Origin of the sequence: Roseburia sp. OM02-15 (assembly GCF_003481835.1) — a bacterium.
GTDB classification, from domain to species: domain Bacteria; phylum Bacillota; class Clostridia; order Lachnospirales; family Lachnospiraceae; genus Eubacterium_I; species Eubacterium_I ramulus_A.
The window spans coordinates 1-115,343 of sequence record NZ_QULX01000008.1; the positions used below are offsets into that span (position 1 = coordinate 1).

Here is a 115,343-nt window from a genome sequence, read left to right on the forward strand (position 1 = left end):
TGAGGGCTTGACCAAAAGGTTGAAATGAATCGGATTTCTGTGTGAAGTTTTGAAGGTATGTAATATAAATAAATCAAAGGGGATGTTCCTTTTCGGGAGCGTCCCCTTTGATTTTTTATCGTAATGTGAATTTGAAACAAGTAGAAAGTACGTGATTGATATCAGATATGAAGATGCAAAAAGAAATTTTATAGGATAAACAGAAAAACAGCAGCCTTTCGACTGCTGTCCTTCACATAGGGAGATTGAGTTATGAAAATGTTTATCAAAAATAAAGTAGATTTCCTTTTGACAAGTATTATAATATACAATAAATGTGAGCAAAATATGTCAAAATTATAAAAGAAGAAGAATTAATTATAAAAGAATCATGTTAAAATTATAAATAAAAAATAAAGAGGAATAAAAAATGGAATTATCAGAAGGAAGACCTTTGGATACAGAAGGTCGCCTGGAAAAAGAAGTACGAGTTTATGATTTACTGGATCAACTAGGGATTACCTATTGGAGAACAGATCATGAAGCAGCGGGAACAATGGAAGATTGTAATGAAATTGACCGGATTTTAGATGTACTGATTTGCAAAAATCTGTTTTTGTGCAATCGCCAGAAGACAAAGTTTTATATGTTGATGATGCCAGGGGACAAACCATTCAAAACAAAAGAATTATCGGCACAGATCCACAGCGCCAGACTTTCTTTTGCACCGGAAGAATATATGGAGGAGTATCTGGATATCACTCCGGGTTCCGTAAGTATTATGGGATTGATGAACGATACAGACAATCAGGTACAGCTGTTAGTGGATGAAGATGTGTTACAGGGAGAGTTTCTTGGCTGCCATCCATGCATCAATACTTCCAGTTTAAAACTTCGCACAAAGGATGTGTTTGAAAAATTCTTACCGGCGGTACATCATGAATATATGGTAGTTCGTCTGGGACAGGAAGAGGAGAAGTAAGAATGAATCAGTATATGAAAGGTGTCTTATGCACGATCATTGGTGGTGCGTGCTGGGGCATTTCTGGAACCTGCGGCGAATATTTGTGTACCTATCGTGGGATGGACACCAGAGTTCTGACAGATATGCGACTGCTTGGTGCCGGAATCATTCTGTGTATTTTTCTTGCATGTAGAGAGCGGAAAAAATTGCAGGAGTTTTTGCATACACCAAAGGCGTTGATCCATTGTATTATATTTGGCGTATGTGGACTTATGTTTACACAGTTTGCATATCTGACTGCCATTTCCAAGACAAATGCCGGCACGGCTACCGTATTGCAGTATCTGTCTGCAATTATCGTGCTGCTGGTTGTATGTGTGAAAAATCGAAAATTACCGGTATTGCGGGAAAATATAGCAATTATATCCTGCCTGCTTGGAACGTTTCTGGTGGCAACTCATGGAAGTTTTACGTCCCTATATATATCGAAGGAAGGATTGCTTTGGGGCATGCTGGCAGCGTTGGCGGCGGCTCTCTACATATTAATACCGCAAAAATTACTGTCAGAGTGGGGCAGCATTCTTCCAGTTGGAATCGGAATGTTATCCGGCGGAATCGCATTTTTCTTTCTGATGCGTGTGTGGAAGATTTCTGTACAGTTTGACCTGATCACCGCATTGATCACGGTGGTGATCGTTCTGGTGGGAACTGTTCTGGCATTTACCATGTTCCTGAAAGGAACTAATATGGTAGGACCTGCACGGGGAAATATGCTTGGCTGTGTGGAACCTTTGGTTGCAACTATTTGCTCCGCGGTTTTTCTGAAAACAGTATTCAAAGCAATGGATCTCATTGGATTTGCTTTTATTATAGCGACAGTGTTTATTCTGGCAAAAGCAGAGAAAACGAAAGCCTGAGAGAATATTATATAATTCCGTTGCCTTGTATGCACTCAATGTATTGTGATTTGAACTATGATTCTAAAACCAGGTAAAAATAAGTAGAAATAGATACAAAAGAAGGATTTCCTATCAAACATGTATAAAATACAGGCAAAAAAGAAAATAGTTACAAAAAAGTAATGTGCGGATTGTACAAAAACATTTGAAATAAAAATATAAGTTTGTGCACACTTACACCGATGAGTTTGCTATTATAATAACTGTAAAAACCCCCAATACATTATAAGTTTTTTGCTACCCCCATAGTAAAAAATACCTTCTCTTGAAAGAACAGCAGATCGACAGGCTGTTCTTTTTTTTGCATTTTATCTGGAAGTATGCAGAAAAATGAAGTGTTTATCTTGCTTTTTATGGGGATATATAGTATAACTGTTTGAGCATGGCAAAAATAATGAGTATAGGTTTGCTAAGATGTACAAAATAGATATAGATTTTTTGAATGAGGTGCATCTTACAGCAGGAATACAGAGGATATTCTTGAATACAAAGTGATACAGAGGGAGCATTATGTTTCAAAAGGGTAAAAAGAGCAGTCCGCTGACTGGTGGACTGAGCATTATGATTGTTGGGTGTGGAAAAGTTGGTAAGACACTGGTAGAGCGTCTGAGCAAAGAAGGACATGACATTTCAGTTGTGGACAAGAGTGCGGCGCGTCTGCAGAGTGTTACAAATATGTATGATGTATTTGGTGTCGTTGGAAATGGCGCAAGTTTTACCGTATTAAAAGAAGCGGGAATTGAGCACACGGACATCCTGATCGCGGTGACAGATTCCGATGAGCTGAATCTGCTTTGCTGTCTGGTAGCAAAGCGATCCGGAAACTGTGATGTTATCGCCAGAGTGCGTACGCCGGATTACAGTGAAGAAAAAACGTACCTGAAGGAAAAATTAGGACTGGCAATGATGATCAATCCGGAGCAGGAGGCAGCAAATGCGATCTCACGTATTTTATATATGCCGACAGCGTTGGATGTGGCGCCTTTTGCCAGAGGACATGTGGAAATGGTTCGTATCAAACTTCCGGAAGGAAACGTGCTGACCGGAAAACGGATCGCGGATCTTGGTTCAGAACTTTCCGGAGCGGTACTGATCTGTGCGGTAGAGCGAAGCGGAGAAGTCTATATCCCGGGTGGTAATTTTGAACTGGCAGCCGGTGATGTCATCAGTTTTATTGCGCCAGTGCGGGATGGAAGAAAATTCCTGAAAAGAAACGGTTTCCATACTCATCAGGTAAAAAGCTGTATCATCGTTGGCGGTGGACGTGCGGCATATTATCTGGGAAAACGTCTGATCGAACTTGGTATTTCGGTGCAGATCGTTGAAAATAAAAAGGAACGCTGTGAGGAACTGAGTGTCTTGCTTCCACAGGCAATCGTGGTAAATGGTGACGGCACCAGTGAAGAACTGTTAAATGAGATTGGAATCACGACGACAGAGTCTTTGGTTCCGCTGACCGGAATCGATGAAGAAAATATTATGCTGACCTTGTATGCAAAAGAAGTTTCCGATGCAAAGGTTGTTACAAAAATCAATCGTATCACCTATACAGGTGTCATTGACCAGCTGGATCTGGGCAGTGTGGTATACCCGAAGTATATTACTTCAGAAGCGATCATTGCTTTTGTACGATCAAAGACCGCAACAATGAATAATAATATAGAAACAATGATTCATCTGTTTGATGAACGTGTAGAAGCAATTGAGTTTGTTGTCGGGGATCAGTCTCCGGTGGTAAATGTTCCACTGGCAGATCTGAAACTGAAATCAAACCTTCTGGTGGCATGTATCAATCACCGTGGAAAAGTCCTGATCCCGGATGGTAATGACGTGATCCAGGGCGGAGATACGGTGATTATTGTTACGACAAATACCGGTTTTCATGATATTGAGGATATTTTACGGTAGATGGAGGGTGCATAGATGAATAAATCAATGATTGCCTATATTTTAGGCTGGATTTTGAAGCTGGAAGGGCTGTTTATGCTTATCCCGATTCTGGTAGCCATCATTTACCGGGAACATAATGGAATCTGGTTCGTAGTAGTTGCTGCCTGCAGTCTTGCGTTGGGAACGTTGATCACACACAGAAAACCGGAAAGCAATGTATTTTATATGCGGGAAGGCTGTATTGCAACAGCGCTGAGCTGGATGATCATGAGCGTAGTGGGATGTCTGCCGTTTTTCTTAAGCGGGGAGATCCCTTCCTTTACGGATGCTTTATTTGAGACGGTATCCGGTTTTACCACCACAGGATCTACGATTTTAAGTGATGTGGAAGCATTGTCTTATTGCATGCTGTTCTGGCGTAGTTTTACGCATTGGATTGGCGGTATGGGCGTACTTGTATTTTTGCTGGCAGTCATCCAGATGACCAGTGGTTCCAATATGAATCTGCTTCGTGCGGAGAGTCCGGGACCGTCTGTGGGAAAACTGGTGCCGCGTATGATGCACACGGCCCGTATTTTGTATGTCATTTATATGGGATTGACGGTTATTTTGTTTATTTTACTGCTTTGTGGAAATATGTCTGTGTTTGAATCGCTGACAACGGCATTTTCTACGGCGGGAACCGGAGGCTTCGGCATTCGGAATGACAGTCTGGCAAGCTGCTCACCGTATATTCAGTGGGTGGTTACGGTATTTATGATTTTATTTGGCGTGAATTTTAATGCCTTTTATCTGATCCTTTTGCGCAACTGGAAACAGCTTCGCCATATGGATGAGGTATGGTGGTACTTTGGCATTATCGGAGCTGCCATTCTGATCATTATGACAAATACCTATGGATGGGCTGGCAATATTCTGGAAAACCTGCGAAATACGTCATTCCAGGTGGGCTCTATTATAACGACTACCGGATTTATGACGGTGGATTTTGACCAGTGGCCATCCCTGTCGCGCTATGTATTGCTGTTTTTGATGATGATCGGAGCCTGCGCGGGAAGTACTGGTGGCGGAATGAAGGTCAGTCGTTTTCTTCTGTCCGTCAAATCAGCACTGAGAGAATTGAATTCCTATCTGTTCCCGAAGAGTGTAAAAAAGATCAAGATGGATGGAAAAACAGTAGATGAGGAAGCCATTCGCGGTATTAATGTGTATTTTACCGCATATATTCTGTTGGTTGTTCTGTCTGTATTTTTGATCTGTATCAACGGCATGGACATTGAGAGTGCGTTTTCGTCTGTTCTGGGTACCTTTAACAACATCGGACCGGGACTTGGAAAATTTGGACCGACCTGTAATTTTGGCTGGGTATCTACATTCAGCAAATATGTTTATATTTTTGATATGCTGGCCGGAAGACTGGAATTGTTCCCGGTATTGATCCTTTTGTATCCACCAAGCTGGCGTGGTCTGTTAAAACGCAGCATGAAGCGCAAAAAGAACAAAAGAGCGACGACCATCTGATGAATTTTGAACTATGATATGAGTTTTTTCGTGGATATTCTTGCTGATTTTTGAATAAATTTTAAGAATTTCTGAAACCTATTTACATAGGAAGAAAAACTTGGTACAACTATTATAAAAGTAGTACAAGGTTCGATCAGGAGGAGGAGCAGATGGTTTTCTCGAAGTTAATTTATACATTTTTGGTGGCAATGATACCGGCGGTGGAAGTAAAAGGGGCAATTCCTTTTGGGATGGCGTTACAGCTTGCTCCGTGGCAGGCATATCTGATGGCATTATCTGGCAGTTTTTTTGTCGTATGTTTTCTGGCATTTTTTACACATTGGTTTTATGTGGAATGCAAAAAGCATGGATTTCTGAAACAATTTATCGGCTGGATCGATAAAATGGTTTTGAAAAATAAGGATAAGATCCACAAGTATGGTCCGCTGGCAATTTTTGCATACGTGGCAGTACCAATTCCGGGAACCGGAACATGGACCGGAAGCATTATTGCCGGTGTATTGAATATGAAGCCACAGGTTACAATCCTGTGTGTAATGTGTGGAAATGCAGTTGCAGGTATGATCATGACGCTGGCAAGTGCCGGTGTGATCAGCATGATTTCAAAGTTATAAGGTACAGTTCGTTTATTATAGGTATTCAGATATCAATCATGCTTGCATAGGGAGATATGTGGATGCACAAGGCTAAATGAACGGTAATCAATATAAAACTGGTATGTATGCAACAGTAAAAACTGGCTCTTGAAAAAGGTCAGTTTTTTTGTTACTTTATAAAAAATTATTTTGCAGAATAATATGGAGATAAATCAGGATTTATGACAGAATCACATAACAATCAGAAAAAAATTGCTGTGGTAAATGATTTTTCCGGATTTGGGCGCTGTTCTATTGCAGTTGCGCTTCCGATCATCTCGGCAATGAAAATACAATGCTGTCCGGTACCGACTTCGATTTTTTCTAATCACACGGGATTCGACAGTTATTTTTTTGAGGATTATACTGACCGTATGAAGCCTTATATTGCAGAATGGCGTAAGTTAGGGCTGCATTTTGACGGGATCTGCACCGGATTCTTGGGATCGGTGGAACAGATCAGTATCGTCAGCGAATTTTTGCGGGAGTTTGGAAAAAATGAGGATGGTGGGAAAAAGACAATCGTACTTATTGATCCGGTAATGGGAGATTACGGCAAACTTTATTCGACTTACACGATGGAGATGTGTCTGGAGATGAAGAAACTGGTCCAGTATGCGGATATTCTGACGCCGAATCTGACAGAAGCCTGTATTCTGACCGATACGCCGTACAGGGAACACTGGCGTGTGGCAGAGATTGAGAAAATGGCGGAAACGTTAAGTCAGATGGGACCGGAAAAGGTCGTAGTTACCGGTATTCTACAGCACAGCTTTGTGGCAAATCTCTGTTACGAAAAAGGACAGGAGTGCAAGGTGATGCGTACCCATAAGATTGGCACTTCGAGATCTGGCACCGGTGATATTTTTGCGTCAATTTTGGCAGCAGATGCCGTGAACGGGGTTGCTTTTGAAGAATCTGTAAAGAAAGCTTCCAACTTTATCAAAAAATGCATTTTAAGTTCCATCGAGAGGAATATCCCACTGACAGATGGTGTCTGTTTTGAGGATCATCTGGGAACGCTGGCGCGATAAAGCACAGAACAATCTGTGTAATAAAGATTTGGGTGTTTTGACACCCAAATCTTGATAGGATATCCGATAAGCGAAGTCATCGAAAGTAAGTGAAGCAAAACGTATCATTATACTGATATAAAAAAGAGTGGATTATAAGTGGATTATAAATAGAAAGAAGGAATGAAAAATGGAAATTTTATACAAAGTACATCATGGATTATACGTGAACCTGACCAATAAATGTCCGTGTGCCTGTACGTTCTGCCTGCGTCAGACCATGGATCATGTAGGCGAATCTCACAGTCTCTGGCTGGAGCGTGAGCCTTCTGCAGAGGAAGTCATCGCAGAATTTGCAAAGTTTGATATGAATGAATTTGAGGAAGTTGTATTTTGTGGATTCGGTGAGCCGACAGAGGCATTGCCTGTATTGCTGAAAGTGGCAGCTTATGTCAAAGAGACATTCTCAAAACCAGTGCGTATCAATACGAATGGAATGGGAAATCTGATCTGGAACCGTGATATCACACCGGAATTTGAAGGCCTGATCGATACGGTATCCATCAGTCTCAATACACCGAATGCAGAGCGTTATCACGAACTTGTGCGCAGCAAATTCGGAGATCAGTCCTTTGATGCAATGATAGATTTTACAAAGAAGTGTACCAGACATGTACCTAAAGTTGTCATGACAACGGTAGAGACTACGATCACAAAAGAAGAAGAAGCGCAGTGCAGAAAAATCTGTGAGGAAATTGGTGCTGTTTACCGTATCCGTCCATGGGAAGATTAAAACATTAAAAAGCAAATATTTTTGAACAATAAATAATGAATAAGTAATGATACCGCCGGTCGGCCGACCGGCGGTGCTTTTTTTCTTGCAATTTAGCAGGAACTTTATTATAATTTAGATTGCCTGTTAATGGCAGTAATATTGATACATACACAGATTTATCTCAGTCGAGAAGACTCCCACTTTTGTAAGTGGTGAGTAATAACAAGTCTTTCTCAGTGGGAGTACAATCTCCGACTGAGATAAACGCTCCGCGAGGATGTGCAGTGATTCTGAGAAGAATATGTCAGCTTTCGCTGACCAGAATCACGCACCAAGTCTCACATGAGTTCGACTTGAATTGTGAAGTTCTATAGCAGGAGAATGAAGATGTGGCAGCTGATTTTGGGAACTGCAGGATTTGTCCTGTATTTTGTATATGATATCAACAGTATTCTGAGTAAGAATGTATGTTTGCAGAAATTTTTTGCCTGGGGGAGTATTCTTGTCGTGGCGTCTGTCGTAGCAGAGTTTTGTTCTGCGTGGGGACAAGGTCATCGGAGCCTGGGAGCAGTGATCGGATTTGGAATCGGAGCATTGTTTTTTCTTGGTATGCTTATCTATACCTTGTTTTTTGCCCTTCCCTTTGAAGAAACCTATTGTGAAGAAAATAAACTTCGTGCTGCATATACAGAGGGAGTGTATGGTTTGTGCCGTCATCCGGGCGTGTTATGGTTTGCGGGTGCCTTTTTATGCATGTGGGGAATGCTGGGGGGATTAAGACAGGGAATCTATTTTGGACTTATGATTTTCTGGAATTATCTGTATATCATTTTTCAGGATCTGTGGACATTTCCACGGACATTTTTTAATTATAGGGAATATCAACAAAGTACGCCATTTTTAATTCCGAATGGAAAAAGTATCCGGGCGTGCATGAAAAGTATAAGAAAACGCAGCAATCAATCTGGAGTGGACAACCTATGAGCCTAAAAGAAAAATTGAAAAAACATCAATATAATGAAATATGGCAGCAGTACTGCGGATTCCTTGATCTGTCCATGGAAGGGTATATGAAGATCCAGCGACGGTTGATGGAAGAGCAGATCCAGCTTTGGAGCAACTGCGGACTGGGGCAGTCCATTCTAAAAGGAAAGCATCCGAAAAATCTGGAGGAATTCCGGAAAATGGTGCCGTTGACAGGGTATGAAGATTATGCAGATATTCTGTTGAGCAAGCAGCCGGATATGCTTCCGGGAAATCCGGTGATCTGGATACAGACGACCTGGGAGGGAGGAAAGCACCCAATCAAGGTAGCACCGTATACCAGAAGTATGCTGGATACATATCGAAATAACGTCATGGCATGCCTGATCTTGTCTACAAGCCGTGAAAAGGGATCTTTTGATGTGGCTTCCACGGATAAGTTTCTGTATGCGCTGGCACCGTTGCCCTATGCTACAGGACTGTTCCCGTTGGCATTGGGAGAAGAAATCGATATTGAGTTTTTACCGGCGATCAAAGACGCTGTAAATATGAGTTTCAGTGAGCGTAACAAACTGGGATTTAAGATGGCTATGCAAAAGGATCTGGGATTTTTCTTCGGTCTGGGAAGTGTTGCCTATGCAGTCAGCCAGAGCCTGTCATCTCTGACAAGTTCAGGCGGTGGAGTAAAGTTGTCCAGTCTGTTAAACTGTAAACCGCAGATGCTTATCCGGCTTTTGAAAGCAAAATACCGGTGCAGGAAAGAGCAGCGGCAGCTGCTTCCAAAGGACCTCTTCCATCTGAAAGGCTTTATGGTAGCAGGCACAGACAATCTGTGCTATAAGGATGATCTGGAAGAACTCTGGGGTATCCGGCCGATGGAATTGTTTGCAGGTACGGAACCTTCCATGATGGGAACTGAGACATGGACGCGTAAAGGCATGTATTTCTTCCCGGATAACGCATTTTACGAGTTTATCACAGAGGAAGACATGCTGAAAAATTATGAGGATCCATCCTATATTCCACCGACATATCTCATGGATGAGGTACGGCCGGGGGAAAAATATGAGCTGGTATTTACTATTTTGAAAGGCGGAGCGTTTGCAAGGTATCGCTGTGGCGATATATATCGTTGCGTCGGTCTGGAAAACCGGGAAGATGAGACGCGGATCCCGCGGTTTGAGTATATAGACCGTGTGCCCTGGATCATCGATATTGCCGGGTTTACACGAATTTCAGAAAATGGGATCAAAAATGTAATTGGACTTTCAAAGCTTCCAATTATAAACTGGGTGGCAACGAAGGAATATAATGAGCAGAACCGACCGTATTTGCACATGTATGTGGAACTGGAGCGAGATGCACTGCTGAATAATGCCATGAGTGCAACGATTCTGAAAGATCTGCTCAGTACCTATTTTAAATATATTGATCAGGATTACCGTGATCTGAAAAAAATTTTAGGAATGGATCCTTTGCAGGTGACGATTCTTACTTGCGGAACATTTGAGACTTATGAGAAACGGACAGGGAAAAAACTGTACCATATGAGCCCTTCACATTATGATTTAAAGGGGTTACTTGAGGTGCAGGCGAGTATGAATAGAGTGAGATAAGAGGGATATATGGGAACCTACGGATATATTTCAATTATAGCCATGGTGTGCTATGGATTTATGTTGCTGATGTTTCTGGCAGCAAAGAGAAATAAAATTGTAAACAGCTTTCTGGTGGTGCTGGCAGGACTGCTTTTGTGGACCGGGGGTTCTGCCTTTATGCGTGCGCAGCTCTGGCCGCATTACGCATTCTGGTATCAGGTTTCATTATTTGGAATCTTACTTCTTCCATACGCATACTACCGTTTTATTCTGGCTTTTGGCGGTGCCAGGGAAGGCATGACAGGTAGAATCTATCTGGCAGCTATGCTTACCTGTCTTGTGGCAAATATTTGGAATGGCGTCTTTCTGGCGTGTCCTGAACTTATAGAAAAAAATGGAAGATCAACCTTTGTATACGATATTAAACCGACGATTCTGGTATTATTCTTTCTTGTTGGAGCATTTCTGTTGCACTTGTTTGTAATCCTGGTGCGTATCTGCAAAGCAAATCCGAATATGAAAGTACAATATGATCCGATAATGTTTGGCGTTGTGGTACTATTTGCCGGAAACGTTCTGATCAGTCTGCCGCAGCTTTCAGGTTTCCCAATCGATGTACTCAGCGGTGTCATTAATGTATTTCTGATATTTTATGCACTTACCCGCAGACACCTGTTTCGCTTGCAAATGCTGGCCTCTTCCGGATTATGCTATGGTGTTGGATTTCTGTTTTCAGTAATCGTGTTTTTTAATGTGGTTCCATATCTTCAGAAAGTGCTTCATTTAGAGATGGATAAAAATATGACGGTGTTTGCACTTGTATTTGCAGTGATCTTTCTTGTCATTTATGCGCTGTTTACGTTTTTATGGAAGTTATTGGTGAGAAATGTGTTTGTAAAGGAAGAAGTTCATCAGGCGGAAAAAATCAAAGAATTCAGTTCGGCAATTTCCAAGACATTGGATCTGCAGGAAATTCTGAATCAAACGATCCATGTGTTGAAAGAACTGATGGATGTTGGAAATATCTATATCTGTATGCAGGACGCATCCGGTCAGCCATATCGGGGATTTACCAGTGATCAGCCGCTCAACGACCTGGCTTTTTCACTGGAGGAGGAAAATCCGATGATCCAGTGGCTGGCAGTTCATGATGAGCCTCTGATCTACCGGGAATTTCGCTATACGGTGGAATTCAAATCCATGTGGGAAAGTGAAAAGCATCAGTTGGATAAAAAGCATATCCGCTATTGTGCAGGACTGAAGGACGGGGACTGTCTGGCAGGTGTGATCCTGATCACAGCACCTTCTTCGAAAAAGGGACTTGTATATGACGAGGTGCAGCTGATTTCCTCCGTTACATCGGTAGCGTCCATTGCCATCAAGAATGCGCGGTTGTATGAGAAAGCCTGCATTGAGGCGCGGACAGATGAGATGACCGGACTGTTGAACCGAAAGTATTTTTATGAAGTATTAAATGAAGAGTTTGAGAAAAATAAGGAAGCATCCCTGGCACTTGCCATTATCAATGTGGATGATTTTAAACTATATAATCAGCTGTACGGTGTCAAGGAAGGGGACATCTGCCTGCAGCAGATTGCCGCGATCATTCGCAGCAGCGTAGGAGACAGTGGATATGCAGCCCGTTACGGCGGAAAAGAATTTGCAGTCCTGCTTCCGAAATATGATCTGTTTTCAGCTAGAAATCTGGTAGAATCAATTGCAAAGCAGATTTTTGTAATGAATAACCGACGGACGGATATGAAGCTGAAGGCGGTGACTGTCAGTGCAGGAATCAGTGCGGCACCGTATGCAGCCAGAAATGTCAAGGAACTGATGGAGAATGTGGATCTGGCTGTCTATCATGTAAAGCACAGCGGAAAAAATGGAATTCAGGTGTTTGATACGATGTTTCGTAATAATAACGCGCAGGGGCTTACCAGAGACCGTGCTCATATTTACCGCGAATATGAAACAACGATCTATGCACTGACCGCGGCTATCGATGCGAAGGATCATTATACGTTCAGCCATTCTAATAACGTGGCCTATTATGCTACGATGCTGGCCACAGCACTCGGCATGAATGAGGATATGATTGAGATCATCCGTCAGGCTGCTTTACTGCATGATGTGGGAAAAATCGGAATTCCGGAGTATGTACTGAATAAACCGGGGCGTCTGACTGATGAGGAATATGAGATCATCAAAGGACATGTGGAAGCATCGATTGACATTATCCGTCATCTTCCATCTCTGGATTATGTTATCCCGGCCGTCATCGGTCATCATGAAAGATATGATGGAAAAGGATATCCGAGACGAATTGCCGGCGAGGATATTCCACTGACAGCGCGAATATTATGTATAGCAGATTCCTTTGATGCCATGACATCCAGACGCTGCTATAAAAAAGCATTTTCATTGGAGGTGGCGCGAGAAAAACTCCTTTTGGATGCTGGAAAGCAGTTTGATCCGGAGCTGGCTTATAAGTTTGTAGATTGTCTGGACAATGGTACGATCACTTTGGTAGAATCCGAAGAATTACAGTAAAAATTAAAAATAGAACTTCACATGAAAATATTGTGATCAGGAAGGAATATAGAAAAATTCTTTCTATGATCGCAATATTTTTTTTCTTTTCAAACCTTTTTGATAATTTTTTCCGAAAAGGGGTTGACAATAAACGTTAGCGGTGGTAAACTTCGTATGCTGATGTTAGGAAAATCTAACAAAATGTAGCTAAAATTAGTTGAAATTGTGAAAAACTAATACAATATAGTGTAATACATCAAATATTATGATGTATTAATAAAATGTAGTTTGCTATATTATATGATGATGACTTCTAACAATATATAGCTATATGTATTTGCTGTTACTTTTTACTAATACAAAAGAAAAGAAAATCTACTGACACGGGAGGGATATTTTTATGATGCCTTTAGCAATGGCGAAAAGTGGAGAAACAGTAGTGATCAAAAAAATTACCGGAAAAGATTCCGTGCGTCAGCATCTTGCGGAACTGGGACTGGTAGTAGATGAATCCGTAACAGTTGTCAGTGAACTGGGAGGAAATATTATCCTTCAGGTAAAGGACAGCCGTATTGCGCTGGATCGAAGCATGGCAACCAGAATCATGGTTTAAGCATAGAAGAGAAGAAAGGATGAGTTTTATGAAAACATTAAAAGACGCAAAAGTTGATGATGTAGTAGTTGTAAAACGTCTGCATGGTGAAGGCCCGATCAAACGTCGTATCATGGACATGGGAATCACAAAAGGAGTTCAGATCAAAGTTCGTAAGGTAGCACCGCTTGGCGATCCGATCGAATTAAACGTTCGCGGTTATGAGCTGAGTGTTCGTAAAGCTGACGCTGAGATGATTGAGGTTGAGTAATCATATTTTTTTACATAAGGATTAGAAAGTTCTAATAACAGTTATGAAAAACTATGAAAATAAAAGTAGAGAGGAGATATAAATGAGTATCAAAATCGCACTTGCGGGTAACCCAAACTGTGGTAAAACAACTCTGTTTAACCAGTTGACCGGTAGTTCTCAGTATGTAGGTAACTGGCCGGGTGTAACCGTTGAGAAAAAAGAAGGAAAGTTAAAGGGACACAAAAAAGACGTAGTCATTCAGGATTTACCTGGTATTTACTCCCTTTCCCCATATACACTGGAGGAAGTAGTTGCCAGAGGTTATCTGGTAAATGAGCGTCCGGATGCAATCTTAAACATTGTAGACGGTACAAACATTGAGCGTAACCTGTACCTGACAACACAGCTCCTTGAGCTTGGTATTCCGGTTGTAATCGCTATCAACATGATGGATATTGTTCGTAAAAACGGCGACAAGATCAATGTTAAGAAACTGTCTGAGACACTTGGATGTGAAATCGTTGAGATCAGTGCGCTGAAAGGTGAAGGCGGATTCGAAGCAGCTCAGAAAGCCGTTGATGCAGCAGAGAAAAAACAGGATGCAACTCCACTTCATGTATTTACAGGAAGCGTTGAGCATGCAATCGCACATATTGAGGAGTCTATCGAGACAATTGTAGATCACAGATATCTTCGTTGGTTTGCAATGAAACTCTTCGAGCGTGATGAGGAAGCTGTCAAAGATTTAAACATTCCTGCAGATGTAAAATCTCATATTGAGCAGCATATCGTTGACTGTGAGAACGAGATGGATGACGATGCAGAAAGTATTATCACAAACCAGAGATATGCTTACATCAGTAAAGTGTGTGATCAGTCTGTAAGCAAAAAAGCAGAAGTACACAACCTGACAATCTCTGACAAGATTGACCGTATCGTAACAAACCGTATTCTTGCATTACCAATCTTTGCAGGTATCATGTTCCTGATTTACTGGATTTCTGTAACAACCATCGGTGGAATCGTTACTGACTTTACAAACGATACACTCTTTGGTGAGTGGATCTGTGGAAACTTAGGACCGGCTCTTGAGAGCATTGGATGTGCTGACTGGTTAGTAGGTCTGATCAATGATGGTATTGTCGGTGGTGTCGGTGCTGTGCTTGGTTTCGTACCGCAGATGTTAGTACTGTTCTTCATGCTTTCCATTCTGGAGCAGGTTGGATACATGGCCCGTGTTGCATTTATCCTTGACCGTATCTTCCGCAGATTTGGTCTTTCCGGAAAAAGCTTTATTCCGATGCTGATCGGTTCCGGTTGTGGTGTTCCAGGTGTTATGGCAAGCCGTACCATTGAGAATGAGAGAGATCGTCATATGACAATTATGACCACCTGCTTTGTTCCTTGTGGAGCAAAAATGCCGATCATCGGTCTCTTCGCAGGCGCATTATTCGGTGGTTCCGGACTGGTTGCAGTTTCCGCTTACTTCATTGGTGTAGCAGCAATCGTTATCTCCGGTATCATGCTGAAAAAGACAAAACCATTTGCCGGTGAAGTAGCACCATTCGTTATGGAACTTCCGGCTTACCATATTCCAACAGCAGGTTCTATCTTACGTGCAACATGGGAGCGTGGATGGTCCTTCATCAAACGTGCAGGTACTGTTATCGTAGCTTCTTCCGTAATCCTCTGGTTCTTACAGGGATTTGGATTCGTTGATGGTGCATTTGGCATGGTGGAAGATAATAACTCCAGTTTACTGGCAGCGATCGGTGGAGCAATCTGCTGGATCTTCGCACCGCTTGGTTTCGGTGACTGGCAGTCAACAGTTGCAACAATCACTGGTCTGATCGCAAAAGAGAACGTTGTATCTACATTTGGTGTCCTCTTCGGTGGTTTCTCCGAAGTGGCAGAAAACGGCGATGAAGTATGGGGTCAGGTAGCACTTCATTATACACAGTTAACCGCTTACAGCTTCATGGTATTTAACCTTCTGTGTGCTCCGTGTTTCGCAGCTATGGGTGCGATCAAACGAGAGATGAACAACCAGAAATGGTTCTGGGCAGCAATTGGATACATGTGTGGTCTTGCATACATCGTATCTATGATGATCTACCAGTTTGGTTCCCTGTTCACAGGAAACGTTCATCCGGTAGGACTGATCGTTGCTATTATCGAGTTAGTATTTATCATCTATATGCTTGTTCGTAAAAATCCGTATGTTGATGAAGCAACAGGTATGGCAAAAAAAGTAGCATAATCTGAAAAGTGTGCTAATATAGTATTAAAGTAGTTAATATCATTTTTATTAAAATCTAAAAGGAGGAGTTTTAATGGCAACTGTAATTGTAGCAATCATTGTATTCGGCCTGGTTGGTCTGATTACCGGAAAAGGTATTTATGATAAAAAGCACCATAAGGGCGGTTGCGGTTGCGATTGCTCATCCTGCGGTGGCGGATGCCATTCACAGAAATAACATCTTGTTTTGAGATGGCTTAAAAAATTACTTCGTTAAGCTTTAATAGGAACTCCTGCAATTTTGCCTCAGTCGCTAACAATCGCTCCTTGAGGAAAAATTGCAGGAGTTCTTGCTATACACAGTGAAATTAGTAAATTTTTGCGCCATCTCGGCACTGGGTGCCACGTGCACATTTAAGTTATAATAAAAATCAACACTATGTTGTGCACGCAATAATGTATAGTAAATGCCACAGGCAGCATAATGATTACTATTTTAGTGATTGCATGTACGATATTGCATAAGAATAAGCAGTATGGGTTTGATCTCAGTCTGAGATGAGACTCCCACTTCTGCAAGTGGTGAGTAGTAACAAGTATTTCTCAGTGGGAGTTCAATCTCCGACTGAGATAAATGCTCCGCGAGGGCGCACATTGTCTGGGAGACAATGGTTTTGCGCCGACCGGAACTGAGAGTATTACATTATTTTCTGATTGTGGCGAAGGAACAGAGTTTTACGAAAGCGGCGGAACAATTACATATTACACAGCCGACGTTGTCGAGACAGCTTGCCGCGTTGGAGGATGAACTTGGAACCAGACTTTTTTGCCGTGGTGGACGAAATATCACACTGACGGATGACGGTCTTTTACTGAAACGCAGAGCACTGGAAATGATCGATCTGGAAGACAAGATCGTGGATGAGATTAAGGGCAATGAAGAAGTATTTACCCAAGTAAGAAGTTGCTTGATGTAAAAGAATAAGAGAGTCTGATCAAGGTAAATATTTGAGAAGATAATTTGTTTTGTAAGAAACTTACAGTATTATGGAGAGAAAGAGATAAGTAAGAAATGGAGGAAAAGACGATGAGCAAAACATTAGTAGCATATTTCAGTGCAAGTGGCGTGACAGAAAAAGTAGCTGAGATGATTGCAGAGGTATCCGGTTCTGATCTGTATGAGATCGCACTGAAGGTTCCATATACAACTGCAGATTTAAACTGGATGGATAAAAAATCAAGAAGCAGTGTTGAGATGGCGGATAAATCCATCCGTCCGGAAATGGCAGAAGGCGATGCAGCAATTGAAAACTATGACACTGTCGTTATCGGTTTCCCGATCTGGTGGTATGTAGCACCGACAATTATCAATACATTCCTGGAAAAATACGATTTTTCCGGTAAAAAGATCATTCTGTTTGCAACATCCGGCGGAAGCGGATTCGGCAATACCATCAAAGAGTTACAGCCGTCTGCACCACAGGCACAGTTTGTAGAAGGAAAGCTTCTCAATCATGTAAATAAGAAAAGTATTGAAGAATGGGTAAAGACCTGGTAAGAAGATCAGAGGCAGAGGATTTTCTGTGAAGAATAGCAGCATTAGTTTTGTGCTAAAAAGATATTGCAGAGCTATGGCAGAGAATACTATATAGTAAAAAGCGGAGCAGTTACATGTGGTGTGTAATTGCTCCGCTTTTTCATTTGATAACACACTTTCTTGTATATTCAAACAAGATAAATTCTGTTATAATGTGAATACACAGAAAAGCGGATTTATGTAACGGGAATAAATTTTCAGGAGGAAGAAAAATGATCACAACTGATAAATGAACATGTTCGATATAAACTGTATCAGATCTTTCGGTGTGATTTGATCCTGCTGCCGGTTTCAACAGAACGAATACTGATTTTACCAACGGAATATTTTTCGTGGCAGAACGACGTTCCTTATATGCGGGATCTGCTGCAGTATTTTAATCAGATCAGCAAGGAGAATGACTGCTTTTTCTCAGATTCCATCTTTTATTTGAGATATATGGACGAAAAAAGATCCATACTGTCTGCCGTACCGAATGAAAGGTCAATTAAGATAATCATGGGAAGAAGCATGGATTATATTCGCATTTCAGAGCTGAAATTGCGTATGCAGAGCGAGAAATAAATATTTTCTGAATGAGCCGTATCATTCGCTGGTTGATCCTGTGGATGACACAATATGTGATGCAGTAAAGAACTTGAAAAAGCAGCTTCAGCCAAGTTTGATGATGCAGGAAATATTTGAGCGAAGTGCTGCATCGGGAGAGTGGCAGTGGTAGCAGACAACATTCTGAGCGAGCAGCGAGAGTGAATTGCAAAGATCTGTTTTGTAGTAGGAAAATGAGGGGGAATCATGATGAAATATACAGAAAATGGAATTCAGTATCACATTGGTTTAAAACAGGGCGATGTTGGAAAATATGTTATTTTGCCGGGAGATCCGAAACGGTGTGCAAAGATTGCAGAACTCTTTGAGGATGCACATTTAGTAGCCGATCACAGGGAATTTACGACTTACACCGGCTATCTGGACGGGGAAAAAGTCAGTGTGACCTCAACGGGCATCGGTGGACCTTCCGCGGCGATCGCCATGGAAGAACTGGTGCGCTGCGGGGCAGAAGTTTTTATCCGTGTGGGAACCTGTGGAGGCATCCGCACAGATGTCAAAAGCGGCGATCTGGTGATCGCTACCGGAGCAGTCCGCATGGAAGGAACCAGCCGGGAATATGCACCGATCGAATTTCCGGCAGTGGCAGATTATCATATTGTACAGAAACTGGAAGCAGCGGCGAAAGCAAACGGTTATCCGTGCCACATCGGTGTTGTTCAGTGCAAGGATTCTTTTTACGGACAGCATGAGCCGGAAAAAATGCCGGTAAGTTACGAACTGACGCAGAAATGGGAGGCATGGAAACGGCTTGGATGTCTGGCTTCGGAGATGGAATCTGCAGCATTGTTTGTGGTTGCAAGTTATCTGCATGTAAAAATCGGTTCCATTTTTCTGGTTGTGGCAAATCAGGAGCGGGAAAAACTGCATCTGGAAAATCCGGTGGCACATGATACGCAGGCGGCAATTAAGAGTGCGGTAGATGCCATTCGTCTGATGATAGATGATAAAGGAAGATAAAGAAGATAGCTGAATAAGATAGCAGAAAGAGAAAATGCCTGCTTATGAAACAGTGTGATCTGTGGCAGAGATTGTGTGCCGAAAAATAAGAATATCGTATGTAACGCATGGAATTGAAAAAGTATGGAAGAAAAGAACACGAATCATAGTAAAAATAACAACAGGAATGATAATAATCGCCTTGTCGATCGCAATCATAATTGTCAAAGTATCCGTAGTCAGCGTGTTGGTGGACTGATCCTGGCAGCAGGACTGTCCACCCGCATGGGACAGTCAAAGCCACTAACAAAATTTCTTGACAATAATTTGATTGACCAAACAATCAAAACGATGTATGATGCAGGTATAGATAATATCCATGTGGTAACCGGATTTGAACAGGAACGCGTCGAAGCATATTTGCAGGCAAACGATTTATTCAACCGGATTCATACTATTTGGAATCCCAATTATGGAAATGGAAGTATCCTGACATCTATCAAAACAGGGCTTCCCAGGCTGAAAGAGTTTGATTATGTATTCATCCAACTGGTAGATCTGCCTTGCATTTTGCCGGAAACCTATCAGAAATTATGGGAGACCATGCTTGCTTCCGGGAAAAAAGCAGTCATACCAACGGTAGATGGGAGACGCGGGCATCCGGTATTGATCGACATGTCTCTGCTGCCGGAGATTCTTTCTTATGAAAATGCTGCGGGTGGCGGTGGTCTGCGCGGTTTTTGGAAGCTGCTAGGGGATGAATTTTTAGAAGTCCCGGTTACGGATTGCGGCAGCGTTATGGATACGGATACGAAGGAACAGCTGAGGGAAGCAGAAAGGTATCTGATACAACGCAGGAATGCAGAGAATACCGAACACAAAGTAGATGTCAGCTTGCGCTGACCAGAATCACGCACCAAATCTCACGTGCGTTCGAGTTGAGTTCCAGTGGCGCTGAGTAACAAATAGAATGAGCATATTTTGTATTTTCTTGAAGGACAGGATCAGGTCAGCAAACATTAAGATATTAGATTGGACGGAGTGGAACAATGCAGGGAATCGAAGAACTGTTACGGGAAATAAAACAGACGGGAGAAGGATCTTGGGAATTAAAAATTGAGGATACTGTGTATGAACGGCGGTTTTTCAGACCAGAGCGTCTGATTATACTTGGCGGTGGTCATGTGGGACAGGCAATCAGCAAATTTGCGTCAGCAGTTGGATTTTATGTTATTGTGGTAGATGACAGACCTTCCTTTGCCAATCGCAGTTGCTTTCCGGATGCGGAAGAAATATACTGTGAAGAATTTGAAAAAGCGTTAGATATGCTTCAAATAGGAAGTAATGATTATGTCACAGTAGTAACCCGTGGACATCGATTTGATCTGACCTGCCTGCGAAAAGTGTTAAAAGGTATTTTTCCACGTTATCTGGGGATGATGGGTTCCAAGCGTCGGGTAGCCGGTATCATTGATCTGTTGCAGGAAGAAGGAAATGCCGCAGAGACCGTAGCAAAAATTCACATGCCAATCGGATTAAATATCGGTGCGCTGACCGTCCCGGAGATCGCGATTTCCATTGTGGCAGAACTGATCGAAGAACGCAGAAAAGGAACGCCGCGACGTTCACACAGCCAATTGCTGACTTGTACCGATACAGATCCGCGGGTGATAGAAATGCTTGGTGATCCAAATGTCGGAAAAGCTATGCTGCTAGTATATGACACCAGCGGCTCCACCCCGGTAAAATCCGGTGCACTGATGACCGTCAACAGCAATCTGCAGTCAGCGGGAACCATCGGTGGCGGTTGTACCGAAAACGAAGTACTGCGGGAAGCATTTCGCATGATCGGAACCGGAGAAACAAAACTTTTTACACTGGATATGAGCAACGAAGTAGCGGCAGATCAGGGCATGGTGTGTGGTGGCCGTATGTTGGTATACGTAGCAGATCTTGGTTAATGTAGAGAGTACTTTAGTTATGCTTTGTTGCGAGCGAATGTTAGTTCCATTTATCACAACGTAAATAGCGCCCTCAGCTATTTTTTCTTTTCGAGCGATTGTTAGCCGAAAAGAAAAAATAACTGAGGGCGCTTTTATAAATTTTAAATTCATTATAAGACGAAAATTTTATATCTGTCCCGCCGGAATCCGTTTCTGTCTATGTCGTTCAATTACCGCCGCAATCGAACCATAGCACACAGAATACATAAACGCCGCCAGCGCAAATGCTGTCAGTACATCAAATACAGAATGCTGCTTGATAAACATTGTAGATAAAATAATGCAAATGGTCAGAACCAGTGCAACATACTTAATCCATGGATGCTTTTTGATTTTTTCACTGTGACAAAGTGCAAAATAAATTCCAAGAGAATTGTATACATGAATGCTTGGAAACAGATTCGTCGGTGTATCCGTCGCATACAGTTTCTGCACAATGTGTACAAAAATATTATCCCTTGCAAAGCTTTCCGGTCGGAGTAGCTGTCCGTTCGGATATATCGCCGAGATGAAAAGGAACACAGTCATACCTGTAATAAGGAAAATTCCCATCCGCCAGCAGAGTTTTCCATCTGTAAATGCGATAAACAGAATTCCAATTGCCATGTATACAAACCACAGATAATATGGAATGACAAAAAATTCGCAGAACGGAATGTAATCGTCCAATGCCACATGAATGACATGAAAGTTTGAATTAATGTTTACTTTTTTCTCCAGGTAAGTGAACCATGGAATATAAATAAGTGCATAAAGCAATAGAAAAAAGTGTGTGTTATGTTTTAGATAGTTAAAAAATTTTTTCATACTCAACTTTGCTCCGAGATAGTCATAATCTGTTTACGCTAAAAACTGTATGTTTCAAATACAGTTTTTCCTCAAGGTTTATAGAAGAGTGTAGCATTATAAAAGGAAAAAAACAATGTGGAAAATATTAAATTTACCTTAAATAAAATCATTGTAAGTTGGTGGAAAATACGGGATAGCATAATAAATAAGGAAGTAAAAAGATCCTGTGAACACAGATAAATGTTTGCAGGATCTTTTTGGTATCGGAGTGACAAGATTTGAACTTGCGATCTCTCGCCCCCCAGACGAGCGCTTTACCAGACTAAGCCACACCCCGAAAGTAGATAGAACGTTACAGTCCATACGCGCCATTCGCAAAACGCCCTTTCGGGCTTCCACGTAGCTTCGCTACTACTTTACTATGTATCCAGCTAATTCCTCATGCAAGCATGATCATTACCTGAATACATGTGATGAGTGAACTGTAACGCATATTTTATCATAAAAAGATATGCTTGCAAAGCCTTTTTTCAGAAGTTATACTTAGATGGGATATGGAAAGTGGCAGGGTGGGACCTGTTTGGACGAAAAGTAGATTTTGGGAGGATAAGTATGGATGAACAGTTTTTATCTCCGATAGAAGTCGCGGAGATATTGCAGGTAAAGAAAAATACCGTTTATGAAATGATCAAACGTGGTGATCTGAAGGCAACGAAAATGGGAAAACAGTTCCGGATCGCACGAAATGATCTGTATGAATACATGGGCATAAGCCCGGAAGCAGAGTCTGCGGAAAATATTGTCATCTGTGGACAGGATCAGCTTCTGGATGTGCTTTGCTCTCTTTATAATGAACGGAGTGACGGAAAAACGCAGGTGTACCGGTCTCCGATGGGCAGCTACAGCGGATTGTACCGGATGTATCAGAATGAAAATTATGTGGCAACCTGTCATATGTGGGATGGCAAAACAGATACGTATAATCTTTCTTATATTGAACGTATGCTGCCGGGAGAACAGGTGGCAGTTTTTCATCTGTTAAAACGCTGGCAGGGCTTTTATGTCAGAGAGGGCAATCCGAAAAATATTCAGGAATTTACGGATCTGACCAGAGAAGATGTCAGAATGATCAACCGGGAAAAAGGCAGCGGTATCCGCATTTTTATTGATGAGATGTGTAAAAAGCTGGAGATTGATCCGGACAAGCTCAGAGGGTATGAGGATGAAGCATCATCACATATGATCGCAGCAACCAATGTATTGCGCGGAAGTGCAGATGTGGCGATCGGAATTGAGAAGGTAGCAAGTCAGATGCAGGGACTTGATTTTATTCCTCTGAAACAGGAAAGTTACGATATTGTATTTCGAAAGAAAGATCTTAAGCGCAGCGAATTTCAGAAACTGCTGAATATCATTCGATCAGATGAATTTAAAAGTGAAGCGGAAACGATGTCAGGATATGATGTCAGTGAAATGGGAAAGCAGCTCTGGTAAGGAGCTGTTTTTTGTTTTACAGGAAATTTTTCTGAATTTCCTGTAAAACAAAATTTCCTAATATATAAACAGTGGGAAAGATAATATATGTCGTACAGTGGATGTACATTTTTTGCCGATGACAAAAAAGTAAGTAACTTACATAGATGTAACGAAGGCTGTTTGTTCAAAAAATAAGTTTTGAATTTTAGGTATACCACAAAAATACCAAGAAAAAGCATTGACAGAAAAAGAAATGTGTAGTATAACAAAACACATGAAACATAACAAAACATGATAAAACAAAAGAAAAAAGGATGAGAGAAAAGGAGATGAAGAAGAAAGTAATCAGCCTTATGCTTGTTGCAGCAATGGGACTTTCCCTGGCAGCATGCGGAAACAAAAACACAGATCAGGGGGCAGCAACTGACACATCTGCAAAAACAGAGCAGACAGATGCTTCTGAGGCAGCACCAGAGACAGCAGATCAGCTGGACAGCACAACAATCACAGTATTTGCAGCAGCAAGTCTTGAGAATGCATTAAACGAAGTAATTGAGAAATACAATGAGTCACAGCCAAACGTAACTGTTGTACCAAGCTATGATAGTTCAGGAACACTGCTTGCACAGATCGAGGAAGGTGCAGCTTGTGACGTATTCTTTTCCGCAGCTCAGAAACAGATGGATACATTACAGAATGACGATCAGTTAGTAGTAGACGGAACACGTCACAATGTAGTAAACAACCAGGTTGTAGTTATCACATACAAAGGAAGCGGTACAGCAGTAACAGGTCTTGAGAACCTGAAAGATGCAAAGAGCATCGCACTTGCAGACGGAAGCGTTCCAGTTGGTAAATACACACGTCAGGCACTTGTAAACGCAGGTATCCTTGATGCTGTAGATGATGTATCTACAATCCCGACAGATGTTGTTTCTCAGGCTCTGGGCGGAGTTGAAATCAACGAGTGCGGTAACGTAAGCGCTGTTAAAACTCAGGTAGCAGAGGGATCTAACGAAGTTGGTACTGTTTACTACTCTGATACATATGGTTTTGGGGACAAACTTGAGATTCTTCAGGTTGTAAGCTATGATCTGACAGGTAACGTAATTTACCCGATCGCTCAGGTTCAGAATGATGAAGCTGACGAGTTAGAGCAGAAAGCAGCTCTGGATTTCGTAAACTTTGTTAAATCTGATGCAGCAAAAACTATTTTTGACAGCTACTACTTCGATACAAACGTAGAAGATTAATATTAGCTTCTTTTGTGGCTAAAATTTACGCTGTGAAAAAGACCTCTGGCGATTTTGTCTCGTCAGCTAACAATCGCTTGCCGAGAAAAAATCGCCAGAGGTCTTTCTTCTAAGTTGTGTATATAGTTCAGGTGTGCATAACAAAATGATATCAGTAATGAGTTTTTTGTTTCGTGCAACCTGAAAATTAAGTAGAATGTAAGTGAAACCCGGGTGGCGAAAGCTGGTCGGGTTTTATCTGAATAAGATAGAAATTGAAATATTTTCTGTTTTAAGATGCTTTATAGCGTGTAAGAGAAATGTCTCCGGATATATGATCGGAGCATAGGGAGAAAAATATGGACACAATTATGGAAATTGTAAAGAATCTGGATTGGACACCGTTGTTTATTTCCTTTAAAACAGGAATTGTGGCAACGGTTATTTCCTTTTTCTTAGGATTATTTGCGGCAAGAAAAGTCATTCATGCCGGTGAGCGTGCCAAAGCGATCGCAGACGGATTTCTGACGCTGCCGATGGTTCTGCCGCCGACCGTTGCCGGATTTTTCCTGCTGTTGTTATTTAGTAAGAGACGTCCGATCGGTATGTTTTTGTTTCATCAGTTTGGCATCAAAGTAGTACAGACCTGGCTTGGCTGTATCATTGCGGCAACGGTGATTTCGTTCCCGTTGATGTATCGAAATGCCCGTGCTTCCTTTGAACAGCTGGATGCTAACCTGATCTATGCAGCGCGGACACTTGGTATGTCTGAATTGCAGATTTTCTGGAAGGTGGCAGTACCAAATGCAGGACCGGGTATTATCGCAGGAACGATCCTGACCTTTGCGCGTGCACTTGGTGAGTACGGTGCGACTTCTATGCTGGCAGGTAATATTCCCGGAAAGACGTCGACGATTTCGCAGAAGATCGCCATGGTTATTCAGGATGGTGATTATCTGACGGCAGGCGTATGGGTTATTCTTATTTTAGCGATTGCTTTTGGCATTATCGTTGCAATGAACCTTGTAGCAGGAAAAAATATGAAAAATACACAGAGCTGGTAAATACGTTCCCTGTATCTGTTTATAAAATGCAAAAAACGAATGGATATGTGTAAAGCATTTAAAATGTTTTGAGCAAAAATGGGAAAATCTGTGTTGTGAAAGGAATACTATGGCAATAGAAGTAGCGATAAAAAAGAAAATTGGCAATTTTTCTCTGGATGTTGCGTTTTCAGCAGGGGAGGAAATGTTTGCCCTGCTTGGTGCTTCCGGATGTGGCAAAAGTATGACATTGAAGTGCATTGCAGGAATTGAGACACCAGATGAAGGAAAAATCGTGTTAAACGGACGTACCTTATTTGACTCTGAGAAAAAAATCAATCTGATTCCGCAGAAACGAAAAGTTGGATATATGTTTCAGGATTATGCGCTGTTCCCGAATATGACCGTCGAGAAAAATATCATGGCGGGTATGGGAAAGAAATCGGAAAAAGCGATTGTGCAGGATTATATCCGACGTTTCCGTCTGGAAGGATTGGAGCATCATCTGCCACGTCAGCTTTCCGGAGGTCAGAAACAGCGTGTGGCACTGGCGCGCATGATGGCGTCACAGCCGGAAATTCTGTTGTTGGATGAGCCACTGTCCGCACTTGACAGTTTTTTGAAATGGCAGGTAGAAGAAGAACTGCAGGATCTGCTTTCTGAGATCGGAAAAACAGTACTTTTTGTATCCCATAGCCGTGATGAAGTATATCATTTGTGTGATCGTATCTGCGTATTGGAAAAAGGTCACATGGAAACAATTCAGGAGAAAAAAGAGTTTTTCGCAAATCCGGTAACACAGGCAGCAGCCCGTATTTCCGGATGTCGAAATATCGTGCCTGCAAAACGCTTGTCTGCGCATCAGCTGGAAGTTCCGGACTGGGGTATCTGTTTTGAACTGGAAAAAGAAATTCCGGAAGATATTTCTTTCGTTGGTGTGCGTGCACATTATATTGAAGTGTCAGCGGACTTAGAACCGGCGAAAAACAGTTCTATTATGCAGATGGACCGTCTGTTAGAGCAGCAGTTTGAATCCGAACTGGTTCTGAAATACAATCAGGATACGATGTCACTGCGTATTCTGATGGATAAAGAACAGGCAGAGCAGTTGGCAGCGCACGAAAAATTACGCGTGACAATACCTGAACATGCACTGCTGTTGCTGAAAGCGTAATACTTTTTGTGACTAAAAATTTACATTGTGAAAAGAACTCTGCGATTTTATCTCAGTCTGAGTTGAGACTCCCACTTCTGCAAGTGGTGAGTAGTAACAAGTATTTCTCAGTGGGAGTTCAATCTCCGACTGAGATAAATGCTCCGCGAGGGCGCACATTGTCTGGGAGACAATGGTTTTGCGCCGCCGGAACGGAGTGTAGAGTGCAGTGATTCTGAAAAGAAGATGTCAGCTTGCGCTGACCAGAATCACGCACCAAGTCTCACGTGCGTTCGACTTGAATTAGTTGTGTAAATGGCGAAATCAAGGACGGGGTTCTGGGGGAGCGATTTAGCGAACGACTGAGCTTCACAAGGTTTTGCGTGAGTGGGAGGCGACCAGCTTTTATAGGAGCCGAGAATGAGCGCGATAAAACCGCTGTGAAGTGAGGGAAGAGAGTGACTAGCCGCACAGAACCCGTCCTTGATTTCGCTTTATAAACCTAAATTTTCAGCCAATATCCCCAAAACCAGAAAAACTCTTTACAAGCAGCACTTTAGTGTGGTACAGTGTAGAAAACTGTAGAAGGAAGTAAAAAGTGATGACAAAAGCATGGGAAAAGAACATTCGTAAAGTAGTTCCGTATGTTCCGGGCGAACAGCCAAACAAGGAACGCATGATCAAATTAAATACAAATGAAAACCCGTATCCACCAGCCCCAGGTGTTGCTGAGGCTTTAAAAAATCTGGATCCTGACCGTTTGAGACTGTATCCAGATCCGGCCTGCATCCGTCTGGTGAATGCGATTGCAAAACAAAAAGGTTTAAAATCGGAGCAGGTATTTGTCGGTGTTGGTTCCGATGACGTTCTTGCCATGTGTTTTATGACCTTTTTTAATGGAGAAAAACCGATCCTGTTTCCGGATATTACCTATTCTTTTTACGATGTGTGGGCAGAGGAATTTCGCATTCCGTATGAGACACAACCGTTAGATGATGATTTCAATATCCGCAAAGAGGATTATTATAAAGAAAACGGCGGCGTGATCTTCCCGAATCCGAATGCCCCGACTGGTGTGGAAGCATCTCAGGAGATGATCGAGGATATCTTGCAGCACAACCAGGATGTTATCGTGATCATCGATGAGGCATATGTGGACTTTGGCGCAGAGACCGCTTTGCCATTACTGGAAAAATATGATAATCTGATCGTGGTTCAGACATTTTCAAAATCACGTTCCATGGCGGGAATGCGTATCGGTTACGCGATGGCATCACCGGAGCTGGTCAAATACCTGAATGATGTAAAATATTCTTTCAATTCCTATACCATGGATCAGACTGCACTGGATCTTGGCGTGGCATCCATCAATGATCAGGCATATTTTGAGGAGACATTACATAAGATCATTCAGACGAGAGAACGTGTGAAACTGCGTCTGACAGAGCTTGGATTTACCTTCCGTGATTCCAAGAGCAATTTTATTTTTGCATCACACAAAAGCTGTCCGGCAGAGGAACTGTTTGAAAAATTAAAAGAAAAAGATATTTACGTCCGCTATTTTAAAAAGCCGCGGATTGACAATTATCTGCGTATCACCATCGGAACCGATGCAGAGATGGATGAATTTTTGTCAGAGGTAGAAAAGTATCTGAAAGAAACCGGTAGATTATAAAAAGCCCCAGGCTTGCATAATATTAAGAAAATCCTTATATCTTTTTCTGGAAAAATAGTGTAAAATAATGCAGAATATAAGATGAGATTTTTAGGAGGATTGTATGGAAAGTCTGGTAACCTGGTTTACAAGTACCTTAGGTACACATATTTCAAGGGAAGCGGTTGTGTTTATTATTTCACTGTTCCCGATTCTGGAGCTGAGAGGCGGTATTCTGGCATCTTCATTGCTGGATATTACGATGTGGAAAGGAATCCTGATCAGCGCAGTTGGAAACATTATTCCGATTCCGTTTATTTTATTTTTTATTAAAAAGATATTTGCAGCATTGAAAAAAGCAAAGCTGTTCCGTCCATTGGTTGAGAAAATGGAAAACAAGGCAATGAAAAAACGTGACCAGATCGAAAAATATGAGTTCTGGGGACTTGTTTTATTCGTTGGTATTCCACTTCCGGGAACAGGCGCATGGACAGGGGCTCTGGTAGCATCTCTGATTGATATGGATATCAAGAAAGCGTTCAAGGCGATTCTGGTTGGAATCTGTCTGGCAGCTGTAATTATGACATTGATTTCTTACGGCGTACTTGGTCACATTATCAAATAATCAGAAGCGATATAGAAATGTAGATCTGTTGTCTCAGTGCGGATAGAAGTGAAAGTATTTGCTCTGATTGAGTGAATAAAAAGAAGCTGAGTGTTTTGCCTGCCTAAATAAGACAGACATTATGATTAACGTAAGAGGGGGAATTTTACGATGGAATCTATGGAAGCAAGAATGGTAAAACTGTATGCGAGAAACAACAATCATGTGGCATTGCATGCCATTCCGGGACACTTTGCCACAAGTCATTCCCATATCAATTTTTACATTGATATGACAAGCTTGAAAACCCGTGCGAACGAGGCACAGGAAGTTGCAAAAAGTTTGGCGGGAGACTATGTGAACTCTACTGTGGTAGACACAATCGTTTGCATGGATGGCACGGAAGTGGTCGGTGCATATCTGGCGCAGGAATTTGAAAAACGCGGATTCCGCAACACAAACCTGCATGATACGATTTATGTAGTTACTCCGGAGTACAATGCAAACAATCAGCTGATTTTCCGTGATAACACAATTCCGGCGATCAAAGGAAAAAATGTCATTCTGTTGCTGGCAACTACTACGACAGGATTGACCGTGCGACGCAGCCTGGAATGTGTACAGTATTATGGAGGAACCGTGCGCGGTATTTCTTCTATTTTCAGTACGGTAAAAAAAGTTGGCGGCATGGAAGTACATTCTGTATTTAATGCAGATGATGTGCCGGGCTATCAGGCGTTTGGCAGAGACGAATGCCCATATTGCAAAAAAGGATTTGCCATTGAAGCCATGGTAAATGGATTTGGCTATTCACAATTGTAAGAAACATAGTAAAAAAAGCAGAGTAAGAGATCAGATAAAATGAGAGAAGAAAAATCCTTATTTTATCTGGTCTTTTGTTTTTTCTTCAGGATAGCTGCATATCGTGAATCAGGACTTGACAAGGCAAAAAATGTTGTTTATGATATTTTAAGACTTTGAATGCAGGTTGGAAAGCAATTGTGTTCATGAGCAAGTAGTGAAAGTGGATTGCGAATATCTGCTTTACAATTTTATAGTAAAAAAGGTAGTGACAAAGAGGAGTACGCGAAAGATGCAGTGACAGGGAGAGCGGTTCACAGACTGGAAGACCGTTTGACAGGCAGTTTGCGGAAGGTAGCTTTGGAACCGGATGTCTGAAGCCAGAGTGATATAGGGAACTTGTTCCAGCTATGGAAGAAAGCGGTTTAATAGAACCGGGAATGAGATGGCAGATATATTATATGGTGCGTAGGAAATCTCGGGTGATTCCCGTTAATCAATCGAAGAGATTTCATCTTCATCTGAGTTGGATTCCAAACTTTTATAAGTAATGAAATGGTAGTTCTTCCATTTCAGTGGAGTTCAAAAAGAGACAGGTGAGATAAAATGAAGGTGGTACCGCGTAGATTCGCCCTTCACATGTGTTGTGCATGTGGAGGGCTTTTTAATTCATATGAAAAGGTGTATTTGTATGATAACGGGTACATTTTTGTTAGGTTACAGCATGTAAGCGGAAGATTTTCCGTTTGGCTATTTTTACAAAGAGAATTCATGTTTTGGAAGGAGAGACAGAATGAAGGAATTAGCAAAGACCTATGATCCGAAAGGGATCGAAGACCGTCTTTACCAGAAATGGGAAGACAATAAATATTTTCATGCAGAAGTAGACAGAAGTAAGAAACCGTTTACCATTGTTATGCCGCCGCCAAATATCACCGGTCAGCTGCACATGGGACATGCTCTGGACAACACCATGCAGGATATCCTGATCCGTTACAAGAGAATGCAGGGCTATTCCGCATTATGGCAGCCGGGTACTGACCATGCAGCCATCGCAACAGAGGTTAAGGTTATCAACAGCCTGAAAGACAAAGGTATCAACAAAGCAGATTTAACCCGTGATGAGTTTCTGAAATACGCATGGGACTGGAAAGAAGAGTACGGCGGACGTATCGTAAAACAGTTAAAGAAAATGGGATCTTCCGCTGACTGGGACAGAGAGCGTTTTACCATGGATGAGGGATGCTCCGAGGCAGTCAAAGAAGTATTTATCCGTCTGTTTGACAAAGGATATATTTACAAAGGTTCCCGTATCATCAACTGGTGTCCGGTCTGCAAGACTTCTATTTCCGATGCAGAGGTAGAGCACGTAGAGCAGACAGGTCATTTCTGGCATATCAAATACCCGATCATTGGCGAGGAAGGCAGATTCGTAGAGATCGCAACCACACGTCCGGAGACAATGCTTGGTGATACAGCCGTAGCCGTAAACCCGGATGACGAGCGTTACACAGACATCATCGGTAAAAAATTACTGCTTCCGATCGTAAACCGCGAGATCCCGGTTATTGCTGATCCGTATGTAGACAAAGAGTTCGGAACTGGCTGCGTAAAAATTACACCGGCACACGACCCGAACGATTTTGAGGTAGGAAAACGCCACAACCTGGAAGAGATCAACATTTTAAATGACGATGCAACCATCAACGCAAACGGCGGTATTTACGAAGGTATGGACCGTTACGAGGCAAGAAAAGCCATCGTTGATAAATTAGACGAGATGGGACTGCTTGTAAAAGTAGTTGAGCACGTTCACAACGTAGGTACTCATGACAGATGCAAGACAACCGTTGAGCCAATGATCAAACCGCAGTGGTTTGTAAAAATGGAAGAAATGGCAAAACCGGCGATTGATGCATTACAGTCCGGCAGACTGAAATTTGTTCCGGAAAGCTTCGGAAAGACTTATATGCACTGGCTTGAGGGCATCCGTGACTGGTGTATTTCCAGACAGCTCTGGTGGGGACACAGAATCCCGGCTTACTACTGTGACGAGTGCGGCGAGATGGTTGTTTCCCGCGAAATGCCGGAGAAATGCCCGAAATGCGGTTGCACACATTTAAAACAGGATGAGGATACACTGGATACCTGGTTCTCCTCCGCACTGTGGCCATTCTCCACACTTGGCTGGCCAAACAAAACAGAAGAACTGGATTACTTCTATCCGACAGATGTACTTGTTACCGGATATGATATCATCTTCTTCTGGGTTATTCGTATGGTATTCTCTGCGTTAGAGCAGACCGGAACAGAGCCGTTCCATACCGTACTGATTCACGGACTGGTGCGCGATTCTCAGGGACGTAAGATGAGTAAATCCCTTGGAAACGGTATTGATCCGTTAGAGGTTATTGACAAATACGGTGCAGATGCCCTGCGTCTGACACTGATCACTGGTAACGCACCTGGAAACGATATGCGTTTCTACTGGGAGCGTGTAGAGTCCAGCCGTAACTTTGCAAACAAAGTTTGGAACGCATCCCGTTTCATTATGATGAACCTTGGCGATGAGCAGCCGACCAAACCGGAAGATGCAGATCTGCTGCCGGTTGATAAATGGATTTTATCCAAAGTAAATACTCTGGCAAAAGACGTAACAGAGAACATGGATAAATATGAGCTGGGAATCGCAGTTCAGAAAGTATATGACTTCATCTGGGAAGAGTTCTGTGACTGGTATATCGAGATTGCAAAAGTACGTCTGTACAAGAAAGAAGAGGATCCGAAAGCTGCAAATACAGCACTCTGGGTTCTGAAAACCGTACTGACCAACGCATTAAAGATGCTGCATCCGTACATGCCGTTCATCACAGAGGAGATCTTCTGCACACTTTGTCCGGAAGAGGAGACCATCATGCTTGCTCCGTGGCCGGAATACACAGAAGAGTGGAATTTTGCAAAAGAAGAAGCTGATGTGGAGACCATCAAAGTACTGGTTAAGGGTATCCGAAACATTCGTTCTGAGATGAACGTTCCACCAAGCCGCAAAGCAAAATATTTCATCGTATCCCCGGATGAGAACCTGCGTGAGCTGTTTGCTTCTCACAAAGACATTTACAGCCAGTTAATCTCCGCAAATGAGATCGACGTACAGGCAGACAAAGCCGGAATCCCGGAGGATGCCGTATCCGTTGTTATTCCGAATGCCGTTGTATACATTCCGTTAGAGGAGCTGGTAGACATGGCAAAAGAGCGGGAACGTCTGGAGAAAGAGAAAGCAAAACTTGCAAAAGAGCTGGCGCGTTCCAACGGTATGCTGAACAATGAGAAATTCTTAAGCAAAGCACCTCAGGCAAAAGTTGACGAGGAGAAAGCAAAACTTGAGAAATACAAACAGATGATGGAAGACGTAGAAAATCGTCTGGCACAGTTAAAATAATATGAGTGAAAACATGAAACAAGCGGTGGAATTCCTGTACGGGATTCCGAAGTTTACCAAAAAACACAGCCTTGCACACACGAAACATTTCATGGAGCTGCTTGGCAATCCGGGTAATCACTGCAAAGTCATTCATGTGGCAGGAAGTAATGGTAAAGGAAGCGTTTGCTGCTTCCTTTACCATATGTTGCTTTCTGAGGGAAAAACCGTGGGATTGTTTACATCCCCGCATCTGATGGATGTGCGGGAGCGTTTTCAGTTAAACGGTGATCTTTGCAGCGAAGAACAGTTTCTGTCTGCCTATGCCCGGGTAAAAAAGACAGCAGAGGAACTGGATCAGAAAGGTCTGGGCTATCCGACATTTTTCGAGTTTATTTTCGCCATGGGTATGGTACTCTTTGCGGAGGCGCAGGTGGAGTATGTTGTTCTGGAAACAGGGCTTGGCGGCAGATTGGATGCGACCAACAGTTTTGCCGATCCGGTGTTAAGCATTATCACCTCCATCAGTCTGGAGCATACAGAAATCCTTGGGGATACCATCGCACAGATTGCCGGGGAAAAAGCAGGTATTATCAAGCCGGGCGTTCCGGTAGTTTTTGATGCCAATGATCCGGAAGCTTCCGCAGTGATCCGGGCGCATGCAGGCGAAATGCACAGTCCATGCACTGCACTGGAGAAAAAAATGTTCCAGATTCTGGAATTTAAGAATAATTTTATTGATTTTTCCCTTTCAACTGCGTATGATAAGGAAACAAGATGGACGATTCCGGGAGCCGCAGAATACCAGGTGGAAAATGCAGCGCTGGCGATTCTTGCAATGCGGATCTTGCAGCAGCAGTATCCAGAGGAAGTTGCCGGTGAAAATGCCGAAGAACAGCTTCATGCAGGCATGAAAGAGGCGTTCTGGCAGGGTAGAATGCAGGAAATAGAACCGGAGATTTATTTTGACGGGGCGCATAACACCTCTGGAATAGGAATGTTTACCGAAGCAGTAAATCGACTGACTGCCAAAGATACCTATCGTCCACTTCTGCTGTTTTCCATGGTAAAAGAAAAGGATTACAGTACTTCAATCGATATGCTGACAGCAGATATTTCCTGGGAGGAGATGGCAGTCACCACGATTCCCAATGAGCGTGGCATATCTTTTGAAAAATTAGAGAAACTATTCGAAGAAGATACAGACAGACCGGTGACGGGGTATGCCGATTACCGGGAGGCGTTCAGGGCAATGAAAGAGAAGAAGAAGCCGGGGCAGAAATTTTTCTGTACAGGCTCCCTCTATTTCATAGGTGCATTGATGGAAGTATGGAAGGAGAACTGTGATGATTGATTTTGAGGAAGAATTAAAGAAATTTGAACCGAGTATGGAGATCGAAGAAGCGGAAGATTCTATTTATAACCGCGATCTGACCGATATGATGGATATTTTACAGGAAATGCTGAAAGAAAGCAGAAGATAGGAGGAGACAGATGAACTGTTATTACTGTGGTGCTCATCTGGATTCTATGGGTACCTGTCCGAGCTGTGAAGCAGATGTCAGAGTCTGGAAAAAGATTGTAAGCATTTCCAATAAGCTGTACAATGACGGACTGGAGTGCGCTCAGGCACGGGATCTGACCGGGGCAGTGGAATATCTGAAGATGAGTCTTCGTTATAATAAAATGAATATTCAGGCGCGAAACCTGCTTGGACTGGTTTATTTTGAGATGGGCGAGATCGTAAAGGCACTGAGCGAGTGGATCATCAGTAAGAGTATGCAGGGGAAGGACAATCCTGCAAATGATTACCTGACTGATATCCAGAAAAGCTCAGCGAGATTGGATACCATGTCCCAGACGGTGAAAAAATTTAACCAGTCACTGACTTACTGCAAAGAGGGCAATACAGATCTGGCACTGATCCAGATGAAAAAAGTACTTGCCCTGAATCCGAAGCTTGTAAAAGGACATCAGCTGCTGGCTTTGCTATATATGAAGGAAGAACGTTATGACCTGGCATTGCGTGCATTAAAAAATGCAAAAAAAATCGATGCCGGTGATCCAAATACGATGCGTTACGAAAAAGAATGCAGAGCGCATCTGACTGCAAACGGCAAAGTAAAACCGAAAGAAAAAGATACGGTAAGTTATCAGAGCGGCAACGATCTGATCATTCGTCCGGCAAAATTTACGGATAATACAGCTGTTTTATCTGTGATCAACCTGCTGGTGGGAGCTGCCATCGGTATCGCTGTGGTATGTTTCCTGATCGTACCGGGAATCCGGAAAAATGCAAATTCTAACACATCTTCTCAGCTTATCAAGGCAAATGAGACCATTGCCACCAGAGAGCAAAGCATCAAGAGTCTGGAAGATGAGATCGCAGGTCTGAAGCAGACCGTAGAAGATGCACAGACAGCGACAAGTTCCGCGGATCAGAAAAATCAGTCCTACGAGGAACTGTTAAATGCCTATGTGGCTTACGCGTCAGATGACCACGTAAAAGCAGGTGAGACACTGGCGAACGTAAACAGAGATTTGCTCAGTGAAAACGCACAGCAGATTTACGATAATATGCTGACAGACGTACAGAGTGCAATGATGGAAGCCGATATGAACGAAGCGATGAATCTGTATGAGCAGAAAGATTATAGCGGAGCCATCACAAAGCTGGAGTCCATCGTACAGTCCGACGAAGGATATCAGGAAGGTAAGGCAGCGTACTATCTGGCATTTGCGTATAACTATCAGAACGATGAGAGCAATGCATTGAAATGGTTCCAGATTGCAAGAGATAAAACAAATTCCTCCAGTGTACGCAACACCTGTAAGGAAATGATCGACGATATGCAGAGCCGTGGAATTACCGTTCCGGGTGAAAGCCAAACTACGGATAATCAGTCCGATACGTCAGACGGAGATACCTCTGGCGACAACTCAGATAATAATGACTAACAGATCTTCTGGTTATGAAGTGAGATCATCTCAGTCTGAGTTGAGACTCCCACTTCTGCAAGTGGTGAGTAGTAACAAGTATTTCTCAGTGGGAGTTCAATCTCCGACTGAGATAAATGCTCCGCGAGGGCGCACATTGTCTGGGAGACAATGGTTTTGCGCCGACCGGAACGGAGTGTAGAGTGCAGTGATTCTGAAAAGAAGATGTCAGCTTGCGCTGACCAGAATCACGCACCAAGTCTCACGTGCGTTCGACTTGAATAATCTGATTTTAATGAAAATTAAATAAGTACTAAAAAAGTAGCAATATACGGAAGAGAACAAAGGAGACATACAAATGTTTTCCTAAGACACATGAAATGGTGTAGAAATCTTTTTCTGTATATTGCTTTTTTGTTGTGTAAATGGCAGCGTGTTTTTTCCCTCAGCTGCCTTAAAAAAGAAAATAAAAGGAGCTACAAAAACATGAACTGTGAATATCAGATCAAAGGAAATACCCTTCGTATCTACATCCCGAAGGAGTTAGACCACCATATTTCCGACAGTCTGCGGGAAGAAGCCGACCTGCTGACAGAAGCCTATTTTATCCGGAGTATTATCTTCGATTTTTCCCGTACCGAATGGATGGACAGTTCCGGCATCGGCGTCATCTTAGGACGGTACAAAAATATGAAATTCTCCGGCGGAACCGTTCGGGCAGAACATTTAAACGAACGAATGTATAAAATTTTTCATATGTCAGGGTTGGATGAACTGATTGCAGAGGAAGGAGAGCAGGAGTGATGGAACAGAGAAAACAGGAAGAATATGCAGAAGAAAACTGGATGCAGATCACATTTGCGGCAAAATCCGAAAATGAGGGATTTGCCAGAACCGCGGTGGCAGCATTTGTCAGCAGTCTTGATCCGACCATTGAGGAGTTGGCAGACATCAAGACGGCAGTATCCGAAGCGGTCACAAATTGTATCATTCACGGTTACAACCAGCGCGGCGGCACGATCTGGATGGAGGGAACCCTGACCGGTCGTAAATTGCGAGTGTCCATTATCGATGAAGGCAGAGGCATCAAAGATATCAAGCAGGCGTTGGAACCGCTTTTTACCACGCGACCGGATCTAGAGCGTTCCGGCATGGGATTTTCCTTCATGGAAGCCTTTATGGATACCGTGGAAGTGGAATCCACACCGGGCAAAGGAACCCGGGTTTCTATGGAAAAAGAAATCAGGTAGTTACATATGGAGCAGGTGTTGGAGTATATTAAGCGCGCGCACCAGGGGGATAAAGCAGCACGGGATCTGCTGGTACAGAACAATCTGGGACTGGTCTGGAGCATTGTCCGGCGATTTTCCAACCGCGGATACGATCCGGAGGATCTGTTTCAGGTGGGGAGCATCGGTCTGTTAAAAGCAATCGACCGTTTTGATACGGATTATGAGGTAAAATTTTCCACTTATGCCGTACCGCTAATCATCGGAGAAATCCGCAGATATCTGAGAGACGATGGCATGCTGAAAGTCAGTCGTACCTTAAAAGAAGCTGCCTGGAAAGTCAGTCAGGCGGTGACGGAATGGCAGAATGAGTACGGTCGTGATCCGACATTGGAGGAACTTTCCGGGAAAACCGGAATGTCATCTGAGGAGATCGTGCAGTCGCTGGAAGCCAATACAGATGTGGATTCCCTTCACCGACCGGTTCCCGGAAATGAGGGAAAGGAGATCACACTTGGCGAACAGATCCGGGATCAGAAAAATCTGATTGAGCAGCAGGTCAACCACATTTTTCTGGAGCAATTGCTGGATACATTAGAGCCGGAAGAACGTCAGCTGCTTCAGCTTCGTTATGTAGAAGAAAAGACACAGTCGGAGGTGGCAAAACTGCTTGGAACGACGCAGGTTCAGATTTCCAGACGGGAAAAGAAACTGCTTGCGAAATTGCGGAATACGGTATAAAATGCGATACAGTCCTTCTTATTGATAAAAAAGTATCGATAAAGTTTTGGGAACAAGCTTGCATAAAAGAAGTGAATGTAATAAAATATGCGTTAGCTCAAGCTAATCATTAAAATTGTATCAATAAGAGAAAAAGCATATACGGAGGATACCAATAGATGAAAAAAAGAAAACTGTTAATCGCACTTTTGTGTGGAGCCTTAGTCTGTCTGCCGCTGGCAGGTTGTAACAATAAAAACGGTGCGTCAGGAACGGACAGCTCTGTACAGAGTGAAGTTTCAGAAGATGCCGGAGAGCAGAACAGCTCAGACAGCAGTCAGGAATATACAAGCGATGTGTTTGCCATGGATACTTATATGACACTGACCGCTTATGGCGAAAATGCACAGGAAGCAGTAGAAGCGGGTATTGCTGAGATTCAGCGTCTGGACGATCTGCTGTCTACCGGAAAAGACACCAGTGAAGTCGCACAGATCAACGCAAACGGCGGTGGCGTACTTTCTGAGGATACCGATTATCTGGTAAAACGTGCCCTGGATATTTATCAGAGTACAAACGGAGCCTTTGATATCAGCATTTATCCGGTGATGCAGCTTTGGGGATTTACCACAGGAAATTTTGCAGTACCGAGTGAGTCTGATCTGGCAGCAAAACTTGCGCTGGTAGATGCGGGAAAAATCATATTAAGCGAAGAAAACGGACAGACAAGCATCAGTCTCCCGGAAGGCATGGAGATCGATCTGGGCGGAATTGCCAAGGGTTATACGTCCGGAAGAGTTATGGATGTGATGAAAAGCTATGGCATCAAGAGTGCAGTTATTAACCTTGGCGGAAACGCACACGTCCTTGGAAATAAAACCGATGGCAGTCAGTGGAAAGTCGGCATTCAGGATCCGAAGGATGAAAACGGATATCTGGGCGGCGTGAGCGTCACAGACAAAGCTATTATCACTTCCGGCGGTTATGAGCGCTACTTTGTAGATAAGGATACCGGTGTGAAATATCACCATATCATCGATCCGAAAACCGGTTATTCTGCCAACAACGGTCTGATCTCTGTGACGATCGTCAGTGCGGATAGCACACTGGCAGACGGATTATCCACATCTCTGTTTGTACTTGGCACAGAGGATGCCATTACTTATTGTGAGGAACATTGTGCAGAGGACGGATTTGACGCCATCATGGAAGATGAGGACGGCAAACTTTATATCACAGACGGCATTTATGACGATTTTATCAATATGAACAATAACAAAAATATTGAAAAAATCCAGACAAACTAGAGACAGGGCGGTAACGATATGAAAAAACAAAAGATATCTGCAAAAACAGTAGCTCTGATGGCAATGATGATCGCACTTGCCATGATATTCAGTTATGTAGAAACCATGATCCCGATCAACTTCGGGATTCCGGGTGTAAAACTGGGACTTGCCAATCTGGTCATTGTGGCGGCAATCTACCTTTTTGGTGGGAAGCAGGCATTTTTGATTTCCATTGTGCGAATCTTCTTAAGCGGATTCATGTTTGGAAATCTGGCATCCATCATGTACAGTCTGGCGGGCGGTCTGCTCAGTCTGGCAGTCATGCTCCTTTTGAAAAAAACAGACAAGCTGTCGATCCTTGCGGTCAGTGTCATGGGTGGTATCTGCCACAACATTGGACAGTTGATTGTGGCAATGCTTGTGGTGGAAAATCTGAAGCTGATTTTTTATGTTCCGGTACTTCTGATTTCCGGATTTCTTACCGGTCTGCTGATCGGTATCGTATGCAGAGTGATTCTTCCAGCAGTCAAACGGGCATACGAATCTGCAAGATAACAAGCTGTTTGCCTGGCGCTTAGTCAAAGGATATTCGCAATCCGCCTTCGCTACTTGCTCATAACCAAATAGCTGCTTCGCAGCTTATCAGAAGGGGCTTGCACCCCTCCTGATACAAGCAAGTCCCTACCCCTGCTTATTGCTTTTCGCAATTGAAGCAGGGGGCTTCCTTGATTTGGTTAAAAACGTATATGCAGGTAAATAGATTCCAACTGTAAGCAGGATTTTTACCAGGACTTACCAGAACTATTGAGAAAAAACGGAGGAAATTGCACAAAAATTCTCAATAGTGACAGTTATTGAGAAAATAGAGAAAAATGATTTGATTTAAAAAAAAAGTGATGCTATGATAACGTGCGTTAGAAGATGCTAATGTACGATATCATGGCATTTTTTATTTGCGAGAATGTGTGAAAGCACATTTTCCTGTAGTCTTTGCCGGAAAAATCCGGTAAAGCACAAAGTGTTTCCAACAATCATGTGAAAGCAATGTTATAAAAGGTCAGGAGAGAGACTATGAAGAAAGATAAGAAGACGGAAGTTGATCCGGAAAATCTGGATCCGAAGAATCAGAAAAAGAAGATAAACTTAAGTACCATGGCGCCGGCATTATCCGCGCTGCTGGTAGTAGCCTGCGCAGGCGCATCCGTGGCAGCTTACTCACCAAAAGTATATGCGGTACAGAAACCATCCCCAAAGACAGAGAGCGCTGATACAACTGCGGAGGATACTGCAGAAGAAACGGCTCTGGAAGGTCAGGTATTTGATCTGCCGGATGGCATTTATGAAGGAACCGGAACCGGTTTTGCAGGAAAGATTACAGTTGCGGTAGAGATTAAAGATAAAAAAATTGTTGCGATTACGGTTCTGAATGTAGAAGCGGACGATGCAGCATTTTTCAATCGTGCCAAAGGAGTCATTGACCGGATCATTCAGTCCCAGAACCTGGACGTAGATGTAGTGTCCGGCGCGACCTACAGTTCCAGAGGCATCATCAGTGCGGTAAAAAATGCGCTGACCGGTGAGAAAGACAGCGGAAAAACAGCAGAGAATCCGGGCAAAGGAGAAGGTTCTACAACGGTAGCGCAGGTTGCAGATGCAGCGGCATACAAAGACGGAACTTATTACGGCAGTGCCACCGGTTTTGCAGGTCCGATCAAAGTAAAAGTTGTGATCAGCGGTGGTAAGATTGCGTCCATCGAGATCGTATCCACTTCTGACGGCAGCAGCTATATTTCCAAAGCATCTGCCATTACCGGGAAAATCGTATCTTCTCAGAGCACGAATGTAGATACTGTGTCCGGAGCAACTTACAGTTCCGTAGGTATCATCAATGCGGTTCGTAACGCATTGGCACAGGCGGCAGTAGACGGAAGCACAGTACCGGCATCCACAGAAAATACAGAGCAGAACAATCAGCAGAATCAGTCTGCGCTGACACCATCTGTATCCGGAAATTTCCCGTATCCGGATGGAACTTATTATGGAACCGCAGAAGGATATCTGGGAGATGTCAAGGTAGCTATCGTGCTGAAAAATCATACGATCCAGTCCGTACAGATTCTGGAAAATGAAGACGATGCGGCATTTTTCAATCGTGCCCGTGCAGTGGTCAATAATATTGTGAAAAATCAGACAACAGGTGTAGATGTTGTGTCCGGAGCAACCTACAGCTCTAACGGTATCATCAACGCGGTTAAAGCAGCGCTGGAGTCTGCAAAAGCAGCAGCAAATCCGTCTAACGGAAATAATTCCAATAATGGAAACCAGAATAATAACAATTCCGGAAATAACAATGGCAATACCGGAAACAACAATAACAGTAATAACAACGGAAGTACAGAGAAGCCGGATGATTCCAACACAAATGCTCCGACTTATTATGCCGATGGCAGTTATACAGTGACTGTAAAGTGTGAGCCAGATGAAAGTGAGGATTTTGATGCTTACAATTTGACTGCTACGATTACTGTAAAAGGCGATAAGATTACGGCAATCAGTAATGTTTCTGGTGATGGAGACAGCAGCAATGACAGATACATTAACTGGGCTGCAAATGGAAGATCCAATAATGTTGGTATTATTAGCCAGATCATCGGTCTTGCAACCATTGATATGTCAAAAGAAAATGCAGAAACAACCATGAATGAAGCGATTGCGAATGTGGATGTGGTTTCCAGAGCAACCTGTTCTTCCAAAGCATTGAAAGATGCATGCAAAGAAGCCTTAAATCAGGCGCGTGCAAAATTTTTGGAGCAGAAAGATGATCAGAAAAATCTGGCAGATGTGAAAATGCCGGATGGAACCGATGAAACTGGTAACGCAGATACAGAACTGACAGACCCGGAAAACGATCCGCAGGAGGCAGCACAGGAACAGCTCCTGGAGACAGAATAAGTAAAGGATAGAAACAGGAAAATATGAAAAAGTTTATGATTCGTATTGTCAATGTATGTATGATCGTAGCGGCATTGTTTGGCTACAATCACGTTACGTTGGCGCATGAAAAGATTGATGCGGAAGCAAAAGCAGAAGCAGACCGTCAGAGTGCGGAGCTTGCTGCGGAAGCTGGCGTAAACGGCGGCAATTATACAGATGGAACATATCAGGGAACGGCCACAGGATTTGGCGGTGATATTACCGTGGAAGTAACCATTGCAGATGGCAAGATCACAGACGTAGAGATTTTGTCTGCAGAAAAAGAGGATAGTGCTTATCTGACCATGGCAAAAGATATTATTCCGGAAATCATAGACGCACAGAGTGCAGATGTAGATACGATCAGTGGCGCAACGTTCAGCTCCACCGGTATCAAAAATGCGACGGCACAGGCGCTTGAGAAAGGCGGTACCAATTAGTGAAACAACCGAATAAAAAGACCATGAAAAAAATTCATGTGTGGGTGCGGGCAGTGATACAGTTATTGTATTTTCTGTTTATTCCGTCTGCCTATACAGCGGCGTTTAACGGCGTCAAATACATTTTTACCCAGATGGGAGCAAAAACACATCTGGAGGTGACTTCCTTTGTGGCAGCATTGATCGTGCTGTGTGTATACACAATCGTGTTTGGCAGATTCTTCTGTGGATTTGCCTGTGCTTTCGGAAGTTTGGGTGATGCAGTGCGGGCACTTTATGTGTTTATCTGCAAAAAACTGAAAAAGAAACCGATCACCATGAAAGCGGCAGTTGTGAAAAAACTGCAGGTAGTGAAATATTTCGTGTTGGCGATCATTGCTGTGACATGTTTTACGGGTGTATACAGCAAGGCGAAGGGATTCAGTCCGTGGGATGTATTTTCCATGCTGCATGCGCGTAATTTCAAATTGGGTGGCTATACCCTTGGCGTGGTATTTCTGGTGCTGATCGTTATTGGCATGTGCTTTCAGGAACGGTTTTTTTGCCGTGTTCTGTGCCCGATGGGAGCAGTATTTTCTATTCTGCCGGTATTGCCGTTTTCTACCCTGCGCAGAGACCGGTCTGAGTGTATCAAGGGATGCCGGGCTTGTACGATGAAGTGTCCGTCGGATATTGAGCTGGCGCCGGATACGGCACCGGAATTGTCAGGAGATTGTTTTCAGTGTCAGAAGTGTATTGATACCTGCCCGAAGGGAAATATACATACGGGGATTCGTGCACTGAAAGGCAATGAGATCTGGTATACGGTGCTTCGTGCCGTAATTTTACTGATACTGTTCAAGTTTGTCGGTTTATAAATAAAAGAAAAATGGAGAAATTTATCTCACTCACTAGACGTTCACTACCTTCGTTTCACGGCGGTTTCATCGCGCTCGTTCTCGACTCCTATAAAAGCTGGTCGTCTCCCACTCGCGCAAAACCTTGTGAAACTCAGTCGTTCGCTTAATCGTTCGTTGAGATAAATTTCTCCATTTTTCATTTACGTTTTGAAGAACCGATAGTCTATATTTTAAACAAAAAACGAAAATGAGAAAGAAATTCAATAACGAAAAAGTTGAAAAAAGCTGTTGACAAATCCAAAGTTGTAATGATATAGTAACTGTCGTTAGGAAACACTAATAAAACACTAATAAAACACAAAACCAAATATTGAAATTCACGGTACAGAGTAACATCTGGTCGTGGACTTGGTAGAGACTTCTCCCGCATGCGGCACAGGACGCATACATGGGTGGAGTCTATTTTTTTGCAATAATTCGGAGCCAGGCAAATTTACAAGGGCAGGTACGAATCATCGCAAAGAAGGAAAAGGAGGATAACATGAAGAAGAGAAGAGAGTTTCTGACAAAAGCATTAGCTGGAGCCATGGTGGTAGCAATGACAGCCGGAACAATGCCGGTGAGCGCTCTTGCAGCATCCAGTGTAACAAAGACAAAAGATGGCACTTACACAGGAACCGCTACGGTTGTAGCAGATGAGGATGAGGATTTCACAAATTATCCGATCAGTGTAGATGTGACCGTTGCCGATGGCAAAATCACAGATGTAGCTTTTTCAGAGGAAAATCAGTTTTATGTAGATGGTGCAGATAGCACCGAAATAAAGAAAAATAAAAAGCTCTCAACGGAGGCGATGACAGAATTAAAAGATAAAATTATCGCCCAGAATGGTACTACTGGTGTTGACGCAAAATCTGGAGCAACATGCACATCAAAGGCAATTCTAACAGCAGTAGATAGTGCTATTAACGAAGCACCAGAAGCAGTTAAAGTAAAATACGTGACCATGAACGTACCGTACACAGACTTTTACGCAGCTTACAATCTGACAGACAAAGCTGTTTGGCAGGTTGAGAATGGTTTAGATGCTGTTTCCACAGCGACAACCAATAAGTTTAAAGGCACAACAAGTCTTGCAAAAGGAACCTACAACAACGGTAAATATATCATGGGCGTGACCATGGCAGTTGCAGTTCCGGAAGAGACTTACGAAGCACTGAAAGCAGAAAATCTGACAGCAAATGACAATTATTACATGACAGATCTGGATACCGCTCCGGCAGCATTCAGCACCATGACAGTCAATGCAGATGGAACATACAGCTTCAGCAAACTTCAGGAAGCATCTGTTTCCGGCAACTATATCACAGTTGGAGAACTTGACCTGAATGCAGGTTACGGTGATTATCAGGTTACACTAGACGGACTTGGAACAGACGGCACTTTAAAAACAGGTGAGAATGAGACAACACCATATGCCCTTTACGGAGCAATCCTGAATACCACAGAGGGAAAAACTTATGGAATGACTTGTCTGGAAAATCTGTGGCTTGGAACAAAGAGACCGAATGTGGAGATCGCGTGGTCCATCAAAGAAGGTCAGGGCCTGAAACGTGGACATGGCGCAGGCGATGAGTTTTATCAGTTCAGCGATATGAATGGTGCAACTTTAAAGAGCATCACATTGATTACAGATCTTGGAACTATTGAAGTGCCTTGCGGTGAGAACGGTCTGGAACTGACAAAATATTATGCAGGTGATCTGAGTAATTTACAGTATGCCATCGATAATGATTCTACAGAGCTGAGCATCAGTGGTATTCCATCTGATTTGGAAAATGTGAAAATTTCTGTATCCGGCGGTTTAGCAACAAACGCTGAGATCAAAGACGGAAAAGTAACATTGAGTAAAGCACCGGAAGCAGGAACAACCTACACACTGACTATCAGCAGTTCAAATTATCCGGAAATTACAAGAACAATGTCCACACCAATTGTAGCAGATCAGGTGACAGAGCTTCAGAAATGGGTAGACAAAGCAAAAGCAACAAACGGATATGAGAACAATGCGGATTTGAAAGAGCATGTAGCAGAAGCGGAAGAAATGATCGCAAATAAAGAAGCGGCATCTGCAGACGCAGCAGAACTGATCAGTGAGCTGACAGAAAAAGTCAAAGCAACTTACTCAACTGTGGAAATGGAAGCGACTGTAAAAGGTAATTACATTGGAATCGCATTGAAAAATGTATCTCTGGAAGACCTGGAGAATCCGACTTATACATTATCTGTTCGCCAGGGAAGAGGAAGTGTAACGGTAGCAGAAGGCAAGTTAGATGCACTGGATCTTACACTGGAAAAAGAACTGACAGCAGGAACGGAATATACACTGACCATCGTAAGTGATAATTATCAGGATGCACAGATCAAAGTTACAGCAGAAGAAACAGAAGCAGATTACAGTAAAGTATACGATGCAATTGACGCAATTCCGGATGATCTGAGTGTTTACACAGAGGAGAGTGTTGCAAACTTGCAGAGAGTACTGGAAACGGTTGATTACAGTAAGAAAGCAAGTCAGCAGTCAGAGGTAGATGCTTATGCAAATGCAATCATAGAAGCAACAGCAAAACTTGAGAAAAAAGCAGTAACTCCTGTAGCTCCGACACATGCAGACGGACTTGCAAATGAGAAAGCTTCTGATGGAAACTGGTACTATTATGTAAATGGAAAAGTTGCAACAAATGTGACAACTGTTGCTAAGAACGTAAACGGCTGGTACTATGTAAAGAATGGAAAAGTAGATTTCTCAGCAAATACCGTAGCGAAGAATGAGAACGGCTGGTGGATTATCCGCGGTGGAAAAGTAGACTTCTCAGCAAATACCGTAGCGAAGAATGAGAACGGCTGGTGGTACATCCGAGGAGGAAAAGTAGACTTCTCAGCAAATACCGTAGCCAAGAACGAAAATGGCTGGTGGAAGATCACAAACGGTAAAGTGGATTTCGGTTACACAGGCATTGCAAAAAATGAGAATGGCTGGTGGAGAATCGTAAACGGCAAAGTTGATTTCAACTGCAACAGCGTAGAGAAAAACGAAAATGGCTGGTGGTATCTCCGTGGCGGTAAAGTAGACTTCTCCTACACAGGAGTAGCAAAAAATGCAAATGGCTGGTGGAGAATTGAAAACGGAAAAGTGAACTTCAACTTTACCGGAATCGCAAGCAACCAGAACGGATCCTGGTATTTACAGAACGGAAAAGTGAATTTCAACTATAACGGAAAAGTAAAATATAATCATAAAACTTATACGATCCGTGGAGGAAAAGTCGTAAAATAACAAAAAGATATTATGGTAAATTACAGACAGATTTTCAGTTGCTTTTCACTTGAGCAAGTAGCGAAAGCGGATTGCGAATGTCCGCTTTACTTCTGAAATTTATCAAAAATGAAAGAGAGTAAATCTTAAAACAGGGATTTACTCTCTTTTTGATGTTAAGAGAAAGGATTATCAATAAACATGGTTAATGAGAAAAGACGTTCGATATTAATGAGAAAGTATTTCAATAAAAGGGAATGTGAAAAAAGTGTGTTGACGTTAACTGAAACTAATGCTATCATAACCGCCGTTAGATAGTGCTAATGGAAATTGCTCATTGCTAAGATGAGTTAGAGGAAAAGTTTGTTGGTACAATCGGATGATATTTTTGATTTTGAAAATGAAAAATATAAGGAGGAATTTATGAGAAGAAAGAAACTTTCAATGAAAGTAGTAGCAGCAATTCTTGCAGCAGCTACATTTATGAGCACCTACCCGACTGCTGCATTTGCAGTAACCAAAAGTCAGGTAGCGGCAGATGGCATAAATAATGCAACTACACATGTAGAATCAGATGACGAGTGGAACAGTTATGATGTGACTGTCGGAGTGACTGTTGAGGACGGAAAATTTAAAGAATTTCTGGTAACTCCGACGAATGGATATGAGGCATCGGGAGATTTTGGAAGTAAAACATATTTTGAAAAAGCAGTGAATGGAACAACAAAAAAACCGGATATGGGAATCAAAGCTCTGGTTGGACAGCCGGCAACACAGGAAAGTATTGATAACTGGTTTACTGCAAATGGATATGATACAAAATCAGGTGCTACAATTACAAGAACAGCAGTAAAAGATGCTGCAAAAGAGGCTCTTTCTAAATTTGAAGAAGCAAAGAAAGAGGATGTGAAACAGGAAGCTTATGTTCTGATGAACATTCCATATGCAGCATTTTATGCAGCAGAGGGTGATTCCGATGTAGATGCAGTTTCATCCGCAACAAAGATGAAAACCAGAGCATCCCTGGCAGCCGGTTCCTATCATGTAAACAATGACGGATCAGATATCAGTGGTATCACATTCCCTGTAAAAGTAAGTGATCTGGCAGCATTGACAGGAAAATATACGCAGATTACAGATGAGAGTAAAGTTGAGATTACTACAAGTATCAAGGGAAAAGAGTCTACCACAACTTATGTGGGAAAAGATGCATTGTTTGAAAGTGCAGATTACTCCTATTATGTACTCAGCGAAGCTCCATCTTACTATAAAGAGCTTACTGTAAACAAGGACGGAGCACTCAGCTTTGGAGCAGTGAAGACATCTTCTGCAACAACGTTAGATAATGCAAACGGTACATTATCTACTTCTACGAAATATGGTGATTATCAGCTTGATATTGAAGGACTTCCGAAAAATATCAATACGGTATACGGTGTCACAATCAGCACAAAAGAGGGTGACAGCTACGGATTACGTCATGTGGAGAATATCTGGAAAAAAACAGAACTCGCATGGAGTACGGGATTTGTAACAGAGTCACATGGCTGCCAGCTTTCTTATGCAGACTATGTATCCATGATGGGACAGACTATCAATAATGTTACTTATTACACAGATGCCGGTGTATATAACATCCCAATGAACCAGTATGTTCCGGTAAAATTTGCAAATACAGTAGCAGTTGAGAATGCTTCTGCTGATGCAGGAAAGACAACAGTAGCTATTACAGGATTGCCATCTGATTATGATGCGGTATACAGTGTGGACGGACTGAATAATGTTTCTGTAAAAGATGGTGTATTAAGCTTTGATAAGAGTGCTGCAGTTGGACAGTATACTTTGAAAATTACAGATAAGAGTGGTAAATACGCAGATCTTTCTGCAACATTTGAACTGACAACAGACAAAGCAGTAGCAGCCTATGACAATGCAAGTGACAGTCTTGTTGCTGCAAAAGATGCAGCAGCAGATGATCTGAGTGCTTACATTAAAAATATTAAAAGTGTCAATGTAAATGGCAAAGATTATGCTGCATCCGGAAAAAAATCTGTTACGATCATCAACAAAGACGGCTCTTTAAATGAGTCAGCAACTCCGTTTAAAGATGCAAAGCCGGGAGATGAGTTTACTGTTTCTGTAAAAGCAACCGGATATGCAAATGATTTCACATTTACTTATGTAGTTCCGGAATACACTTATGTATATGCATCTCTTTCTTATGCTGAGTACTATGCAGCAGAGAATGTTCAGAATGCAGGATCTACATTATCTTCTGATACAATGGATACAAACGGTGAGTATGATAAAGGCGCATTTGACGTTGTTACCCGTGCGACAGCAAACCACGGTCTCCACAGAGGAAGTTTCCAGCAGGATGTCGTGATCTATGACACAGATGGAAATGAGTATGAGCCAGTTTCCTGGACAGATGCAAATACCGCAATTTTAAAAGATGGAAAGACACTTGTAAAAGCATCTGACAGAAAAACAGGTATTACGACATTAACAGTAGATGGAAAAAATGCTACATACGATCATTATGTGATCAAAGGAATCAAATATGTTCCGGTAAAAGTAAAAACAAAAAATCTGGAAGCGTTCAAAAAAGCTTACAGTGTAGTAGAAAATGGTGAAAAACTGTCTGGCGGATATTCTGAGAATAATCTGAAGAGTTATGAAGCAGTTGCAGCTGTAGATGCCAATACAAATGGCCTGAAAACTGTTTCCATGAGTGCAGACGGAAGCTTCAGTTTTGGAGCAGCAGCAATTGGCACAACATCCGGATTGAAAGATACGGAATTAAAGACAGCAGACACAGCTAAAATGGGTGTAGAAGTTGTAAGCAGCAGCAAATTTGGTGATTTTCTCCGTGTGGATCTGACTGAGAACTATGGTGATCTCGGAGCAGCAATGCAGTCTGTAGAGTGGACATATTATGGCAATGGCGATAAAGCTATTGCAACATATGGAACAAAATTTGCAGCGGATAACTGGATGCATAAAATGATGGGAATTCAGCTCGGACTGACAGATTCCTTAAGATGCCAGCTTCCGGAAGGAACTGACGGAACAGGAAAATGGGTAGTGACTATTCATGCACTTGGTTATGCAGATACAAATGTAGAAGTAAATGTGACTGCAGATGATATTCATACTGCAACACCGGTAAGTGACACAAGCAAACTGGAAGCAGCAATCAAAGCAGCAGAAGCTTTGAATAAAGACGATTACACAGAAAAAACCTGGAGTGATCTGGAGGCAGAACTGAAAGAAGCACAGGACGATCTTGCAAATGCTGCAAAAGGCAAAACAAGTCAGGAAAGCGTAGATGAGTCTACAGCACATTTAAATGCAGCTATTGCAGCTCTTGAAAAAGCAAACAAATTTACAGGTCTTGCAAACTCCAAAGCAGCAGACGGAAACTGGTACTATTATGTAAATGGCGAGATCGCTACAAACGTAACAACAGTTGCTAAGAACGTAAACGGCTGGTGGTATGTAAAGAACGGCAAAGTTGATTTTAAAGCAAACACAGTAGCTAAAAATGAGAATGGCTGGTGGCTCATCCGTGGTGGTAAAGTAGACTTTTCCGCAAACACCGTAGCTAAGAACGAGAACGGCTGGTGGATTATCCGCAATGGTAAAGTAGATTTTTCCGCAAATACAGTAGCCAAGAACGAGAACGGCTGGTGGAAGATCACAAACGGCAAAGTAGATTTCTCCTACACAGGAGTAGCAAAAAATGCAAACGGCTGGTGGAGAATCGTAAACGGTAAAGTAGATTTCAACTGCAACAGCGTAGAGAAAAACGAGAACGGCTGGTGGTACATCCGCGGCGGTAAAGTAGATTTCTCCTATACGGGAGTAGCAAAAAACACAAACGGCTGGTGGAGAATTGAAAACGGTAAAGTAAACTTCAACTTCAACGGTATTGCACAGAACAGCAACGGCTGGTGGTACATCAAAGGTGGTAAAGTAGATTTCTCTTACAACGGAACTGTTAAATCAAACGGTAAAACTTATAAAGTTGTAAATGGAAAAGTAAGAGTATAATAAGCGTCTTTACTTCCTAAGCAAATGAATTAAAAATCCGGTTTCGGGAATTTCCCGGAGCCGGATTTTTTGTGTAAATTAGTAAAAAGTTGCTTATAACACTTGACGTACAGTTTCCTGTACAATATAATATAAGTACAGAAAACCGTACGGAGGTGAAACATTATGTTAGCTGTTAATTATACAAATTTAAGGGATAACATGAAAAGTTACATGGATCAGATAACTGACGATTATGAAACAATGATTGTTACAAGAAAAAATAACAAAAATGTTGTGATGATGTCAGAGGAAGCATATAACAATCTGATGGAAAATATTTATGTTATGGGAAATAAGGCTAATTATGACTGGTTGATGGAGTCTAAGGCTCAGCTGGAAGGAAAGAAATTTTCATCTCATGAGCTGTCTGAGGTAGAAGAGAATGAATAAAGTATTTACAGATAATGGATGGGCAGATTATGTTTACTGGCAGACCGAGGACAGAAAGACCTTGAAAAAAATTAATAATCTGATTAAAGATATTGATCGGAATGGAAATGAAGGAATTGGTAAGCCAGAACCATTGACAGGAACATTATCTGGATATTGGAGTAGAAGAATCAATGATAAGGATCGTCTGATTTATAAGATTGATGATACAACGATTTATATTTTGGCTTGCAGATATCATTATAGTGATAAGTAAATGCGTCAGCAGATTAAAAATCTGCTGGCGTTTTTACTTGAAAATTTCTTGACAGTGCATATGAAAATTGATAATATAACAGTGTTATATAACGCTGTTATAAAAAGGGACAGTGAAAAAGAGGCGGAAAAGGAGATGAGAAATTTGGAAGAAAGTGCAACACAGCAGAAAATTTTGGAAGCGGCAAAACAAGAGTTTTTGGAAAAAGGATTTCAAGGTGCATCTCTGCGCAATATTGTAAAAACTGCAGGCGTGACGACCGGGGCTTTTTATGGATACTATTCCAATAAAGAAGCATTATTCGCGGCATTAGTGGAAGAACATGCGGCGGCTGTCATGGGCTGTTTTATGCAGGCACAGGATAATTTTGAACAGCTTTCAGGCGAGGAGCAGAGCGAACATCTTTCGGATGTAGCCGGTTCCTGTATGGAATGGTGTGTGGACTATATGTATGATCATTACGATGCGTTTAAGCTGATTCTTTGCTGTTCAGAGGGAACGCCTTACGCACATTTTATTCATAACATGGTAGAGGTGGAAGTGGAATCTACTTACAAATTCATGGATCAGATGCGCCGCATCGGTAAAGAAATCAACGAGATCGATCCGGAGATGTGTCATATGCTCGCCAGTGGAATGTTCGGCAGTATGTTTGAACTGATCGTGCATGACATGCCACGGGAGAAAGTACATGAGTATGTGCGTCAGCTGCGGGAGTTTTATACCGCTGGCTGGATGAAAATATTTGGATTTACAGATTAATAGATTACAGAAACAGTGAGAATAAATTTGTAAATCCTGTTTTTTTACAGGCAGGTTAGCATTTGCTAATGACAATTTACTATCAATAAAAATAAAATGAAAGATAGAAGGAGGGAGTTTGGTGAAAAAAGAGAAGAAACCATCAAATCTACAGCGTCTGATGGGTTATGCAGGTTCTTATCGATACCTGACATACATATCCTGGGTGCTGTCTGCGGTCAGTGCAATTTTAGCATTGTTTCCGTTTATTTTTATCTGGCGGCTTATTCGTGAAGTGCTGCAGGTCATGCCCGATTACAGCAAAGCGCAGCACATCAGTTTTAACGGCTGGATGGCAGTGATTTTTGCGCTGATTTCCATGCTGATCTACATTGCGGCACTGTTTTGTTCCCATAAGGCAGCGTTCCGTGTGCAGGCAAATCTGCGAAAAGAAATGATGCATCACATTATGGAGCTTCCAATTGGATTTACCGGTGAATACGGAAGCGGCAGACTGCGCAAGATCGTAAATGAGACAAGTGCTTCCACGGAAACTTATCTGGCGCACCAGCTGCCGGACAAAGCCGGAGCGATCGTGACGCCAGTTGCGTTGCTGATCATGCTGCTTGTATTTGACTGGCGGCTGGGGCTGCTCAGCTTACTTCCGGTTGTGGGCGCTTTTCTGGTGATGAGTTCCATGACGGGAAAAAAAATGCAGCGCAAAATGAAAGAATATCAGGATTCTCTGGAAGATATGTCCAACGAGGCTGTGGAATATGTCAGAGGAATTCCGGTGGTAAAAACCTTCGGACAGTCGGTATTTTCTTTCCGCCGTTTTCGGACAGCCATTGACAATTATCAGAAATGGGTCATTTCTTATACGAAGGACCTGCGTCTGCCGATGATGGGCTATATGACCATGATCAACGCGGTATTTGTACTTCTGATCGTGGGAGCCATGATTTTTACGAGACACGGTGTGACACCGGAATTTCTGCTGAATCTGCTGTTTTACATTATCATCACTTCGATCATTACGGTAACGCTGAACAAGATCATGTATTCCAGCGAAAATGAGATGGTAGTGACTGACGCATTACAGCGTATGGACGCCATTTTTCAGAGTGCTCCATTGCCGGTAGCAGATCAACCGAAGACTGCAAAGGATGCTTCTATTGAGCTGGATCACGTAACGTTTGCTTATCAAAATACAGAAAAAAATGTGTTAAGAGACATCAGCATGACGATTCCGGCGGGAAGTCATGTGGCACTGGTTGGACCTTCAGGAAGCGGAAAATCCACACTGGCAAGCCTGATCGCACGTTTCCATGATGTTTCAAAAGGCGAACTCCGTATCGGAACTGTTCCGGTAAAAGAGATTGCAGAAAAAGAGCTGATGAACACGGTTTCGTTCGTATTTCAGGATTCTCATTTGCTGAAAATGTCCATTTTGGAAAATGTGCGTCTTGGAAAACCGGAGGCAACAAGAGAAGAAGTATTGCAGACATTGCACGAAGCGCAGTGTGACGATATTCTGGCAAAATTCCCGGAGGGCGTGGATACGGTGATCGGAGCCAAAGGTGTGTATGTATCCGGCGGCGAGGCACAGCGTATTTCCATCGCGCGGGCAATGCTGAAAAATGCGTCCATCCTGATTTTGGACGAGGCAACCGCCTTTGCAGATCCGGATAATGAAGTGCGTGTACAGGAAGCCTTTGCGCGGTTGTCCAATGGCAAGACACTGATCATGATCGCGCATCGTCTGTCAACGATCGTCAATGCAGACTGCATTTATGTTATCAAGGACGGAACTATCGACGCACAGGGAACTCATGCACAGCTTTTGGAGCAGCAGGGACTGTACGCGGACATGTGGCAGGAATACAATCGAGCCGCACAGTGGAAGGTAGGTGAAAAAGATGCTTAATTTTTTACAACATAAATATGCACTGTCGGAAAAAGGTGCAAAAGATATGTGTAAGGCATTTGCGGCGTGTACGGTAAGTTATCTGGTGCAGATGCTTCCTGTCATGATGCTGATGTTCCTTGTGCGGGATCTGCTGACACATCAGACGCTGGCAGGCAGAGGCGTCTTTTATGCCGTTGGAATCATCATCTGTCTGGGTTTGATTTTTTGCGTGACTGCAATTCAGTACAATGCGACGTTTTTTGCCACATATGAAGAAAGTGGTGTGCGCCGCATCACTCTGGCAGAAAAACTGCGTAAATTGCCGTTATCCTTTTTCGGGAAAAAAGATCTGGCAGATCTGACCAGTGTAATCATGGCAGATGGCGCAACACTGGAAACCGCGTGCTCCCACTGGATTCCGGAGCTGGTTGGTTCCTTTATTTCCACGTTTCTCATTGCCATTGCGCTGTTTGTATTTGACTGGCGGCTGGCGATTGCGAGTTTGTGGGTACTTCCGGTGTCCTTTGGGATTGTGCTCAGTTCTTCCGGTGTAATGCGTAAAAAACTGGAAAAACAGCAGAAAGTGAAAATGGACTGCGCGGACGGGATTCAGGAGTGTCTAGAAACATTACGTGACCTGAAAGCAAACAATGCGCAGGCGCGTTATATGGAAGAATTAGACCGCAAAATTGATGCAGTGGAGCATCAGACCTGGATTACAGAGATGGGAAATGCAGTGTTTAATGGTTCTGCCCGTATGGTTTTGAAATTCGGTATCGCAACGACTGCGCTGGTTGGTGGAATTTTGCTGGCAGGTGGAAAAATAGATGTGCTGAATTATTTTGTGGCATTGCTTGTGGTATCAAGAATTTATGATCCGCTGACCACGTCTCTGGATAATCTGACGGCGATTCTGGCAACGGATATTCCGTGCCGACGCATGGATGAGATTTTGTCCGGTGAGGAACAGACCGGTGTTGAGACATTGTCCAATCAGGGCTGTGATATTCAGTTCGAGCATGTAGCTTTTTCCTATAATAAAGGTGAAAAAGTGTTGCAGGATGTGTCCTTTACGGCAAAACAGGGTGAAGTAACGGCACTAATCGGGCCATCCGGCGGTGGAAAAACAACGATTTCCCGTCTGGCTACCCGTTTCTGGGACGTGGACAGCGGAAAGATTACTGTTGGCGGCATGGATGTCTCCAAAGTTGATCCGGAAACGCTGATGTCCCTGTATTCTATCGTATTTCAGGATGTAACGCTGTTTAACAACACGATCATGGAAAATATTCGTATCGGTAAAAAAGATGCCACGGATGAGGAAGTTCTGGCAGCGGCAAAACTGGCACACTGTGATGAATTTGCAGAAAAAATGCCGGATGGCTATCAGACCATGATCGGAGAAAACGGAAGTGCACTTTCTGGAGGTGAACGCCAGCGAATTTCCATTGCAAGAGCATTTCTGAAAGATGCACCGATCATTTTACTGGATGAGGCTTCTTCTTCATTGGATGTGGAGAATGAATCTCTGATACAGGCATCGCTTTCCAAACTGATCCAGAACAAGACCGTTCTGATCATTGCACACCGGATGCGTACTGTGGCTGGTGCAGACCGAATTGTTGTGTTGAAGGACGGTTATGTGGCGCAGAACGGAAGACCGGCAGAACTGGCAAAAGAGGATGGCATTTATCATGATATGATTCAGGCACAGTTGCAGTCCGAACAGTGGAAGATCTGATGAATTTATAAATATACTATTTTGTGCCTGAAAACTGAAAAATTAAATAACATGAAAAAAATAAATTTTCAGAGCTATTTGTAAAATGTAATAAATGTTCGTTATTATATGAAGTAACTGAAATACATTTAATGAAAATTGCTCAGCTCTGAATAATAAATAAAAATCGCTCCATACTAACAGCAAAACAAAGTCATATAAACCAAATGTTTATAGTCTGGAAGGAGGAAATTTACATGTGTTGTAAATTGATGAAAAAGTGTTGCTGTTTAGTAGTGATCGCCATGATCGCGGGAGCGGTTTTTTATTTTTTGTGCGGGTTAAAAGGAGAGGACATGTACGAAGAAGGGAGTTTTGGAAAAAAGATGCAGGACAAAAAGAAAAAAGTAAAACAGGCGTGTGGCTGTATGAAAGAACAGGGCGAAGACATTGCAAAAGAACTGAAATTTGCGGCGGAATATTCTGCGGATGAAATGAAGGACAGCTGGAAACATGCGGGAGAGGCAGTGCGTCACGCAGCCAACGAGATCAAAGAGGATGTGTCTGAGATGAAAGAATCCGCGCAGGCGGTTTTTGAAGACGCGGCGGAGAAATAAAAAGTAAGAATGAAACAGAGCACATGTGTTTTTTCTAAGTTAAGGGAGTTTCGGCTTTTTTTGTAAAAATAATGGGCTGTAAATGTATTCTCAGTCATAAGAATCTGTTTTGATGGAAAGGAAATATATGGGTGCTTCGGGACAGACATTATATCTGAAGATGGAACAAAATTGTATTGTATATGAACGCAGTGTGAAACTGCAGGATATCGCATCGGTGGAGTGCACCGATGTGGGTATCCGCCGTCAGGTGCTGCAGGAGCAGATTTATCATTTTCAGGGAAAGAAAAAGAGCAGCTTCGTGCAGGTTTTTTCTGTTTTATATATTATCCGGAAAATTCATGAAAAATATCCAACTCTGGAAATTGAAAACATTGGTGAGCCGGATTTTGTCATTCGTTATGTGCCTGATCCGGAAAAGAAAGCTGTGCAGTATTTCAAAACGGCGATTGTGTGCGTGATCCTGTTTTTCGGGGCAGCATTTACAATCATGACGTTCATAGAGGACGTGTCGGTTTCAAAGGTATTTGCCGCATTGTATACACGGGTGACAGGGCAGACATACACTGGTGTTAGTGCACTGGAAATTTGTTTTTGTATTGGGCTGGCGATTGGAATCATGGTCTTTTATAATCATGTCGGACATAAGAAAATCACGGATGATCCGACCCCGATTCAGGTGGCAATGCGTAAGTATGAACAGGATGTGGATACAACGTATATTGAAACCAGCAGTCGCAAAGGGAAAAATTATGATGTGTAATATCAGGAAGAAGGAAAGTGCAAGATGTGGGGCTATCAGATTGTATTAGGAATATTGGGGCTATTATTTGGCATTGGTGTCGCAGCTGGTGTGTTTGCACTGGTAGCAAGTCTAGGCATGGTGCCGCGCATAGCGGGAAAAACAAGCGTAGCAGCATATGTGCCAGCACTGGAAAACGCACTGATCTTTGGCGGAATCTTTGGCTGTATTTTAGCAATTTTCCCGCAGCTTCCATTTCAGGTTGGCTTATGGTTTCTTGTAGTTTATGGATTGGCGTCCGGTGTATTTTTAGGCTGCCTGGCGGTGGCACTGGCAGAAGTACTGAATGTATTTCCGGTATTGTTTCGCAGAGCTAATTTGAAAAATGGACTTGGATTTCTGATCACAGCTTTTGCAGTAGGAAAAACCGTGGGCGGTCTGGTTTATTTTTTCTGGATTGCATAAGAAGAAAAAAGGATTTATAATAGAAAATTTTTCTGATATTCGTCTATGAATTAGAAAGTTTAGTTTGGTGAGTTGCGGAAAAGTATTTGCAGGGGAAGATTACTAACAAATTTGTCTCAGTATAAGAAAAGTAAAAATTAGAATCTGAAGGGTGGTTAACATTTTGAATGATAATAAGAAAAAAACAAAATCAGATTACAAAAATACGCCGAGAGAAGAGCTGATCCGGGAAATTTCAAAAGCAGAAGATGCCAAAACTGAGGAAGAAAAAGAAGCGCGGAAAAATGCATACGATGCTTATGTCAGTCAGGTAACACCAACCTACAGTTTACCTTTGAATATGCTGAAAGCTTTTCTGGTTGGAGGTATTATTTGTTGCATTGGACAGGGAATTACAAATTTTTGCCTGAGTCGTGGCATGGATACACTGACCGCAGGAAAGTGGACGAGTCTCATTCTGGTGTTAATCAGTGTAATTCTTACCGGATGGAACATCTATCCGACTATTGCAAAATTTGGGGGCGCAGGTGCGCTTGTGCCAATTACAGGCTTTGCAAATGGTGTGGCTGCTCCTGCTATTGAGTTTAAAAAAGAAGGTCAGGTATTCGGAATCGGAAGTCAGATTTTTTCCATTGGCGGACCTGTTATTTTATATGGTATTTTTACGAGTTGGCTGTTAGGACTGGTGTACTGGATTTGGAAAATCATGCAATAATATCTTTTTTATTTTACACTGGATTTTCCCCGAAAAATATACTATCATGCTAGATGATGTATATACGATATAAAAGATGCTTCCGCTTTTGCAGGCGACAAGCAGGTAATAGATAAAGTAAAAGTAGGCGAGGGGACAAGTTGAATAACGATTTTTTTGGAACAGAGAAAATCTCAAAAATATTATTAAAAATGGCGCCTCCGGTTATGCTGGCACAGCTGATTCAGGCGTTATATAACGTGGTGGACAGCTTTTTTGTTGGACGCTATTCAGAGAGTGGACTGACGGCACTCTCTATTATTTACCCGATTCAGCTTCTGATGATCGCATTAGCGGTGGGAACCGGTGTCGGCATCAACACAGAAATGGCGTACAACCTTGGAATCGGAAGAAAAAGAAGATCTGACGAGACGGCAGGTATCGGCACACCGCTTGCACTTTTGATGTGGGTGATTTTTGCGGTAGTCTGCTTCTTTCTGATGCCGGCATATGCGCGAATGAATACTTCTTCCGAGGAAGTCATTACAATGGTAGTGCTTTACGGAAGAATCGTTTGTGTACTCAGCATCGGACTGTTTCTGGAAAGTGTCTGGACGAAAGTGCATCAGGCAGAAGGAAATATGCGGACGCCGATGATCGCGCAGATTATTGGTGCAATTGTAAACATTGCGTTGGATCCACTTTTGATCTTCGGCTTATGCGGTCTGCCGAAAATGGGAATCGGTGGAGCTGCTACAGCGACGGTTGTGGGACAAATCGCGGCGGCATTGATTGTTATGAAAGGCGGTTTTCGTAAGATTCCAGCGCTTGTGGTATTCCCACACCAGATCAAGCGAATTTATAAACTTGGAATTCCAAATATTTTGATGCAGGCAGCGTACACTTTTTACATATTTGGCTTAAACCTGATTCTTGCAACATTCTCAGATCAGGCGGTAACAGTACTTGGTTTGTATTATAAATGGCAGGCATTTTTCTTTATCCCATTGGGTGCAATGCAGACTTGTATCGTGCCGGTGGTAAGTTATAACTATGCGGCGGGCAAATATGAGCGATGCAAAAAGACTTTGATGGTGGCAATCATATTCGGAATTGCGTTGATGATGATCGGCGTTGTTTTATTTGAAACTATTCCGGGACCGATGCTACATGTATTTTCACATGATCCGAAAGTTATCAGTATTGGTGAAGTAGCTTTCCGTTTTATTGGAATCAGTTTTATTCCACTGGTAAGTTCCCTGACGTTTCCTGTATTTTTCCAGGCGTTGGGACATGCGGTAAAAAGTTCGATTTTGACGATTATCAGAACGGTATTTTTGTTTATTCCGTTGGCGTACTTGTTTTCAAGATTTGGACTGAATTATTTCTGGCTCACCTTTCCGGTGACGGATTCTATCACTACGCTGGCAGGTTACCTTTTTTACCGCCAGTTTGTGAAAAAGACGATGCCAAAGACTATTATGGAATAGAAAAATGCGATTTTTAGAAGTGTGTTTTTTATGGAATATTATAGAAATCTATGAAAAGAGCATATAAGTTGAAACGGTTGCGTAAATAGATAAATACAGGCGATAAGATGATAGAATAAAAATATAGAAGTCCTTTTGGAAAAGAGATGAAAAAGTATATGAGTAAAAAACTGGGAATTATATCGGATACCCATAACAAACTTCGTCCGGAAGTATTGGAGATATTAAAAACCTGTGACTGTATTTTGCATGCAGGGGACGTGACAAAAGAAGAAATTCTTGATCAGATCCGTTTCCTTGGAAATCTGTACGTCGTGCGTGGCAATAACGATGGTGACTGGGCGAAAAATATTGCAAAAGTACTGAAATTTGAAATCAATGGCGTGAATTTTGTGATGGCACATGAGCGTCGGCATCTGATCGGACAGACGGAAGGTGCAGATGTGGCAGTATTTGGACATACCCACAAGTACTTTGAAGAACAGTCGGAAAATCTGCTCTGGCTGAATCCGGGAAGCTGTGGATATCCGCGGTTTGGCGGTGCTGTGACTATGGCAGTGATGCAGATGGAAGATGGTAAATATCACGTAGAGAAAATTGACTTTTCAGAGGCGAAGTGATAGGATTTATATTACAAATGTGAGTAGAAAAATATATCAGCAAAGAATGAAAATCCTTTGACTGATATATTTTTGACTGCAAGATTAAACTCAAGATTATGAAGAAAGAGGGAACATATTATGATAAATCCGGCAGCAGCTATGAAAGTAATGAAAGCAAAAAATCAGTTTGTAAGCAATCACCCGAAATTTGCGGCATTTTTCCGCAACGTATTAACCGGTGGCGTGCAGGAAGGCACGATCATTGAGATCACAGTGACCAGACCGGGTGAAGAACCGATGACAACAAATATGAAAGTTCAGCAGTCTGATATTGATCTGTTCCAGAACCTGAAAGATTTGAATGGCTGATTAGAATTGTGTGGATAGTCTGAAAGATTCAATTCAGAAGCAAATCCTGTTATAGCAGATGAGCGCATTTTTATATACAAATGTATGTGAAGGTAGAGTAGGAATGGAGACAGTGCAATGGAAATTCCGGAAATGTTAGATGAATTAAAGCAAAAGGCTCTGCACGATGAGAATTTACGGCAGGAGCTGCTTGCGACCAAAGAAGATCCACAACCGCTGACTGCTTTTTGCAGAAAATGTCAGGAGAATGGATATCCGATCTATGAGATGGAGCTGATTCTGGCAGGAGAAGAATTTTATGCCACGATGAAGCGGAGCACGAATGGCGGTGGAGAGAACTCACCGATGTTGGAGGGGGAAGATGATTTCTATGAACTGTTTTTTGCAGGATTATAGAAAAATCACGAAAGATAAAGGATGAAGCAAAATGTACACAATGGTTTTACTGGATGATGAAAAAATTGTTTTACAGGGTATTCAGAAAGTCTGCGAAAAGGAAGATTGTGGTTTTCTTGTAAAAGGTGCTTTTGTAGATCCGTTAAAAGCATTGGATGCACTTCCGGAGCTGAGACCGCATCTGATCATTACCGATGTGCGGATGCCGCAGATGGATGGACTGGAATTTGCAAAACGTGCAAAGGAAATTTTGCCGGAGAGTGAGATCGTTATTTTATCCGGATACCGGGATTTCACGTATGCACAGACGGCAATGAAGATTGGGGTGAGTGATTATCTGCTCAAACCGATCAAAAAGGCAGATTTTTCGGACATGCTGCACCGCATGTATGCACGTATTGAGGCAAAAAGTGGTCAGGCAGCTTATTATCAGGTGTTGGATGGCTATGCCCGTGGACTGGTTGGAAAAGAAGAAGTGGAAAATGTCGTATCATCTTCCGCAATGAAAGATGTCGGTCAGCGGCCGGGCATGGTGAATCCGGAGGGAGACCAGTCAGCAACCAAAATCGTGCGGGATGCGCTGAATTATATTAAGAAGCATTATAATGAAAATATTTCTCTGACAGATGTAGCAGAGCATGTAAATGTGAATAAAAGTTATCTGTGTGACGTTTTTAAGAAGGAACAGAATGTTACGATCATTAACTATATGACCAATCTGCGGATTGAGAAAGCAAAGGAATTGCTGGTTCATACGGATATGAAGATGTATGAGATTTCCGTGGAAGTCGGTTACAATGATTATACGTATTTTTCGCAGATCTTTAAGCGGAACACAGGATCTACGTTATCAGAATTCCGCAAGAAATATGCCCGAAAATAATAAAAGAAGGAAGTCTATCGGAACCGATGTTGTCTGGTTCGATAGACTTCCGACTTCCTTTTTTGATTTATTTTTCTGTATCGTCGGCACGATCTTCCGTTTCCTGAGGTGCCGCTTTCTCTTTTTTTTGGATCGGCAGTCTGATGTCGCAGTAAGTTCTTCCACCACGGATAAAGTAAGACAGTCCATACTGTAAGCCACAGATCAACTGAATGCGGCGGTGAATATTTTGCACACCGTAGCTGTTTTCGTCAAAATCAAGCAATTCATGCTGACTAGCATCGAAATCCAGTAACTGTTCCATATGCTCCAGAGAAATGCGGGCACCATCGTTTCCAATTAAGATATGAAGTTCATATTTCTGGATCAGAACCTGCAGATTAATGGAAAATGGTTCATCCGGAGAGGTAATGCCGTGCTTGATCGCATTTTCCACCAGTGGCTGGAGCGTAAAACGCGGAACCAGAAAATCCCCGAAAGCATCTGGACAATTAATAGCGATATCCAGACAATCCTGATAGCGGAACTGTTGCAACAGCAGATAACTTCGAACATAATCAAGCTCCTGGGAAAGTGGGATAAACGAACTTTTGCTCTTGGTCAGACTCAGTCGGAACATATCGGAGAGCGCAGTAACCATTTCGCTGATCTCATCCTGATCGTTGGAAATTGCCATCCAGTTGATGGAGTCCAGCGTGTTATACAGAAAGTGCGGATTGATCTGACTTTGCAGCAGGGCAAGTTCAGCGTCTTTCTTTTCCAGATTTTTGACATAATTTTCGCGGATCAGGGTATTGATACGGGCAATCATCTGTTGATAGGAATCGTAGATCTGAATGATCTCAGCGGGCAGCCCTCTGGTATCCAGTGTTTTTTCTTCTGGTTGCGGTTTGCGTGGTGTATGCATGGAAAATGGTTCCGGTGTCATATTGCTGCGGTAATTATCCATGTTGTGTGCCAGATAAATGATCGGACTGGACAGTGAGGTGGATGTACGTGCTGCAAGGAAAAACAAGAGTACGATCATCATCAGTGCCAGCAGGATCGATTGCAGTAGGAAGATGGAGAGCGGTTCATCTACTTCATTAAAAGGTGTTGCCGTATAAATATACCATCCATTCTGAGTCACCGGCTTAATATTGATGACAAATTTCTGACCATTATGTGAAAGGATTGTTCCTGTTTCTGCTGGCTCCAGTTCATCCATTAAAAAAGAGTAATCATTGGAAACGGTGCTGCGCAGGATGGCTTTTCCGTCACTGTTTACAAGCCAGGTATTTGTTGTCTTGCCAAACTGGAAGCCATTTAACAGATCACAGAGATAGGAATCATCCAGATATACGACCATATAACCCAGTCTGGTGGAATAGTCTGTCGTGCTGTATACCGGTCTTGCCATCATAAGATGCTGTGGTTCTCCCTGATTGACTGCCGGTTGTGTATCCATTTCCGAAGCACCCGGAAAGTTGTCGCAGGCATCGTCATCAGAAGTGCTGGCATCATCTGTCACCGGGCGGTAATCCGGATTTACAAACCAGAGGAATGGTTCATTGCTCTCCCGCAGTGTGGCAAGCCAGCGGGAATGCAGGATCGTGTCATAATCAGAAATGCTGGTAAAAGCCTTCTCTGTGGAATACAGTGTCTGATTGTGTCCCGTTAAAACTACACAGTTGATATAGTCACGGTTTGCAATGAAACCATTCACATGGTAGGAAACGTCTGCATTTTGCGGAAACTGCTCACCGGAAGTACTGTCAGACAGGATCTGTTGAATCGCACTGTTAAAGATCATATCCTGCGACACGGTCTGGGTATTTTCCAGCAGGTTGGCAACATCACTTCGAATTTTTTCTGTGGCGGCTGCCTGTGAATTGATGACCGTCTGCTGGTAGTTTTGCGACAGCATCCAGAGAGAAATGCCGCAGATGATGCCGATCACCGGTGTGGCAATCCGGAAGATGGACAGCAGCAGCTTTGTCTGAAATCGCTGCGGACTGTGGTTGTGTTTTAACTTAAAATGTTTCTTATTCATGGAATTTTAACCCCTTAATCTCTGATAAAAAATAAACAATCGCTGAAAAATAATTTCATTATCGAAAATATAAATAAAATAAATATGAAAAGAAAATAAAATTTGTCTGTTTCATCCCATTTATTCTATCAGAAAACCGTACACAGGAAAAGAAAAAAAGTTTACAGGTAATTATTGATAAAAAATAAACAATTGTTTTGTGCACTATCACAAAACATATAAAATAGTTGTTTCAACACCTAAAAATAGTCAATAAAAAACGAAATTTCCTTTATATTTTTATGGGCACATTTTTGTATAATGAACGAGGTTTGAAAAAGTGCTTGTGAGTAATTACAAGGGCAAAGGGTTTTAAGTATTTATATTGGGAGGACAAGGAAAATGAACAAAAAATCCAACAAGGATTCAGTAGTCGCTTTCGGTGGCGCAGGCTGGTTCCACATCATCTACATGTTATTGATGTTCTGGTTCTATGTAGGAATGATCAATGATGGTAGTAACAACATTGCTGGAAACATTGCTGAGGCAATGGGAACAACAGCAGGTAACATTTCTAACTGTAATGCAATCGCAGGTGTTCTTGGTGTCATCATCTTCTTGATCGTTGGTGTTGTTAACCGTAAGATTGGCGCACGTATGATGTCAGGTATCAACTGTATCATCGCCGGTATCACTTACATGGGCGTTTTAAATGCTCCGAACACAGCAGTTTACACAATCATGATGGCTATCACATGTGGTACAATCATGTCCGCTGGTTACCTTTGCGGTGGTGTACTGGTTGCTAACTGGTTCCCGAAGAAAAAAGGTATTGTTATGGGATATACAACAATGGGACACAACCTTGCTACAGCAGCATTCGTTCCGTTGATCGTATTCTTAGTAGGTAAATTAGGCGTACATAAAGCAGGTCTTCCAATCTCTATCGCGGTTATCATTCTTGGTGTCGTTGGACTTATCTTCGTACGTAACACTCCGTTTGAGAGAAATATGTACCCGGATAACGTTTCCAAAGAAGTATACGAAGCAGAGTATGATACAGACGCAACAGACGATGGTGGCTGGACAACAGGTAAACTGTTAAAATGTGACCAGATCTGGATCGTAGCTATTGTAACTGGTGTATTCCAGATTTGTTCTGTAGGTACTATGTCTCAGATGGTAGGTCGTTCTACTTCCTTACTTGTATCTTTCGGTGCAAATGAGGCAACTGCAACTGTAACAGCTGTATCTATCATGTCTGTTTGTGCAGTAATCGGTGTTGTGGGATCTTTCTTAATCGGTGTGCTTGATCAGAAGATCGGTACAAAGAAAGCTATGATCTTCTTTGGTATCTGGTATGCATGTGCGTTATTATGTAACTTTACAAACACAAAAGCTGGTTTCTGGATTTCCATCATCATGATCGGTATCGGTATCGGTGGTTCCGCAAACTTTACAACATCTCTTCCGGCATCTGTATTCGGACGTCAGGGATATGACAAAGTTAACTCTGTACTGTTCCCAATCCAGGGTATCATTACAGCTATGACATTCGCTATCAACGGTTTCGTTATGAACATGACAGGTGGTAACGTACGTTACGCTTACATCATCGATGCTTGCCTTGCAGTCATCAACGTATTACTGATCGTATTCTTCGTAAAAGATCATAAATACAACAAAGATTGGCAGGCTGGAGAAGCTGCAAAAGCAAAATAATTTAATATAGGGTATTATATTGAAATGTTCAATCTGTGAAGCAGAAGTTTCGATAAAAAGTTAAGCAAAGGAGAAAGCGCCGTGTGGAAGTGATTCCATCGGCGTTTTTTCTTTCTGTGTATCGATATTTTTGTACTTGCATGAAATAGCTGCCTGTGGCATTATGAAAGATAGCATTGTTCCGCTTTGTTATGATTGAGACTTACATCAGATGGGAGATGACTCCCATCTCTATAGGGACGCCACTGAAAAAGTCCTTATTTTGCGCAAAATAGTACAAGATAAAGTATATTTATATGTTTTTCGCTACTATATATTGTATGTAAAAACAGTTTTTCAGTGGCGTCCCATAGGTGGTGAGAAACAAGCTAGTATCAGTGGTGGGAGCCAATCCCCCATCTGATATAGCCTCCGGCAGGATTACAGAGGTGCGCAGTTGAAGTATGTCATGCAATTGCATGACGCGCACCTCGCAACAAGAATGCCGGAGCATTCTTGAATATGATAGATTCTATTTTTATAAAGATTCTGTGAAGATGTGAGTGGTATTTTTTAGTAAAGATGGAACATCAATGGAAAATGAGAGAAATGTGATCGGAAGAAAGCTGAGGAGAGAATGAGAAAATACAGTCGGAGAATAAAATGTGTGATATTGGCAGCTGTGTTGTGCATCAGTCTGGTCTTTTGCGGATGCCAGGGCAGTTCACTGTCGTTTTTGAATTATAAAACAGAACCGGAGACGGCGGATACAGATGAGAAAATCAAACTGTCGGTATGGGCATTTTTTGATGAAAATACACCAGGCACGTATTATGTAGATCTGTGGCAGGAACTGGAAGATGATTTTGGCTATGACATTGAACTGAAGACCTATTCCACAGAGCAGATCAAAGATAAGTTAAAAATTGCACTGGTTTGTGATGAACTGCCGGATGTCTTTGTTGTCTGGGGTGGAAATTATCCGAATTTTCTGTTTGATGCCAATGCTTGTGTTCCGGTGGAACAGTATCTGGAAAAAGCAGATTATCAGTTTAAAGATTCCTATGTACAGCCGTATAAAGATGGGCATAATTATATTATCCCCTGTCTGGTAGAGGCATATGCGGTTACTTATTGCAATCAGAATCTGATGAAAGAGATTGGGCTTTCCATGCCGCAGACCTGGGATGAACTGCTGGAAATGGTGGAGAAGGTCAATGCTTATAATGAGGAACATGGAACTTCTTATGCAGCATTGGAACTTGGTGACAAAGATCTGTGGCTGGCAGAACTTTTGTACACGGTGATGGTCAACTGTGAGAATCCATACGCACAGGCTCGGCTTGCTGATGGAACGATAGATTTTTCAGATCCTGTGTTTGCAGATGCGGCGCAGAAGCTGATGCAGCTTGTGGATATGGGCGCTTTCCCGGAGAAGTTTCTGGAGACCGGAGAGGTGGAAGCGGTTCAGAATTTTGCCGAAGGACAGGCAGTGCTTTTCCCGCATCAGTCTACGATTGTATTCCATTTGATGGATGAAATGGGCAGTGATGCGATTTCTGTGGAGCAATTTCCGGGATATACACAGCGCAGTGATGACGATGGAAAATATATGGTAGATATCAATCATACGCTGACACCGGGACTTTCCATCAGTTCTGATTCGGAATATCAGGATGAGGCGGCAGAGCTTTGTCTGGAGTTCGCAAAGCGGGTAAATGAGCGGAATGTGGAGCAGTATGATTATCTGGATATGATTCAGCAGAGTGGTCTGACCGTACCGGAGGACAGTCCGCTGGCAGTGAAACAGTTCCATCAGATGATCGATGAATCCAGTGTGTATACACCATTATGGTATGCGGTCATGGATAAAGAAGATGGCGATAACTGGCGAAATCTGATTAAGAAGCTGCTTGGAAAAGCAATCACAGTGGATGAGTTTGTTCAGAGTGCGCCGCAGTATATGAATTTTACAAATTAGAAGCATGGGCAGAGTGTATATAAATGTAAAATTTACGTAAAAGAGGAAAGAAGGGGAGAATGGTCCCTGATCTGGCAAAAATATGCGTGAAATACAGAAATTGACAGCAAATCTTAACACAAACTTAAAGGATTTTTTTGAGGAAGTGTGCTATGATAGGTTGCGGGTATGAGAGCCCGGTTAATGCATATAGATAAAATGAGAGATTGAAGGACGTTGAAGATGAAGAAACTAAGGGAAATTTGGAATACAATATTTGATAACGAAAAGGATCGCAGACTGATGACTGCCGGTGTGATCGCACTGGTGGGAATCTGCCTGTTTATTCTGGCGATCAGTCCGGTGGTCGGAGGCAGTCCGATCATTACGCTGACCGGCGGAGATGAGATAGATGCGGAATGTGGTACTACATTTCAGGATCCGGGCGTGAAAGCGACGGTAAAAGATGAGGATATCAGCAATCTGATCGAGACAAGTGGCAGCGTCAATACGTCAAAGCTTGGTCAGTATGAGATTGAATACAAGGTAAAATACAAAAAGAGAAAAGTAACGAAAAGACGTGTTGTAAATGTGGTTGACCATACCGGTCCGGTCATTACCTTAAATGGAGATGCGAAAGTAGTGGTTCCAACATCCATTGACGAATACCAGGAGCCGGGAGCGACTGCTGTGGATGCCTGTGATGGAGACGTTTCTTCTGATATTAAAACCAAGATGGAGCAGGTCAACGATTATACATGGAAAGTGACCTATACGGTAAAAGACAGTCATGACAATGAATCTACTGCAGAGCGGGAGGTGTGTCTACAGGATACACAGGCACCGCAGATCACATTGAACGGGGATTCCGATATCACGATCAAGGAGCAGGAAAAATTTGAAGATCCTGGTGTGACCGCTGTGGATGACCGTGATGGTGATCTGACTGCGAATGTAACAAAAGACGGATATGTGGATATTTATCGTTCTGGAACATATACGATTACTTATACAGTGACCGATTCCAGTGGAAACACCGCACAGGCAACCAGAAATGTGACGGTGGAAAAGGTAGAGGTAAACACGGGAGATGCGATTTATTTGACTTTTGATGACGGACCAAGTTCTGATGTCACAGTCCGTATTCTGGATACGCTGAAAGCAAATGGAATCAAAGCAACATTCTTTATCTGTGATTATGATGAAGATAAGCTGCCGATCATTAAACGAATGATCGATGAAGGACATACGATCGGAATCCATGGATATTCCCATGATTATTCTCAGATTTATACATCTGTGGATGCATTTATGGAAAATATCAATAAGTTGAAAAATAAATTGAAAGAGGATACGGGATATGATGCATTTGTCATTCGTTTCCCGGGTGGAAGTTCAAATACTGTCAGCGAGAAATATTGCCAGGGCGTTATGACACAGCTGGCACAGCGTGTGACAGATGACGGACTGATGTATATGGACTGGAATGTTTCTTCCGGCGATGCAGAGGGCAATAACCGTCCGGTCAACCTGATTATAGGAAATGTAACAGGCGGATTTAAGCATGGACGGAATAATGTCGTACTTATGCATGATACTTCAGCAAAACAGACATCCGCAGATGCATTGCAGAGCATTATCACATATGGAAAAAATAATGGATATTCTTTCTATCCGATTTCAAAAGATACAATACCGGTACATCATGGAATCAATAACTGATGTTTTTTCAAAGAGTGAATGAGAAATCAGAATTGCCGGAGGGGAAATCAAAAAAGTAATGAAAAAATTATTGCGTTATTTAAAAGATTATAGAAAAGAGTCTGTGTTAGGACCGTTGTTTAAACTGCTGGAGGCAACACTGGAATTGTTTGTGCCTCTGGTAGTTGCGGCGATCATTGATACAGGTATCGGCAATCAGGATCGGAGCTACGTCGTAAAGATGTGCTTCGTTCTTGTTTTGTTTGGAATTATCGGACTGGCGTTTTCTATTACTGCCCAGTATTTTGCGGCAAAGGCGGCGGTTGGTTTTGTGACAAAGATACGTCACGTCCTGTTTGCGCATATTCAGAAGCTTTCTTATGCGGAGCTGGATACACAGGGAACATCGACACTGATCACCAGAATGACCAGTGATATGAATCAGGTGCAGAACGGAGTCAATCTGACGCTGCGCCTGTTGCTGCGTTCTCCGTTTGTAGTCATCGGTGCGATGATCATGGCATTTACCATTGATGTGAAGGCGGCATTGGTGTTTGTGGTGGGAATCCCGGCGCTGGCAGTGGTTGTATTTGGCATTATGCTTGCATGCATCCCACTTTACCGAAAGGTACAGAACCGCCTGGATAAAGTACTTGGACTGACCAGAGAAAATTTGATGGGTGTCCGTGTCCTTCGTGCATTCTGCAAGGAAAAGGAAGAAGAATCCGAATTTCAGAAACAGAATCAGGTGCTGACGGATACACAGAAGTTTGTAGGAAGAATTTCCGCATTGTTAAATCCGCTTACCTATGTCATTATCAATGTGGCAATTATCGCACTGATCTGGGTTGGCGCGATCCGTGTAGATATGGGTATCATTACACAGGGTGCAGTGGTTGCACTGTATAACTATATGTCTCAGATTCTGACAGAGCTGATCAAGCTGGCAAACCTGATCATTAATATTACAAAATCTGTGGCATGTGGAAACAGAATCCAGTCTGTGTTGGAGGTAGAACCTTCTATTACAGATGGCAATGCAGATGGTAAGACATCCGGAGCGATGGAAGAAAGAAAAGAATCTGCCAAGTTGGATGAAATGCAGGAAAAAAATTCTGACAATCAGAATGGTGCAGGAAATGCGTCAAAATACAGTGTTGTGTTTGAACATGCGGGAATCCGTTATCCGCAGGCAGCAGAAGAAGCAATCAGCGGCATTGACCTGAAGGTGAAAAAGGGACAGACTATCGGAATCATCGGAGGAACCGGTTCCGGTAAATCTTCTATGGTCAATCTGATTCCACGTTTTTATGATTGCAGTTCCGGTGCGGTTTACGTGGATGGAAAAGATGTCAAAGAATACGGTCTGGAGGATCTGCGTGAGCGGATTGGTGTTGTTCCACAGAAATCCGTATTGTTTGCAGGCACGATCCGTTCTAATATGCAGTGGGGCAAGCCGGACGCAACGGAAGAAGAAATATTTGAGGCCTTAGAGATCGCGCAGGCGAAAGAAGTTGTTTTAAAGAAAGAAGATGGTTTAGACACAGAAGTAGAGCAGGGAGGAAAGAATTTCTCCGGAGGTCAGAGACAGCGTCTGACTATTGCCCGTGCGCTGGTGAAAAAACCGGAAATCCTGATTTTGGACGACAGTTCTTCGGCACTTGATTTTGCGACAGATGCGGCACTTCGTATGGCGATTGGAGCGATGGAGGACAAGCCAACGTTATTTATTGTTTCACAGAGAACTTCGGCGATCCAGTATGCAGATCAGATTGTGGTATTGGATGATGGCAATGTGGTCGGACTTGGAACGCATGAGGAACTGATGGATTCCTGTGAAGTATATCGGGAGATTTATGAGTCTCAGTACAAAAAAAGTAAATAAGGTTTCGAGTGTAGAACTTATACAGATTGAACGCAGAATAAGCATTCCCCAGCTTCAAGTGTGTGGAGCACTAAGCGGTGGGGAAGGGGGGATGCTTATGTCAGTGGGAGTTAAAAGCTCCCACTGACAGGTCGCAAAGCGACTGCGTTCATGAGCAAGCAGCGAAAGCGGATTGCGAATGTCCGCTTTACTGGCTGTAAGGATGTTACAGAAAGCCACCTATTTACGTATAGACAGGAAGTAGCGTGAATTGCGAACAATAATAAAAAAGGAGGAATTACTTGTGAGTAAATCCGGATCACAGATGAAAACATTAAAAAAAGTGCTTCAATATATCGGAACTTACCGTTTCTGGATGCTGGCTTCTATCGTACTGGCAGCAGTGACTGTGGCACTGACCTTATATATTCCGATTCTGGTAGGACGTGCCATTGATTTTATCGTAGACTGGAAAAATGTCGATTTTGAAAATATTTTAAAGCTTTTAATTGAAATTGGAATTCTGGCAGCGGTGACTGCCGTTTTGCAGTGGTTGATGAATACGATCAATAATAAAGTAACGTATCAGGTAGTGCGTGATGTGCGAAATCAGGCATTTACACGGATTCAGAAACTGCCGTTAAAATATCTGGATGCACATTCTTATGGTGAGATCGTCAGCCGTGTTATTGCGGATGTAGATCAGTTTGCCGATGGACTTCTGATGGGATTTACCCAGTTGTTTACCGGTGTTGTTACGATTATCGGAACATTGATCTTTATGCTGACGATCCATCCGGGAATTACACTGGTGGTTGTCGGACTGACACCGATTTCCCTGTTTGTGGCAAGATTTATTGCAAAACGGACGTATGACATGTTCCGTCTGCAGTCGGAGACCAGAGCAGAACAGACGGCTCTGATCGATGAGATGGTAGGAAATCAGAAGATCGTACAGGCATTTTCCCATGAGGATGAAGCACTGCAGCAGTTTGACGAAATTAACGACCGGTTACAGAGCTGTTCTCTGCGTGCAACATTTTTCTCTTCTCTGACAAATCCGTGTACCAGATTCGTAAACAGTCTGGTGTATGCCGGTGTTGCATTGACGGGAGCTTTGAGTGTTATTTCAGGAGGCATGTCTGTCGGTGGACTTTCCTGCTTTTTAAGTTATGCAAACCAGTATACGAAGCCGTTTAATGAGATTTCAGGTGTTATTACTGAATTACAGAATGCGCTTGCCTGTGCGGCACGTATTTTTGAACTAATTGAAGAAGATGTGGAGATTCCGGATGATGCTGATGCAGTTATAGTGGATCAGGTGGAAGGAAAAGTAACACTGAAGGATGTTGATTTTTCTTATCTGCCGGAGCAGAAACTTATTGAGCATCTGAATCTGGATGTAAAACCGGGACAGACTATCGCAATCGTTGGTCCGACCGGATGTGGAAAAACGACGCTGATCAATCTGTTGATGCGGTTTTATGACGTCAATGCCGGAGCTGTCTGCGTGGAAGATCAGGATATCCGTCATGTGACCAGAGACAGTCTGAGACTGAATTATGGTATGGTATTGCAGGATACCTGGTTAAAAGCCGGTACAATTCGTGAAAATATCTGCATGGGAAAACCGGATGCGACAGAGGAAGAAATGATCGCAGCGGCAAAAGCCTGCCATGCGCATGGATTTATCAAACGTCTGTCCGACGGATACGATACCGTGATCGGAGAAGATGGCGGAAGTCTGTCTCAGGGACAGAAGCAGTTGATTTCCATTGCGCGTGTTATGCTCTGCCAGCCGCCGATGCTGATTCTGGATGAGGCGACATCTTCCATTGATACCAGAACGGAGATCAAAATTCAGGATGCATTTGCAAAATTGATGAAAGGGCGCACCAGTTTTATTGTGGCACATCGACTTTCTACGATTCAGAATGCGGATCGGATTTTGGTTATGAAAGATGGTACGATCATTGAGCAGGGAAATCATGAGGAATTGCTGGCACAGAAAGGGTTCTATTATAATTTGTATAATAGTCAATTTACACATTAAAATTTAAGTTATGGTATAAAATTTAGGCGAGAAAAAAATCGTGAGATTTTTTATGTGATTGGGGGGAGTGTATGCCCCCCGCTTCTTACTGTAATGCTTTTTCTGCGTATTCTGTGGTAACAACATCTTTGTAATCCGGGCGTTTTTCCAACTGTCCGGCGCTTTCCAGAATATCCAGTAACAGTTCGAAACTATCTTCGGAAAATACAAGGTCGGTTTTCCATGTATCCTGCTCCTGATATCGACGGATAATTGTGGTAATGGTGTCGGTATCTGTCTCAGAGAACTGTGGCTGAATGACGGAAGCAATTTCTTCCGGTGTATGCGTATTGACATATTCCATGCCTTTCTGTAATGCATCTGTAAATGCCTGGATCACATCTGGGTGTTTCTCCATATAACTTGTTTTTGCACTGAATGCGGTGTACGGTACGTAGCCGGAATCCACACCAAGGGATGCCACTACATAACCGGCATTTTCCTGTTCAAGTAAGGTTGCACCCGGTTCAAATTCTACCGTGTATTCACCCTGACCGCCGGTAAAAGCTGCTCCGGTAGAACCAAAATCAATGCTCTGGTCAATGTTTACTTCAGATGGGTCAATGCTATTCTGTTTTAGAATATATTCAAATACCATTTCCGGCATGCCACCGGCTCTACCACCAAGCACATCTTTTCCAATCAGATCTGCCCATTCAAAATCGGTGATTTCTTCCCTGGCTACCAGAAAATTACCAGCTCTTTGTGTCAGCTGTGCAAAGTTTACTACTGGATCTTTGCTGCCTTCATTTGCTGTATAGACGGTAGTTTCCGGTCCCATAAAACCAATGTCTGCTTCACCGGAAAGCACAGCTGTCATAACTTTGTCGGCACCAAAGCCAGTCACCAGATCAAGATCAATACCCGCATCGTTAAAGTAACCTTGCTCTATTGCTACATACATTGGTGCATAAAAAATGGAATGTGCTACTTCGTTCAAGGTCACTTTCTGTAATGCAGGTGCTTCATCTTTTTTATCAGATGTATCAGCGTTTTCGGTATTTACAGAACTGGTGTCGGTTTCATCCGGAGTGGTGTTCTGACCGCAGCCTGCCAGCAGCATTGTTGCAGCCATAGCGGTGCAGGTGAATACGGCAATTCCTTTTTTTACAATTTTTTTCAAAATAACCTCCAAAATGTCGTTACATTCTCTTTTTTAGTGTATGTGTGAGAGGTGGTTTGGTTCCTCAGCACAAATCTACTTTATTTTTGTTGTAAGAAGAAAATGCTGGTGTTACAATAAACACATTCGCAACAAGTTTTTTTGCAGGAAGTGGAGGAGAGTATAAAAATGGGATTAAATAGTACACCAAGTGCCAATCGTGTACATATTGGCTTTTTTGGACGAAGAAATGCAGGCAAATCCAGCGTGGTAAACGCGGTAACGGGGCAGGAACTGGCAGTAGTATCAGATACAAAAGGAACGACTACCGATCCGGTTTATAAATCAATGGAGCTTCTGCCAATCGGACCTGTAATGATCATTGACACACCTGGCTTTGATGATGAAGGGGCATTGGGGGCGTTGCGTGTCAGAAAGACAAAACAAGTATTGAATAAAACAGATATTGCGGTGCTTGTGATAGATGCCACAGAAGGGAAAAAGCAGTGCGATGAAGAACTGATCCATATTTTTAAGGAAAAAGAGATTCCATATATTATTGTAAATAACAAAGCAGATTTACTGTCAGATAGTTTGGTAAAAAAATCAGAAGTCTGTCCAAAGAGAATAGAAGCAGATGAAACGAAAGAAAATGTATCTGATCAGGAAACATTAAAAACGGAAAAAGAAAACGCATCTGGGACATCGGATCAGACAGAGAAAAATGTATCTGATTCTGGGAAAGCAGAGAAAAATGCAGTTATTGTATCCGGGCAGAAATTGTATGTCAGTGCCCTCACCGGCTACGGCATCTATGAATTAAAAGAATGTATTGGAAAACTGACACCAAATGAAGACATGACTCTGAAAATCGTCGGAGATCTGCTGAATCCGGGAGATTTTGCAGTCCTTGTTGTTCCAATTGATTCCGCAGCACCGAAAGGACGTCTGATTCTGCCACAGCAGCAGACAATCCGTGATGTTCTGGAAGCAAATGCAGCAGCAATCGTGGTGAAAGAGACAGAATTAAAACAGACATTAGAGCAGCTTGGCAAACAACCGGCAATGGTAATCACGGACAGTCAGGCATTTGAGCAGGTATCCGCAGAAGTGCCACAGGAGATTCCGCTGACTTCTTTTTCTATATTAATGGCACGTTATAAAGGATATCTTGATACAGCGGTGAAAGGCGTGGGAGCTATTGAAAATCTGAAAGATGGAGATAAAATCCTGATTTCTGAAGGATGTACGCATCATCGCCAGTGTGACGACATCGGAACCGTGAAGATTCCGCGCTGGTTAAAGCAGCACACCGGAAAAGAGCTCATCATTGAGACAAGTTCCGGAACGGAATTCCCGGAGGATCTGACACCGTATGCGCTGGTGATCCATTGTGGTGGATGTATGCTCAACGAGCGTGAAGTGAAATACCGCATGAAGTGTGCGGTGGATCAGAATGTACCGTTTACGAATTATGGAATTGCGATCGCACAGATGAAAGGAATCTTGAAACGAAGCATAGAACTTTTCCCATATCTGACAGAAAAATAGGTATCGTATTAGTAACATGTTAGTAACAGATTTTTCAAGAAATGGCTTAGATACAGGGATTGCAAAAAGTTAAAAATTAAGGGTATCTTAATAGTATTAAAAAATACGGCATGATAAAATGGTTACAGAAAGGAAATCTGTAGCCATTTTTTTGTCTGTTTGAGTGAGTTTTCGTTTCCATTGCACGGTGCAGTCGGCAGTGGAAAGGATAATTATGAGACGATACGGATTTACTGAATATAGGAGGAGCGCGATATGAGCAAAAAGAAAAAAATCATTTTGGCAGTTGTCATCGTTGCAGCTGTCGCAGCAGTAGCCGTTGGTTTTTTCCTGAAAGACCGGCTTGGAAACAGTAAGAGTGGTGGAGATGCAGCTTATGTTGAGTCGGTACAGTCCATGACAGGTGCAGTCAACGCCGGAAGCCAGAATCGGTATATGGGTGTGGTGGAATCACAGGATACCTGGAATATCACACTGAGTTCGGATCAGACCGTAAAACAGATTTTTGTAGCAGTCGGAGATGAAGTGCAGGAAGGAACCCCATTATTTGAGTACAAGACTGATGATCTGAGCCTGCAGATTGCACAGGCAAAACTGGAACTTGAAAGTATCGGAAATCAGATCACCGATTACAACAATCAGATCAAGACACTTACCGCAGAGAAAAATGCAGCATCCAAGGATGAACAGTTTAATTATACGGTACAGATCCAGAGCCTGCAGACATCCATCAAGCAGTCTGAATATGAGCAGCAGAGTAAAAAGTTAGAGATTCAGAAAATGGAAGATACCATGTCACAGTCTACCGTAACCAGCAAGATCAACGGTGTGGTAAAATCCATCAATGAAAATGGCGCTTCTGACCAGTATGGCAATACACAGCCGTTTATGTCAATTTTGACAACTGGTGATTATCGTGTAAAAGGTACCGTGAATGAGACAAATGTTCACAATCTGTCCGAAGGTCAAGCAGTGATTCTTCGTTCCAGAGTAGATGATACAAAAACATGGAGTGGAACGATTGAAAAAATTGATACAGAAAATAAGGAGTCAGATAACAATAATGGGGTCATGTCTTCTACTGGATCGAATTCTGATAATCAGTCTACCAAATATCCGTTTTATGTAAAACTGGATTCTGCAGATGGACTGATGTTAGGTCAGCATCTGTATGTGGAGCTGGATGAGGGACAGACAGAGACAAAGGATGGTATCTGGATTTACAGCGGCTATATTGTACAGGATGAAGATACCCCGTATGTATGGGCAGATAATGGAAAAGGCAAACTGGAGAAACGTACGGTAGAACTTGGTGAATATGACGAAGGTATGGATATGTATGAGATCAAATCCGGTTTGGCACTGGATGATATGATTGCATGGCCGGTATCCGGATTCCGTGAGGGATTAAAGACAACTACAAATGTAGATGAAGGAATGGTGGAAGAATACCCGGATGATGGAGACCTTTCCAGTGATACGGATGAAGGTTATCAGCAGGATTTGTCCGATGAAACCCCGGAAGACAGTAGTATGACAGATTCCTATAATATGGATGAAAATATTGACACAGGTATGGTAGATGAAAATGATATGAAACCGGTGGTAGACGGGACGGAAGATGGAGATTCAGGTGCTGACACAGGAAGTACAGACACTCCGGCAGCAGAATAGGGGGTGGATCTATGCTTTTAAATCTCAGTCATATTTATAAGGATTATCAGCAGGAGAAGCTGGTAGTTCCGGTATTAAAAGACGTCAGCCTTTCCGTGGAAGAAGGCGAATATGTGGCAATCATGGGACCATCCGGTTCCGGAAAAACCACATTGATGAATATTATCGGGTGTCTGGATTTGCCAACCAGCGGAAGTTATGAACTCTCCGGACAGGATGTGCTGGCTTGCAAAGACAGGGAGCTGGCAGATGTGAGACTGAACAGTATCGGATTCGTATTTCAGAGTTTTCATCTGCTGCCCCGGGAGAGTGCACTTGAAAATGTGGCACTTCCATTGATCTATGCAGGTGTGAAAAAAGCAGACCGGGAAAAACGTGCAGCAGCGGCACTGGAGCGTGTGGGACTGGCAGATCGTGTGGATTTCAAACCGACACAGCTTTCCGGTGGACAAAAACAGCGTGTGGCAATTGCCCGTGCAATGGTAAATAATCCGAAGATTCTGCTGGCAGATGAACCGACGGGTGCGTTGGATTCTAAATCCGGAAAGCAGATCATGGAACTGTTTGACCGGTTGAATGAAGAAGGTGTAACAATTGTTATGATCACGCATGATGCCAAGATTGCGTCTTATGCAAAACGTGTGATCCGTATTATTGATGGTGAGATAGAGGAGGCGGCAGAATGAAAAATAAAAAGGTCATGAAACGTGTTCTTGTGATCGCCATTGTTGCCGCTGTGGCAGCCGGAGGAATCGGCGGAGGCATTTATGTACAGCGTTCTAAAATGACGGCAGAAGTGCAGTCGGTAGCAGATCTGAACAATAGTTACTGGGGAGATGAAGTCAACAGTTCTGGTCTGGTGACAAATGATTATTCCCAGACCGTTGAGGTCTCAAAAGATGATGGGATCAAAGAAGTTTATGTAGAAGAAGGGCAGCAGGTTCAGAAAGGTGACAAACTGTTGGCACTGGATACGACAGTTGCAACCCTGAATCTGCAGGGCAAAGAGCTGGAAGTGGAAAATCTGAAAAATCAGATCACACTTGCACAGAATGAATTAAAGAAGTTGAAAAATACAAAACCGTATGTGGAACCGTCAGAACCTGTGACACCGAAGCCTTCGACACCGGATGTTCCGGAAATGAGCGGGGATGCCTACAATTATATTTTGTGGACAGCGGTGCCTTACAATCAGAATGAAGCAGACGGAAGTGCAGAGAATCCATATCGTTATCTGTGTACGGAAGATGCTTATGTGACAGGCAGTTTTTTCAGTCAGTTATCGGAAGCCGGACTTCATGTGGTATTTGAAATCCATGAAAATAACAGTGTATCCGGAGAACTTTTGTCAGAATGGGAAGTGGATGGTTCTCAGATCGTGGTGCCGGATGCAGATACCCGCTGGTCTGTGGCAGATCGTACACAGCTGACGGAGGATACGGATGTGTCAGACACAGATACTGTGGATGATACCGGAGCGGATGCCATTGATCAGGGTGGTTATACCCAGAGTGAACTGAATGGTATGATTTCAGAACAGGAAAAGAAGATTAAAGATCTGGATCTGGATAAGCGAAAAGCAGAGCTGGACGTAGAAAAACTGAAAGCACAGAGCAGCGATGGCATTATCTATGCAAATGTAACCGGAACTGTAAAAAATCTACAGGATAAAGATAATCTTCCAACCGATGGAACACCGTTTATGGAAATCGCAGGTTCTGAAGGACTGTACGTGACCGGTGGAATCAGTGAACTTCTGCTGGATAAAGTAAAACCGGGGCAGACCGTCAGCGTTTCTTCCTGGGAGAGCGGAACAAGCTGTGAGGCAGAAATTACAGAAATCAAAAATTATCCGTCTACAGATGTATCTTCTTACGGGGGCGGCAACAATAACGTGTCTTACTATCCATTTGTTGCGTATATTGAGGATTCCACAGGACTTCGAAATGGAGAGTATGTGGATCTTAACATGACGGTATCCGATGAGGAAGATGGTGCGTCAATTTATATTTTCAAAGGCTATGTGCGTTCTGAAAATGGAAAGTCTTATGTATTAAAGGCCGATGAAAATGACCGTTTGGTAAAACAGTATGTAAAAACAGGAAAAATCATTTACGGTGATACCATTGAAATTAAATCCGGACTGACAGAGGATGACCGCATTGCATTTCCATATGGAAAGACTGCAAAAGAAGGTATTCGCGTAGTGGATTCAGATGGGGCAGAGTATTAAGGGGAGGTGCGTGAAATGTTAGAAAATATTAGACTGTCCTTTCAGGGCATTTGGTCACATAAAATGCGTTCCTTTCTGACGATGCTTGGTATTATTATCGGTATTGGTGCGATTATTGCGATTGTTTCCACAATTCAGGGAACAAATGAGCAGATCAAGCAGAATTTGGTGGGAGCCGGAAATAACACAGTTACCGTTCAGCTTTATCAGGATGAATGGACGTATGAGATGGATTACAATGGAATCCCGGACGGCGTTCCTGTGATCAGTGATGATACAATGCAGCAGATTCTGGCAGCAGATGGCGTGGAGGACGCTTCCCGTTATACCAGCCGTCAGGGTTACGATACCGTATGCTATGGAAATACCTCTCTTTCCGGCGGTTATGTCATGGGAATCGACCAGAACTATCTGGATACCTGCAGTTATGCGGTAAAAGAAGGTCGTGGATTTGACGGCAACGACTATGCAAAATACAGAAAAGTAGCAATTTTGGATCAGGATTGTGCCTCCTCTCTGTTTCAGGGAGAAGATGCTATTGGAAAAACCATCGAAATATCCGGGGAGCCGTACATCGTTATCGGAATTGCAGACAAAAAAGATGGCTTTGAACCGGTGATTAACTCTATGGATGATTACTATACTTATATGCAGGACAGCAGCGGCAGAGTGTTTATTCCGTCTACAACCTGGCCGATCGTATTTCAGTATGATGAACCGCAGAGCGTCGTTTTGCGGGCAACGGATACAGATTCCATGTCATCAGCAGGTCAGGCAGTAGCTGATATTCTGAATGCAAACCTCGCAGTTCCTGACACTACTATTCAGTACAAAGGACAGGATCTGTTGAAACAGGCACAGGATATTCAGGAACTGAGCCAGTCCACAAACCGGATGCTGATCTGGATCGCAGGAATTTCTCTGTTAGTTGGCGGTATCGGTGTTATGAATATCATGCTGGTATCCGTGACAGAGCGTACGCAGGAAATCGGTCTGAAAAAAGCAATCGGAGCAAAGAAAGGTCATATTCTTGGACAGTTTCTGACGGAGGCAGCCGTACTGACCAGTCTTGGCGGTATTATCGGTGTGGTTGCGGGTATCATATTGGCGGAGGTCATTTCAAAAGTCAGTGAGATGCCGGTAGTGATCAGTGTGCCGGCGGCGATCATTGCGGTAGCATTCTCCATGGGAATTGGAATTATTTTCGGATTATTGCCATCTTATAAGGCAGCAAATCTGAAGCCGATTGATGCTTTAAGAAGAGAATAGGCTTGAATATTGGCAAAAATCAGTGTATACTTTTGAAAGAATAAAATTTCCTCAGGAGGAAGCTATGATTGACATTAAGTTTTTAAGAGAAAACCCGGATATTGTAAAACAGAATATCAAAAATAAATTTCAGGATCACAAACTTGGTCTGGTTGACGAAGTAATCGAATTAGATGCATCATCCAGAGCCGTTCAGCAGGAAGCTGACGATCTGCGTGCCAACAGAAACCGTGTCTCCAAACAGATTGGTGCACTGATGGGGCAGGGCAAAAAAGAAGAAGCTATGGCATTAAAAGAGCAGGTTGCCAAAGATGCAGAGCGTCTGACAGAGCTTGAGGCACAGGAAGGCGAGCTTCAGGAGAAGATCAAAAAGATCATGATGACCATTCCGAACATCATTGATCCGTCTGTCCCGATTGGAAAAGATGATAGCGAGAACGTAGAAGTTGAGCGTTTTGGTGAGCCGGTTGTTCCGGATTTCGAGATCCCATATCATACAGAAATCATGGAAAAATTTGATGGTATCGACCTTGACAGTGCAAGAAAAGTAGCCGGAAACGGTTTTTATTATCTGAAAGGTGACATTGCCCGTCTGCACTCCGCAGTTCTGGCTTATGCCCGTGACTTTATGATCGACCGCGGTTTCACATACTGCATCCCGCCATACATGATCAGAAGCAACGTTGTTACCGGCGTTATGAGTTTTGACGAGATGGATGCCATGATGTACAAGATCGAAGGCGAAGACCTGTATCTGATCGGTACTTCCGAGCATTCCATGATCGGAAGCTTTATCGATACTATGATCGATGAGGATCAGCTGCCGAAGACTCTGACCAGCTATTCTCCGTGCTTCCGTAAAGAGAAAGGTGCTCATGGTATCGAGGAGAGAGGTGTATACCGTATCCACCAGTTTGAAAAACAGGAAATGATCGTTGTCTGCAAACCGGAAGATTCTATGATGTGGTATGAGAAATTATGGCAGAACACCGTAGACCTGTTCCGCAGCCTTGATATCCCGGTTCGTACCTTAGAGTGCTGTTCCGGTGACCTTGCTGACCTGAAAGTAAAATCCGTTGATGTAGAGGCATGGTCTCCACGTCAGAAGAAATATTTTGAGGTAGGAAGCTGCTCTAACCTTGGTGACGCTCAGGCAAGACGTCTGAAGATCCGTGTCAAAGGAAAAGATGGCAAGAAATATCTGGCTCATACATTAAATAATACCGTAGTTGCTCCGCCAAGAATGTTGATCGCATTCTTAGAGAACAACTTAAATGCAGACGGAACTGTAAATATTCCGAAAGCATTACAGCCATACATGGGTGGAAAAACAATAATTGAGTAATTAAGTGACGGCAAGACCTGGCAATAAAGTCGGGTCTTGCCGTTGTTGATTATAAAAGAAAATGCATACTGTTTTAAAGCGTATGATAAGAAAGAGATTTAGTAGAAGATTTCCATTTGGATACTTTTGAATAAGAGTAAAGTTATAGTGTGGAAGTCAGTATGAAATAATCATGTCTGATTAATATGATTAGAAAGTATTATGAATGTATCTGAAAAGTTAGTATTGAAATGCAGGAAAAACTGTGATAGAATACCTACAATTTGTATATATGGCAGAAAAATGAATATTATGCATGAATGATGTATAAACATACAAGAAAAGAGAAAATTCCCTCTTTTTTTTTGCAACAAGCCAGGAAATACATGTTAAAATGTTGTATATTAAAAGTGTATATTGTAAAAAAGAGAAAGGACGGGCGAATAAATGAAAGCATTTCTGATTCTGGAAGACGGTACAGTATTTACCGGAACAAGCATTGGTTCGACAAAGAGCGTGATCAGTGAGATCGTCTTCAATACTTCCATGACTGGTTATCTGGAGGTTTTGACAGACCCATCCTATGCGGGACAGGCAGTCGTAATGACTTATCCGCTGATTGGAAATTATGGAATTACACCGGACATGGAGTCCAAACAGCCATGGCCGGACGGATACATCGTAAGAGAGTTATCCAGAATTCCGAGCAACTTCCGCTGCCAGGGAACCATTCAGGATTTCCTGAAAGAGCATGACATCCCTGGAATCGCAGGAATTGATACGCGAGCACTGACAAAGATCCTGCGTGAAAAAGGAACCATGAACGGCATGATCACCACTGATGAAAATTACAAACTTGATGAAATTCTGCCTCAGCTTCATGTATACAATACAGGAAACGTGGTAGACAAGGTGACCTGCAGTGAGAAAGAAGTGCTGAAAGCAGACGGCTATAAAGTAGCACTGCTGGACTTCGGTGCAAAGAACAACATTGCACAGTCCCTGCACAAACGTGGCTGCGAAGTTACGATCTACCCGGCACACACAACAGCCGAGGAAATCCTTGCTTCCAACCCGGACGGAATCATGCTTTCTAACGGCCCTGGAGACCCGAAAGCCTGCACAGATATCATCAAAGAAGTGAAAAAACTTTACGATTCTGAAGTACCGATTTTTGCGATCTGCTTAGGACATCAGTTGATGGCATTAGCTACCGGCGCAGATACCTACAAATTGAAATATGGACACAGAGGCGGCAATCATCCGGTAAAAGATCTGGAAACAGGTCGTGTATACATTTCATCCCAGAACCATGGATACGCGGTTGATGCAGAAAGTCTTGACCCGGCAGTTGCAGTTCCTGCATTTACAAATGTAAACGACGGAACCAACGAGGGACTCAAGTATACAGGAAAGAATATTTTTACCGTACAGTTCCATCCGGAAGCATGCCCTGGACCACAGGATTCCGGATACCTGTTTGACAAGTTTATTGAAATGATGGGAGGACAGAAATAATGCCAAAGAGATCAGATATCAAAAAAGTATTAGTAATCGGTTCCGGTCCGATTATTATCGGACAGGCAGCTGAGTTTGATTATGCGGGTACACAGGCATGCCGTTCCCTGAAAGAGGAAGGCATTGAAGTTTGTCTGGTAAACTCCAACCCGGCAACCATCATGACAGATAAACAGATCGCAGATCAGGTATACATTGAGCCGCTGACTGTCGATGTGTTAAAACAGATTATTTTAAAAGAAAAACCGGACAGCGTACTTCCGACTCTGGGTGGACAGGCAGGTTTGAACCTTGGTATGGAGCTGGCAGAATCCGGATTTTTAGAGGAAAACGGTGTAAAACTGATCGGTACCACAGCTGAGACAATTTTCCGTGCGGAGGATCGTCAGGCTTTCAAAGATACTATGGAAAAAATCGGTGAGCCGTGTGCGGCTTCCCTGGTTGTAAATACAGTGGAAGATGGTATCAAATTTACAAATACCATCGGTTACCCGGTTGTACTGCGTCCGGCCTTTACCTTAGGCGGAAGCGGCGGCGGTATCGCCCACAACGAAGAAGAGCTGGTTGAGATCCTGACCAACGGTCTGCGTCTGAGCCGTGTCGGAGAAGTTCTGGTTGAACGCTGCATCGCCGGATGGAAAGAGATTGAGTACGAAGTAATGCGTGATGCTAACGGAAACTGCATCACAGTATGTAATATGGAGAATATCGACCCGGTTGGTGTTCATACCGGTGACTCCATCGTAGTAGCACCGTCCCAGACACTGGGCGACAAAGAGTACCAGATGCTGCGTACATCTGCGTTAAATATCATCAGCGAGCTGAATATCACTGGTGGTTGTAACGTACAGTATGCGTTAAATCCGGATTCCTTTGAGTACTGCGTTATCGAGGTAAACCCGCGAGTAAGCCGTTCTTCTGCACTGGCTTCCAAAGCAACCGGATATCCGATCGCAAAAGTTGCTGCAAAGATCGCACTTGGTTACACACTGGATGAGATCAAAAATGCCATTACAGGAAAAACTTACGCAAGTTTCGAGCCGATGCTGGATTACTGTGTTGTAAAAATCCCGCGTCTGCCGTTTGATAAATTTATCACTGCAAAACGTACTCTGACCACACAGATGAAAGCAACTGGTGAGGTTATGAGTATCTGCACAAACTTCGAGGGCGCGCTGATGAAAGCCATCCGTTCCCTGGAGCAGCATGTAGACAGCCTTGTTACAGATGAGTATGTATCACTTTCCTATGATAAACTGATCGAGCGTCTGAAAGTGGTAGATGACAGAAGAATCTGGGTCATCGCTGAGGCATGCCGTCGTGGAGTTTCTTATGATACGATCCATGACATCACAAAGATCGACAAATGGTTTATTGATAAAATCGCAATTTTGGTTGAGATGGAAGGTCGTCTGCGCAGCGAGGCACTGACTGTTGATCTGCTCCGCGAAGCAAAACGTATCGAGTTCCCGGATAAAGTCATCGCTCAGTTAACCGGAAAAGATGAAGAATACATCAAAAACATGCGTTACGAAAACGGCATCACAGCTTCCTTCAAGATGGTTGATACCTGTGCCGCAGAGTTTGAGGCAACAACACCATATTACTATTCCTGCTTTGATGGTGAAAATGAAGCAGACGGAACAGCAAAGAAGAAAAAAGTTCTGGTACTTGGTTCCGGTCCGATCCGTATCGGACAGGGTATCGAGTTCGACTTCTGCTCCGTACATTGTACATGGTCCTTCGCAAAAGCCGGATATGAGACAATCATTATCAACAACAACCCAGAGACAGTTTCCACTGACTTTGATATTGCTGACAAACTGTATTTCGAGCCGCTGACACCGGAAGATGTAGAGAACGTCGTAAACATCGAAAAACCGGATGGAGCAGTTGTACAGTTCGGTGGACAGACAGCCATCAAACTGACAGAGAGCCTGATGAAGATGGGCGTGCCGATCCTTGGTACAAAAGCAGAAGACGTTGATGCAGCTGAGGACCGTGAGCTCTTTGATGAGATTCTGGAGCAGACAGGTATTCCGAGAGCAGCAGGTGATACCGTATACACCGCTCAGGAAGCAAAAGCAGCAGCAAATCGCATCGGTTATCCGGTACTGGTTCGTCCGTCCTATGTACTTGGCGGACAGGGCATGCACATTGCATTCAATGATGATGAGATCGTAGAATTTATCGATACCATCAACCAGATCGCACAGGATCACCCGATTCTGATCGATAAATACCTGATGGGTAAAGAGATTGAGGTTGATGCGGTATGCGACGGCACAGATATCCTGATCCCGGGTATCATGGAGCATATCGAGCGTACTGGTGTACATTCAGGAGACAGTATTTCCGTATATCCGGCACCGACCATCAGCGATCATGTAAAAGAGACCATCGTAGAGTATACAAAACGTCTGGCAAGAGCACTTCATGTCGTAGGACTGATCAACATTCAGTTCATCGCCATGAACGAGGAAGTATATGTCATCGAAGTGAACCCGCGTTCTTCCAGAACCGTACCATATATCAGTAAAGTAACAGGTATCCCGATCGTAGATCTGGCAACAAAAGTAATCCTTGGTGAGACCATCAAAGGCATGGGTTATGAGCCGGGACTGGCACCGGAGGCAGATTACATTGCCATCAAGATGCCAGTATTCTCCTTCGAGAAACTGCGTGGAGCTGAGATCAGCCTTGGACCGGAAATGAAATCCACCGGTGAGTGCCTTGGTATCGCAAAGAACTTCAACGAAGCATTGTACAAAGCATTTATCGGCGCTGGCATTCAGCTTCCGAAGTACAAACAGATGATCATGACAGTCAAGGATGCGGACAAACCGGAGGCAGTCGGTGTTGCAAAACGTTTCGAAGCACTTGGTTACACTATTTATGCTACAAGAAGTACTGCAAAATATCTGCAGGATCATGGTGTAAATGCACGTCGTGTTAATAAGATTTCTCAGGAATCACCAAACGTTATGGATCTGATCCTTGGTCACAAGATCGATCTTGTTATCGATACACCGACACAGGGACGTGATAAATCCAGAGACGGATTCCTCATTCGTCGAAATGCCATTGAGACAGGTGTTCACTGCCTGACATCTATGGATACGGCAAATGCGCTGGCACTCAGTCTTGAGACAGCAAATGATCAGATGACGATGATCGACATCGCGACCGTGAAAAATCTTTAAAAATTAAATTTAGGGTGGCTTGAAAATTACCACGTTAGGTATGAATAGGAACTCCTGCCATTTTGTCTCAGTCGCTAGCAATCGCTCCTTGAGAAAAAATGGCAGGAGTTCTTTATAAAAAACTTAAGCAGTAAATTTTAAACCACCCAAAACAAGATTTGTTAAAAAAATATCAAAGTTTCACAAAAAGGGTGGATTTTTCACTAACTTTGTGGTAATGTAGGGACTGGGAAGAAATTTAATTACCTGATTGTGGGTATTGCATTGTACGCGTACGTGTGTTAAAGTTAACTTGTAAGATTTTTCAAAGCCTTAGCAAAAAGAGCGAGGAACCATCGAAAAAGAAAAAAAGGATATCTAAACCCGGTTCAGGTGTGCGAATCCTTATTTTTTTGGAGAATTCTGTTAAAAAAATAACAGACTTACGATGACTTTTCACCCTTTCGACTGTGTTAAAAAAATGACAAAAGTAAACGAAAATTCCTTCGAAAATTTAGGAAAAATGACGGAGGAAGCGTTGCAAAAAACAAATGATAGTGCTAAAATATAGCATGTCTAGCGTTGTTCTTTTAACATAATTACTAGAGGTATATTTTAAAAGTCAAGAAGGAGAGAAGAAAAAATGGCAAAGAAAGTTGTATTAGCAGGCGCTTGCCGTACTGCAATTGGTAAAATGGGCGGACAGTTTGGAAATACTCCGGCTGTTGAGTTAGGATCCATCGTTATCAGAGAGGCATTAAAAAGAGCAGGTGTTGCTCCGGAGCAGGTTGACGAGGTTATGATGGGATGCGTTATCCAGGCTTCCCAGGGACAGAACGTTGCTCGTCAGGCATCTATCAAAGCAGGTATCCCGAATGAGGTTCCGGCTTTCACACTGAACGTAGTATGCGGATCCGGTCTGAAATGTGTAAACGAGGCTGCAAACATGATTATGGCTGGTCAGGCTGATATCGTTGTAGCTGGTGGTATGGAGAACATGTCTATGGCTCCATATGCATTAAAGAAAGCACGTTTCGGTTACAGAATGAACAATGCAACTATGATTGATACAATGGTTAACGATGCATTATGGGATGCATTCAATAACTACCATATGATGATCACAGCTGAGAACATTTGTGATCAGTGGGGATTAACACGTGAAGAACTTGATGAGTTCGCAGCAGTTTCCCAGCAGAAAGCAGTAGCAGCTCAGGAGTCTGGAGCATTCGACGATGAGATCGTTCCGGTTCCGGTTAAAGTTAAAAAAGAGACTGTTATGATCACAAAAGATGAGGGACCACGTCCTGGCACAACAAAAGAGACTCTTGCAAAATTAAAATGCTGCTCCGGTAAAGAGGGCGGACTTGTTACAGCAGGTAACGCTTCCGGTATCAACGATGGTGCTGCAGCAATCGTTGTAATGAGCGAAGAGAAAGCAAAAGAGCTTGGTGTTAAACCGATGGCTACATTCGTAGCAGGTGCTCTTGGCGGATGCGCTCCGGAGATCATGGGTATCGGACCTGTTCCGGCTACAAAGAAAGCATTAAAGATCGCTGGTCTTACAATTGATGACATGGATTTGATCGAGGCAAATGAGGCATTTGCAGCTCAGTCTGTAGCAGTACAGAAAGAGTTAGGCTTCAGCTCTGACATCTTAAACGTAAACGGTGGTGCTATCGCACTTGGACATCCGGTAGGAGCTTCAGGATGCCGTATCCTTGTTACACTGCTTCACGCTATGCAGAAGAGAGACGTTACATACGGACTTGCTACACTGTGTATCGGCGGTGGAATGGGTTGTGCTACAATCGTTAAAAAAGAAGCTTAATTTTCAAAAATTAAATTAGAAGGATATTTAAAATCCGGACGAATCTCCGGCATGATTGCGACATGCGAAAATGTCGGAGATATTTTAATAGCTGACATCGTTAGTTATTTAACACATTTGCTATGGAAGCAAAAAATATAATAATTTAGATATGTGATGACTAATCTATGGACAGGATTGTTTGGGTATGGCAGTCGGAATGTTTCATATTAGTATATAATTTCATTATAAGGAGGACATATCATGAAAGTTGGTATTATTGGAGCAGGAACAATGGGATCTGGTATCGCACAGGCTTTTGCACAGACAGAAGGCTATGAAGTATATTTATGCGATATCAATGATGAATTTGCTGCAAACGGCAAGAACAAAATCGCAAAAGGATTCGAGAAAAGAATCGCAAAAGGCAAAATGGATCAGGACAAAGCTGATGCAATCCTTGCTAAAATTACCACAGGTACAAAAGACATTTGTACAGATGCTGATTTAGTAGTTGAAGCAGCATTAGAAGATATGGCAATCAAAAAACAGACATTCAAAGAGCTTCAGGAGATCGTTCCGGCTGAGTGTATTTTTGCAACAAACACATCTTCATTATCTATTACAGAGATCGGTGCAGGTCTTGACAGACCGGTAATCGGAATGCACTTCTTCAATCCGGCACCTGTAATGAAACTGATCGAGGTAATTCAGGGAGCAAATACTCCGGATGAGTTAAGAGACAAAATCGTTGAGATTTCCAAAGAGATCGGCAAAACACCGGTACAGGTTAACGAGGCAGCTGGTTTCGTAGTAAACAGAATCCTTGTTCCGATGATCAACGAAGGTATCTGCGTATTAGAAGCAGGTGTTGCAAGCGTAGAAGATATCGATGCAGCAATGAAATTAGGTGCTAACCACCCAATGGGACCTTTACAGTTAGGTGATTACATTGGTCTTGATATCTGCCTTGCTATCATGGAAGTAATCTATTCTGAGACAGGCGATCCTAAATATCGTCCGGCTCCATTGCTTAGAAAAATGGTACGTGCAGGTAAACTTGGCTGCAAGACAGGCGTAGGTTTCTACGATTACAGCAAGTAAGAATAGAATAAATACTCTCGAATTATAAGGGGTATAATCCTTATAAGATATATAAGAAGTTAACGGTCGGAATAACAATTTCCGATTATTACATCGGAGAGTGGTGCCAGACATGTGCATTTTGCTACACATGTCTTTGGTGCCTTTTGGAGTTTTGACTGTGCTTCACTAAAAATGGAGGAAAAGTAAAAAATGGATTTCGGATTAAGTAAGAAACATGAAATGGCAAGAAGCCTTTTCAAAGAATTCGCTGAGAACGAAGTAAAACCACTTGCTCAGGAAGTTGACGAAACTGAAAAATTCCCAAGAGCTACCGTTGACAAAATGGCTAAATATGGCTTCCTTGGAATCCCGGTACCGAAGGAACTCGGTGGACAGGGTTGTGACATCCTTACATACGCTATGTGCGTAGAGGAGTTATCAAAAGTTTGCGGTACTACAGGTGTTATCGTATCTGCACATACATCTCTGTGTGTAGACCCGATTCTTACATTTGGTACACCAGAGCAGAAAGCTAAATATGTTCCGGACCTTGCTTCCGGTAAAAAACTCGGTGCTTTCGGTTTAACAGAGCCGATGGCAGGTACAGACGCTCAGGGACAGCAGACAAAGGCTGTTTTAGACGGAGATGAGTGGGTTCTTAACGGATCTAAATGCTTCATCACAAACGGTAAAGAAGCTGACGTATATATCGTAATTGCTGTAACAGGCAAAGTTGAAAAACGTGGCAGAACAATGAAAGAGATCTCTGCTTTCATCGTTGAAAAAGGAACTCCAGGATTTACTTTTGGTGTAAAAGAGAAAAAAATGGGTATCCGTGGTTCATCCACATATGAGTTAATCTTCACAGATTGCCGTATCCCGAAAGAGAACCTTCTTGGAAAACAGGGTAAAGGTTTCAACATCGCTATGCATACACTGGATGGCGGACGTATCGGTATCGCTGCACAGGCACTTGGTCTTGCAGAGGGTGCATTAGAGACAACAATCGCATACGTAAAAGAGAGAAAACAGTTCGGCAGAAGCATCGCTCAGTTCCAGAACACACAGTTCCAGTTAGCAGATATGGCTACAAAAGTAAAAGCTGCTCAGTTAATGGTATACAGAGCTGCATTAAAGAAAGACGAGTACCAGGCTGGTGCTAAAGTTTCTTATTCTGTAGAAGCTGCTATGGCAAAACTTTACGCTGCAGAAGTTGCAATGGAAGTTACAACAAAATGCGTACAGTTACATGGTGGTTATGGTTACATCAGAGAGTACGATGTTGAGCGTATGATGCGTGATGCTAAGATCACAGAGATCTACGAAGGAACTAGCGAAGTTCAGCGTATGGTTATTTCTGGTGCATTACTTAAGTAAGGAGGAAAACAATCGTGAAGATTATTGTTTGTATTAAACAGGTACCTGATACAGCAGGTGGAGTTAAGTTCAATCCGGACGGAACTCTTGACAGAGCAGCAATGCTCACAATCATGAACCCAGATGATAAAGCAGGTCTTGAGGCTGCTTTAAGATTAAAAGATCAGTACGGCGCAGAAGTTACTGTTTTAACAATGGGACTTCCGAAAGCTGGCGATACATTACGCGAAGCATTAGCTATGGGCGCTGACAATGCAGTTCTTGTAACTGACAGATGCCTCGGCGGTGCTGATACATGGGCTACATCTTCTACAATTGCAGCAGCAATTCGTGAGATGGGCGATTACGATCTGATCATCACAGGCCGTCAGGCTATCGATGGTGATACAGCTCAGGTTGGTCCTCAGATTTCTGAGCACCTTGATATCCCGGTTATCTCTTATGCTCGTAAGATCGAGATCGAAGGAGATGCTGTAAAAGTTCAGCGTCAGTATGACGACAGATATCATGTAGTAAAAGCTCAGATGCCTTGCCTGATCACATGCTTAGCAGAGCTGAACGACCCGAGATACATGACTCCGGGCGGAATCTTCGATGCATGCGAAGCAGAGATCGCTACAATGGGTAGAGCAGATCTGAAGACTCTGGAAGACGGAAACATGGGTCTTGCAGGTTCTCCGACAAAGATCGCAAAAGCATCCGACAAAGTAAGAAAAGGTGCTGGAGAGAAAATCACACTGGATACAGAAGAAGCTGTTTCTTATCTGCTTGGTAAGATGACAGAGAAACATGTATGCGGACTGTAAGAGAAAGGAGAAATAACAATGGCAGCAATGGAACAATCCTTAATTGAGCAGTACAAAGACGTATATGTATTCGCTCAGCAGGTAGATAATGAAATTAGCCCGATTGCTTTCGAGTTACTCGGAAAAGCAAAAGATCTTGCAAATGATTTAAATGAGAAAGTAGTAGCAGTATTAATTGGACATAACGTAAAAGACCTTGCAGCTCAGCTTGGCGCTTATGGTGCAGACAAAGTTATCGTTGTAGATGACAAAGAGCTTGAGGTATACAGAACAGAGCCATATACACATGCGCTTGCATCTGTAATCAATGAGTTCAAACCGGAGATCATGTTAGTTGGTGCAACAGCTATCGGTCGTGACCTTGGACCTCGTGTATCTGCACGTGTTCAGACAGGTCTGACAGCAGACTGTACATCCCTTGAGATCGGTAACTTCCCACTGAACCCAATGCCGGGTAGAGAGCAGAAACCAAATCAGTTACTGATGACACGTCCTGCTTTCGGTGGAAACACAATCGCTACAATCGCTTGCCCGGACAACCGTCCGCAGATGGCAACTGTTCGTCCAGGTGTTATGCAGAAGATCGAGCCGATCGCTGATGCTAATCCGGAAGTTGTTGAGTACAACCCAGGATTCACACCGGACAACAAATATGTTGAGATTCTTGACATCGTTAAAAATGTATCTGACGTTGTTGATATCCAGGACGCTAAGATCCTTGTATCTGGTGGCCGTGGAGTTGGAACACCGGAGAACTTCAAAATGCTCGAAGAGCTGGCTGAGGTTGTTGGTGGTACCGTATCCTGCTCTCGTGCAGTAGTAGATGCTGGTTGGAAACCACAGGATCTGCAGGTTGGTCAGACTGGTAAAACAGTTCGTCCGCAGGTTTACTTTGCAATCGGTATTTCCGGAGCAATCCAGCACGTAGCTGGTATGGAAGAGTCTGATCTCATCATCGCAATCAACAAAGACGAAGATGCTCCTATCTTCGATGTAGCTGATTACGGTATCGTTGGAGATCTGAACAAGATCGTTCCACTTCTTACTGAGGAGATCAAAAAAGCTCTTGCAGCTAAATAAAATTTGCCTTGTGGCTTAGAATTTAATATTTAGGACGAAAAAGTGGTATTTTACCTCCGCGGCGAACAATCGCACGCTGAGGTAAAATACCACTTTTTCTTTATCCACACTTTGTAACTGACCTTAAATTTGGGATCGCCACTGCGTCTATGCCGCTGCGCCTTTATGTGGTATAATGTATGTAAAATTTTTTACATAAAATTTACTTAGAATATGATTTCATTTTACGGGGTGTCTTTATAATGATAAATAAAATAAGCTAGTTAGGATTAGCAAACAGAAAAAGCTTAAATAGCAGAGATAAGAGGAACAACAAGTAAAATGTAATAGACATGTGGTGTCAGTTAGTTGAAGTAGATGAGGTGGGAAGATATGATGATTTATATTGTGGAAGATGATAAGAATATTCAGGAAATCGAGAGCTTTGCATTGAAGAATTCCGGTTATGAAGTACGTGGATTTGAATGTACCAAAGATTTTTATGCGGCTTTGGATGAGCAGATTCCGGATCTGGTTTTACTGGATATTATGTTACCGGATGAGGATGGATTACAGATTTTGAAAAAACTGCGTCTGAATCACAGTACAGTGCTTGTCCCAGTTATTATGGTAACGGCAAAAACGACAGAGTTGGACAAGGTAAAAGGGCTGGATCTTGGTGCGGATGATTATCTGACAAAACCGTTTGGTGTTATGGAACTGATTTCCAGAGTAAAAGCATTACTGAGAAGAAGTGCTTCTATCCATAAAAAAGAAGTTTACGAGTTTGAAGATATTACTCTGAATGACAGCAAACACGCGGTACATACTGCACAGGGAAAATGTGATCTGACCTATAAAGAGTATGAATTGCTGAAATATCTGATCATGAATGAAGGTATCGTATTGACCAGAGATCGTCTGATGGAAGAAATCTGGGGCATGGATTTTACCGGTGAATCCCGTACACTTGATATGCATATCAAGACATTACGTCAGAAACTGGGACCATCCGGAAAATTGATTCAGACTGTTCGAAATGTAGGATATAGCCTGAATCATATTAGAAACTAAAAACTTTTGAAAAGCAGATGCAATTGGTATATGTCAGAGTATAGCAAGAACCATATGAATGTCTTGGATCTGCTTTTTAGATAAATAGATGAGGCAGAAGGCATGAGAAAGAAAATTCATAAAAATTTAGTTGGTATTGCGGCACTTGCCATCTTACTGACGATCGGACTGACATTTTGGGCATATTTTATGATGTTGCAGAAACAGATTTTTCAGGATCTTCAAACGGATGTACATGTACTGGCAAGTTCAGATTATATCGTAGAAACATTGGAGCAGAATTATGATGCTAATGCAGACGGGCTGCGCATTACGTTGGTTGATGCGGATGGAAACGTGCTTTATGAGAGCAAAGCCAATGCAAGCAAGATGAAAAATCATATGGAACGACCGGAGATTCAACAGGCATTGAAAAATGGCGAAGGAAAAGCAACGAGACATTCGAATACGATTGGTACTTTATCTTTTTATTATGCGGAAAAATTAGATAATGGCTGCATTATCCGAGTATCCAGAGATATTCCATATGTGGCAAAAATGAGTTTGTATCTGATCCCGGAAAGTATCGCGATTTTTGCAGGGATTTTTGTACTGTGTCTGATTTTGGGTCATATTATGACGAAGCGCTTTATTGAGCCGATTGAAATGCTGGCAGTAGATGTGGAAAAAGTAAGTGAGATACAGGCCTATCCGGAAATTCAGCCGTTTATCGAGACGATTAATCAGCAGCATCGGGAGCTGAAACGAAATTCAAAAATGCGGCAGGAATTTACGGCAAATGTATCCCATGAATTAAAAACGCCACTGACATCTATTTCCGGTTATGCGGAATTGATTGAATCCGGGATTGCGCAGGGGGAAGATACCGTGCGTTTTGCCGGAGAAATTCATAAAAGTTCGCAGCGTCTGTTGACACTGATCAATGATATTCTGCGTCTGTCTCAGTTGGATTCTGTAGAAGAATGTGTGGATACAGAAGCGGTAGATCTGTATGAAATGGCATTGAATTGCCGCGATATGCTTGAGATGCAGGCAAACAAGCATCATGTAGTTGTGCGTGTGAAAGGAGATACAGAGGTGATTCAGGCAAACCGTCGTATGATGGAAGAATTGATATACAATCTGTGTGACAATGCGATTCGGTATAATCATTCTGGTGGTTCGGTCAATGTCACAATTGGAAAGGAAGATCAGCATCCATTTGTAGCTGTGAAAGATACTGGAATTGGTGTATCTAAGGAAGATCAGGAACGAATTTTTGAACGTTTTTATCGTGTGGATAAGAGTCGGTCAAAACAGACGGGTGGAACTGGCTTGGGACTTGCAATCGTAAAACACATTGCGGTGATGCATAAGGCAGAACTGAAAATTGAAAGTGAACTTGGAAAAGGAACGGAAATTAAAATTGTATTCCCAGTGTAGCGGTAAAACATAGTGATAAAGTTTTGATAAAATAATATTAAAAGCTCCAGTTGGTGTTGCTAATAGCAGCAGTGTCTGGAGTTTTTTATGTACTTACAAAATAATGGCGTTATTAATCAGAGTAAATAGCAGTTTTGTGATATAATGAATGTAAATGAGTCAACATGCTATCGAAAACCCCCTTTTTCAGCGCATATATACACTGAAAAAAGGGGGAGTAAAGTACAAAATATTTTTTAATAAAAGAGAGAACTTAGTCAATAAAAATTAACCATGAATTTCGAGAAGTTTCTTCTTGAGTTCATTCTCCATACGCTGCATCTCAGCTTCTGCAGTCTGGCGTTTCTCACGACCTTCGGTCTGAATCTTCAATACCTCATCAAATGTACTGATCAGAGACTCATTGGTATGTTTCAATGTCTCAAGATCCACGATACCGCGTTCAGATTCTTTGGCTGTATCAATCGTAGCAGTTTTGAGAATATCTGCATTCTTACGAAGCAGCTCGTTTGTCATGTCTGTTACTTCACGCTGTGCTTTGGCAGCCTGTGCGGAGTGCTCAATGCCAAGGGCAAGTACCATCTGGCTTTTCCAGAGCGGAATCGTATTAACAATGGTGGACTGGATTTTTTCTGCCATCAGTGTATCATTATTCTGTACCATGCGGATCTGCGGAGCAGTCTGAATGGAAATCATTCTTGTCAGCTCCAGATCATGGATTTTCTTTTCAAAACGGTCACACATGGACTGTAGATCTTTTGCAGCCTGTGCATCTTCTGGCAGATTAGAGGTCTCTGCTTTTGCAACAGCAGCGGCAAGCTCACCGGTGCGGACTTCTTCTAATTTTTTCTTTCCTGCAAGAATATACATGGAAAGTTCTTTGAAGTAAGTCAGGTTGACAGCATACATTTTATCCAACAGGGCAATATCTTTCATCAAAGTTACCTGATGATTTTCCAAAGCGGTGCATACATTGTTTACGTTTACCTCTGCTTTGTCATATTTTGCTTTCATGGCAGTAATCTTGTTAGAGGATTTCTTGAATAATCCCTTGAAGCCCTTATCCTGCTCTGTGATATCAAAACTCTTCAGGTCGACCACCAGAGAAGAAAGCATGTCACCTACTTCGCCAAGATCTTTGGTACGAACGTTGTTCAGTGCTGCTTCAGAGAAATCAGCCATTTTCTTTTGTGTGCCAACGCCATATTGTAAGATTGCCTGCGAATTGTGCAGATCAATTTTTTCAGAAAAGTCATTGACCATCTGTAATTCTTCCGGTGTCAGATTTTTTTCGCTGAAAGCCGGATCAGAAACCTGTTCTGCAAGGTCAGAAGCAGCAGTTGCAGCCGGTGCTTCTTTTGTCTCCGGAGCCACATCGAAAGTCAGTGTTGGTGTGGTTGTAAAATCTTTGAATTCGTTGTCCATAGTAATTTTATCTCCTTAAATAATAATCTTGTTATTGATTTTCATAACAATATGCGCTTGTAATTTGACTATATTTTATTGCGAAAATCAATAAAAATATAGATATTTACCTGTTTCATAATAGAACTACAAAAAGTAAGAACAATTCCCGAAATTACTTATTGTTAAGTGTGAAATCATCTTCTTTTAAGCCTTCCTGTGCCAGCATCGTGTTCAGCACGGAGATATCAGAAGAAATATCCCAAGCGCAGTCTGCGAATAAGCTGTCCAGCAGTTTCTCAAATGCTACATTCAGAGTATCAACCGTCTGCTCAATTTCTGCTTTGGTGTTGCTGATATTTTCTCCTGCAATTGGTTGTTTGTCCAGTTCGCGATAAGCATTCAGCAGTTTTGAGGTGGTTGGCAGATAATAATTCATCATTTTCTGCAGATCAGGAGCGACTTCCGGATGAATTCGGACTTCGTCAAAAATACGCTGTACCAGCTGCTCCATTTTATCCAGCTTGCGGGAAATTTCTTCTCCCGGAATGGCATCATTACATTCACGGATATGGCGGACATAAGCCTGTCCTTCGTCGATCAGTTTCTGACATTCCGCAGATACTTTGTGTTCTTCCTGTTCTTTTTCCATGATTTTTTTCTTTTCATAATATTCCAGTCTTGCGGTGCGGTACTCTTCGTAAGCCTGGTCGGAAAGCAGAAAATAATTGTCCTGTGTATCCACATGGGCTTCATAAAAAAGATGCTGATTGATCATTTTTTGCAGATCTTTTGCAATAAATGCTATGGATTTATGATTGCGGTCCGCGAGCTGCTGAAGCGGCACACTTAAATGGTGATCAATCTGGCGTACATAGCTTCTGTAGCGGTTCAGCAGGCGAATTTTTTTGGTGCCATTGATACCCAACGTGAATCCTGTCGCTGCGAGTACACCAAAAATAATGACCGGAACAATAAACATATGGGAAACTGCAGCACTGAGTGCTGTAAATGTGATCAGTCCTGCCAGTGTGAAAATTCCAATAGAATATCCCAGAGCCATGCTGATGATGGCACCTGCCTGTCCCCCCGGACGTTTGTTATACAGTTCAGGCATCTGAGGTTGATCCGGAGCCGGACGGGTGTGTACCGTTTTGTAGTACGGATTAGAACTGTATGAAGTTTTCACAGAAACTTTTACGGAACTTTTTACGTTGTCTATGGTGTCGTTGATCACGTCTCCGATGGATCGGCTCAAATTTGTAAAATCTCCGGTGGAGATGGCAGAGTCAACGGCATCTTTTATCTTATCACCAACGTCGTTCCAGTTTGAATTTGGCATATAAAAAATCTCCTTTGTTACATCAGGCAAAGATCGGTGCCTGTATTTATAATTCATGAATGTTCCAATATTCTTATTGCAAGATATGGATGGAGCAAAACAGCACAAAAGGCGTTTGTATATTTTGGAAATTTATGCAAATCCTGCAGCTCTTACAATAAAAAAAGATTCGTTTTCATATTTTCTATGATACCTTATCAGAAAGAAAAATACAACTATTGGCAAAGTGGAAAAAAGGGTATAAACTATTAAAAAAGCATAAACAGTTCTACAGAAGAAAAGTGCGAGATGAAAATCCCATTGTGTGACAGGGGACGGACAGAAGACAATTTTCCTGGAGGAACCATAAAAAAGAAAACGTACAGGAGGTTTCAGGATGTACAGAGATATTGCAAAATTAATTATGTATGGAGATATAGACGAGGATTGTATTTTATACCAGATGGGTGAGATTTTCCGGGAATTTGAGGAGGGCACCCAGAGCAACGCGGTGCTGATCCGCAAGGTGTATACACAGATCAAACGTTTGCTGACGGTAGCAACAGATTTCGGATTTGATAAAAATCTGTGGCACAATTATCTGGCTTACTTCCTTATTACAAATGAAAATCCGTTCAGCATCACCTGTGAAAAAATCGGTGCAAACGATGGAAGTGTCAACCATTTTGCGAGAAATGATTTTGCAGCCATCAAAAATCTGTTTGAGTATGATTTTTCTGAAATTGAGAAATCCCTTGGTATTGACTGCTTTACACAGATTTCCAATTATCATGCCATTGAGAAAAAAGAATTGATGTACAATAAAAATGTCAGCGAAAAAGTACAGGCATTGAGCAGCCGCATGGAGCAGGCAAAAGATGTGGAAGGATTTTTCACCGCAGTAACTGAATTTTACCGTGATTACGGTGTTGGCATGTTTGGATTAAACAAAGCGTTCCGTATTCAGGATCGTACCGATAGCAAACTTGTATTTTTACCGATCAACAATATGGACAAAGTTATGCTGTCTGATCTGGTTGGCTATGAGATCCAGAAGAAAAAACTGGTGGATAATACCCGTGCTTTCGTGGAAGGCAAAAAAGCAAACAATGTGCTGCTCTTTGGTGACAGCGGAACCGGTAAATCAACCAGTATTAAAGCCATTGTCAATGAGTTTTACGATCAGGGACTGCGCATGATCGAGATTTATAAACATCAGTTCAAAGATCTGTCAAATGTTATTGCAGCCGTAAAAAACAGAAACTACAAGTTCATTATTTATATGGATGATCTTTCTTTTGAGGAATTTGAGATTGAATATAAATTCCTGAAAGCAGTCATTGAAGGTGGTGTTGAGACGAAACCGGATAATATTCTGATCTATGCGACATCCAACCGTCGTCACCTGATCCGTGAGACATGGAGCGACCGTAACGATGTGCAGCAGGATGAGGGAATGCATCGTTCCGATACAATGCAGGAGAAGCTTTCTCTGGTTAATCGTTTTGGTGTTACGATCAATTACTCCAAACCGAGCCAGAAAGAGTACTTTGACATTGTGATCCATCTGGCAGCAAAAGCAGGCATCAAGATGTCTGAGGATGAGCTGAAAGCAGAGGCAAATAAATGGGAGCTGAGCCATGGCGGAATTTCCGGAAGAACTGCGCAGCAGTTTATCTATTATCTGCAGGGGCAGGAAGATGAGAAATAGTCTGTTTGATGAATAAGAAAAAATAGATAAAAAGCGGAAAGATAGTTTTTCGTGTAACAACTGATAAATTTGGAACGCTGGACAGGAATATAATAAGAATGAAATTTGTAGAGATAAGTTGGAAGGTAACATCTGATAAATATGGAACTGTATGATTTTATTCTTATTACATAAGAGCATATGAGGAAAAGGAATACAATGTAGAAGGGGGTTTTTCTATGAGGATAGAATTTATTGGTGCAGCGCATGAGGTAACAGGTAGTTGTCATTATCTGAAGATCGGAGAAAAACATATTCTGGTGGACTGTGGTATGGAGCAGGGGGCAGACATCTACGAAAATCAGGATATTCCGGTAAATGCAGCAGCGATTGATTATGTGTTTGTGACACACGCACACATTGATCATTCCGGATTACTGCCGCTTTTGTATGCAAGAGGTTTCCGGGGACAGATTTTTGCCACAAATGCCACCACGCAGCTCTGTAACATTATGTTAAAAGACAGTGCGCACATTCAGGAGTTTGAGGCGGAATGGAGAAACCGGAAAGCCCGCAGAGCCGGACAGCCGGAAGTGGTTCCGATGTACAGTGTAAACGATGCACAGGGCGTTTTGAATTATTTTGTACCGTGTGATTATGACAAAAAAGTGCATGTGTGTGACGAATTGACCGTATGCTTCCGTGATGCGGGACATTTGCTTGGATCTTCTTTTATTGAAATGTGGGCAAAAGAAGGGGAGGATGAGTGTAAACTGATTTTCTCCGGTGATATTGGAAACGGTAATCGTGCGCTGATTCGTGATCCGGAAATTCCGGAATCCGCGGATTATCTGATCATGGAGTCCACTTATGGAGATCGAAATCATGACGTGCCACCTGATTATGCATCTGAACTTGCCCGGGTGCTGGCGGTGACATTTGCCAGAGGCGGAAATGTGGTTATTCCGGCATTTTCCGTAGGACGTACCCAGGAAATGCTGTATTATCTGCGCAAAATTAAACAGGAGCAGATGTTGTCCTCTTTCCAGAATTTTGAGGTGTATGTGGACAGTCCGCTGGCTATTGAGGCAACAAATATTTTCAATAAAAATGTGCTGGAATGTTTCCGTAAAGATGATCTGGAAATGATCAAAAGTGGTGTGAACCCGATTGGTTTTCCGGGATTAAAGACCACGGTTTCCAGTGATGAATCCAGAGGCATCAATTTTATCAAGACGCCGAAGGTAATTATTTCTGCTTCCGGAATGTGTGAGGCAGGTCGTATCCGCCATCATCTGAAACATAATCTGTGGAGGGAAGAGTGTACCATCGTATTTGTTGGTTATCAGGTTCCGGGTACATTAGGTTATCAGCTGTTGAACGGCGCAAAAGAGGTAAAACTTTTCGGTGAGACAGTGCATGTCAATGCAGAAATCCTGAATCTGCCGGGCATCAGTGGTCATGCGGATAAGGATCATCTGACCGCATGGGTACAGGGCATGAAGCAGAAACCAAAACGGGTATTTGTGGTTCATGGACAGGATCAGGTAACGGATAATTTTGCGGCACATTTAAAAGAAGTGGTTGGTGTGGACGCGGTTGCACCGTATAGCGGTGATATTTATGATCTGCAGCAGAATCTGTGCGTGGTACAGGGCAGCAGAAAACTGGCAGAGAAACGTAAGACCAAGAAAGCTGGAAACAGTGTATTTGACCGGTTACTGGCAGCAGGTCAGCGCCTGATCGCAGTAATTCATAAAAATAAAGAAATCGCAAATAAAGATATGGCGAAGTTTGCGGATCAGATCAATGCGCTGTGTGATAAGTGGGACAGATAAGTATATATGATAGCTTGTTAAAGTAAAATTTTCAAAGCCATTCGGAATATGATTTTTCGGATGGCTTTGTATTACATAGAATGACAGAAAAAGCTTCATGTAAGTAAAAAGCATACTTTTTGCAGATTTATATAGATTAAAAAAGTATGGAAAAGAATTTATCTCAGTCTGAGTTGAGACTCCCACTTCTGCAAGTGGTGAGTAGTAACAAGTATTTCTCAGTGGGAGTTCAATCTTCGACTGAGATAAATGCTCCGCGAGGGCGCACATTGTCTGGGAGACAATGGTTTTGCGCCGACCGGAACGGAGTGTAGAGTGCAGTGATTCTGAAAAGAAGATGTCAGCTTGCGCTGACCAGAATCACGCACCAAGTCTCACGTGCGTTCGACTTGAATCAAACGTGATTTGCACTTTTTTTGGAAATTTATATAACTTAAAGAAATTTAAAGTATATCGAGGAGGAGTACCAATGATTAACGAAGTTATGGAGTACAATAAGAAATTTGTGGAGGATAAAGCATACGAACCGTATCTGACCAGCAAGTATCCGGACAAAAAACTGGCAATTCTGACCTGTATGGATACACGTCTGACAGAGTTACTTCCGGCAGCACTTGGTCTGAAAAATGGCGATGCAAAAATTATAAAAAATGCCGGCGGCGTGATCACACATCCATACGGTAGTGTGGTTCGAAGCCTGTTAGTAGCGATTATTGAGCTTGGTGTAGAAGAAGTTATGGTTATCGGACATACAGACTGTGGGGTACAGGGTATGGATGGTGGAAAACTTCTGGAAGAGTTGACACACAGAGGCGTTTCACAGGAACATATCAATATTGTGCGAAACAGTGGTATTGATCTGGAAAAATGGCTTGGTGGCTTTGAATGTGTGGAGCAGTCTGTCAGAGATACCGTGATTGCATTGAAAAATCACACACTGATGCCAAAGGATATCACGATCACTGGATTTATCATGGATTCCGTAACCGGTGAATTACGTCAGGTGCCAGTAGAAGAATAAGCGATTTTACACTTTTCTAATATCGGAAGCAGTGCTATACTGATAGAGATTATAAAACATATGATAAAAACATACGAAGGAGAAATTTCATGCCTGTATTTGATTTTAATAATAAACCAGATAAAAATTCACATGGAAAATGTACTTACACCATGGTTTTTTCCAATGCTTCCGAAGCATCCGCAGAATCTCCGATTCTGTTACTGGATAACAAGATTCGCCAGTGGAAGCATCATTCATGTGGTGTTTTTACCAATCCTGTAAAACGCACTTCCTTTGAATTTGAGGAAGAAGATGGCAAGATCAGTGCGGATATTTTACAGATTGATGCACGTTTTGTCAGCCTGTTGCGCTGGCTTGGTGAAAACCATATTACCGTACGCCTTTCCGGAGAAAACCGTCCAGATGGTTATGCTGTATACAAGATCCGTGAGATTGCCTTTGGAGGTGGCACAAAACTGTCCGCTGAGGACGGATTTTTACAGTTTATGATGGAGCGTCTGTTTGCCAGCAACGCACCGACAGAGGTGTTTGACGAAGAAGAACAGGAAGAAGAAGGCGACAGCATGAAGCTGACCAGTCTGCAGAGTATCACAGATTTTATGAACTGTGCAGGACGCACTTTGCCGGATAACATTCGTCTGTGGGCGCGTCGAAATTTGGCAGTTGCCCGTTCCCATGAAGTTTCCGCGGAGGAGCGCCGTCATGCACAGCGTGCTCTTTCTATTATGATGAACATCCGTTGGAAGAGCAATTATTTTGAAGCAATCGACCCGGAAGAAGCACGTCGGATTCTGGATGAAGAATTATATGGTATGGAGCGTGTAAAACAGCGTATCATCGAGACAATCATCCAGATCAACCGTACCCATACACTGCCGGCTTATGGTCTGCTTCTGATCGGACCTGCCGGAACCGGAAAATCCCAGATTGCCTATGCGGTAGCACGTATTCTGAAACTGCCGTGGACCACGCTGGACATGAGTTCCATCCATGATCCGGAGCAGCTGACCGGAAGTTCCCGTGTTTATGCCAATGCAAAGCCGGGTATTATCATGGAGGCATTTTCCGCAGCAGGAGAATCCGGACTGGTATTTATCATCAATGAGTTAGATAAGGCTTCCAATGGAAAAGGAAATGGCAATCCGGCAGATGTACTGCTGACCTTGCTGGATAACCTTGGATTTACGGATAACTACATGGAATGCATGGTTCCGACGGTTGGCGTATATCCGATCGCAACTGCCAATGACAAAGACCGCATCAGCGCACCGTTGATGTCACGTTTTGCAGTCATTGAGATTCCGGATTATACACCGGAGGAGAAAAAGACAATTTTCGCCCGTTTTTCACTGCCGAAAGTATTAAAACGTATGGGCATGAGTGAGGACGAGTGCATCGTGACACCGGAAGGCTTAGATGCAGTTGTGAAAAAATATGAGAACACAACCGGTATCCGTGATCTGGAGCAGGCAGCAGAGCATATCGCTGCAAATGCACTGTACCAGATCGAGGTAGATCATGTGACATCCGTTACTTTTGATGCGGATGCAGTAGACTCTTTGCTGGAGTAATGCCTCAGATCATAATACACAGATCCTTTGGCAACTTTTGAAGCCACATGTGCGCCAAAGACACCCAGTCGTGCCATGATTGCCAGTCCGAACCGGCGGAAGGCATATTCGGCACCAAAAATCTGACGGATATCCTTCACGGATTTGAAATCATAAAAATATTTGGACGCTTCATAAAAAGTTTCCTGCAATTCCCAAGGCGACATATGCTTGGGGAGAAAGGTGACATTCATCATGTCAAAGCGGCTCCAGTCGCTGGTGATCATACGGTGATCCTGACAAAACTGGTCGTAAACTGGTGTGCCGGGAAAGGGTGTCAAAATAGCAGGTTGTAACTGATAGGCATGGATAGATTTTGCGAAAGCAACACTTCTGTCCATGTCTTTTTTTGTATCTTCATCCAGTCCAAGAACGATGCTTGTAATCATACGGATTTTGTATTTTTCGCAGGCAGCACCGGCTTTTCGGATATCTTCGATATTCTGTCCTTTATGGATCTCATCTAAGGCATTCTGGTTCAGCGATTCAATGCCGATCAACACTCTGGTCAGATGCGCGTCATGTAAAAGCTGCAATAATTCCGCATCATTCGCCAGATCCGTTCGCCCAAAGAAAAAGCTCTCTTTGAACGTAAGATGTTCGGCGATCATCCGGCGGCAGATATCTTTTGCCCGTTCTTTGTCCGCGGTAAAATTGTCATCTTCAAAATTCAGATAGCGAAAGCCCATTTGTTTATACATGCGGATCTCATCAATGACGTTATCCACACTGCGCTGTCGGTAAGGGGCAAACATGCGGGACGTGGTGCAGAACGTGCAGCGGTAGGGGCATCCTCTGGTGGAAATAACATTTGCCGCGACGCAGGGTGTTTTCAGAATCGAATAATCTGGAAATGGTGCCTCATCCACATTGGTCAGAGAGATCCCCTGCACGATCCGGGTGTTTAAACGTCCTTCCACTACATCTAAAATAACTTTTTCGCCTTCCCCGACAATGACCTGATCTGCATGCTGCAGGGCTTCTTCGGGAAGCCAGGTCGGATGCATACCGCCCATGATCACGCGGGCATTGGAATGTTTGTGGATGATGTCTGCCAGTTCATAACCTCTGGGAGCATTGGAGGTCATCAGTGACAGGCAGAAAATATCCGTATCCTTTAGCAGATGTTTTAACGGCAGGCGGGCGTTTAATTCTTCATAGGCTTCCACCTGATACCCGGCTTTTTTTAAAATGCCACCAAGGATCAACGGACCTGTGATGGAGTTGGACTGTCCGTAAATTTTCCCACCAAGACGATAGAGAGGAATCCGGCGCAGGTCGGAAGCAGGTACAATAAATACAATTTTCATAATTAAAAACCTCACAGAAACTATCTTTTTTGCAAGTATTGCCATTCCGTGGGAATCTATGCCAAAGTAAATCAAAATCGCAACAGTCGACTTGTATAAAAAATTATGGTACAATGAGCGCAATTGGATGAGGAATGCAGAGGACATTCTTAAAATTATGAGGTAAGTGAGATATATGGCAAATACAAATAGAAGAAAACACATCTGTACCGGACTGATGGCGCATGTGGATTCCGGAAAAACCACGCTGTCAGAGGCACTTTTGTATACTTCCGGAGCAATTCGAAAACTTGGAAAAGTAGATACAAAAGATGCATTTCTGGATACCGATGAGCGGGAGCGTGCCAGAGGAATTACGATTTTTTCCAAACAGGCGGAACTGACTTGGCGCGACACGGATCTGACATTATTAGATACACCGGGGCATGTGGATTTTTCTGCGGAGATGGAGCGTGTGCTTCAGGTGCTGGATTACGCAGTGCTGCTGATCAGTGGATCAGATGGTGTGCAGGGACATACGCAGACACTGTGGAATCTGTTGCAGCAGTATGAGATTCCAACGTTCTTTTTTGTAAATAAAATGGATCAGCCGGGAGCGGATCAGGCAGCTGTGATGACCGAATTAAAAGAACGGTTATCCGAAGGATGCATTGACTTTTCCGCTTCGTCCGTTTTGGCAGATGCAGTGATAGCAGACGTTGCAGACGCGAAAAAGGATTATGATGCTAAGCAGACGATGGACTCTGGAATGAATACAGATCAGAGTGTTTTATCTTTGGAAACATGGTATGAGGAACTGGCAACCTGTCAGGAGGAAGCACTGGAAACATATCTGGAAACCGGAACGGTGTCTGAGGCGCAGATTCGGGCAATGATCCGGGACAGAGAAGTATTTCCGTGTTATTTTGGTTCTGCCCTGAAAATGGAAGGAATCGAAACCTTTTTAAATGGATTTGAGTTCTGGACGGAAGAAGATACCTATCCATCGGAATTTTCTGCAAAAGTGTACAAGATTTCCAGGGATGAGCAGGGCAACCGTCTGACGCATTTAAAAGTAACCGGCGGTGTATTAAAAGTAAAAGATCTTCTTCGCACGAAGTCAGACGGGGAAGATGACGTGTTGGAAAAAGTCAACCAGATTCGTGTATATTCCGGCGAAAAATACGAAGTCCGTCAGCGGGCAGAAGCCGGAGAAATCTGTGCGGTCACCGGGCTTGCAGAGACCTATCCTGGACAGGGACTGGGAGAAGAAGCGGAAACGCTGCCACCGCTGTTAGAGCCAGTTCTGACCTGTCAGGTTTGTCTCCCGGAAGGCTGTGATCCGGCGCTGATGCTGCCAAAACTGAAACTGCTGGAAGAAGAACAGCCAGAACTGCACATCGTCTGGGATGAGCAGTTACAGGAGATTCAGGCACAGATCATGGGAGAAATCCAGACAGAAATTTTACAGAGCGTTATTGCAGAGCGCTTTGGCATAGATGTTACTTTTGGAAAATCCCATATTGTATACAAAGAAACGATTGCAAATACGGTGGAGGGCGTCGGACATTTTGAACCGTTGCGTCATTATGCGGAAGTGCATTTATTACTGGAGCCGCTTCCGGCAGGCAGCGGGTTACAGATTGACGTAGATTGTAGCGAGGATATGTTAGATAAAAACTGGCAGCGCCTGATCGTGACGCACCTTCTGGAGCGGGAACATCGTGGCGTACTGACAGGATCTGCTATCACAGATATGAAAATTACATTGATCGCCGGTCGGGCACATCAGAAACATACCGAGGGCGGAGATTTCCGTCAGGCGACTTACCGTGCTATTCGTCAGGGTTTGATGGAAGCGGAATCGGTATTGTTAGAGCCATATTATCAATTTCGGATAGAACTCCCGGAGCAGATGATTGGGCGGGCAATGACAGATATTGAAAAAATGAACGGCACTTTTGAAATTACACAGGCACAGGGAGGGCTTTCGGTATTGACCGGACGCGCGCCAGTCAGTGAAATGCAGGATTATCCGAAAGAAGTGGCAGCTTACACGAAAGGCTTCGGACGTATTTTCCTCACATTGGATGGCTATGCGCCATGCCATAATGCGGCAGAAGTCATTGATGCGATTGGATATGATGCGGAACACGATACAGCCAATCCATCCGGTTCGGTATTTTGTGCGCATGGTGCAGGTTTTACAGTTCCATGGAACGAAGTAAAAGAGCATATGCATGTGGAAGGATGGCAGCCGGAAACCGTGAAAAGGGAAGAACTTCCGGAACGGGCAACACGAAGTGTCATGGATGAGTGGATCGGTGTGGATGAAGTAGATGCCATTCTGGAAAAAACATTTTATGCAAACAGCGGCGCTCGAACCCGCAGAAACGGTGTTGTACGCCGGCGCAGAGTGGAAAGTCGGACGGAATCTGTTACCAGAAATTTTACATCACAGCCGAAAAAACAGGAATATCTGCTGGTGGACGGTTACAATATCATCTTTGCCTGGGATGAACTCAAAGACCTTGCAAGAGAAAATATGGATTCTGCCAGAGGTATTTTATTAGACAAGCTGTGTAACTATCAGGGTATGAAGCAGATCGAAGTCATTGCTGTGTTCGATGCATACCGTGTGATCGGACATGAGACAGAATGCTTCGATTATCACAACATTCATGTCGTATTTACAAAAGAAGCAGAAACTGCCGATCAGTATATTGAAAAATTTGCACATACCAATGCGTCAAAATATCAGGTCACGGTGGCAACTTCCGATGGACTGGAGCAGGTCATCATCCGTGGCGAGGGCTGTCGGTTGCTGTCAGCCAGAGATCTGCATGCAGAAATGGAGCTGGCAGGAAAGCAGCTCAGTGAGACATATATGCAGGAGTCAACAACGAAAAATCGCCTGATCGGAGAACTTCTGGAGGCACAAAAGAAAAATGGTGCCTCAACGTAAGTATGTAAGTATATGAAGAGAACTCCAGCTATTTTGTCTTGTCCGCTAATAATCGCGTTCCAAGAAAAAATAGCTGAAGTTCTCTATTTCAGTTAAGAGTGAATATGGGCAAGTTTATTCAGTAACGTAAATGCAGAAAAAAGAAATCTTCTCCTCAAAGCAGGCATTTTAGCCTGCGTGAGGTGACGATTTCTTTTTTCTGTTCACAACCTAAATAAAACTTCAACTTGTCATAATGTATCGGATTTCCCATTTTTCAACCTGCAGTTTACCGTCAATAACTTGCAAAATGCGAAAAATGTGGTATAATTAGCACTCAATAGGACACTTTGCTAACAGAAGGAGGCGATCGTATGTTAGTTTTACCAGTATATGATTTACTGCTCCTTCCGGGCGTCACATTTAATTTCAAAAAAGACGTTCTGGAACGCATGCAGGTTGAAAAAGTAGAAAAGGGAGAAGAAATTCTGTTTCTGATCCAGAAAGAAGAAAAGAAGCGGGAAGACCTTATCGTAGATGATTTTCAGGAAAAAGGTCTGGTAGGAACCGTAGAAAATGTGGATGATGAGGGAAATATCAGTATCCGTGTTCACAATCGTGTGGATGTTTCTGACATAGAGATAACGGATGGAGCTTTTACCGCGGATGCAGCGATCTGTTCCGAAATCGCAGATCTGCCGGAGGAAGAAGAAAAAGAGATTTATAAAGAAGCGAAAAAGAGTCTGATCCAGTTTGTCAGCGGTTTTCAGTGGGGAGTCTGGGCGCGGGCGTTTATTCAGCACTGGAGTAACATGACAGAGATCATCTGTGCGCTGTCCGCTTATTTGAGTATTACGCCGGAGGAAAAATATGCGATCATTGCTTCAGATTCCGTGCGGGAACGTACAGAACTGATTGAGCAGTCCATTTATGAATTTATCGAGATGGCGCATGTCAGTGATGAGGCAGAAAGCGCGCAGCAGGAGACACATGAACGTGTTTACCGGGAGTCTGCCTTGAAGAAGCAGATTGAATTTTTGCAGGAGCAGTTAGATGAGATGCATCCGGAAAATATTTCCGATGTCCGCAAATTTGAGAAAAAGATTCAGGAATCCGGTATGAATGAGGAAGCCAGAAAAGAAGCGGAAAAGGTGCTGAACCGTATGAAACAGGAGGGCAAAGACAGCCATGAATACGGTCTGCTCTATGATTATCTGGATTTTATGACTTCCCTGAACTGGAAAGTGGCAGCGCCGGTAGAAATTGATTTAAATCAGGCGGAGCAGGTGCTGGATGAGCAGCATTACGGCTTGAAAAAAGTAAAAGAGCGTATCATAGAGCAGATTGCGGTGATGGCATTGAATAAGAAGCAGTCTGGTTCTATCCTGCTTTTTGTCGGTGCGCCGGGTACTGGTAAGACCAGTATCTGCCAGAGCATTGCCAAAGCACTGAACCGGGAATATGTGCGGATCAGTCTTGGTGGTGTCCGGGATGAGGCAGAGATCCGTGGCCACAGAAGAACCTATATCGGAGCGATGCCGGGACGAATTATGGAAGGCATGAAGCGCAGCGGCAGTTCGAATCCGGTCATGGTACTGGATGAAGTGGATAAACTGTCCCATGATTACAGCGGAGATCCAGCAAGTGCGCTGCTGGAAGTTCTTGATCCGGAGCAGAATTTCAGTTTTACTGATCACTATATGAATGTGCCGTATGATCTGTCAAATGTATTGTTTATCTGTACAGCGAACTCTGTTGATACGATTCCGGAGCCATTGCTGAACCGTATGGAAGTGATTCAGTTCCCAGGTTATACCGCCGTGGAAAAATTTGAAATCGCAAAAAAATATCTGCTTCCGAATGCGATGTCCACCATGGGACTGAAAAAGCAGAATCTGAAGGTAACGGACGATGCCATGCGTGCGATCATCAGTGAATACACAATGGAATCCGGTGTCCGCGGTTTAAAGAAAAAACTGGAGACACTGTGCCGTCAGGCAGCGGTAAAACTGGTCAAAGGCGAGCAGAAGAGTATTACCGTAGGGGTAAAACGTCTGAAAGAATTTTTGGGACGTAAGCAGTTACATCACGATGTGCGTATGCAGGAAGCACAGCCGGGGGTGGTAACCGGACTGGCATGGACCAGCGCAGGAGGAGAAATCCTCTTTATTGAGACTGCAAAAATCCGCGGTGACGGAAAAGTGAAAGTAACCGGACAACTGGGTGACGTAATGAAAGAGTCTGTGCAGATCGCGCTGACACTGGTGAAATCCATGTTTCCGGAGGAGGCAGAAGTCTTAAAAGAATCAGATCTGCATATCCATGTGCCGGCAGGCGCAGTTCCAAAGGATGGTCCGTCAGCAGGTATTACGATCGTGACAGCGTTGACATCTATGCTGTTGAACAAAGGTATTTCCCCGGAATTTGCCATGACGGGTGAAGTATCATTGCGCGGCGGTGTAATGCCGATCGGTGGTCTTCCTGAAAAACTGATGGCGGCACAGAGAGCCGGTATCAAGAACGTATTTATCCCGTATGATAACCGCGAAGATCTGGAGGATGTGGCAGAGGAAGTAAAAGCAGAGTTACATATTATTCCGGTCAAACGTGTGGAAGAAGTATTGAAGCATACTGGTCTGATAAGTGAAGATAAATAAACAGAAAAAGAACGTGTCTCTTAATATGTAAGGCACGTTCTTTTTCCATGTTTCATACAAGGTTTGAAAAGAATCGTCGTTAAAATCTGTTGTCTGAAATAAGTATATCAGCTATGATTCCTTCGCTGTATTTGGCTTTTTATATGGTTTTTGAGTGAGATCGGAGCGAATATTTTTTACGACCTCCAGCATCAGTTGTTGCTGCTCATCTGACAGGAGGACAAAATAATCCAGAAACTCTTTCTGCGTCTCATTCACCGGATATAATGTACTTTGATTATCCATGAAAAACTGTGACAGTGTGATATCAAAAGATTCGCAGATATATTCTAATGTTGCGATAGAAGGAATGGTATTTCTCTTACGCATATTAGAAATCGTGGAAGTTGATAATCCGGACAGTTTCGAAAGCTGATAATCGTTTAAATGTTGTCTCGCCATAATCTCGTCAATTCTTTTTAGTACATCCATGTTGAAACCTCCTGAAACTTCTGCCCGTATAAATAGTAGTAAACAATCGTATAAATTGCTTATACAAGTATTCTACCTAGTTTTATAGAAATAAAATAGCGTACATATGTATGCTAAAATTACTCAAGTGTGATATAAAAAATCTGTTTATACTTTTTTTATTTGACAAAATATTAGCAAAAGGGTAGCATGAGTGCTAGAAGTGTCTTATTTCAGTCAGTGTATACACGAAATTTTCAGAGTGTTTGACTTGTGTAGATACATTTTGCATCCATGGTTAGAGTATGGGTGTTTGATCGAATAACGGAACAGGAGGAGAAACTATGTACGATAAAGAGATGCTGGATAACTTTTCCAGAGATTATGCACAGAAATGTCGGGTGACAGACCAGATTTCCGCTGAATTGTTTGACGCAAACGGTGTGCTGCGTGGACTTCGTGATAAAAATGGAAATGGTGTCGTTGCCGGTTTGACCAATATATCAAAAATTGAATCCTTCCGAATGGAAAATGGACAGAAGATCCCATGTGATGGTAATCTCTGGTATCGTGGATACAATGTCATTGATCTGGTAAAAGGATTCGAGGGCAAACGTTACGGATTTGAAGAAGTTACTTATCTGTTGCTGTTTGGCGAACTCCCATCCCCGGCACAGTTGAAAACTTTCTGTGAAGCACTGGCAAATGCACGGCATCTGCCGACGAATTTTACGCGAGACGTTATTATGAAAGCACCGAGTGCCGATCTGATGAACTCTCTGACCAGAAGTGTATTGACACTGGCATCCTATGATGACGGGATTAGCGACAGTTCTTTACAGACGGTTCTGATGCAGTGTATGAAGCTGATCAGTGAGATGCCGATGCTTGCCGTATATGGTTATCATTCCTATAATCACTTTCTTCGGGATGAGAGCCTGTATATTCACCGTCCGCAGCCGGAGCTGTCCACCGCGGAAAATATTTTGCTGATGCTCAGACCGGATAAAAAATACACAGCACTGGAGGCACAGGTTCTGGATGCTGCACTGGTGCTTCATATGGAGCATGGCGGTGGAAACAACTCAACATTTACGACACGTGTTGTTACTTCGGCAGGTTCCGATACGTATTCCGTTATCGCGGCAGCACTGTCCTCTCTGAAAGGACCGAAGCACGGCGGTGCCAATATCAAGGTCGTTCAGATGATGGATGAGATCCGTCGGGAAGTATCTGACTGGGGTGATGAAGACGAAGTAAAAGCATACCTTGGAAAACTGGTTGATAAGCAGGCGTTTGATCGAAAAGGTCTGATCTACGGAATGGGACATGCCGTATATTCCCTGTCTGATCCGCGTGCCCGCGTATTCAAACATTTTGTAGAAGCACTTGCGATTGAAAAAGGCAGAGAAAAAGATTTTGCCCTGTATTCCATGATTGAGCGCCTGGCACCGGAAGTCATTGCTGAGAAGCGTAAAATTTACAAAGGTGTAAGTGCCAACGTCGATTTTTACAGTGGATTTGTATACAGCATGCTGGATATTCCGCTGGAACTTTATACACCGATTTTTGCCATGGCACGAATCGTTGGATGGAGTGCACACCGCATTGAAGAACTGGTAAATGCGGATAAGATTATTCGTCCGGCATACAAGAGTATCATGCAGGAACGCGATTATGTGCCGATGGATGAGCGTAAGTAATATTTTTTTACAGATAGTGGGCAGTTGTTCGCGCAGGAGGATGCAAGGAATTTATGTGTTCAAGTCGAACGCACGTGAGACTTGGTGCGTGATTCTGGTCAGCGCAAGCTGACATCTTCTTTTCAGAATCACTGCACTCTACCCTCCGTTCCGGTCGGCGCAAAACCATTGTCTCCCAGACAATGTGCGCCCTCGCGGAGCATTTATCTCAGTCGGAGATTGAACTCCCACTGAGAAATACTTGTTACTACTCACCACTTGCAGAAGTGGGAGTCTCAACTCAGACTGAGATGAATCTATGGGATGCGTGAACGGTTATTGAGAGACAGACTGCAAAAGTGTTTGATAAAAGTTGAAATAAATTGGGGGACATGAAAAATATGTTTCATGAGATTGATGAAAATACATGGGATCGGAAAGAGATATACGATGTATTTTATGGTTATACCTATGCAATGACGGTACAGCTGGATATGACAGAACTGTATGCACAGATGAAAGAGCATGGATACAAATTTTATCCGACGATCTGTTGGCTGATCACAAAGACAGTAAATTCAGATGTGGACTACCGTTTCGGAAAAGTCCATGGTATAATAGGATATTATGATCAGATGAATACCAGCTATACGCTGAGAAGAAGTGCAAAACCGCATCTGTTCACTCACATGGTGACCGAATATAACGAAGACTTTGAGACATATTATGAGCAGTTCTTGAAGGATAAGCAGAAAGCAGAAGCTGCTGACTGCCTGTATTATTATGAAGATGCCAGACCGGACAGCGTTGATGTGTCGACGACACCGGATACGTCATTTACGGCAATCTCTTATTCCATTCCAGATACGTTTTATCAGCGTGGCGGAGATAATATGCGTTATACACCGTTTACAACGGTTGGACGTTTTTATCAGAAAGACGGACGCGTGATGCTGCCGGTAACGGGCAGTTTCCATCATGCAGTCAATGACGGTTATCATGCGGAGAAATTTTTCCGGTTATTGCAGGAGAATATCAAAAAAGGAGTAACGCAGACGCATGATCGATAAAAATCTTTTTCTGGAAACATTACATGAAGTTGCTGAGATCGCAGCTACTTCCGGAGAAAAAATCAAACCGGAGGAAGTTCATAAATATTTCGAAGGAATGGAGCTTTCCCCGGAGCAGGAAAAAATGGTATATGAGTATCTGAATCTTCCACCGGAAGCAAAACAGGCACCGGTGACAGAG

General features: G+C 42.9%; 89 protein-coding genes, 1 tRNA gene and 1 pseudogene (1 of these 91 running past the window's edge). 83 read left to right on the top strand and 8 right to left on the bottom strand.

The window, feature by feature from the left end; translation table 11 throughout:
- Window positions 1–409: 409 nt before the first annotated feature.
- From DXB15_RS09155 to DXB15_RS09255, 19 genes and pseudogenes are all read left to right on the top strand, one after another.
- On the top strand, window positions 410–961 hold the full coding sequence (locus DXB15_RS09155; protein WP_109215413.1) for a prolyl-tRNA synthetase associated domain-containing protein: 552 nt from the start codon (window positions 410–412) through the stop codon (window positions 959–961).
- A 2-nt stretch (window positions 962–963) separates the two neighbouring features.
- On the top strand, window positions 964–1,860 hold the full coding sequence (locus tag DXB15_RS09160; RefSeq protein WP_118702777.1) for a DMT family transporter: 897 nt from the start codon (window positions 964–966) through the stop codon (window positions 1,858–1,860).
- A 552-nt stretch (window positions 1,861–2,412) separates the two neighbouring features.
- Complete coding sequence (trkA, locus tag DXB15_RS09165; protein WP_118702778.1) at window positions 2,413–3,810, top strand: Trk system potassium transporter TrkA; 1,398 nt, start codon at window positions 2,413–2,415, stop codon at window positions 3,808–3,810.
- A 15-nt stretch (window positions 3,811–3,825) separates the two neighbouring features.
- Window positions 3,826–5,313, top strand: a complete 1,488-nt coding sequence (locus DXB15_RS09170; protein WP_118702779.1) for a TrkH family potassium uptake protein — start codon at window positions 3,826–3,828, stop codon at window positions 5,311–5,313.
- A gap of 152 nt (window positions 5,314–5,465) precedes the next feature.
- Window positions 5,466–5,930 carry a COG2426 family protein gene (locus DXB15_RS09175; protein ID WP_118702780.1) on the top strand — a complete coding sequence of 155 codons (465 nt, stop codon included), beginning with the start codon at window positions 5,466–5,468 and terminating at the stop codon, window positions 5,928–5,930.
- 203 nt (window positions 5,931–6,133) lie between these two features.
- Complete coding sequence (locus DXB15_RS09180; protein WP_118702781.1) at window positions 6,134–6,985, top strand: pyridoxamine kinase; 852 nt, start codon at window positions 6,134–6,136, stop codon at window positions 6,983–6,985.
- A gap of 169 nt (window positions 6,986–7,154) precedes the next feature.
- The gene (locus DXB15_RS09185; RefSeq protein WP_109215407.1) at window positions 7,155–7,757 is read left to right on the top strand and encodes a TIGR04100 family radical SAM protein; all 603 of its coding nucleotides are present in this window, start codon (window positions 7,155–7,157) and stop codon (window positions 7,755–7,757) included.
- A gap of 369 nt (window positions 7,758–8,126) precedes the next feature.
- Window positions 8,127–8,723 (top strand): hypothetical protein, encoded by a 597-nt coding sequence (locus DXB15_RS09190; RefSeq protein WP_118702782.1) that lies wholly within the window; start codon window positions 8,127–8,129, stop codon window positions 8,721–8,723.
- Window positions 8,720–10,339 (top strand): GH3 family domain-containing protein, encoded by a 1,620-nt coding sequence (locus tag DXB15_RS09195; protein WP_109215406.1) that lies wholly within the window; start codon window positions 8,720–8,722, stop codon window positions 10,337–10,339. The genes DXB15_RS09190 and DXB15_RS09195 overlap by 4 nt, the downstream gene beginning before the upstream one ends.
- A gap of 9 nt (window positions 10,340–10,348) precedes the next feature.
- Window positions 10,349–12,871, top strand: a complete 2,523-nt coding sequence (locus DXB15_RS09200; RefSeq protein ID WP_118702783.1) for an HD domain-containing phosphohydrolase — start codon at window positions 10,349–10,351, stop codon at window positions 12,869–12,871.
- 382 nt (window positions 12,872–13,253) lie between these two features.
- On the top strand, window positions 13,254–13,466 hold the full coding sequence (locus tag DXB15_RS09205; protein ID WP_109215404.1) for a FeoA family protein: 213 nt from the start codon (window positions 13,254–13,256) through the stop codon (window positions 13,464–13,466).
- 28 nt (window positions 13,467–13,494) lie between these two features.
- Window positions 13,495–13,716 (top strand): FeoA family protein, encoded by a 222-nt coding sequence (locus DXB15_RS09210; protein WP_021740426.1) that lies wholly within the window; start codon window positions 13,495–13,497, stop codon window positions 13,714–13,716.
- An 82-nt stretch (window positions 13,717–13,798) separates the two neighbouring features.
- Window positions 13,799–15,958: a ferrous iron transport protein B gene (feoB, locus tag DXB15_RS09215; RefSeq protein ID WP_109215403.1), complete on the top strand. Its 2,160-nt coding sequence runs from the start codon at window positions 13,799–13,801 to the stop codon at window positions 15,956–15,958.
- Window positions 15,959–16,031: 73 nt separating this feature from the next.
- Complete coding sequence (locus DXB15_RS09220) at window positions 16,032–16,175, top strand: FeoB-associated Cys-rich membrane protein (RefSeq protein WP_109215402.1); 144 nt, start codon at window positions 16,032–16,034, stop codon at window positions 16,173–16,175.
- 430 nt (window positions 16,176–16,605) lie between these two features.
- A pseudogene (locus DXB15_RS09225) lies at window positions 16,606–16,884 on the top strand (LysR family transcriptional regulator); the annotation flags it as partial.
- A gap of 140 nt (window positions 16,885–17,024) precedes the next feature.
- Window positions 17,025–17,495: a flavodoxin gene (locus DXB15_RS09230; protein ID WP_118702785.1), complete on the top strand. Its 471-nt coding sequence runs from the start codon at window positions 17,025–17,027 to the stop codon at window positions 17,493–17,495.
- Window positions 17,496–18,326: 831 nt separating this feature from the next.
- Window positions 18,327–19,100, top strand: coding sequence for a uridine phosphorylase (gene udp / locus DXB15_RS09245; protein WP_199670984.1), 774 nt, complete (start codon window positions 18,327–18,329; stop codon window positions 19,098–19,100).
- 123 nt (window positions 19,101–19,223) lie between these two features.
- Window positions 19,224–19,982: a nucleotidyltransferase family protein gene (locus DXB15_RS09250; protein ID WP_118702787.1), complete on the top strand. Its 759-nt coding sequence runs from the start codon at window positions 19,224–19,226 to the stop codon at window positions 19,980–19,982.
- Between the two features lie 146 nt (window positions 19,983–20,128).
- Complete coding sequence (locus tag DXB15_RS09255) at window positions 20,129–21,040, top strand: XdhC family protein (protein ID WP_118702788.1); 912 nt, start codon at window positions 20,129–20,131, stop codon at window positions 21,038–21,040.
- Between the two features lie 168 nt (window positions 21,041–21,208).
- Here the strand turns inward: DXB15_RS09255 and DXB15_RS09260 are convergent, their stop codons facing one another.
- Window positions 21,209–21,889 (bottom strand): phosphatase PAP2 family protein, encoded by a 681-nt coding sequence (locus DXB15_RS09260; protein WP_118702789.1) that lies wholly within the window; start codon window positions 21,887–21,889, stop codon window positions 21,209–21,211.
- Between the two features lie 245 nt (window positions 21,890–22,134).
- Window positions 22,135–22,208, bottom strand: a tRNA-Pro gene (locus DXB15_RS09265).
- Between the two features lie 275 nt (window positions 22,209–22,483).
- Between DXB15_RS09265 and DXB15_RS09270 the strand changes: the two genes are divergently transcribed.
- The 35 genes from DXB15_RS09270 (at window position 22,484) to DXB15_RS09435 (ending at window position 62,367) form a co-directional block, all read left to right on the top strand.
- Window positions 22,484–23,365 carry a helix-turn-helix transcriptional regulator gene (locus DXB15_RS09270; RefSeq protein ID WP_118702790.1) on the top strand — a complete coding sequence of 294 codons (882 nt, stop codon included), beginning with the start codon at window positions 22,484–22,486 and terminating at the stop codon, window positions 23,363–23,365.
- Window positions 23,366–23,676: 311 nt separating this feature from the next.
- On the top strand, window positions 23,677–24,600 hold the full coding sequence (gene modA / locus DXB15_RS09275; protein WP_118702848.1) for a molybdate ABC transporter substrate-binding protein: 924 nt from the start codon (window positions 23,677–23,679) through the stop codon (window positions 24,598–24,600).
- Window positions 24,601–24,938: 338 nt separating this feature from the next.
- On the top strand, window positions 24,939–25,643 hold the full coding sequence (gene modB / locus DXB15_RS09280) for a molybdate ABC transporter permease subunit (protein ID WP_109215392.1): 705 nt from the start codon (window positions 24,939–24,941) through the stop codon (window positions 25,641–25,643).
- 109 nt (window positions 25,644–25,752) lie between these two features.
- A complete protein-coding gene (locus DXB15_RS09285; protein ID WP_109215391.1) occupies window positions 25,753–26,796 on the top strand; it encodes a sulfate/molybdate ABC transporter ATP-binding protein in 1,044 nt (347 codons plus the stop codon).
- Window positions 26,797–27,376: 580 nt separating this feature from the next.
- Window positions 27,377–28,450, top strand: coding sequence for a histidinol-phosphate transaminase (gene hisC / locus DXB15_RS09290; protein ID WP_118702791.1), 1,074 nt, complete (start codon window positions 27,377–27,379; stop codon window positions 28,448–28,450).
- Between the two features lie 103 nt (window positions 28,451–28,553).
- Complete coding sequence (locus DXB15_RS09295; RefSeq protein ID WP_109215388.1) at window positions 28,554–29,054, top strand: COG2426 family protein; 501 nt, start codon at window positions 28,554–28,556, stop codon at window positions 29,052–29,054.
- 159 nt (window positions 29,055–29,213) lie between these two features.
- Complete coding sequence (locus tag DXB15_RS09300; RefSeq protein WP_109215390.1) at window positions 29,214–29,855, top strand: orotate phosphoribosyltransferase; 642 nt, start codon at window positions 29,214–29,216, stop codon at window positions 29,853–29,855.
- A gap of 772 nt (window positions 29,856–30,627) precedes the next feature.
- Window positions 30,628–33,273 carry a valine--tRNA ligase gene (locus DXB15_RS09305; RefSeq protein ID WP_109215387.1) on the top strand — a complete coding sequence of 882 codons (2,646 nt, stop codon included), beginning with the start codon at window positions 30,628–30,630 and terminating at the stop codon, window positions 33,271–33,273.
- Between the two features lie 13 nt (window positions 33,274–33,286).
- Complete coding sequence (locus DXB15_RS09310; RefSeq protein ID WP_158582233.1) at window positions 33,287–34,606, top strand: bifunctional folylpolyglutamate synthase/dihydrofolate synthase; 1,320 nt, start codon at window positions 33,287–33,289, stop codon at window positions 34,604–34,606.
- The gene (locus DXB15_RS17045) at window positions 34,599–34,736 is read left to right on the top strand and encodes a hypothetical protein (protein ID WP_177957619.1); all 138 of its coding nucleotides are present in this window, start codon (window positions 34,599–34,601) and stop codon (window positions 34,734–34,736) included. Before DXB15_RS09310 ends, DXB15_RS17045 begins: the two co-directional genes overlap by 8 nt.
- A 10-nt stretch (window positions 34,737–34,746) precedes the next feature.
- On the top strand, window positions 34,747–36,210 hold the full coding sequence (locus DXB15_RS09315) for a tetratricopeptide repeat protein (RefSeq protein ID WP_118702793.1): 1,464 nt from the start codon (window positions 34,747–34,749) through the stop codon (window positions 36,208–36,210).
- Window positions 36,211–36,675: 465 nt separating this feature from the next.
- The gene (locus tag DXB15_RS09320; protein ID WP_118702849.1) at window positions 36,676–36,993 is read left to right on the top strand and encodes an STAS domain-containing protein; all 318 of its coding nucleotides are present in this window, start codon (window positions 36,676–36,678) and stop codon (window positions 36,991–36,993) included.
- Window positions 36,993–37,439, top strand: a complete 447-nt coding sequence (gene spoIIAB, locus DXB15_RS09325; protein WP_109215384.1) for an anti-sigma F factor — start codon at window positions 36,993–36,995, stop codon at window positions 37,437–37,439. The genes DXB15_RS09320 and spoIIAB overlap by 1 nt, the downstream gene beginning before the upstream one ends.
- Before the next feature lie 6 nt (window positions 37,440–37,445).
- Window positions 37,446–38,159 (top strand): SigB/SigF/SigG family RNA polymerase sigma factor, encoded by a 714-nt coding sequence (locus tag DXB15_RS09330; RefSeq protein WP_109215383.1) that lies wholly within the window; start codon window positions 37,446–37,448, stop codon window positions 38,157–38,159.
- Window positions 38,160–38,317: 158 nt separating this feature from the next.
- Window positions 38,318–39,445, top strand: a complete 1,128-nt coding sequence (locus tag DXB15_RS09335; RefSeq protein WP_118702794.1) for an FAD:protein FMN transferase — start codon at window positions 38,318–38,320, stop codon at window positions 39,443–39,445.
- An 18-nt stretch (window positions 39,446–39,463) separates the two neighbouring features.
- Window positions 39,464–39,982 carry a Gx transporter family protein gene (locus tag DXB15_RS09340; RefSeq protein ID WP_109215381.1) on the top strand — a complete coding sequence of 173 codons (519 nt, stop codon included), beginning with the start codon at window positions 39,464–39,466 and terminating at the stop codon, window positions 39,980–39,982.
- Window positions 39,983–40,498: 516 nt separating this feature from the next.
- Window positions 40,499–42,379: an FMN-binding protein gene (locus DXB15_RS16950; protein ID WP_158582234.1), complete on the top strand. Its 1,881-nt coding sequence runs from the start codon at window positions 40,499–40,501 to the stop codon at window positions 42,377–42,379.
- A 23-nt stretch (window positions 42,380–42,402) separates the two neighbouring features.
- The gene (locus tag DXB15_RS09350; RefSeq protein WP_118702795.1) at window positions 42,403–42,840 is read left to right on the top strand and encodes an FMN-binding protein; all 438 of its coding nucleotides are present in this window, start codon (window positions 42,403–42,405) and stop codon (window positions 42,838–42,840) included.
- Window positions 42,840–43,697 (top strand): 4Fe-4S binding protein, encoded by an 858-nt coding sequence (locus tag DXB15_RS09355; RefSeq protein WP_242979821.1) that lies wholly within the window; start codon window positions 42,840–42,842, stop codon window positions 43,695–43,697. Before DXB15_RS09350 ends, DXB15_RS09355 begins: the two co-directional genes overlap by 1 nt.
- Window positions 43,698–44,220: 523 nt before the next feature.
- Entirely contained in the window at window positions 44,221–47,016 is a 2,796-nt protein-coding gene (locus DXB15_RS09360; protein WP_158582235.1) for an FMN-binding protein, read from the top strand.
- A 402-nt stretch (window positions 47,017–47,418) separates the two neighbouring features.
- Entirely contained in the window at window positions 47,419–51,051 is a 3,633-nt protein-coding gene (locus DXB15_RS09365) for a penicillin-binding Tp47 domain C-containing protein (RefSeq protein WP_147404794.1), read from the top strand.
- Between the two features lie 165 nt (window positions 51,052–51,216).
- Window positions 51,217–51,483: a type II toxin-antitoxin system Phd/YefM family antitoxin gene (locus DXB15_RS09370; protein WP_118702798.1), complete on the top strand. Its 267-nt coding sequence runs from the start codon at window positions 51,217–51,219 to the stop codon at window positions 51,481–51,483.
- Window positions 51,476–51,739: a Txe/YoeB family addiction module toxin gene (locus DXB15_RS09375; RefSeq protein WP_109215374.1), complete on the top strand. Its 264-nt coding sequence runs from the start codon at window positions 51,476–51,478 to the stop codon at window positions 51,737–51,739. The genes DXB15_RS09370 and DXB15_RS09375 overlap by 8 nt, the downstream gene beginning before the upstream one ends.
- Before the next feature lie 135 nt (window positions 51,740–51,874).
- Window positions 51,875–52,501, top strand: a complete 627-nt coding sequence (locus DXB15_RS09380; protein ID WP_243115623.1) for a TetR/AcrR family transcriptional regulator — start codon at window positions 51,875–51,877, stop codon at window positions 52,499–52,501.
- A gap of 160 nt (window positions 52,502–52,661) precedes the next feature.
- Window positions 52,662–54,407, top strand: a complete 1,746-nt coding sequence (locus DXB15_RS09385; protein ID WP_118702851.1) for an ABC transporter ATP-binding protein — start codon at window positions 52,662–52,664, stop codon at window positions 54,405–54,407.
- Window positions 54,400–56,130, top strand: a complete 1,731-nt coding sequence (locus DXB15_RS09390; protein ID WP_118702799.1) for an ABC transporter ATP-binding protein — start codon at window positions 54,400–54,402, stop codon at window positions 56,128–56,130. The genes DXB15_RS09385 and DXB15_RS09390 overlap by 8 nt, the downstream gene beginning before the upstream one ends.
- A 236-nt stretch (window positions 56,131–56,366) precedes the next feature.
- Complete coding sequence (locus DXB15_RS09395; protein WP_118702800.1) at window positions 56,367–56,726, top strand: hypothetical protein; 360 nt, start codon at window positions 56,367–56,369, stop codon at window positions 56,724–56,726.
- 112 nt (window positions 56,727–56,838) lie between these two features.
- On the top strand, window positions 56,839–57,489 hold the full coding sequence (locus DXB15_RS09400) for a stage V sporulation protein AA (protein WP_243115624.1): 651 nt from the start codon (window positions 56,839–56,841) through the stop codon (window positions 57,487–57,489).
- 24 nt (window positions 57,490–57,513) lie between these two features.
- Window positions 57,514–57,933, top strand: a complete 420-nt coding sequence (locus DXB15_RS09405) for a stage V sporulation protein AB (RefSeq protein WP_118702802.1) — start codon at window positions 57,514–57,516, stop codon at window positions 57,931–57,933.
- Window positions 57,934–58,165: 232 nt separating this feature from the next.
- Window positions 58,166–58,648 carry a SpoVA/SpoVAEb family sporulation membrane protein gene (locus DXB15_RS09410; protein WP_333491060.1) on the top strand — a complete coding sequence of 161 codons (483 nt, stop codon included), beginning with the start codon at window positions 58,166–58,168 and terminating at the stop codon, window positions 58,646–58,648.
- 140 nt (window positions 58,649–58,788) lie between these two features.
- Complete coding sequence (locus DXB15_RS09415) at window positions 58,789–60,117, top strand: MATE family efflux transporter (RefSeq protein ID WP_242979819.1); 1,329 nt, start codon at window positions 58,789–58,791, stop codon at window positions 60,115–60,117.
- 158 nt (window positions 60,118–60,275) lie between these two features.
- Window positions 60,276–60,737, top strand: coding sequence for a metallophosphoesterase family protein (locus tag DXB15_RS09420; protein ID WP_109215368.1), 462 nt, complete (start codon window positions 60,276–60,278; stop codon window positions 60,735–60,737).
- Window positions 60,738–60,857: 120 nt separating this feature from the next.
- Window positions 60,858–61,088: a hypothetical protein gene (locus tag DXB15_RS09425; RefSeq protein WP_177957625.1), complete on the top strand. Its 231-nt coding sequence runs from the start codon at window positions 60,858–60,860 to the stop codon at window positions 61,086–61,088.
- A 117-nt stretch (window positions 61,089–61,205) separates the two neighbouring features.
- Window positions 61,206–61,484, top strand: coding sequence for a hypothetical protein (locus DXB15_RS09430; protein WP_109215367.1), 279 nt, complete (start codon window positions 61,206–61,208; stop codon window positions 61,482–61,484).
- 31 nt (window positions 61,485–61,515) lie between these two features.
- A complete protein-coding gene (locus DXB15_RS09435; protein ID WP_109215366.1) occupies window positions 61,516–62,367 on the top strand; it encodes a response regulator transcription factor in 852 nt (283 codons plus the stop codon).
- Window positions 62,368–62,434: 67 nt separating this feature from the next.
- On the opposite strand, the gene DXB15_RS09440 is transcribed toward DXB15_RS09435, so the two are convergent.
- Window positions 62,435–64,399, bottom strand: coding sequence for a cache domain-containing sensor histidine kinase (locus DXB15_RS09440; protein ID WP_109215365.1), 1,965 nt, complete (start codon window positions 64,397–64,399; stop codon window positions 62,435–62,437).
- Window positions 64,400–64,780: 381 nt separating this feature from the next.
- Here DXB15_RS09440 and DXB15_RS09445 point away from each other — a divergent pair, with 381 nt between their 5' ends.
- The 5 genes from DXB15_RS09445 to DXB15_RS09470 all read left to right on the top strand — a co-directional run bounded on the left by DXB15_RS09445 (window position 64,781) and on the right by DXB15_RS09470 (window position 73,657).
- On the top strand, window positions 64,781–66,100 hold the full coding sequence (locus tag DXB15_RS09445; protein WP_109215364.1) for an MFS transporter: 1,320 nt from the start codon (window positions 64,781–64,783) through the stop codon (window positions 66,098–66,100).
- A gap of 616 nt (window positions 66,101–66,716) precedes the next feature.
- Window positions 66,717–68,060, top strand: a complete 1,344-nt coding sequence (locus tag DXB15_RS09455; RefSeq protein WP_118702804.1) for an ABC transporter substrate-binding protein — start codon at window positions 66,717–66,719, stop codon at window positions 68,058–68,060.
- Between the two features lie 222 nt (window positions 68,061–68,282).
- Entirely contained in the window at window positions 68,283–69,761 is a 1,479-nt protein-coding gene (locus tag DXB15_RS09460) for a polysaccharide deacetylase family protein (RefSeq protein ID WP_109215360.1), read from the top strand.
- 58 nt (window positions 69,762–69,819) lie between these two features.
- Window positions 69,820–71,625 (top strand): ABC transporter ATP-binding protein, encoded by a 1,806-nt coding sequence (locus DXB15_RS09465; protein ID WP_118702805.1) that lies wholly within the window; start codon window positions 69,820–69,822, stop codon window positions 71,623–71,625.
- Between the two features lie 304 nt (window positions 71,626–71,929).
- The gene (locus DXB15_RS09470; protein WP_118702853.1) at window positions 71,930–73,657 is read left to right on the top strand and encodes an ABC transporter ATP-binding protein; all 1,728 of its coding nucleotides are present in this window, start codon (window positions 71,930–71,932) and stop codon (window positions 73,655–73,657) included.
- An 85-nt stretch (window positions 73,658–73,742) separates the two neighbouring features.
- On the opposite strand, the gene DXB15_RS09475 is transcribed toward DXB15_RS09470, so the two are convergent.
- Complete coding sequence (locus DXB15_RS09475) at window positions 73,743–74,810, bottom strand: ABC transporter substrate-binding protein (RefSeq protein WP_334294931.1); 1,068 nt, start codon at window positions 74,808–74,810, stop codon at window positions 73,743–73,745.
- A gap of 177 nt (window positions 74,811–74,987) precedes the next feature.
- Here DXB15_RS09475 and hydF point away from each other — a divergent pair, with 177 nt between their 5' ends.
- The 15 genes from hydF (at window position 74,988) to DXB15_RS09550 (ending at window position 96,183) form a co-directional block, all read left to right on the top strand.
- Window positions 74,988–76,349: a [FeFe] hydrogenase H-cluster maturation GTPase HydF gene (gene hydF, locus DXB15_RS09480; RefSeq protein WP_118702806.1), complete on the top strand. Its 1,362-nt coding sequence runs from the start codon at window positions 74,988–74,990 to the stop codon at window positions 76,347–76,349.
- A 255-nt stretch (window positions 76,350–76,604) separates the two neighbouring features.
- Entirely contained in the window at window positions 76,605–78,023 is a 1,419-nt protein-coding gene (locus DXB15_RS09485; protein WP_109215357.1) for an efflux RND transporter periplasmic adaptor subunit, read from the top strand.
- Between the two features lie 11 nt (window positions 78,024–78,034).
- The gene (locus DXB15_RS09490) at window positions 78,035–78,709 is read left to right on the top strand and encodes an ABC transporter ATP-binding protein (RefSeq protein ID WP_109215356.1); all 675 of its coding nucleotides are present in this window, start codon (window positions 78,035–78,037) and stop codon (window positions 78,707–78,709) included.
- Window positions 78,706–80,256: a biotin/lipoyl-binding protein gene (locus DXB15_RS09495; RefSeq protein ID WP_109215355.1), complete on the top strand. Its 1,551-nt coding sequence runs from the start codon at window positions 78,706–78,708 to the stop codon at window positions 80,254–80,256. Before DXB15_RS09490 ends, DXB15_RS09495 begins: the two co-directional genes overlap by 4 nt.
- A gap of 15 nt (window positions 80,257–80,271) precedes the next feature.
- On the top strand, window positions 80,272–81,525 hold the full coding sequence (locus DXB15_RS09500; RefSeq protein WP_118702807.1) for an ABC transporter permease: 1,254 nt from the start codon (window positions 80,272–80,274) through the stop codon (window positions 81,523–81,525).
- Between the two features lie 64 nt (window positions 81,526–81,589).
- The gene (serS, locus tag DXB15_RS09505) at window positions 81,590–82,870 is read left to right on the top strand and encodes a serine--tRNA ligase (protein WP_109215353.1); all 1,281 of its coding nucleotides are present in this window, start codon (window positions 81,590–81,592) and stop codon (window positions 82,868–82,870) included.
- Window positions 82,871–83,296: 426 nt separating this feature from the next.
- On the top strand, window positions 83,297–84,367 hold the full coding sequence (locus DXB15_RS09510) for a carbamoyl phosphate synthase small subunit (RefSeq protein WP_109215352.1): 1,071 nt from the start codon (window positions 83,297–83,299) through the stop codon (window positions 84,365–84,367).
- Entirely contained in the window at window positions 84,367–87,570 is a 3,204-nt protein-coding gene (gene carB, locus DXB15_RS09515; RefSeq protein ID WP_118702808.1) for a carbamoyl-phosphate synthase large subunit, read from the top strand. The genes DXB15_RS09510 and carB overlap by 1 nt, the downstream gene beginning before the upstream one ends.
- A gap of 622 nt (window positions 87,571–88,192) precedes the next feature.
- The gene (locus DXB15_RS09520; protein ID WP_109215350.1) at window positions 88,193–89,380 is read left to right on the top strand and encodes an acetyl-CoA C-acetyltransferase; all 1,188 of its coding nucleotides are present in this window, start codon (window positions 88,193–88,195) and stop codon (window positions 89,378–89,380) included.
- Window positions 89,381–89,623: 243 nt separating this feature from the next.
- Window positions 89,624–90,463, top strand: coding sequence for a 3-hydroxyacyl-CoA dehydrogenase family protein (locus DXB15_RS09525; RefSeq protein WP_109215349.1), 840 nt, complete (start codon window positions 89,624–89,626; stop codon window positions 90,461–90,463).
- A gap of 192 nt (window positions 90,464–90,655) precedes the next feature.
- Window positions 90,656–91,822: an acyl-CoA dehydrogenase gene (locus DXB15_RS09530; RefSeq protein WP_109215348.1), complete on the top strand. Its 1,167-nt coding sequence runs from the start codon at window positions 90,656–90,658 to the stop codon at window positions 91,820–91,822.
- Between the two features lie 14 nt (window positions 91,823–91,836).
- Entirely contained in the window at window positions 91,837–92,628 is a 792-nt protein-coding gene (locus tag DXB15_RS09535) for an electron transfer flavoprotein subunit beta/FixA family protein (protein ID WP_109215347.1), read from the top strand.
- 18 nt (window positions 92,629–92,646) lie between these two features.
- Window positions 92,647–93,708, top strand: coding sequence for an electron transfer flavoprotein subunit alpha/FixB family protein (locus DXB15_RS09540; protein WP_330427499.1), 1,062 nt, complete (start codon window positions 92,647–92,649; stop codon window positions 93,706–93,708).
- Window positions 93,709–94,080: 372 nt separating this feature from the next.
- Entirely contained in the window at window positions 94,081–94,761 is a 681-nt protein-coding gene (locus DXB15_RS09545) for a response regulator transcription factor (protein ID WP_118702809.1), read from the top strand.
- A gap of 102 nt (window positions 94,762–94,863) precedes the next feature.
- Window positions 94,864–96,183 carry a sensor histidine kinase gene (locus tag DXB15_RS09550; RefSeq protein WP_109215345.1) on the top strand — a complete coding sequence of 440 codons (1,320 nt, stop codon included), beginning with the start codon at window positions 94,864–94,866 and terminating at the stop codon, window positions 96,181–96,183.
- 267 nt (window positions 96,184–96,450) lie between these two features.
- Here the strand turns inward: DXB15_RS09550 and DXB15_RS09555 are convergent, their stop codons facing one another.
- The gene (locus DXB15_RS09555; protein WP_109215344.1) at window positions 96,451–97,608 is read right to left on the bottom strand and encodes a toxic anion resistance protein; all 1,158 of its coding nucleotides are present in this window, start codon (window positions 97,606–97,608) and stop codon (window positions 96,451–96,453) included.
- 154 nt (window positions 97,609–97,762) lie between these two features.
- Window positions 97,763–98,929: a 5-bromo-4-chloroindolyl phosphate hydrolysis family protein gene (locus DXB15_RS09560; RefSeq protein ID WP_158582236.1), complete on the bottom strand. Its 1,167-nt coding sequence runs from the start codon at window positions 98,927–98,929 to the stop codon at window positions 97,763–97,765.
- 376 nt (window positions 98,930–99,305) lie between these two features.
- Between DXB15_RS09560 and DXB15_RS09565 the strand changes: the two genes are divergently transcribed.
- The 4 genes from DXB15_RS09565 to DXB15_RS09580 all read left to right on the top strand — a co-directional run bounded on the left by DXB15_RS09565 (window position 99,306) and on the right by DXB15_RS09580 (window position 105,031).
- Complete coding sequence (locus DXB15_RS09565; protein WP_109215342.1) at window positions 99,306–100,619, top strand: ATP-binding protein; 1,314 nt, start codon at window positions 99,306–99,308, stop codon at window positions 100,617–100,619.
- Between the two features lie 218 nt (window positions 100,620–100,837).
- On the top strand, window positions 100,838–102,436 hold the full coding sequence (locus tag DXB15_RS09570) for an MBL fold metallo-hydrolase RNA specificity domain-containing protein (protein WP_118702811.1): 1,599 nt from the start codon (window positions 100,838–100,840) through the stop codon (window positions 102,434–102,436).
- A gap of 469 nt (window positions 102,437–102,905) precedes the next feature.
- A complete protein-coding gene (locus tag DXB15_RS09575; RefSeq protein WP_118702812.1) occupies window positions 102,906–103,457 on the top strand; it encodes a beta-class carbonic anhydrase in 552 nt (183 codons plus the stop codon).
- 89 nt (window positions 103,458–103,546) lie between these two features.
- Window positions 103,547–105,031, top strand: a complete 1,485-nt coding sequence (locus DXB15_RS09580) for an AAA family ATPase (RefSeq protein WP_118702813.1) — start codon at window positions 103,547–103,549, stop codon at window positions 105,029–105,031.
- On the opposite strand, the gene DXB15_RS09585 is transcribed toward DXB15_RS09580, so the two are convergent.
- Window positions 104,977–106,380, bottom strand: a complete 1,404-nt coding sequence (locus tag DXB15_RS09585) for a B12-binding domain-containing radical SAM protein (RefSeq protein ID WP_118702814.1) — start codon at window positions 106,378–106,380, stop codon at window positions 104,977–104,979. The genes DXB15_RS09580 and DXB15_RS09585 overlap by 55 nt on opposite strands.
- Window positions 106,381–106,555: 175 nt before the next feature.
- Here DXB15_RS09585 and DXB15_RS09590 point away from each other — a divergent pair, with 175 nt between their 5' ends.
- Window positions 106,556–109,324, top strand: a complete 2,769-nt coding sequence (locus tag DXB15_RS09590) for a translation factor GTPase family protein (RefSeq protein ID WP_118702815.1) — start codon at window positions 106,556–106,558, stop codon at window positions 109,322–109,324.
- 353 nt (window positions 109,325–109,677) lie between these two features.
- Window positions 109,678–111,960: an endopeptidase La gene (lon, locus tag DXB15_RS09595; RefSeq protein ID WP_118702816.1), complete on the top strand. Its 2,283-nt coding sequence runs from the start codon at window positions 109,678–109,680 to the stop codon at window positions 111,958–111,960.
- A 111-nt stretch (window positions 111,961–112,071) separates the two neighbouring features.
- On the opposite strand, the gene DXB15_RS09600 is transcribed toward lon, so the two are convergent.
- Window positions 112,072–112,431: a helix-turn-helix domain-containing protein gene (locus tag DXB15_RS09600; protein ID WP_109215828.1), complete on the bottom strand. Its 360-nt coding sequence runs from the start codon at window positions 112,429–112,431 to the stop codon at window positions 112,072–112,074.
- A 338-nt stretch (window positions 112,432–112,769) separates the two neighbouring features.
- Here DXB15_RS09600 and DXB15_RS09605 point away from each other — a divergent pair, with 338 nt between their 5' ends.
- The 3 genes from DXB15_RS09605 to DXB15_RS09615 all read left to right on the top strand — a co-directional run.
- Window positions 112,770–114,113 (top strand): citrate/2-methylcitrate synthase, encoded by a 1,344-nt coding sequence (locus tag DXB15_RS09605; protein WP_109215834.1) that lies wholly within the window; start codon window positions 112,770–112,772, stop codon window positions 114,111–114,113.
- A 371-nt stretch (window positions 114,114–114,484) separates the two neighbouring features.
- Window positions 114,485–115,162, top strand: a complete 678-nt coding sequence (locus tag DXB15_RS09610; RefSeq protein ID WP_118702817.1) for a CatA-like O-acetyltransferase — start codon at window positions 114,485–114,487, stop codon at window positions 115,160–115,162.
- Window positions 115,152–115,343 carry the beginning of a hypothetical protein gene (locus DXB15_RS09615; RefSeq protein WP_118702818.1) on the top strand. Its footprint extends 663 nt past the window's final position, so only the first 192 of its 855 coding nucleotides appear in the window; its start codon is at window positions 115,152–115,154; its stop codon lies off the right edge, out of view. The genes DXB15_RS09610 and DXB15_RS09615 overlap by 11 nt, the downstream gene beginning before the upstream one ends.

Bases quoted from the DNA above. Each gene is read 5' to 3' on its own strand.
- modA (WP_118702848.1), top strand. From the start codon at position 23,677: ATGAAGAAGAAAGTAATCAGCCTTATGCTTGTTGCAGCAATGGGACTT.
- DXB15_RS09470 (WP_118702853.1), top strand. From the start codon at position 71,930: ATGAAAACATTAAAAAAAGTGCTTCAATATATCGGAACTTACCGTTTC.
- DXB15_RS09205 (WP_109215404.1), top strand. From the start codon at position 13,254: ATGATGCCTTTAGCAATGGCGAAAAGTGGAGAAACAGTAGTGATCAAA.
- DXB15_RS09350 (WP_118702795.1), top strand. From the start codon at position 42,403: ATGAAAAAGTTTATGATTCGTATTGTCAATGTATGTATGATCGTAGCG.
- DXB15_RS09430 (WP_109215367.1), top strand. From the start codon at position 61,206: ATGGAAATTCCGGAAATGTTAGATGAATTAAAGCAAAAGGCTCTGCAC.
- DXB15_RS09230 (WP_118702785.1), top strand. From the start codon at position 17,025: ATGAGCAAAACATTAGTAGCATATTTCAGTGCAAGTGGCGTGACAGAA.
- DXB15_RS09465 (WP_118702805.1), top strand. From the start codon at position 69,820: ATGAAAAAATTATTGCGTTATTTAAAAGATTATAGAAAAGAGTCTGTG.
- DXB15_RS09155 (WP_109215413.1), top strand. From the start codon at position 410: ATGGAATTATCAGAAGGAAGACCTTTGGATACAGAAGGTCGCCTGGAA.
- DXB15_RS09260 (WP_118702789.1), bottom strand. From the start codon at position 21,889: ATGAAAAAATTTTTTAACTATCTAAAACATAACACACACTTTTTTCTA.
- DXB15_RS09405 (WP_118702802.1), top strand. From the start codon at position 57,514: ATGTGGGGCTATCAGATTGTATTAGGAATATTGGGGCTATTATTTGGC.
- DXB15_RS09590 (WP_118702815.1), top strand. From the start codon at position 106,556: ATGGCAAATACAAATAGAAGAAAACACATCTGTACCGGACTGATGGCG.
- DXB15_RS09400 (WP_243115624.1), top strand. From the start codon at position 56,839: ATGGAAAGGAAATATATGGGTGCTTCGGGACAGACATTATATCTGAAG.
- DXB15_RS09210 (WP_021740426.1), top strand. From the start codon at position 13,495: ATGAAAACATTAAAAGACGCAAAAGTTGATGATGTAGTAGTTGTAAAA.
- DXB15_RS09270 (WP_118702790.1), top strand. From the start codon at position 22,484: ATGGATGAACAGTTTTTATCTCCGATAGAAGTCGCGGAGATATTGCAG.
- DXB15_RS09175 (WP_118702780.1), top strand. From the start codon at position 5,466: ATGGTTTTCTCGAAGTTAATTTATACATTTTTGGTGGCAATGATACCG.
- DXB15_RS09310 (WP_158582233.1), top strand. From the start codon at position 33,287: ATGAAACAAGCGGTGGAATTCCTGTACGGGATTCCGAAGTTTACCAAA.
- DXB15_RS09530 (WP_109215348.1), top strand. From the start codon at position 90,656: ATGGATTTCGGATTAAGTAAGAAACATGAAATGGCAAGAAGCCTTTTC.
- carB (WP_118702808.1), top strand. From the start codon at position 84,367: ATGCCAAAGAGATCAGATATCAAAAAAGTATTAGTAATCGGTTCCGGT.
- feoB (WP_109215403.1), top strand. From the start codon at position 13,799: ATGAGTATCAAAATCGCACTTGCGGGTAACCCAAACTGTGGTAAAACA.
- DXB15_RS09385 (WP_118702851.1), top strand. From the start codon at position 52,662: ATGGGTTATGCAGGTTCTTATCGATACCTGACATACATATCCTGGGTG.
- DXB15_RS09485 (WP_109215357.1), top strand. From the start codon at position 76,605: ATGAGCAAAAAGAAAAAAATCATTTTGGCAGTTGTCATCGTTGCAGCT.
- DXB15_RS09445 (WP_109215364.1), top strand. From the start codon at position 64,781: ATGAACAAAAAATCCAACAAGGATTCAGTAGTCGCTTTCGGTGGCGCA.
- DXB15_RS09160 (WP_118702777.1), top strand. From the start codon at position 964: ATGAATCAGTATATGAAAGGTGTCTTATGCACGATCATTGGTGGTGCG.
- serS (WP_109215353.1), top strand. From the start codon at position 81,590: ATGATTGACATTAAGTTTTTAAGAGAAAACCCGGATATTGTAAAACAG.
- DXB15_RS09335 (WP_118702794.1), top strand. From the start codon at position 38,318: ATGAAAAAAAGAAAACTGTTAATCGCACTTTTGTGTGGAGCCTTAGTC.
- DXB15_RS09550 (WP_109215345.1), top strand. From the start codon at position 94,864: ATGAGAAAGAAAATTCATAAAAATTTAGTTGGTATTGCGGCACTTGCC.
- DXB15_RS09190 (WP_118702782.1), top strand. From the start codon at position 8,127: ATGTGGCAGCTGATTTTGGGAACTGCAGGATTTGTCCTGTATTTTGTA.
- DXB15_RS09570 (WP_118702811.1), top strand. From the start codon at position 100,838: ATGAGGATAGAATTTATTGGTGCAGCGCATGAGGTAACAGGTAGTTGT.
- DXB15_RS09375 (WP_109215374.1), top strand. From the start codon at position 51,476: ATGAATAAAGTATTTACAGATAATGGATGGGCAGATTATGTTTACTGG.
- DXB15_RS09600 (WP_109215828.1), bottom strand. From the start codon at position 112,431: ATGGATGTACTAAAAAGAATTGACGAGATTATGGCGAGACAACATTTA.
- spoIIAB (WP_109215384.1), top strand. From the start codon at position 36,993: ATGGAACAGAGAAAACAGGAAGAATATGCAGAAGAAAACTGGATGCAG.
- DXB15_RS09425 (WP_177957625.1), top strand. From the start codon at position 60,858: ATGATAAATCCGGCAGCAGCTATGAAAGTAATGAAAGCAAAAAATCAG.
- DXB15_RS09540 (WP_330427499.1), top strand. From the start codon at position 92,647: ATGGCAGCAATGGAACAATCCTTAATTGAGCAGTACAAAGACGTATAT.
- DXB15_RS09395 (WP_118702800.1), top strand. From the start codon at position 56,367: ATGTGTTGTAAATTGATGAAAAAGTGTTGCTGTTTAGTAGTGATCGCC.
- DXB15_RS09250 (WP_118702787.1), top strand. From the start codon at position 19,224: ATGGAAGAAAAGAACACGAATCATAGTAAAAATAACAACAGGAATGAT.
- DXB15_RS17045 (WP_177957619.1), top strand. From the start codon at position 34,599: ATGATTGATTTTGAGGAAGAATTAAAGAAATTTGAACCGAGTATGGAG.
- DXB15_RS09300 (WP_109215390.1), top strand. From the start codon at position 29,214: ATGGAAGCAAGAATGGTAAAACTGTATGCGAGAAACAACAATCATGTG.
- DXB15_RS09525 (WP_109215349.1), top strand. From the start codon at position 89,624: ATGAAAGTTGGTATTATTGGAGCAGGAACAATGGGATCTGGTATCGCA.
- DXB15_RS09315 (WP_118702793.1), top strand. From the start codon at position 34,747: ATGAACTGTTATTACTGTGGTGCTCATCTGGATTCTATGGGTACCTGT.
- DXB15_RS09435 (WP_109215366.1), top strand. From the start codon at position 61,516: ATGTACACAATGGTTTTACTGGATGATGAAAAAATTGTTTTACAGGGT.
- DXB15_RS09360 (WP_158582235.1), top strand. From the start codon at position 44,221: ATGAAGAAGAGAAGAGAGTTTCTGACAAAAGCATTAGCTGGAGCCATG.
- DXB15_RS09420 (WP_109215368.1), top strand. From the start codon at position 60,276: ATGAGTAAAAAACTGGGAATTATATCGGATACCCATAACAAACTTCGT.
- DXB15_RS09180 (WP_118702781.1), top strand. From the start codon at position 6,134: ATGACAGAATCACATAACAATCAGAAAAAAATTGCTGTGGTAAATGAT.
- DXB15_RS09195 (WP_109215406.1), top strand. From the start codon at position 8,720: ATGAGCCTAAAAGAAAAATTGAAAAAACATCAATATAATGAAATATGG.
- DXB15_RS09390 (WP_118702799.1), top strand. From the start codon at position 54,400: ATGCTTAATTTTTTACAACATAAATATGCACTGTCGGAAAAAGGTGCA.
- modB (WP_109215392.1), top strand. From the start codon at position 24,939: ATGGACACAATTATGGAAATTGTAAAGAATCTGGATTGGACACCGTTG.
- DXB15_RS09370 (WP_118702798.1), top strand. From the start codon at position 51,217: ATGTTAGCTGTTAATTATACAAATTTAAGGGATAACATGAAAAGTTAC.
- DXB15_RS09580 (WP_118702813.1), top strand. From the start codon at position 103,547: ATGCCTGTATTTGATTTTAATAATAAACCAGATAAAAATTCACATGGA.
- DXB15_RS09610 (WP_118702817.1), top strand. From the start codon at position 114,485: ATGAAAAATATGTTTCATGAGATTGATGAAAATACATGGGATCGGAAA.
- DXB15_RS09500 (WP_118702807.1), top strand. From the start codon at position 80,272: ATGTTAGAAAATATTAGACTGTCCTTTCAGGGCATTTGGTCACATAAA.
- DXB15_RS09605 (WP_109215834.1), top strand. From the start codon at position 112,770: ATGCTGGATAACTTTTCCAGAGATTATGCACAGAAATGTCGGGTGACA.
- DXB15_RS09340 (WP_109215381.1), top strand. From the start codon at position 39,464: ATGAAAAAACAAAAGATATCTGCAAAAACAGTAGCTCTGATGGCAATG.
- DXB15_RS09555 (WP_109215344.1), bottom strand. From the start codon at position 97,608: ATGGACAACGAATTCAAAGATTTTACAACCACACCAACACTGACTTTC.
- DXB15_RS09295 (WP_109215388.1), top strand. From the start codon at position 28,554: ATGGAAAGTCTGGTAACCTGGTTTACAAGTACCTTAGGTACACATATT.
- DXB15_RS09585 (WP_118702814.1), bottom strand. From the start codon at position 106,380: ATGAAAATTGTATTTATTGTACCTGCTTCCGACCTGCGCCGGATTCCT.
- DXB15_RS09255 (WP_118702788.1), top strand. From the start codon at position 20,129: ATGCAGGGAATCGAAGAACTGTTACGGGAAATAAAACAGACGGGAGAA.
- DXB15_RS09490 (WP_109215356.1), top strand. From the start codon at position 78,035: ATGCTTTTAAATCTCAGTCATATTTATAAGGATTATCAGCAGGAGAAG.
- DXB15_RS09365 (WP_147404794.1), top strand. From the start codon at position 47,419: ATGAGAAGAAAGAAACTTTCAATGAAAGTAGTAGCAGCAATTCTTGCA.
- hisC (WP_118702791.1), top strand. From the start codon at position 27,377: ATGACAAAAGCATGGGAAAAGAACATTCGTAAAGTAGTTCCGTATGTT.
- DXB15_RS16950 (WP_158582234.1), top strand. From the start codon at position 40,499: ATGAAGAAAGATAAGAAGACGGAAGTTGATCCGGAAAATCTGGATCCG.
- DXB15_RS09565 (WP_109215342.1), top strand. From the start codon at position 99,306: ATGTACAGAGATATTGCAAAATTAATTATGTATGGAGATATAGACGAG.
- DXB15_RS09510 (WP_109215352.1), top strand. From the start codon at position 83,297: ATGAAAGCATTTCTGATTCTGGAAGACGGTACAGTATTTACCGGAACA.
- DXB15_RS09305 (WP_109215387.1), top strand. From the start codon at position 30,628: ATGAAGGAATTAGCAAAGACCTATGATCCGAAAGGGATCGAAGACCGT.
- DXB15_RS09520 (WP_109215350.1), top strand. From the start codon at position 88,193: ATGGCAAAGAAAGTTGTATTAGCAGGCGCTTGCCGTACTGCAATTGGT.
- DXB15_RS09575 (WP_118702812.1), top strand. From the start codon at position 102,906: ATGATTAACGAAGTTATGGAGTACAATAAGAAATTTGTGGAGGATAAA.
- DXB15_RS09380 (WP_243115623.1), top strand. From the start codon at position 51,875: ATGAGAAATTTGGAAGAAAGTGCAACACAGCAGAAAATTTTGGAAGCG.
- DXB15_RS09440 (WP_109215365.1), bottom strand. From the start codon at position 64,399: ATGAATAAGAAACATTTTAAGTTAAAACACAACCACAGTCCGCAGCGA.
- udp (WP_199670984.1), top strand. From the start codon at position 18,327: ATGATGAAATATACAGAAAATGGAATTCAGTATCACATTGGTTTAAAA.
- DXB15_RS09560 (WP_158582236.1), bottom strand. From the start codon at position 98,929: ATGCCAAATTCAAACTGGAACGACGTTGGTGATAAGATAAAAGATGCC.
- hydF (WP_118702806.1), top strand. From the start codon at position 74,988: ATGGGATTAAATAGTACACCAAGTGCCAATCGTGTACATATTGGCTTT.
- lon (WP_118702816.1), top strand. From the start codon at position 109,678: ATGTTAGTTTTACCAGTATATGATTTACTGCTCCTTCCGGGCGTCACA.
- DXB15_RS09545 (WP_118702809.1), top strand. From the start codon at position 94,081: ATGATGATTTATATTGTGGAAGATGATAAGAATATTCAGGAAATCGAG.
- trkA (WP_118702778.1), top strand. From the start codon at position 2,413: ATGTTTCAAAAGGGTAAAAAGAGCAGTCCGCTGACTGGTGGACTGAGC.
- DXB15_RS09495 (WP_109215355.1), top strand. From the start codon at position 78,706: ATGAAAAATAAAAAGGTCATGAAACGTGTTCTTGTGATCGCCATTGTT.
- DXB15_RS09330 (WP_109215383.1), top strand. From the start codon at position 37,446: ATGGAGCAGGTGTTGGAGTATATTAAGCGCGCGCACCAGGGGGATAAA.
- DXB15_RS09220 (WP_109215402.1), top strand. From the start codon at position 16,032: ATGGCAACTGTAATTGTAGCAATCATTGTATTCGGCCTGGTTGGTCTG.
- DXB15_RS09455 (WP_118702804.1), top strand. From the start codon at position 66,717: ATGAGAAAATACAGTCGGAGAATAAAATGTGTGATATTGGCAGCTGTG.
- DXB15_RS09185 (WP_109215407.1), top strand. From the start codon at position 7,155: ATGGAAATTTTATACAAAGTACATCATGGATTATACGTGAACCTGACC.
- DXB15_RS09200 (WP_118702783.1), top strand. From the start codon at position 10,349: ATGGGAACCTACGGATATATTTCAATTATAGCCATGGTGTGCTATGGA.
- DXB15_RS09170 (WP_118702779.1), top strand. From the start codon at position 3,826: ATGAATAAATCAATGATTGCCTATATTTTAGGCTGGATTTTGAAGCTG.
- DXB15_RS09285 (WP_109215391.1), top strand. From the start codon at position 25,753: ATGGCAATAGAAGTAGCGATAAAAAAGAAAATTGGCAATTTTTCTCTG.
- DXB15_RS09460 (WP_109215360.1), top strand. From the start codon at position 68,283: ATGAAGAAACTAAGGGAAATTTGGAATACAATATTTGATAACGAAAAG.
- DXB15_RS09320 (WP_118702849.1), top strand. From the start codon at position 36,676: ATGAACTGTGAATATCAGATCAAAGGAAATACCCTTCGTATCTACATC.